This window comes from Streptomyces sp. GESEQ-4 (assembly GCF_017948455.1).
Lineage (GTDB): Bacteria > Actinomycetota > Actinomycetes > Streptomycetales > Streptomycetaceae > Streptomyces.
On the sequence record NZ_JAFFSU010000008.1, the window covers coordinates 114043 to 228758 of the forward strand.

At 70.6% G+C, this 114716-nt stretch carries 105 protein-coding genes and 1 pseudogene (1 of these 106 running past the window's edge); 51 read left to right on the forward strand and 55 right to left on the reverse strand.

What is annotated here, in order from left to right:
• The 4 genes from KCH48_RS17715 to KCH48_RS17730 form a co-directional block, all read right to left on the reverse strand.
• A protein-coding gene (locus tag KCH48_RS17715) for an IclR family transcriptional regulator (protein WP_210575211.1) crosses the window boundary here: on the reverse strand, positions 1-531 show its 5' portion. Its footprint begins 213 nt before the window's first position; only the first 531 of its 744 coding nucleotides appear in the window; the start codon lies at positions 529-531; the stop codon falls past the left edge of the window.
• The gene (locus KCH48_RS17720; RefSeq protein ID WP_210575213.1) at positions 528-1895 is read right to left on the reverse strand and encodes a S9 family peptidase; all 1368 of its coding nucleotides are present in this window, start codon (positions 1893-1895) and stop codon (positions 528-530) included. Before KCH48_RS17720 ends, KCH48_RS17715 begins: the two co-directional genes overlap by 4 nt.
• Positions 1892-3247 (reverse strand): MFS transporter, encoded by a 1356-nt coding sequence (locus KCH48_RS17725; protein WP_210575215.1) that lies wholly within the window; start codon positions 3245-3247, stop codon positions 1892-1894. The genes KCH48_RS17720 and KCH48_RS17725 overlap by 4 nt, the downstream gene beginning before the upstream one ends.
• A gap of 80 nt (positions 3248-3327) precedes the next feature.
• Positions 3328-3753, reverse strand: a complete 426-nt coding sequence (locus KCH48_RS17730) for a MarR family winged helix-turn-helix transcriptional regulator (protein ID WP_210575217.1) — start codon at positions 3751-3753, stop codon at positions 3328-3330.
• 214 nt (positions 3754-3967) lie between these two features.
• On the opposite strand from KCH48_RS17730, the gene KCH48_RS17735 reads away from it, so the two are divergent.
• From KCH48_RS17735 to KCH48_RS17750, 4 genes are read left to right on the forward strand one after another with little or no spacing between them, the layout of a single operon-like run.
• Positions 3968-4885, forward strand: coding sequence for an SDR family oxidoreductase (locus KCH48_RS17735; RefSeq protein WP_307840898.1), 918 nt, complete (start codon positions 3968-3970; stop codon positions 4883-4885).
• 11 nt (positions 4886-4896) lie between these two features.
• A complete protein-coding gene (locus KCH48_RS17740) occupies positions 4897-5772 on the forward strand; it encodes an amidohydrolase family protein (protein ID WP_210575510.1) in 876 nt (291 codons plus the stop codon).
• 10 nt (positions 5773-5782) lie between these two features.
• Positions 5783-7285, forward strand: a complete 1503-nt coding sequence (gene menE, locus KCH48_RS17745; protein WP_210575219.1) for an o-succinylbenzoate--CoA ligase — start codon at positions 5783-5785, stop codon at positions 7283-7285.
• A gap of 8 nt (positions 7286-7293) precedes the next feature.
• Complete coding sequence (locus KCH48_RS17750; RefSeq protein WP_210575221.1) at positions 7294-7749, forward strand: MaoC family dehydratase; 456 nt, start codon at positions 7294-7296, stop codon at positions 7747-7749.
• On the opposite strand, the gene KCH48_RS17755 is transcribed toward KCH48_RS17750, so the two are convergent.
• The 9 genes from KCH48_RS17755 to KCH48_RS17795 all read right to left on the reverse strand — a co-directional run bounded on the left by KCH48_RS17755 (position 7740) and on the right by KCH48_RS17795 (position 20152).
• Positions 7740-8570, reverse strand: coding sequence for a PaaX family transcriptional regulator C-terminal domain-containing protein (locus KCH48_RS17755; RefSeq protein WP_307840899.1), 831 nt, complete (start codon positions 8568-8570; stop codon positions 7740-7742). The two genes, KCH48_RS17750 and KCH48_RS17755, sit on opposite strands and share 10 nt — an antisense overlap.
• Before the next feature lie 24 nt (positions 8571-8594).
• Positions 8595-9443 (reverse strand): hypothetical protein, encoded by an 849-nt coding sequence (locus KCH48_RS17760; RefSeq protein ID WP_210575223.1) that lies wholly within the window; start codon positions 9441-9443, stop codon positions 8595-8597.
• Positions 9443-11110 carry a PHP domain-containing protein gene (locus tag KCH48_RS17765; protein WP_210575225.1) on the reverse strand — a complete coding sequence of 556 codons (1668 nt, stop codon included), beginning with the start codon at positions 11108-11110 and terminating at the stop codon, positions 9443-9445. The genes KCH48_RS17760 and KCH48_RS17765 overlap by 1 nt, the downstream gene beginning before the upstream one ends.
• Positions 11111-11130: 20 nt before the next feature.
• A complete protein-coding gene (locus KCH48_RS17770; protein WP_210575227.1) occupies positions 11131-12972 on the reverse strand; it encodes a LamG-like jellyroll fold domain-containing protein in 1842 nt (613 codons plus the stop codon).
• 55 nt (positions 12973-13027) lie between these two features.
• A complete protein-coding gene (locus KCH48_RS17775; RefSeq protein ID WP_210575230.1) occupies positions 13028-15937 on the reverse strand; it encodes a glycoside hydrolase family 2 TIM barrel-domain containing protein in 2910 nt (969 codons plus the stop codon).
• Positions 15934-16773 (reverse strand): carbohydrate ABC transporter permease, encoded by an 840-nt coding sequence (locus KCH48_RS17780; protein WP_210575232.1) that lies wholly within the window; start codon positions 16771-16773, stop codon positions 15934-15936. Before KCH48_RS17780 ends, KCH48_RS17775 begins: the two co-directional genes overlap by 4 nt.
• 12 nt (positions 16774-16785) lie before the next feature.
• Positions 16786-17736 carry a carbohydrate ABC transporter permease gene (locus KCH48_RS17785; protein WP_210575234.1) on the reverse strand — a complete coding sequence of 317 codons (951 nt, stop codon included), beginning with the start codon at positions 17734-17736 and terminating at the stop codon, positions 16786-16788.
• Positions 17736-19022, reverse strand: coding sequence for an extracellular solute-binding protein (locus KCH48_RS17790; protein WP_210575236.1), 1287 nt, complete (start codon positions 19020-19022; stop codon positions 17736-17738). The genes KCH48_RS17785 and KCH48_RS17790 overlap by 1 nt, the downstream gene beginning before the upstream one ends.
• A 110-nt stretch (positions 19023-19132) precedes the next feature.
• A complete protein-coding gene (locus KCH48_RS17795) occupies positions 19133-20152 on the reverse strand; it encodes a carbohydrate kinase family protein (protein ID WP_210575238.1) in 1020 nt (339 codons plus the stop codon).
• Positions 20153-20291: 139 nt separating this feature from the next.
• On the opposite strand from KCH48_RS17795, the gene KCH48_RS17800 reads away from it, so the two are divergent.
• The 5 genes from KCH48_RS17800 (at position 20292) to KCH48_RS17820 (ending at position 27955) form a co-directional block, all read left to right on the forward strand.
• A complete protein-coding gene (locus tag KCH48_RS17800; RefSeq protein WP_210575514.1) occupies positions 20292-21056 on the forward strand; it encodes a DeoR/GlpR family DNA-binding transcription regulator in 765 nt (254 codons plus the stop codon).
• On the forward strand, positions 21053-22393 hold the full coding sequence (locus KCH48_RS17805; RefSeq protein WP_210575239.1) for a 6-phospho-beta-glucosidase: 1341 nt from the start codon (positions 21053-21055) through the stop codon (positions 22391-22393). Before KCH48_RS17800 ends, KCH48_RS17805 begins: the two co-directional genes overlap by 4 nt.
• A gap of 51 nt (positions 22394-22444) precedes the next feature.
• Positions 22445-25498: a glycoside hydrolase family 38 C-terminal domain-containing protein gene (locus KCH48_RS17810; protein ID WP_210575240.1), complete on the forward strand. Its 3054-nt coding sequence runs from the start codon at positions 22445-22447 to the stop codon at positions 25496-25498.
• A 150-nt stretch (positions 25499-25648) separates the two neighbouring features.
• Positions 25649-26899, forward strand: coding sequence for an alpha-L-fucosidase (locus KCH48_RS17815; RefSeq protein ID WP_210575241.1), 1251 nt, complete (start codon positions 25649-25651; stop codon positions 26897-26899).
• Between the two features lie 231 nt (positions 26900-27130).
• On the forward strand, positions 27131-27955 hold the full coding sequence (locus tag KCH48_RS17820) for a sulfotransferase (RefSeq protein ID WP_246885501.1): 825 nt from the start codon (positions 27131-27133) through the stop codon (positions 27953-27955).
• A gap of 100 nt (positions 27956-28055) precedes the next feature.
• Here the strand turns inward: KCH48_RS17820 and KCH48_RS17825 are convergent, their stop codons facing one another.
• Positions 28056-29186 (reverse strand): ATP-grasp domain-containing protein, encoded by a 1131-nt coding sequence (locus KCH48_RS17825; protein ID WP_210575242.1) that lies wholly within the window; start codon positions 29184-29186, stop codon positions 28056-28058.
• 293 nt (positions 29187-29479) lie between these two features.
• Here KCH48_RS17825 and KCH48_RS17830 point away from each other — a divergent pair, with 293 nt between their 5' ends.
• Positions 29480-30388 (forward strand): metallophosphoesterase, encoded by a 909-nt coding sequence (locus KCH48_RS17830; protein WP_210575243.1) that lies wholly within the window; start codon positions 29480-29482, stop codon positions 30386-30388.
• A complete protein-coding gene (locus KCH48_RS17835) occupies positions 30336-31019 on the forward strand; it encodes a 4'-phosphopantetheinyl transferase superfamily protein (RefSeq protein ID WP_210575244.1) in 684 nt (227 codons plus the stop codon). The genes KCH48_RS17830 and KCH48_RS17835 overlap by 53 nt, the downstream gene beginning before the upstream one ends.
• A 1-nt stretch (position 31020) precedes the next feature.
• On the opposite strand, the gene KCH48_RS17840 is transcribed toward KCH48_RS17835, so the two are convergent.
• From KCH48_RS17840 to KCH48_RS17850, 3 genes are all read right to left on the reverse strand, one after another.
• Positions 31021-31257 carry a hypothetical protein gene (locus KCH48_RS17840; protein WP_210575245.1) on the reverse strand — a complete coding sequence of 79 codons (237 nt, stop codon included), beginning with the start codon at positions 31255-31257 and terminating at the stop codon, positions 31021-31023.
• Positions 31258-31628: 371 nt separating this feature from the next.
• Complete coding sequence (locus KCH48_RS17845; protein ID WP_210575517.1) at positions 31629-32153, reverse strand: toxin-antitoxin system, toxin component; 525 nt, start codon at positions 32151-32153, stop codon at positions 31629-31631.
• A gap of 32 nt (positions 32154-32185) precedes the next feature.
• Complete coding sequence (locus KCH48_RS17850; RefSeq protein ID WP_210575247.1) at positions 32186-32839, reverse strand: helix-turn-helix transcriptional regulator; 654 nt, start codon at positions 32837-32839, stop codon at positions 32186-32188.
• Between the two features lie 239 nt (positions 32840-33078).
• Here KCH48_RS17850 and KCH48_RS17855 point away from each other — a divergent pair, with 239 nt between their 5' ends.
• Positions 33079-33750, forward strand: coding sequence for a hypothetical protein (locus KCH48_RS17855; protein ID WP_210575249.1), 672 nt, complete (start codon positions 33079-33081; stop codon positions 33748-33750).
• Between the two features lie 93 nt (positions 33751-33843).
• Here KCH48_RS17855 and KCH48_RS17860 read toward each other — a convergent pair whose 3' ends face one another.
• A complete protein-coding gene (locus KCH48_RS17860; protein ID WP_210575250.1) occupies positions 33844-35256 on the reverse strand; it encodes an aminopeptidase P family protein in 1413 nt (470 codons plus the stop codon).
• 97 nt (positions 35257-35353) lie between these two features.
• Between KCH48_RS17860 and KCH48_RS17865 the strand changes: the two genes are divergently transcribed.
• From KCH48_RS17865 to KCH48_RS17920, 12 genes are all read left to right on the forward strand, one after another.
• Complete coding sequence (locus KCH48_RS17865; protein ID WP_210575251.1) at positions 35354-36511, forward strand: FAD-binding oxidoreductase; 1158 nt, start codon at positions 35354-35356, stop codon at positions 36509-36511.
• Positions 36508-36810, forward strand: a complete 303-nt coding sequence (locus tag KCH48_RS17870) for a (2Fe-2S)-binding protein (protein WP_210575252.1) — start codon at positions 36508-36510, stop codon at positions 36808-36810. The genes KCH48_RS17865 and KCH48_RS17870 overlap by 4 nt, the downstream gene beginning before the upstream one ends.
• Complete coding sequence (locus KCH48_RS17875) at positions 36803-38203, forward strand: NAD(P)/FAD-dependent oxidoreductase (RefSeq protein WP_210575253.1); 1401 nt, start codon at positions 36803-36805, stop codon at positions 38201-38203. Before KCH48_RS17870 ends, KCH48_RS17875 begins: the two co-directional genes overlap by 8 nt.
• Before the next feature lie 43 nt (positions 38204-38246).
• Positions 38247-39143: a dihydrodipicolinate synthase family protein gene (locus tag KCH48_RS17880; protein ID WP_210575254.1), complete on the forward strand. Its 897-nt coding sequence runs from the start codon at positions 38247-38249 to the stop codon at positions 39141-39143.
• A gap of 13 nt (positions 39144-39156) precedes the next feature.
• The gene (locus KCH48_RS17885) at positions 39157-40158 is read left to right on the forward strand and encodes a proline racemase family protein (protein WP_210575255.1); all 1002 of its coding nucleotides are present in this window, start codon (positions 39157-39159) and stop codon (positions 40156-40158) included.
• Between the two features lie 97 nt (positions 40159-40255).
• Positions 40256-40951: a GntR family transcriptional regulator gene (locus tag KCH48_RS17890; RefSeq protein WP_210575256.1), complete on the forward strand. Its 696-nt coding sequence runs from the start codon at positions 40256-40258 to the stop codon at positions 40949-40951.
• A gap of 66 nt (positions 40952-41017) precedes the next feature.
• Complete coding sequence (locus KCH48_RS17895) at positions 41018-42013, forward strand: LacI family DNA-binding transcriptional regulator (protein ID WP_210575258.1); 996 nt, start codon at positions 41018-41020, stop codon at positions 42011-42013.
• 120 nt (positions 42014-42133) lie between these two features.
• Positions 42134-43480, forward strand: coding sequence for an ABC transporter substrate-binding protein (locus KCH48_RS17900; protein WP_210575260.1), 1347 nt, complete (start codon positions 42134-42136; stop codon positions 43478-43480).
• Positions 43481-43483: 3 nt separating this feature from the next.
• Entirely contained in the window at positions 43484-44440 is a 957-nt protein-coding gene (locus KCH48_RS17905) for a carbohydrate ABC transporter permease (RefSeq protein ID WP_210575262.1), read from the forward strand.
• Positions 44437-45297 (forward strand): carbohydrate ABC transporter permease, encoded by an 861-nt coding sequence (locus KCH48_RS17910; protein ID WP_210575264.1) that lies wholly within the window; start codon positions 44437-44439, stop codon positions 45295-45297. Before KCH48_RS17905 ends, KCH48_RS17910 begins: the two co-directional genes overlap by 4 nt.
• A 49-nt stretch (positions 45298-45346) precedes the next feature.
• Positions 45347-46948 (forward strand): glycoside hydrolase family 13 protein, encoded by a 1602-nt coding sequence (locus tag KCH48_RS17915; protein ID WP_210575266.1) that lies wholly within the window; start codon positions 45347-45349, stop codon positions 46946-46948.
• A 33-nt stretch (positions 46949-46981) separates the two neighbouring features.
• A complete protein-coding gene (locus tag KCH48_RS17920) occupies positions 46982-49150 on the forward strand; it encodes a discoidin domain-containing protein (protein ID WP_210575267.1) in 2169 nt (722 codons plus the stop codon).
• Here KCH48_RS17920 and KCH48_RS17925 read toward each other — a convergent pair.
• From KCH48_RS17925 to KCH48_RS17940, 4 genes are read right to left on the reverse strand one after another with little or no spacing between them, the layout of a single operon-like run.
• Positions 49119-49940 carry an ABC transporter ATP-binding protein gene (locus KCH48_RS17925; RefSeq protein WP_210575268.1) on the reverse strand — a complete coding sequence of 274 codons (822 nt, stop codon included), beginning with the start codon at positions 49938-49940 and terminating at the stop codon, positions 49119-49121. The two genes, KCH48_RS17920 and KCH48_RS17925, sit on opposite strands and share 32 nt — an antisense overlap.
• Positions 49941-49960: 20 nt before the next feature.
• Entirely contained in the window at positions 49961-50740 is a 780-nt protein-coding gene (locus KCH48_RS17930) for an ABC transporter permease (RefSeq protein ID WP_210575269.1), read from the reverse strand.
• Complete coding sequence (locus tag KCH48_RS17935) at positions 50737-51510, reverse strand: ABC transporter permease (RefSeq protein ID WP_210575270.1); 774 nt, start codon at positions 51508-51510, stop codon at positions 50737-50739. Before KCH48_RS17935 ends, KCH48_RS17930 begins: the two co-directional genes overlap by 4 nt.
• On the reverse strand, positions 51507-52481 hold the full coding sequence (locus tag KCH48_RS17940; protein ID WP_210575271.1) for an ABC transporter substrate-binding protein: 975 nt from the start codon (positions 52479-52481) through the stop codon (positions 51507-51509). Before KCH48_RS17940 ends, KCH48_RS17935 begins: the two co-directional genes overlap by 4 nt.
• Before the next feature lie 191 nt (positions 52482-52672).
• Between KCH48_RS17940 and KCH48_RS17945 the strand changes: the two genes are divergently transcribed.
• Entirely contained in the window at positions 52673-53488 is an 816-nt protein-coding gene (locus KCH48_RS17945) for an IclR family transcriptional regulator C-terminal domain-containing protein (RefSeq protein ID WP_210575272.1), read from the forward strand.
• On the opposite strand, the gene KCH48_RS17950 is transcribed toward KCH48_RS17945, so the two are convergent.
• The 6 genes from KCH48_RS17950 to KCH48_RS17975 form a co-directional block, all read right to left on the reverse strand.
• Entirely contained in the window at positions 53439-54377 is a 939-nt protein-coding gene (locus tag KCH48_RS17950) for a PDR/VanB family oxidoreductase (protein WP_210575273.1), read from the reverse strand. The genes KCH48_RS17945 and KCH48_RS17950 overlap by 50 nt on opposite strands.
• Complete coding sequence (locus KCH48_RS17955) at positions 54374-54544, reverse strand: hypothetical protein (RefSeq protein ID WP_210575274.1); 171 nt, start codon at positions 54542-54544, stop codon at positions 54374-54376. Before KCH48_RS17955 ends, KCH48_RS17950 begins: the two co-directional genes overlap by 4 nt.
• Complete coding sequence (locus KCH48_RS17960) at positions 54541-55605, reverse strand: aromatic ring-hydroxylating dioxygenase subunit alpha (RefSeq protein WP_210575276.1); 1065 nt, start codon at positions 55603-55605, stop codon at positions 54541-54543. Before KCH48_RS17960 ends, KCH48_RS17955 begins: the two co-directional genes overlap by 4 nt.
• Before the next feature lie 294 nt (positions 55606-55899).
• Positions 55900-56133: a hypothetical protein gene (locus tag KCH48_RS17965; protein ID WP_210575277.1), complete on the reverse strand. Its 234-nt coding sequence runs from the start codon at positions 56131-56133 to the stop codon at positions 55900-55902.
• 26 nt (positions 56134-56159) lie between these two features.
• A complete protein-coding gene (locus KCH48_RS17970) occupies positions 56160-56384 on the reverse strand; it encodes an amidohydrolase family protein (RefSeq protein ID WP_210575279.1) in 225 nt (74 codons plus the stop codon).
• Positions 56385-56505: 121 nt separating this feature from the next.
• A complete protein-coding gene (locus KCH48_RS17975; RefSeq protein ID WP_210575281.1) occupies positions 56506-56901 on the reverse strand; it encodes a helix-turn-helix transcriptional regulator in 396 nt (131 codons plus the stop codon).
• Between the two features lie 161 nt (positions 56902-57062).
• Here KCH48_RS17975 and KCH48_RS17980 point away from each other — a divergent pair, with 161 nt between their 5' ends.
• Positions 57063-58430: an NAD(P)-binding domain-containing protein gene (locus tag KCH48_RS17980; RefSeq protein WP_210575283.1), complete on the forward strand. Its 1368-nt coding sequence runs from the start codon at positions 57063-57065 to the stop codon at positions 58428-58430.
• Between the two features lie 38 nt (positions 58431-58468).
• Positions 58469-58615, forward strand: a pseudogene (locus tag KCH48_RS42280) (glyoxalase/bleomycin resistance/dioxygenase family protein); the annotation flags it as partial.
• Positions 58616-58661: 46 nt separating this feature from the next.
• Here KCH48_RS42280 and KCH48_RS17985 read toward each other — a convergent pair.
• From KCH48_RS17985 to KCH48_RS17995, 3 genes are all read right to left on the reverse strand, one after another.
• Positions 58662-59063 (reverse strand): hypothetical protein, encoded by a 402-nt coding sequence (locus tag KCH48_RS17985; RefSeq protein WP_210575284.1) that lies wholly within the window; start codon positions 59061-59063, stop codon positions 58662-58664.
• Positions 59064-59227: 164 nt separating this feature from the next.
• Positions 59228-60040, reverse strand: a complete 813-nt coding sequence (locus tag KCH48_RS17990; RefSeq protein ID WP_210575285.1) for a hypothetical protein — start codon at positions 60038-60040, stop codon at positions 59228-59230.
• Positions 60041-60430: 390 nt separating this feature from the next.
• Positions 60431-61360: a DUF3152 domain-containing protein gene (locus KCH48_RS17995; RefSeq protein ID WP_210575286.1), complete on the reverse strand. Its 930-nt coding sequence runs from the start codon at positions 61358-61360 to the stop codon at positions 60431-60433.
• Between the two features lie 161 nt (positions 61361-61521).
• On the opposite strand from KCH48_RS17995, the gene KCH48_RS18000 reads away from it, so the two are divergent.
• From KCH48_RS18000 to KCH48_RS18020, 5 genes are all read left to right on the forward strand, one after another.
• On the forward strand, positions 61522-62220 hold the full coding sequence (locus KCH48_RS18000) for a response regulator transcription factor (RefSeq protein ID WP_210575287.1): 699 nt from the start codon (positions 61522-61524) through the stop codon (positions 62218-62220).
• Positions 62217-63770 carry a cell wall metabolism sensor histidine kinase WalK gene (locus tag KCH48_RS18005; RefSeq protein ID WP_210575288.1) on the forward strand — a complete coding sequence of 518 codons (1554 nt, stop codon included), beginning with the start codon at positions 62217-62219 and terminating at the stop codon, positions 63768-63770. The genes KCH48_RS18000 and KCH48_RS18005 overlap by 4 nt, the downstream gene beginning before the upstream one ends.
• Positions 63767-64267, forward strand: coding sequence for a hypothetical protein (locus KCH48_RS18010; protein ID WP_210575289.1), 501 nt, complete (start codon positions 63767-63769; stop codon positions 64265-64267). Before KCH48_RS18005 ends, KCH48_RS18010 begins: the two co-directional genes overlap by 4 nt.
• Before the next feature lie 196 nt (positions 64268-64463).
• Positions 64464-66515: a phosphocholine-specific phospholipase C gene (locus KCH48_RS18015; protein WP_210575290.1), complete on the forward strand. Its 2052-nt coding sequence runs from the start codon at positions 64464-64466 to the stop codon at positions 66513-66515.
• Between the two features lie 88 nt (positions 66516-66603).
• On the forward strand, positions 66604-67485 hold the full coding sequence (locus tag KCH48_RS18020) for a phospholipid scramblase-related protein (protein ID WP_210575291.1): 882 nt from the start codon (positions 66604-66606) through the stop codon (positions 67483-67485).
• Between the two features lie 14 nt (positions 67486-67499).
• Here the strand turns inward: KCH48_RS18020 and KCH48_RS18025 are convergent, their stop codons facing one another.
• Positions 67500-68450 (reverse strand): hypothetical protein, encoded by a 951-nt coding sequence (locus KCH48_RS18025; protein ID WP_210575293.1) that lies wholly within the window; start codon positions 68448-68450, stop codon positions 67500-67502.
• Positions 68447-69247 carry a phosphatase PAP2 family protein gene (locus KCH48_RS18030; protein ID WP_210575295.1) on the reverse strand — a complete coding sequence of 267 codons (801 nt, stop codon included), beginning with the start codon at positions 69245-69247 and terminating at the stop codon, positions 68447-68449. Before KCH48_RS18030 ends, KCH48_RS18025 begins: the two co-directional genes overlap by 4 nt.
• Positions 69248-69462: 215 nt before the next feature.
• On the opposite strand from KCH48_RS18030, the gene KCH48_RS18035 reads away from it, so the two are divergent.
• Positions 69463-70080 (forward strand): TetR/AcrR family transcriptional regulator, encoded by a 618-nt coding sequence (locus KCH48_RS18035; RefSeq protein ID WP_210575297.1) that lies wholly within the window; start codon positions 69463-69465, stop codon positions 70078-70080.
• Positions 70081-70235: 155 nt separating this feature from the next.
• On the opposite strand, the gene KCH48_RS18040 is transcribed toward KCH48_RS18035, so the two are convergent.
• Complete coding sequence (locus KCH48_RS18040; protein ID WP_210575300.1) at positions 70236-71222, reverse strand: DUF2510 domain-containing protein; 987 nt, start codon at positions 71220-71222, stop codon at positions 70236-70238.
• A 69-nt stretch (positions 71223-71291) separates the two neighbouring features.
• Complete coding sequence (locus KCH48_RS18045) at positions 71292-72446, reverse strand: anhydro-N-acetylmuramic acid kinase (RefSeq protein WP_210575302.1); 1155 nt, start codon at positions 72444-72446, stop codon at positions 71292-71294.
• Between the two features lie 219 nt (positions 72447-72665).
• On the opposite strand from KCH48_RS18045, the gene KCH48_RS18050 reads away from it, so the two are divergent.
• Positions 72666-75350, forward strand: coding sequence for an AAA family ATPase (locus tag KCH48_RS18050; protein ID WP_210575303.1), 2685 nt, complete (start codon positions 72666-72668; stop codon positions 75348-75350).
• A gap of 91 nt (positions 75351-75441) precedes the next feature.
• Here the strand turns inward: KCH48_RS18050 and KCH48_RS18055 are convergent, their stop codons facing one another.
• The 8 genes from KCH48_RS18055 to KCH48_RS18090 all read right to left on the reverse strand — a co-directional run bounded on the left by KCH48_RS18055 (position 75442) and on the right by KCH48_RS18090 (position 82847).
• Complete coding sequence (locus tag KCH48_RS18055; protein WP_210575305.1) at positions 75442-76233, reverse strand: SDR family NAD(P)-dependent oxidoreductase; 792 nt, start codon at positions 76231-76233, stop codon at positions 75442-75444.
• A 70-nt stretch (positions 76234-76303) separates the two neighbouring features.
• Positions 76304-77422 (reverse strand): 3-oxoadipate enol-lactonase, encoded by a 1119-nt coding sequence (gene pcaD / locus KCH48_RS18060; RefSeq protein WP_210575307.1) that lies wholly within the window; start codon positions 77420-77422, stop codon positions 76304-76306.
• Positions 77419-78714 (reverse strand): 3-carboxy-cis,cis-muconate cycloisomerase, encoded by a 1296-nt coding sequence (gene pcaB, locus KCH48_RS18065; RefSeq protein WP_210575309.1) that lies wholly within the window; start codon positions 78712-78714, stop codon positions 77419-77421. The genes pcaD and pcaB overlap by 4 nt, the downstream gene beginning before the upstream one ends.
• Entirely contained in the window at positions 78711-79316 is a 606-nt protein-coding gene (gene pcaG, locus KCH48_RS18070; RefSeq protein WP_210575311.1) for a protocatechuate 3,4-dioxygenase subunit alpha, read from the reverse strand. The genes pcaB and pcaG overlap by 4 nt, the downstream gene beginning before the upstream one ends.
• A 6-nt stretch (positions 79317-79322) precedes the next feature.
• Entirely contained in the window at positions 79323-80096 is a 774-nt protein-coding gene (gene pcaH / locus KCH48_RS18075) for a protocatechuate 3,4-dioxygenase subunit beta (RefSeq protein WP_210575312.1), read from the reverse strand.
• A gap of 128 nt (positions 80097-80224) precedes the next feature.
• On the reverse strand, positions 80225-81427 hold the full coding sequence (locus KCH48_RS18080; protein WP_210575518.1) for an acetyl-CoA C-acyltransferase: 1203 nt from the start codon (positions 81425-81427) through the stop codon (positions 80225-80227).
• 20 nt (positions 81428-81447) lie between these two features.
• A complete protein-coding gene (locus tag KCH48_RS18085; RefSeq protein WP_210575313.1) occupies positions 81448-82092 on the reverse strand; it encodes a CoA transferase subunit B in 645 nt (214 codons plus the stop codon).
• Positions 82092-82847, reverse strand: coding sequence for a CoA transferase subunit A (locus KCH48_RS18090; protein WP_210575314.1), 756 nt, complete (start codon positions 82845-82847; stop codon positions 82092-82094). The genes KCH48_RS18085 and KCH48_RS18090 overlap by 1 nt, the downstream gene beginning before the upstream one ends.
• Before the next feature lie 148 nt (positions 82848-82995).
• Between KCH48_RS18090 and KCH48_RS18095 the strand changes: the two genes are divergently transcribed.
• Complete coding sequence (locus KCH48_RS18095; protein ID WP_210575315.1) at positions 82996-83466, forward strand: MarR family winged helix-turn-helix transcriptional regulator; 471 nt, start codon at positions 82996-82998, stop codon at positions 83464-83466.
• 23 nt (positions 83467-83489) lie between these two features.
• Here KCH48_RS18095 and KCH48_RS18100 read toward each other — a convergent pair whose 3' ends face one another.
• On the reverse strand, positions 83490-84461 hold the full coding sequence (locus KCH48_RS18100; protein ID WP_210575316.1) for a DUF3048 domain-containing protein: 972 nt from the start codon (positions 84459-84461) through the stop codon (positions 83490-83492).
• Between the two features lie 106 nt (positions 84462-84567).
• Positions 84568-85632, reverse strand: a complete 1065-nt coding sequence (locus tag KCH48_RS18105; protein ID WP_210575317.1) for an ATP-dependent DNA ligase — start codon at positions 85630-85632, stop codon at positions 84568-84570.
• Between the two features lie 74 nt (positions 85633-85706).
• On the opposite strand from KCH48_RS18105, the gene ligD reads away from it, so the two are divergent.
• On the forward strand, positions 85707-86759 hold the full coding sequence (ligD, locus tag KCH48_RS18110; RefSeq protein WP_210575318.1) for a non-homologous end-joining DNA ligase: 1053 nt from the start codon (positions 85707-85709) through the stop codon (positions 86757-86759).
• Between the two features lie 37 nt (positions 86760-86796).
• On the opposite strand, the gene KCH48_RS18115 is transcribed toward ligD, so the two are convergent.
• Both KCH48_RS18115 and KCH48_RS18120 read right to left on the reverse strand, forming a co-directional pair.
• Positions 86797-88977, reverse strand: coding sequence for an OmpL47-type beta-barrel domain-containing protein (locus tag KCH48_RS18115; protein WP_374104691.1), 2181 nt, complete (start codon positions 88975-88977; stop codon positions 86797-86799).
• A gap of 14 nt (positions 88978-88991) precedes the next feature.
• Positions 88992-91472 (reverse strand): ThuA domain-containing protein, encoded by a 2481-nt coding sequence (locus tag KCH48_RS18120; protein ID WP_210575320.1) that lies wholly within the window; start codon positions 91470-91472, stop codon positions 88992-88994.
• Between the two features lie 189 nt (positions 91473-91661).
• Here KCH48_RS18120 and KCH48_RS18125 point away from each other — a divergent pair, with 189 nt between their 5' ends.
• From KCH48_RS18125 to KCH48_RS18140, 4 genes are all read left to right on the forward strand, one after another.
• Positions 91662-92657: a multicopper oxidase domain-containing protein gene (locus tag KCH48_RS18125; protein WP_210575321.1), complete on the forward strand. Its 996-nt coding sequence runs from the start codon at positions 91662-91664 to the stop codon at positions 92655-92657.
• A 77-nt stretch (positions 92658-92734) separates the two neighbouring features.
• The gene (locus tag KCH48_RS18130; RefSeq protein ID WP_210575322.1) at positions 92735-93739 is read left to right on the forward strand and encodes a LacI family DNA-binding transcriptional regulator; all 1005 of its coding nucleotides are present in this window, start codon (positions 92735-92737) and stop codon (positions 93737-93739) included.
• Positions 93740-93875: 136 nt separating this feature from the next.
• A complete protein-coding gene (locus KCH48_RS18135) occupies positions 93876-94667 on the forward strand; it encodes a VOC family protein (RefSeq protein WP_210575323.1) in 792 nt (263 codons plus the stop codon).
• A 78-nt stretch (positions 94668-94745) separates the two neighbouring features.
• Positions 94746-94991 carry a WhiB family transcriptional regulator gene (locus KCH48_RS18140; protein WP_210575325.1) on the forward strand — a complete coding sequence of 82 codons (246 nt, stop codon included), beginning with the start codon at positions 94746-94748 and terminating at the stop codon, positions 94989-94991.
• Positions 94992-95010: 19 nt separating this feature from the next.
• On the opposite strand, the gene KCH48_RS18145 is transcribed toward KCH48_RS18140, so the two are convergent.
• From KCH48_RS18145 to KCH48_RS18155, 3 genes are all read right to left on the reverse strand, one after another.
• Positions 95011-95985: an acyl-ACP desaturase gene (locus KCH48_RS18145; protein ID WP_210575327.1), complete on the reverse strand. Its 975-nt coding sequence runs from the start codon at positions 95983-95985 to the stop codon at positions 95011-95013.
• Between the two features lie 198 nt (positions 95986-96183).
• Positions 96184-96960, reverse strand: coding sequence for a dimethylargininase (gene ddaH, locus KCH48_RS18150; RefSeq protein ID WP_210575328.1), 777 nt, complete (start codon positions 96958-96960; stop codon positions 96184-96186).
• A 97-nt stretch (positions 96961-97057) separates the two neighbouring features.
• Positions 97058-98686 (reverse strand): ABC-F family ATP-binding cassette domain-containing protein, encoded by a 1629-nt coding sequence (locus KCH48_RS18155; RefSeq protein ID WP_210575329.1) that lies wholly within the window; start codon positions 98684-98686, stop codon positions 97058-97060.
• Positions 98687-98981: 295 nt separating this feature from the next.
• On the opposite strand from KCH48_RS18155, the gene KCH48_RS18160 reads away from it, so the two are divergent.
• Positions 98982-99653, forward strand: coding sequence for a GPP34 family phosphoprotein (locus KCH48_RS18160; protein WP_210575330.1), 672 nt, complete (start codon positions 98982-98984; stop codon positions 99651-99653).
• 85 nt (positions 99654-99738) lie between these two features.
• Entirely contained in the window at positions 99739-100575 is an 837-nt protein-coding gene (locus KCH48_RS18165; RefSeq protein ID WP_210575331.1) for an isocitrate lyase/phosphoenolpyruvate mutase family protein, read from the forward strand.
• Between the two features lie 122 nt (positions 100576-100697).
• Here KCH48_RS18165 and KCH48_RS18170 read toward each other — a convergent pair whose 3' ends face one another.
• On the reverse strand, positions 100698-101057 hold the full coding sequence (locus KCH48_RS18170) for an SsgA family sporulation/cell division regulator (protein WP_210575519.1): 360 nt from the start codon (positions 101055-101057) through the stop codon (positions 100698-100700).
• Positions 101058-101336: 279 nt separating this feature from the next.
• On the opposite strand from KCH48_RS18170, the gene KCH48_RS18175 reads away from it, so the two are divergent.
• The 4 genes from KCH48_RS18175 to mmpA all read left to right on the forward strand — a co-directional run bounded on the left by KCH48_RS18175 (position 101337) and on the right by mmpA (position 103795).
• A complete protein-coding gene (locus tag KCH48_RS18175) occupies positions 101337-102446 on the forward strand; it encodes an oxidoreductase (protein WP_246885461.1) in 1110 nt (369 codons plus the stop codon).
• A 43-nt stretch (positions 102447-102489) separates the two neighbouring features.
• Positions 102490-102816: a plasmid stabilization protein gene (locus KCH48_RS18180; RefSeq protein ID WP_210575334.1), complete on the forward strand. Its 327-nt coding sequence runs from the start codon at positions 102490-102492 to the stop codon at positions 102814-102816.
• Positions 102817-102853: 37 nt separating this feature from the next.
• Positions 102854-103543 carry an endonuclease V gene (locus KCH48_RS18185; RefSeq protein ID WP_210575335.1) on the forward strand — a complete coding sequence of 230 codons (690 nt, stop codon included), beginning with the start codon at positions 102854-102856 and terminating at the stop codon, positions 103541-103543.
• 93 nt (positions 103544-103636) lie between these two features.
• A complete protein-coding gene (gene mmpA / locus KCH48_RS18190) occupies positions 103637-103795 on the forward strand; it encodes a morphogenic membrane protein MmpA (protein ID WP_210575337.1) in 159 nt (52 codons plus the stop codon).
• 31 nt (positions 103796-103826) lie between these two features.
• Here the strand turns inward: mmpA and KCH48_RS18195 are convergent, their stop codons facing one another.
• A complete protein-coding gene (locus KCH48_RS18195) occupies positions 103827-104999 on the reverse strand; it encodes a trans-acting enoyl reductase family protein (protein ID WP_210575338.1) in 1173 nt (390 codons plus the stop codon).
• A 70-nt stretch (positions 105000-105069) separates the two neighbouring features.
• On the opposite strand from KCH48_RS18195, the gene KCH48_RS18200 reads away from it, so the two are divergent.
• From KCH48_RS18200 to KCH48_RS18220, 5 genes are all read left to right on the forward strand, one after another.
• Positions 105070-105474 (forward strand): MmcQ/YjbR family DNA-binding protein, encoded by a 405-nt coding sequence (locus KCH48_RS18200; protein WP_246885462.1) that lies wholly within the window; start codon positions 105070-105072, stop codon positions 105472-105474.
• A 105-nt stretch (positions 105475-105579) separates the two neighbouring features.
• On the forward strand, positions 105580-106719 hold the full coding sequence (locus KCH48_RS18205) for a CaiB/BaiF CoA-transferase family protein (protein ID WP_210575339.1): 1140 nt from the start codon (positions 105580-105582) through the stop codon (positions 106717-106719).
• Positions 106716-107858 carry an acyl-CoA dehydrogenase family protein gene (locus KCH48_RS18210; protein ID WP_210575340.1) on the forward strand — a complete coding sequence of 381 codons (1143 nt, stop codon included), beginning with the start codon at positions 106716-106718 and terminating at the stop codon, positions 107856-107858. Before KCH48_RS18205 ends, KCH48_RS18210 begins: the two co-directional genes overlap by 4 nt.
• 21 nt (positions 107859-107879) lie before the next feature.
• Positions 107880-109094 carry an acetyl-CoA C-acetyltransferase gene (locus KCH48_RS18215; protein WP_210575341.1) on the forward strand — a complete coding sequence of 405 codons (1215 nt, stop codon included), beginning with the start codon at positions 107880-107882 and terminating at the stop codon, positions 109092-109094.
• Between the two features lie 56 nt (positions 109095-109150).
• Positions 109151-111325 carry a 3-hydroxyacyl-CoA dehydrogenase NAD-binding domain-containing protein gene (locus KCH48_RS18220; protein ID WP_210575343.1) on the forward strand — a complete coding sequence of 725 codons (2175 nt, stop codon included), beginning with the start codon at positions 109151-109153 and terminating at the stop codon, positions 111323-111325.
• Positions 111326-111347: 22 nt separating this feature from the next.
• Here the strand turns inward: KCH48_RS18220 and KCH48_RS18225 are convergent, their stop codons facing one another.
• From KCH48_RS18225 to KCH48_RS18235, 3 genes are all read right to left on the reverse strand, one after another.
• Positions 111348-112073, reverse strand: a complete 726-nt coding sequence (locus KCH48_RS18225; RefSeq protein WP_210575345.1) for a MerR family transcriptional regulator — start codon at positions 112071-112073, stop codon at positions 111348-111350.
• 73 nt (positions 112074-112146) lie between these two features.
• Positions 112147-113031: an arginase family protein gene (locus tag KCH48_RS18230; protein WP_210575347.1), complete on the reverse strand. Its 885-nt coding sequence runs from the start codon at positions 113029-113031 to the stop codon at positions 112147-112149.
• Between the two features lie 89 nt (positions 113032-113120).
• Entirely contained in the window at positions 113121-114650 is a 1530-nt protein-coding gene (locus KCH48_RS18235) for a M1 family metallopeptidase (protein ID WP_210575349.1), read from the reverse strand.
• Positions 114651-114716 lie beyond the last annotated feature (66 nt).

Consider the following 114716-nt stretch of genomic DNA (forward strand, 5'->3'; position numbering starts at 1 on the left):
CAGCACCCGCCGCAGCCGCACCGGATCGGTGACCGTGTACGGCGTGAAGGCGGCGAGCGGCCCGGAACAGTACTCCTCCTGGTACTCGGGATCACTGTGGGCCAGCAGCACGAGCCCGACCCCGGTCGCATGCAGCGGCCAGCGCGCGCCGACGCGGATGTGCACGCCGACCGCGGAGCGCCCGGAGAGCCACTCGATGTAGACCACCTCGGCGCCGTCCCGCACCGCCAACTGCACGTTCTCGTGGGTGGCTTCGTACAGGTCCTCCAGATACGGCAGCGCGACCTGCCGCAGCGCCAGCCCGCGCGGAGCGAGCGCGGCGACCTCCCACAGCCGCAGGCCGACGTGGTAGACCCCCGACTCGTCCCGCTCCAGGGCGCCCCACTCGGTGAGGGCGCCCACGAGCCGGTGCGCGGTGGTCAGGCTCAGCCCGGCCCGGCGGCTGATGTCCGTCAGAGACAGCGCGGAGTGCTCGTGGTCGAACGCCGAGAGCACGGACAGCAGCCGGTCGGGGGCGGAGCGGGTGGTCATGGGCGGGTCGTTGCGGGGTGCGCGAGGTCGTAGGGGCGGGGGTAGGCGGCGGGGCGGTAGGTCACATACCGCGGCTCGTTCGCCGGGTCCGCCAGCTCGGCCCGGGCGTTGAGGCTGCCCGGCGAGGTGTCCCAGCGTCCGGTGTCCAAGCGGTGCTCCAGGGTGTCCAGGGCGCCGATCATCTCGCCCGGGGTGAAGGTGCAGTGGCCGGGCGCGTCGACATAGGCCTGGCGCAGCAGCCGGCCCGAACCCCCGGCCGCGGCGGCCCGGCGGTAGGCGCTCTCGGCCTGTACCGGAATCAGCGCGTCGCCGGTCGTGTGGATGTTGAGCTGCGGGTCGGTGAGCCGGCCCTTGAAGGCGCTGGTGTCCCGCATCCACCGCACCGCCGGGGGATCGGCCGAGACCCGGGGCGCGCGGTTGAGCGCCGTGAGGTCGGTGCGCAGGGACAGGCCCGCCTTTCGGTACAACTCCGTCACCTCCTTGAACAGCGGGGAGCGGTGCAGCATCGCGGTGTAGTCGACGCCCGTGTTCCAGGACATGTTCCCCCCGGCACGGCTCTCCGCCTCCTGCCGCCAGGAGAATGCGGGCAACTGGAGGAGCCCCTGGAGGGCGGCGTACTGGTTGGCCTGCTGGGCGTCCCAGTCGGTGGGCGCCGGTTCGGTCTGTGTGGGGTCGTTGTACCCGGGGATGTTGTGCAGGGCGGCGGCGAGGGCGATCCGGGCGCGGCCCTCGGCGGTCTGCTGGGCCGCGGTGACCTTCGTCGTGAGCGTCTGCGCGGCACTCTGCGCCCGCGCCTGGTCGGCGAATCCGGTGAGCGGGATGCCCGAGTCGGGCGCCAGCAGCGCCTTCAGCGCGAAGACCGGGTCCAGCGTGCTGTTCCAGTTGGCGATGCCGCCCTGCACCAGGCCGCACATGGAGAGCGAACCGTCGAAGCGGTCCGCGTGCCGCTCGGCCAGCGTCGTCGTGACGAGGCCGCCGTACGAGGTGCCCCAGGCGACGGTCCGCCGGGCCGTGCCGAACTTCTCGGTGAACAGGTCGAGAGTGGCGAGCTGGTCCGGCACGGCGTCCGTGACCGCCCAGCCGTTCGTGGCGTACGAGGAGCCGATGAGGGCGTAGCCCTGGTCGAGGAGCTTGTCCAGGGTGGCCGAATCAGGCGCGTTCTGGGCGGGGTTGGGCCAGCCGGCGGCCCGGTAGCCGTGGCTGTAGAGCAGCACCGCGCCGTTCCAGTCGGCGGGTACGTCCATCATGTAGGCGGCACCCGAGGGGAGTTGGCCCTCCAGGTGGGTGTCCGTTTCTGCTGCCTGAGCTGGGGGCGCGGACACGATGCACAGGGCAACGGCCAGTAGGGCGATACGGGTTCTCAACGGGGGGTCCCTTCCGGGGTGGGGGTCACGGACCGGGTCTCGTGGTTCTCCAGGGCGTTCTCGCGTGTCTCGCGCAGGCGCCAGACGGTGAGCGCGGTGACGGCGGCGCCGCCGCACAGCAGCAGCGATACGGGCGTGCTGCCGCCGCCGTACGAGGCGAGCAGGCTGCTCGCGATGAGCGGTGAGAAGCCGGCGCCGACCAGCGTCGCCGCCTGGTAGCCGAGGGAGGCGCCCGTGTAGCGGACCCGGGTGCCGAACATCTCGGTGAGCAGGGCGCCGAGCGGGCCGTACATCGTCGACTGGGCGACGCCGTGGCCGAGCGCCAGGGCGAGGATCAGCAGGCCGGGGGAGCCGGAGTTCACGAGCGCGAGCACCGGGAAGGCGAGCGCGGCCGAGGCGACGGCGCCGGCGAGGACGACAGGGCGGCGGCCGACCCGGTCCGACAGGGCGGACGCGGCGGGCAGCACCAGCAGGGCGACGCAGGAGGCGATGGTCACGGCGGTGAGCACCTGCGAGCGGCTGTAACCGATGTCGACGGCGTACGAGATCATGAAGCCGGTCAGCAGTGACTGCGCGGTGAACGCGCCGATGCCGACTCCGCAGGCCATCAGCACGGGCTTCGGCCGGCGCAGCACCTCCACCACCGGCGGCTTCGCCCGCGGCTCCCGCTTGACCTGTGCGAACAGCGGGCTCTCCGCGACCTTGAGGCGTACGAACAGGCCGACGGCCAGCAGCACGATGCTCAGCAGGAACGGCACGCGCCAGCCCCAGGCGCGGAACTGGTCGTCGGGGAGGCCGGAGACGAGGGTGACCATTCCGGCCGACAGCACGGAGCCGAGCGGGGCGCCGAGCATGGTGAAGCTGGACCACATGCCGCGCCGGCCGCTCTGGGTGCGCTCGGCGTGCTCGACGACCATGAGGGTCGCGCCGCCCCACTCACCGCCGATGGCGATGCCCTGCACCACGCGCAGCGTGACCAGCAGGACGGGGGCCCACACGCCGATGGCGTCGTAGGTCGGCAGGACGCCGATCAGGAAGCTGCCGCAGCCCATCAGGGCCATGGTCAGCAGCATCATCGACTTACGGCCGATCCGGTCGCCGAAGTGACCGAAGACGATGCCGCCCAGCGGCCGGGCGACATAGCCGGCGGCGAAGGTGCCGAAGGCCGCGATGGTGCCGACGGCCGGGTCGGCCCTGGGGAAGAACAGGTCGCCGAAGACCAGCGCGGCGACGGTGCCGTAGACGAGGAAGTCGTAGAACTCGACTGCGGTGCCGAGCAGTCCGGACAGTGCGACGCGGCGCAACTGCCGGGTGTCGGGGGGTGGTTGAGCGGTGGAGGGGGATGGGTGCACGGTGAGCTCCCTGGGGACGGGTCTCGGGCTCCCCGTGAAGCTAGGCACCTCTCGTGCGGCCGTCAATCATTTGCACAACATCAATTGGGTCCGTCCTCCACGATCCGCAGCAGCAGCCCCTGCAGCGTCTCCCGCTCGTCCGCGTCCAGCGGGCCCAGCAACTCGTTGGTCACCCGCAGCCCGGCCTCGTCGGTGCCGCGCAGGAAGGAGCGGCCTTCCTCGGTGAGGACGACGATCCGGCTGCGGCGGTCGTCCGGGGCGGGGCGGCGCTCGGCGAAGCCCAGCTTCTCCAGGTCGTCGATCAGGCCGACGATCGCGCTCGGGTCGTAGCCGAGCCGGGCACTCAGCTCGCGCTGCAGGGCGCCCTCGCCGGTGGCGAGGAAACGCAGGACCGCGTAGTGGCGCAGGCGCAGACCCGACTCCTGGAGGAAGGAGTTGAAGAGCTGACCCGAGCGCAGGCCCAGCCGGTACAGCAGGTAGCCCGTGTCCGCATGCAGCCCGCGCATCCATGGCTCGTTCGCGTCGATGGGCTTCGGGGTGGCGTGCTGGCGTGTGATGGCGGGCTCCCTGTGCTCGATCGATGTGTCCTGCGATGTGTCCTGGTGATTTCAGCATGTCGCACACAGAGGTCATCAACAACTATTGACGTTAACAATTATTGCTCTTAGCTTCGATCTCGGAAGCCGCACCTCATGTGCCACCGCTTGAAGGGACTCGCTCGTGCCCAGCATCGATCTCACCGGCAAGGTCGCCGTCGTCACCGGCAGCGGCCGGGGCCTCGGCCTCGCCTATGCGCACGCCCTCGCCGCCCACGGCGCCTCCGTGGTCGTCAACGACATCGACGAGGCCGTGGCCGAGCAGGCCGTGAAGTCCATCACCGCGGCCGGCGGCACCGCCGTCGCCGAGGTCGTCCCGGTCGGCACGACCGAGGCCGCCGAGCGGCTGGTGAACCGCGCCGTCGAGGAGTTCGGCCGGCTCGACATCCTGGTCACCAACGCGGGCATCCTGCGCGACAAGGTCCTGTGGAAGATGACCGACGACGACTTCGACGCGGTGATCACCACCCACCTCAAGGGCACCTTCACCTGCGCCCGCGCCGCCGCCGTCCGGATGCGCGAGCAGGGCGAGGGCGGCAGCCTGATCCTGGTCGGCTCCCCGGCCGGGCAGCGCGGCAACTTCGGGCAGACGAACTACGCCGCCGCGAAGGCCGGCATCGCCGCCATGGCCCGCACCTGGTCGATGGAGCTGGGCCGCGCGAACATCACCGTCAACGCGATCGTGCCGGTCGCCGCGACCGCGATGACCGAGACCATCCCCGCCTTCGCCCCGTACGTCGAGGCCATGAAGAACGGCGAGCCGCTCCCGGACTTCCTCCGCAAGGGCGAGGGCTTCGGCACCCCCGAGGACTGCGCGGCCCTCGTCCCCTTCCTCGCCTCCGAGGCCGCGCGCGGCATCACCGGGCAGGCCATCGGCATCGGCGGCGACAAGGTGGCACTCTGGTCGCATCCGCAGGAGATCAAGGCGGCGTACGCCGACGGCGGCTGGACCCCGGACACGCTGGCCGCCGCCTTCCCGACCTCGGTGGGTGCCGAACCGCAGTCGGTGGGCATCCCCGCGCCCAAGCTGCCGGAGGCGTGATGGCACCCCCCATGAACCTCGACGAACTCGTCGCGATCGACGTCCACACCCACGCGGAGGTCTCCTCCAAGGGGTACTCCTCCCTGGACGACGACCTGCACGACGCCTCCTCCGCCTACTTCAAGGTGGAGGGCAAGCGGAAGCCGACGATCGAGGAGACGGCCGCCTACTACCGTGAGCGGAAGATGGCCGCCGTGATCTTCACGGTCGACGCCGAGTCCGCGACCGGCACCGCGCCCGTCCCGAACGAGGAGGTCGCCGAGGCCGCCGCCGCCAACGCGGACGTCCTCATCCCCTTCGCTTCCATCGACCCCTTCCGCGGCCGGGCGGGCGTCAAGCAGGCCCGCCGCCTGGTCGAGGAGTACGGGGTGAAGGGCTTCAAGTTCCACCCCAGCATCCAGGGCTTCTTCCCCAACGACCGCTCGGTGGCGTACGACCTGTACGAAGTGATCGAGGAGACGGGCAGCATCGCGCTCTTCCACACCGGCCAGACGGGCATCGGCGCGGGCGTGCCCGGCGGGGGCGGCATCCGCCTCAAGTACTCGAACCCGCTCCACGTGGACGACGTGGCGGCCGACTTCCCGCACCTCAAGATCATCCTGGCGCACCCGTCCTTCCCCTGGCAGGACGAGGCCCTCGCCGTCGCCACGCACAAGCCCGGCGTGCACATCGACCTGTCGGGCTGGTCGCCGAAGTACTTCCCGCCGCAGCTCGTGCAGTACGCCAACACACTGCTGAAGGACAAGGTCCTCTTCGGCTCCGACTTCCCCGTCCTCACCCCCGACCGCTGGCTCGCCGACTTCGAGAAGCTGACGATCAAGGACGAGGTCAAGCCGAAGATCCTCAAGGAGAACGCCGCCCGCCTGCTCGGGCTGACGAAGCCATAAGGGGTCGTAGATGCGCAACGAGGGACTGGGGTCATGGCCCGCACGCCGGGCCCGGAAGACCCCGCACCGCACCGCCCTGATCCACGGCGAGACGGCGTTCACCTATGCCGAGCTGTACCACCGCACCACTCGGCTCGCCCATGCCCTGCGCGCCCGCGGCGTGCGGCGCGGCGACCGGATCGCCTACCTCGGCCCCAACCACCCCTCCTACCTGGAGACCCTGTTCGCGGCGGGCACCCTCGGCGCGGTCTTCGTTCCGCTCAACACCCGCCTCGCCGGACCCGAGATCGCCTACCAGCTCGCCGACTCCGGAGCCAAGGCCCTCGTCTACGGCCCCGCGTTCCAGGGCCTGGTCGCGGGACTGCCCGGCAGTACCGACGTGCGTACGTACGTCGAAGCCGGCGCCGAGTACGAGGAGGCGCTGGCCTCCGTGTCGCAGGAGCCCATCGACGAACCGGTCGGCGCCGACGACACCTGCATCATCATGTACACCTCGGGCACGACCGGCCGCCCCAAGGGCGCAATGCTCACGCACGGCAATCTGACCTGGAACGCGATCAACGTCCTCGTCGACACCGACCTGATCGCCGACGAACGCGCGCTGGTGTCGGCCCCGTTGTTCCACACGGCGGGCCTGAACATGCTCACCCTGCCGGTGCTGCTCAAGGGCGGTACGTGCGTGCTGGTCGAGGCCTTCGTCCCGGAGGCGACCTTCGACCTGATCGAACGGCACCGGATCACCTTCATGTTCGGGGTGCCGACGATGTTCGAGCAGATCGCCCGGCATCCGCGCTGGCCGGACGCCGACCTGTCCAGCCTGCGCATCCTCACCTGCGGCGGCTCGCCGGTGCCGACACCGCTGATCGCCGCCTACCAGGAGCGCGGGCTGACCTTCCTCCAGGGCTACGGCATGACGGAGGCCTCGCCCGGGACGCTGTTCCTGGACGCCGAGCACGCGCTGAGCAAGGCGGGCTCGGCGGGGGTGCCGCACTTCTTCAGCGACGTACGGGTGGTACGGCCGGACCTCACGCCGGTCGACGTCGGTGAGACCGGCGAGATCGTGGTCCGGGGACCGAATGTCATGGCCGGTTACTGGGGGCTGGCCGAGGAGACGGCCGGCTCCTTCGCGGACGGGTGGTTCCGCAGCGGGGACGCGGCCCGGGTCGACGAGGACGGCTATGTCTTCATCGTCGACCGCATCAAGGACATGATCATCTCCGGCGGGGAGAACATCTACCCCGCCGAGATCGAGGACCTGCTCCTCGCCCACCCCGACATCGTCGAGTGCGCGGTCATCGGCGTACCCGACGACAAGTGGGGCGAGGTGCCGCGCGCCGTCGTCGTGCCGCGCGAGGACGTCTCGGTGGATCCCGACGAGATCCTCGCGTCCCTGTCCGGCCGCCTCGCCAAGTACAAGATCCCGAAATCGGTGGTCCTCGCGGACGAACTCCCGCGCACCGCCTCCGGAAAGCTCCTCAAGTCCCGTGTCCGCAGTCGGTACGGCAACCAGTAAGGAACCTCATGAGCATCACGGTCAACGGCATCGACGAACTGAAGAAGCTCGCGGGCAGCGACCTCGGCACCAGCGAGTGGATCGAGATCACCCAGGAGCGCATCAACACGTTCGCCGACGCCACGGGCGACCACCAGTGGATCCACGTCGACCCGGAGAAGGCCGCCGAGGGCCCCTTCGGCGCCCCGATCGCGCACGGCTACCTCACGCTCTCCCTCTTCATCCCGCTGTTCACCGAGCTGCTCGACGTCCAGGGCGTCACCACCAAGGTCAACTACGGCCTGAACAAGGTGCGTTTCCCCTCGCCGGTGAAGGTCGGCTCGAAGATCCGGCTGGTCGGGAAGCTCGCGGACGTCGAGGAGGTCCCCGGCGGGGTGCAGATCACCGTCGACGGCACGATAGAGATCGAGGGCGGCGCGAAGCCTGCCGCCGTGCTGCAGAGCCTGTCCCGCTTCTACGCCTGATCGGGGCGTACCGGCACGAGGTCGAGAAGGCGTTCCGAAGCCTCCAGCGCCGGCGGGGTGAACCGCTCGTGCACCCGCCGGAACGTCTTCTCGGCCCGTTCCGCCGGCCAGTCGTCCGGCAGATGCCCGACCGGCAGCCGGGGATCACGGCGGATGATCCGCAGCCACTCGGCCTGCAGCACCAGCCGCAGCCCGAGCGCGTCGTCGGCGTCCGGCAGGTCCGTCTCCCACGGCTGCCAGCGGCGGACGAACTCCTCGTAGCGCACCGCCAGTTCGGACAGCTCCCAGGTCTCCTCGATCATCGCGCCGATGTCCATGCCGGCGTCGGCATGCGCGCGGAAGATCTTCACATGCGCGGACAGCCCCAGCTCGGCGACCAGCTCACCCACGTCGACGTGACCGGGCGCGATCCACAGCCCGTTGAACAGCGGCCCGAACCCGCTCCACGTGAGCTTCGAGCGCAGGTCGTGCCGCTGCCGCTGCCAGGACTCGGGCAGGGAGAAGCCGAGCAGGGTCCAGGTGCCGTCCCACTGCCGGTTGACCGCGCCGGTCTCCCAGATGCGCCGCTCGCCGTCGCGCAGGACGGCCTCCGAATGCCCGGTCAGCCCGAAGTACATCCGGCGGCCCTCGCGCTGGCGGCGCAGCAGGCCACGGTGCACCATCCGAGTCAGCGTCGAGCGCGTCGCCTGCTCACCGACGCCGACCCGGCCGAAGACGTCGATGACGCTGCCCGAGTACACGCAGACATCACGCCCGAGCACCTGATCGCCCAGGAACGTCAGCATCAGGGACTGGGGCCGCAGCGACTCTTCGGTGGTCACGCGGCCACGGTAACGCGTGCCGGATCAGTCCGTGACCTGCTGGTACGAGTACACGGTCGTCGACAGCGCGCAGATGCCGGGCTGGATCACCTGGGCACGCAGGGCGCCGCCGCGCACGTCGTAGTCGACGCCCTCCGTCTCGAAGGTGCCGGTGCACACACTGCGCTGTGGTAGCGCGAACAGGCTCTTGACCGCCCCGGTGACCGGCTGCCCGTCGAGCTTCCCGGGCAGGTCGACCTGGAGGAGCGGGCGGATCTCCGGGAAGAGGGACCCGGTGGCGTCGTTCGAGGCGCACACCAGCCGGGTCTCGGTCACGAAGTCGCAGCCCTGGATGTCACGCACCGGCTTGTCCAGCGTGATCTGCCCGGCCTCCTTCAGGTCACCGCCCGTCTGCGGGGTGGACGGGTTCAGCAGGGGAGCGGGGAAGACCTGGAGCCGGTTCTGGGCGCCCCACTCGCCCGACACCAGCCACTGCCCGTCCGGCGAGACGGTCGCGAAGGAGTTGTTCAGCTTCTCGCCCGCGCCCAGCTGGTGGACGTACTCGTAGCGCTTTCCGGCCGGAGTCGTCACCGCGTACATCTTGGACGTGGCCGTGTCCGGGCCCTGATAGGCGTCGAACGTGTACCCGTTCGCGATATCCGGGTCGCCGACGTGGTTCCAGCCCTTGAAGCGCAGATCCAGTGGGATGTCCGTGAGCCCCCGGTACAGCAGCGACCCGTCGGCCCGGCTCGCGAGACCCTGACCGCCGCCGAGGGTGTCGGTGTACGCCGTGCCGGCCTCCGCCCAACGCGGGTCACCGGCGGCGGACGCGGTGCCGGCGCCCGCGGCGAACGCTCCTAATAACGCGGCCAGGCAGACCAGTTGACGTCTCATCAGGCACCCTTCACGTCGACGAATATCGGGTTGGAATAGAACCACGTATCGGCCCACGGGTCACCGTTGCCGGGCTCGTGGGGGAGCGGCCCGTGCGGGTCGACGGAGGCGCCCAGATAGCCGGCGCCGTGCCGCTCGCCGTCGCTGCCGCGCAGCCGGACGTAGAAGGACTCGTCGCCGGCGGTGAGCGGGATACGCAGGGTGTACGTCCCCTTGCGGCCGCTGACGTCCTTGGTGGTGACGACCTTGGTGGCGGGCGCCCGCCAGGTGTCACGGTCGGCCGCCGGGCCGCGCACCGCGCCCCGGATGACATCCACGTGCGCCAACTCGGGCAGGATTCCCTGCGGGTTGGGGCGGGAGGCGCTGGTGACGGTGACCGTCAGGGTGAGCCGCTCGCCCTTGCGGACCCGCAGCCTGCCGCCCAGCGTGACGCCCCGGCCGTGGTCGCAGTCGCGCCTCAGCCGCACCTCTAGCCCGTCCAGCAGATGCCCGTGGTCGAGCCAGACGCGGCCCGCGCGCAGGCCCGCCATCACCGAGCGGTAGCCGTAGCGGGTGACTCCCACGTGGGTGCGGCTGAACTGGCCGGGCCAGAAGTCGCCGCCGGGCTGGGGTTCGGTGGTGTTCACCGGGTCGGGCAGGCGGCCGGTGTTGTCGAAGTTCTGGCCGGGGAGCCAGTCGCCGTTCTTCCAGGTGTCGAACACCACCCGGTGCACATCGGAGTTGGTGGTGATGGTGAACAGCCTGCCCTCGGCGAGCATGGCGTCCCACAGGCCTCCGACGGTGGCCGTCATCCAGTCGAAGCCGCCGTAGGTGACGTACGCGTCGGCCGGATAGCCGGGCCAGGAGTTCTCCGAGGGCTTGTTCTCGTACTCGCCGCGGATCGAGGTCGGACCGCGCCAGCCGGGGATGGCGCCACCCTGGGCGCCGGGCGCGCCCTCCACACCGATCATGATCTCGGGAGCCGCGTCCCGCCAGTTGCGCATCTCGTGCGGGGAGTCGATGCCGAGCCGCAACGGGTGGTTGGCGAGGACGAGCACATCGTCGACGTAACCCGTGCGGCGCTGCTCGGCCAGCCACTTGATCGCCTTGACGGCGTGCGCCTCGTTGCGCGGGGTGTCGGGGTGGTTCGGGCCGCCCTTGTCGTAACCGAGCAGCTTGCCGTCGTAGGCGAGCTCGAACTTCGTGAGCAGGTCGACCTCGTGCGGGCCCGGTGCCGCGAAGACCGTGCAGTGCTCGGCGCCCGGGATGTACCACTCCAGGCCCTGGAAGATCAGCTGACGCGGGTTCGCGGCCCGCGCCTTCAGGATCTCCTGGTGCTCCAGCTTCGCCCCGAACTCGGCGTGCCCGAAATTGGAGTGCTCGTTGAAGACCAGCCAGTCGACGCCGTACTCGGCACCGGCCTTGACGACCTGGTCGAAGGTGTACTTCGCGTCGTGGCTGTAGACGGAGTGGACGTGGTGGTCGCCGACGAGGTAGGCGAGGCGCGGGTCGTCACCGCCGAAGGGCCGCGAGGACGCCGCCGCGGGCACGGCAGCCGAGCCGAGGGCGAAGGCGGCGCCGAACAGGCCCGTCCGGCGCAGGAGTCCGCGCCTGGACAGGCCCTGCGGATCGAGTTCCGCACGGGACACGGACGGGTCGGCCCAGGCGGGCAGCTGCTGGTCGTTCACGGGGATGCCTTCCGAAAGGTTCAGTGGTTCATGAACGACGTGACGGGCAGGGCGCGTTCGACGATCCGGACGTCGCCGAGGCGCCCGTACAGGATCTGGTCGATCTTCCCGCCGTACTCGTAGCCGCCGAGCAGCCACGGCAGGCCCACCGAGGCCAGGCCGATCGCGGGTGCGTGCGGGTTGCGGGCGACCGGGCAGCCCTGGACGTACAGCGTGGTGTGCCTGCCGTCGTTGACGACGGCGACGTGCCACCACTGCTCGCGGGCCGTCTCGTCGCCCCAGTTGGTGGCGATGCCCTGCTGGTTGAGCGGGCGCACGGCCCACTGCGGGCCGGGTCCGTCGGAGAGGGACAGCGTGGCGAGCGGCTCGTCCGGGTCGCCCTCGGTCTTGCCGGCCGCCCCGCCGGTGCCGGTGCGGCTGACCAAGCCGCCCCAGGCGTTGCGGGAGGAGCTCCAGTCGGCGGGCAGCCAGTAGAACGCCTCGATGGTGTAACCGGCCTTGAACGTGGCCGAGTTGAGCGGGGCGCCCTCGACCGTACGCAGATAGGCGCCCTCGAGCGGCGGCTTGCCGCCCCGGAAGTACAGGCTGCCGTGCCCCGGCTGGTCCGGGTGATGAGCCGTCGACCAGGTCAGCGAGGCGTCCCCGACCTCGACCGCGGCGAGGTCGTTGCCGCGCCCCGACAGGTCACGCACCGTCCCCTCGACCGCGGCCCCCTCCTCGTGCCCGTCGAATCGCCAGTACGCGACCGTGCCCCGCACCAGCATCCGGTCGGCGGACCGGGACGGCCGTACGGGTATCGGCGCGAACCCGGCGAACCGCTCCTCGAAGTCGACGTCGACGGAGAACCGGTCCGCATCCCCGGACAGCTCCATCTCCTGCCGCTCCAGCTCGTTGAGCCCCTTCGCGGCCCGGCCCAGGATCCACGGCGACAGCGTCTCGACGTCGATCGTGTTCCGGTCGAGGTCGAAGTGGTAGAGGCGGATCATCGCCGCGCCGCCGTAGTACCGGTTCTGATAGTTCGTCAGATGCAGATGTACGTCGTTCCCCGCTGCGTTCTTGCGGACCGCGCGGGCGGCCGGCCAGTAGTGGCCGTTGAGGGTGAGGAAGATCTGGTCGTGGTCCTTGACCAGCTTGTCCCACAGTTGCTGCCCGTACGGGGAGAGGGAGTCGTCGCCGACGACCAGCTCGTGCGTGGTGAGGATGACGGGCATGCTCGGGTGCTGGGCGATGACGTCCTTCGCCCACGCGTAGCCCTTGTCCGACAGCCGCCAGTCCAGGGCGAGGACGAGCCACTCGCGCCCGGCCGCCTTGAAGACGTGGAAGGTGTTGTAGCCGTCGGCGGAGGCACCGCCGAAGGTCGGCTTGCCCCTGAAGCGGTGCGGGCCGAAGGTGTCGAGGTACGGCGTCGCGCCGCGCTGGTCGGTGGTGGACGAGCGGACGTCGTGGTTGCCCGCCAGCACGCTGTAGCCCACCCCGCGCCGGTCCAGCAGCTCGAACGCCTCGCCGATCGCGTCGCATTCGGCCTTCGCGCCGTTCTCGGTCAGGTCGCCCAGGTGGGACAGGAAGACGAGGTTGTCCTCGCGCCCGTGCTCCAGCAGATAGCGCAGCGAGGCCTGGATCGGCGCCGGGTTGATGCTCGGCCCGTCGAAGAGGTACTGCGTGTCGGGCATCACGGCGAGCGTGAAGCGGCGGTTCTCGGTGTCGGGGCGCAGACGCTGCCCGACCGCCGCGGCTTCGGCGGCGACGGCCGGGAGGGTGACGGCGGTGGCCGCGGCGCCGATCAGCGCGGTGGCTCTGAGGAAGTTGCGCCTGCCGGCGTGGGCGCAGGCAGACTCCTGCCCGGGCTCATGGGTGGTGCACACATGGTCTCCAGTGAAGGCACAGGGGCGTGAAGCGGGGAAGGGAGTGAAGGCGGGGTCAGAGTGCGCGCAGGGTCCAGTTCCAGCGGTGGACACCCGGCGGGATCAGATACGAGGCAGAGGTGTCCGGGCCGCACGACGCGGTGCCCAGCCCCCGGTGTGCCGCGTCGACGTGCACCACGCACCCCGGTCGCGGGACCAGCTCGTCATGGTGGGCGGCGGCGGTGAGGTCCTCGGCGCGGTACCGGGTCACCGAGACCTGCCGGGGCTCGTCCAGCCGTACCGCGAGACCGGTGGCGTCCGGTGCCGACAGCGTGAAATGCCGTACGCCGTGCCGGCCGCCGCTCTCCTGGGGGCGCAGATAGGGGGTGAACAGCTCGTCCACGGGCACCGAGTGATGGCCGACGGGCGCGCCCGCACTGCGGTCCGGGTACGACTCCCAGGGCCCCTGCCCGAACCACTCCAGCAGGTCGAGCCCCGGCACCGTCTCGAACACCGTTCCCACCCGGGCCACGTCCTCGAAGTCCTCGGGCAACTCGGCCGACTCCTCGACCCGGACGCCGCCCTCGACGGGAGTGAAGACCTGCACATGCCGGACGACGCCGGGCGTCCCGGCGTACTCGGCGTGCACGGTCACCTTCTCGCCGTCCCGCCGCACGTTGACGACCTTGCGGACGAGCGTGTCGAGCCCCCAGGTCCGCCAGCGCAGCGCGATGCCGCCCAGCTCGTCGTTGTCGGTGGGCGCCCGCCACAGCGACAGTGTGGGGGCGGCGGTGAGGAGGGGGTGGACGAGGAGCCCTTCCCCGTCGACCTCGACGGGCGGGCCCTGGACGGTCGCGTTCCGCGGCGTGGGGGCCGCCCGCAGCCGCAGCTGGGGCGCGCACACCTCGGTGCCGCGCGGCCCCCACGGCTCGTCGTCCTTGGTGGTCACGCGCAGCGTCACCCAGGCCTCGCCGCCGTCGTCCGGCAGCTCGAAGGGGAGCGGCACGGCCGCCGTCTCGCCGGGAACCAGGTCGGGCAGCTCGGCGGGAGCGGTCAGCGTACGGCCGTCGGAGAGGGCCAGCTCCCACTGGGCGGACAGCCAGTCAAGGCCGCGGAAGCACTGGTGGTTCTCGACCACCAGGCCCTCGTGCTTGAAGCACGTCAGCCGCACCGGCGCCGCGATCTCGCGGTGCTCGTACATCACGGGCTTGGGCGTGCGGTCGGGGAAGACGATCCCGTCGGCGATGAACGCGCCGTCGTGGATCGTCTCGCCGAAGTCGCCGCCGTACGCCCAGCGATGTCCGGGCGCGGCGACACCGTTGTCGTACAGCCCGGCGCCCAAGCGCCCGGCGGGTCTGCCGTCTGTCACCCGCTGGAGAATGCCGTGGTCCCAGAACTCCCAGATGAAGCCGCCCTGAAGACCGGGCGTTGACTCGATGGCGGCCCAGTGGTCGGCGAGCGTGCCGTTGCTGTTGCCCATGGCGTGCGAGTACTCGCACTGGATCAGCGGTCGCGTCTGCTCACCGGAGAGCGCGTGCGCGACACAGTCCTCGATCGGCGCGTACATGGGGCAGGCGATGTCGGAGGCGTCGTCCGTCGCCGCCCAGTCGAGCTTGGCCGCCCCCTCGTACTGGACCGGCCGCGTCGGATCGTGCCGCCGCACCCAGCCCGCCGCCGCGTCATGGTTCGCCCCGTAGTCGGACTCGTTGCCCAGCGACCAGATGATCACCGACGGATGGTTCTTGTCCCGCAGCACCATCCGCGAGACCCGGTCCACGAAGGCGTTCAGATAGCGCGGGTCGTCGGCGATCTCATGGGCGTGGTCGTGCGCCTCGATGTCCGCCTCGTCGACGACGTAGAAACCGAGCTCGTCCGCGAGGCCGTACAGCGCCGGGTCGTTCGGGTAGTGCGCGGTGCGGATCGCGTTGAAGCCGAAGCGCTTCAGCAGGACGAGATCGGCGCGCATGTCGTCGTACGACACCGTCCGGCCCGTCAGCGGATGGAAGTCGTGCCGGTTCACGCCCCGGATGTAGATCCGCTCGCCGTTGACCAGCAGGTCCCGGCCGACGATCTCGACGTCGCGGAAGCCGATGCGTTGGTACGAGGTGTCGGTGACCGTTCCGTCGGCGCGGTGCAGCCGGACGGTCAGGCCGTACAGCTCGGGCGTCTCGGCGGTCCAGGTGCGGACATCGGGGACGGTGGCGGACAACCGGGCCTCGCCGAGGAAGTCGGAGACGCGCTCGTCCTCGGTGTTGAGGCGGTCGAACTCGGCGTCCTGCGCGAGGGGTTCGCCGTCCAGGTCACCGGTGACGTACCAGCCGTCCGGCAGCACACCCCGCACCTGGCAGTCGACGCGCAGCTCGCCGTCCGCGCGCGCCCGTACGGTCACGTCCGCGAGATACAGCGGATCCGTCGCGTAGAGCAGCACGGACCGGGTGATCCCGCCGTGCCACCACTGGTCCTGGTCCTCGATGTGCGAGGCGTCGGACCATTTGACGACCGTGAGCCGTACGGCCGCGGACGAGCCCGGGCGTACGACGTCCGTCAGATCGAACTCGGCCGCCAGATGCGAGTCCTTGGAGATCCCGACCGGCTGCCCGTCCACCTGCACCAGCAGCACGCTCTCGGCCGCCCCGACCTGGAGCACGATCCGCCGCCCGGCCCACTCGGCGGGGACGTCCACGTCACGTTCGTACACCCCCGTCGGGTTCTCGGACGGTGACGACGGGGGGAACTCGGGGAACGGCATCCGGACGTTGGTGTACTGCGGGAGGTCGTCGGTGTCCTGGAGGGTCCAGACGCCGGGGACGTACGACGCGGACCAGACGTCGCTCACCGGCGCGTCCGGCGCCGGCAGCAACTGGAAGCGCCACTCGCCGTCGAGGTTCAGCGCCCCGGCGCGGCGGTCGACGGCGTTCATGGGAAGGCGCCCCCAGGAGGTCACCTCGGGTGCCTCCCAGGGGCGGAGTGCCAGCAGGGGGTTCATCCGCGGACGGCTCCCTTGGCGAGGTCGCCGATGATCTGCTTGGCGCCGATCGCGAACACGATGAGCAGCGGGATGAGGGCGAGGAGGGCGCCGGTCATCACGATGCCGTAGTCGGTGGTGCCGTGGGTGCCGTTGAGCTGGGACAGCGCGACCTGGAGGGTCACGTTGTCCGGGTTGGTGAGGGCGATCAGGGGCCAGGCGAAGTCGTTCCACTGGCCCATGAAGGTGAAGATGCCGAGGAAGGCGAGGCCGGGGCGGACCACGGGGAGCGCCACGTGCCAGTACTGGCGCAGGAAGTTGGCGCCGTCGAGCTTGGACGCGTCGAGCAGCTCGTCGTGGATGGCCGACTTCATGTACTGGCGCATCCAGAAGATGCCGAACGCGTTGGCCGCGGCCGGCACGATCAGCGCGGTCATCGAGCCGATCCAGCCGATCTTGGCCATGAGGACGAACTGCGGGATGACCGACAGCTGCGCCGGCACCATGAAGATGACCATGAGCAGCCCGAACAGCATGTTCTTGCCGGGGAACTCGAACTTGGCGAAGACGAACGCGGCGAGGGAGTCGAAGAGCAGGACCAGGAAGGTCACCGACACCGCGACCAGCAGCGAGTTCCACATCGACCCGAAGAAGTCGACGGCGTCGAAGAGGTTGCGGACGTTCTCCAGGAAGTGTGTGCCCGGCAGCAGCTTCGGCGGGTAGGAGAAGATCTCGGACGAGCTGTGCGTCGACATGATCACGGCCCAGTAGAACGGGAAGGCCGAGAGCAGCGTGCCGATGATCAGCGGGAGGTGCAGCGCGATCCCTCTGCGGCGGGACCCCTTGATGGAAGACATGGTGGGCCCTTCCTATTCGCCCCGGCGCTGCACGAGGCGCCAGTTGATGATCGAGAAGAGCACGACGACCAGGAAGATGCCCCAGGCCACCGCGGCTCCGTACCCGAAGTCGTTGTTGTCGAAGGTCTGCTGGAAGAAGTAGAGGACCATCGTCTGGCCCGAGTGGCCCGGACCGCCCGCGAACGTCGAGTCGTTGGACGAGGTCTGGAGCAGGACCTGCGGTTCGGAGAAGCTCTGCAGTCCGGTGACCGTGGAGACGACGAGCACGAACAGCAGCGTGGGCCGCAGCAGCGGGAGTGTGATCCGGAAGAAGGTCTGGATCGGGCCGGCGCCGTCCACGCGCGCCGCCTCGTACAGCTCGCTCGGGATGGTCTGGAGTCCGGCGAGGAAGATGATGGCGTTGTAGCCGGTCCACTGCCAGGTCATCAGGGCCGCGATGGTGATCTTGATGCCCCATGGCGTGTTCAGCCAGGCCACCTGGTCGAGTCCCACCGCGTTGAAGACGGCGTTCACCATGCCGTTGTTGGTGGCGAAGATGGAGCCGAAGACGATGGCGATCGCGACGACCGAGGTGACGTTCGGCAGGAAGTACGCGACCCGGTACAGGCTCTTGAACCGGACCGCGGAGTTGAGCATCACGGCCGTGATCATCGCCAGGAAGATCATGGGGAAGGTGGCCAGCGCCCAGATGATGATCGTGTTGCCGATCGAGTTCCAGAAGTCGCTGTCGCTCAGCAGGTACTGGTACTGCGAGAGCCCGGCCCACTCCATCGTGCCGAGGCCGTCCCAGCGGTGGAAGGACAGATAGAGCGAGAAGCCGACCGGGAACAGGCCGAAGCCGAGGAAGATCAGGTAGAAGGGCGAGATCGCGGCATAGAGGTGCCAGTACTTGCGCCAGCCCTTCTTGGGCTGTGTCGGGGAGGGCTGCGCCACGACGGGCGGTGTCTGTTCGAGGACGGCCATCAGTAGCTCACCCCCAGGTGGTTCGCGATGCGACGGCACTTGCTCATGGCGTCACTCCAGGCCTTCTTGGGGTCCTTGCCGAGGACGCCGACGTTCTTGATCTCGTCCTTGAGGGGCTGCCCGAGCGCGATGTCGAACGGGCTGTTGTAGGCGACCACGATCTTCTGCGCGGCCGGCCCGAAGATGTCCGTCGTGACCTGGCCGCCGAAGAAGTCGTCCGGCTCCTGCAACTGCTTGAGACCGTACGAGGCCGGAGTGGACGGGAAGAGGCCGGCGTCGACGTAACCCTGCGCCTGGTTGGCCGCGTTGAGCATCCAGGTGATCATCTCGAAGGCCTGCTCGGGCTCCCGGCACGCCTTGGTGATCGACAGGAACGAGCCGCCGTTGTTGGAGGGCCGCACGGGCATCTGGGCGATCCGGTACTTGCCCTTGGTCTTCGGTACACCGTTCTTGAGGTCGAAGGTGGCCCAGGAGGCGCCCAGTTCGCTGGGCAGCTTGCCTTGCTCCTTGGCCGACAGCTGGTCCGGGGTGCCGCTGACGAGGTTCGAGACGATGCCGCGTCGTTTGGCCTCCACGGCGAGGGCCCAGGCGTTGCGGACGTGCTCCTGGTCGCCGATGAAGTGCTGGTCCTTGTCGACGTACCGCTTGGCCCCCTGCTGCACGACGTTGTCGAAGACGGAGTTGACGTCGGTGAGCAGGTCGGTGCCCGGGATGCGCTTCTTGAGCTGCTCGCCCGCCGCGAAGAACTTCTCCCAGGTGTTCAGCTCCTTCGACACGTCGTCGGGCTCGTACGGCAGCCCCGCCTTGCGGAACACCTCGAACTGGTAGAAGTGCGCGACCGGCCCGCAGTCGATCGGGAAGCCGACCATCGTGCCGTCGTCGGCGATGCCCTGGTCCCACTTCCAGGACAGGTACTGGCTCTTGTACTTCTCCGCGCCCAGGGTCCGCAGATCGATGAACTGGTCCGCGTTCGGCAGGTAGGCGGCCATGTCCTCGCCCTTGAGCCCCGCGATGTCGGGGATATGGGCCCGGCCGGTGATGGTGGTGATGAGCTTGGAGCGGTACTGGCCGCCGATCTGGATGGCCTGGAGGTCGACCGAGCGGTCGTAACGCGCCTTGGCGCCCTCCACGACCTTGTCGCTCAGGCCGCCGCTCCAGTACCACAGCACCATGTTCCGGCCGGTCGACCCGGTCGGTACGGCACAGCCGGTCGCCAGGCCGCCGAGTGCCGTGGCGGCCGTACCGGCCAGCCCCGCGCGCAGCAGGCCTCTTCGTGAGAGCCGCACAGCTCCCACCGCCTTTCGGATGTTCACGGATCTTCGAGGATCTTCGTGTGCCAGGGGGATCAGGGGAGATCAGGGAGATCAGTGGGGGGAGATCAGAGAGATCAGAGACATCAGTGGGGGGAGTTCGGGGGAGTCAGCGGTGCGTACCGGACCGGCGGTCCCGGCTCCCGCGGCATCCGGTCGGCCAGGAAGCCGTACGAGCGCCGCAGGTCGGGGTCGTCGAGGGACTGCCACCACTGGTGGATGCCGTACCAGCCGGGGGCGGCCAGCGCTCCGGTGCGGTGCCGTACCGAGAGGCCGGACGCGAGCACCGCGAACTTCAGCCGCTCCGCCAGCGGCCAGCCGCCGAGCGAGGCGGCGACGAAGCTCGCGCCGAACACGTCGCCGGCGCCCGTCGCGTCCAGGACATCGATGTCGAGGGCGGGAACCTCCGCGTACTCGCCCGTCGTCTGGTCGGCGGCGATCGCGCCGTCGCCGCCGCGGGTGACCACGGCGACCGGCACCAGTTCGGTGAGCGTGCCGAGCGCCGCGACCGCGCTGTCGGTGCGGGTGTAGGCCATCGCCTCGGTCTCGTTGGGGAGGAAGGCGTGGCACAGGGCGAGCTGGTCGAGGAGGTCGGTGGACCACTGCTGGGTGGGGTCCCAGCCGACGTCGGCATAGATCTGCGTGCCGTTCGCGGCGGCCTTCCCGAGCCAGGCGCGGGGTTCCGCCTCGATGTGCACCAGGGCGGTACGCGCCTCGGGCGGGTCGCCCATCAGCGTGTCCTGCGAGTACGGCGGTTCCTGGCCGTGGGTGACCAGGGCCCGGTCGTGGCCGTGCGCGATGGAGACGGTGACCGGGGTGGGCCAGCCGTCCGCGGTGCGGGAGAGCGAGAGGTCGACGCCCTCCTGGTCGGCGAGGACGTCACGGCAGTGCTCGCCGTAGAAGTCGTCGCCGAAGACCGTGGCCAGGGAGGTGTTCAGGCCGAACCGGGCCGCGGCCACCGCGAGGTTCGCGATGCCGCCCGGGCCGCAGCCCATGCCGGACGTCCAGATCTCCTCGCCCGGCGTCGGCGGCTTCCCGAGCCCGGTGAGGACGAGGTCGTAGAAGAGCAGCCCGGTCAGCAGCACATCGGGCCTGTCGTCGTCCACGCGCACATCCCTTCGTGGGGAGCTCGTCAAAACTCGTCATTTTCGATGACCGGAATCGTGCGCTGCTCGGCGACATTGGTCAATACCTCAGCAGAACTGAGCATGGAAATGATTGAAGATGACGAGTAGTGTTCGCGACGTGCTGGCAGAACGACGACACCAACTCATCCTGCGGGCCCTGCGCTCCGGAGGCCCCGCGGCCGTGACCGATCTCTCCGAGGAGCTGGGTGTGAGCCCCGCCACGATCCGGCGTGACCTGGTGAAACTCGAGGAGGACGGCCTGCTCACCCGGGTGCACGGCGGCGCCGTCGCGGAGGAGGGCGACCAGCCCTTCGCCGAGGTCGCCGAGGTGCGCGTGTCCGAGAAGGACGCGATAGCCGAGCACGCGGCGGCGATGATCAAAGACGGTCAGTCGGTGCTGCTCGACATCGGCACCACCGCCTACCGCCTGGCCCGCCGGCTGCACGGCCGCCGGCTCACCGTGATCACCAGCAATCTGGTGGTCTACGAGGAGCTCGCCGACGACGAGGGCATCGAGCTGGTCCTGCTCGGCGGCATGGTCCGCCGCGACTACCGCTCCCTGGTCGGCTTCCTCACCGAGGACAATCTGCGCCAGCTGCACGCCGACTGGCTCTTCCTCGGCACCAGTGGAGTGCGCCCGGGCGGGCAGGTGATGGACACGACGGTCGTCGAGGTGCCGGTCAAGCGCGCCATGATCAAGGCCGGCGACCGGGTCGTGCTGCTCGCCGACTCGGCGAAGTTCCCGGGCACGGGCATGGCGAAGGTATGCGGTCCAGAGGACCTGGACATGGTGGTGACGAACGCTCCCGTGGACACGGCGACGCGGTCCTCCCTGGAGGAGGCGGGCGTCGACGTGTTCGTGGCAGGAAAGGTGCGACCTTGAAGCTGACGATTCTGGGCGGCGGCGGATTCCGCGTGCCGCTCGTGTACGGGGCGCTCCTCGGAGACCGCGCCGAGGGCCGGGTGACCCAGGTCGTGCTGCACGACCTGGACGCCGGACGGCTGAACGCGGTGACCCGCGTGCTCGCCGAGCAGGCCGCCGAGGTCCCCGACGCGCCCGAGGTGAGCGCCACCACCGACCTCGACGAGGCGCTGCGCGGCGCCGACTTCGTGTTCTCCGCGATCCGCGTCGGCGGCCTGGAAGGACGCGCGAACGACGAGCGGGTGGCCCTGGCGCAGGGCGTCCTCGGCCAGGAGACGGTCGGCGCGGGCGGCATCGCCTACGGCCTGCGCACGGTGCCCGTCGCCGTCGACATCGCCCAGCGCGTGGCCCGCCTCGCGCCGGACGCCTGGGTCATCAACTTCACCAACCCCGCCGGCCTGGTCACCGAGGCCATGTCCCGCCACCTCGGCAACCGCGTCATCGGCATCTGCGACTCGCCGGTCGGCCTCGGCCGCCGTATCGCCCGTGTGCTCGGCGTGAAGAACACGGCCGAGGCATGGATCGACTACGTCGGCCTCAACCACCTCGGCTGGGTCCGCGGCCTGCGCGTGGCCGGCCGCGACGAGTTGCCGCGGCTGCTCGCCGACCCCGGCCTGCTCGGCTCCTTCGAGGAGGGCAAGCTCTTCGGCCCCGACTGGCTGCAGTCGCTCGGCGCCATCCCGAACGAATACCTGCACTACTACTACTTCAACCGGGAAGCCGTCCGCGCCTACCAGGAGGCCCACCAGACCCGCGGCGCCTTCCTCCGCGACCAGCAGGCCCGCTTCTACGAGGAGATGCGCGACCCCAGCGCGGCGGCCCTGCTCGCCTGGGACCGCACCCGCGCCGAGCGCGAGGCGACGTACATGGCGGAGAACCGGGAGACGGCCGGCGCCGGCGAGCGCGACGCCGACGACCTCTCCGGCGGCTACGAGAAGGTCGCCCTCGCCCTGATGCGGGCCATCGCCCGCGACGAACGCACCACCCTGATCCTCAACGTGCGCAACGAGCACACGCTCTCCATCCTTGACAACGATGCCGTCATCGAGGTTCCGTGCCTCGTCGACGCCAACGGCGCCCACCCGGTCGCCGTCGACCCGCTGCCCGACCACGCCACCGGGCTCGTCTGCTCGGTGAAGGCGGTCGAGCGCGAGGTCCTCGCCGCTGCCGAGTCCGGGTCCCGTGCGACCGCGGTGAAGGCCTTCGCCCTGCACCCGCTCGTCGACTCCGTGAACGTGGCCCGCAGACTGATCGACGGCTACACCCAGGTCCACCCCGGTCTCACGTATCTTGCGTAAGCGCTTTCCCGGCAGGCTCTTCATCTCCCCGTACGCTCCCTGGAGACTCTGATGCACGACGAACGCCAACGGATCGAAGAGCGCGTCCAGCGCCTTCACGACCAGCGGATCAAGGCCGCGATCTACGCGGCCACGGTGCCGTTCGAGGTCGAGGCCTGGCAGGCGCCGGGCGAGCCGGTCTCCTTCGAAGAGGCGGCGGCCGCTCCCTACGCTCCCTTCGCGATGGACACCCCGTGGGGCCCGCCATGGGGCACGACCTGGTTCCGGATGAGCGGACAGATCCCCGCCGAGTGGGCCGGCAAGCGCATCGAGGCGGTCATCGACCTCGGCTTCATCGGCGACTGGCCCGGCAACCAGGCCGAGGCGCTGGTCCACCGCACCGACGGCACCCCGCTGAAGGCGGTCAACCCGCTCAACCAGTACGTGCCGATCGCCAACCCGGCGACCGGCGGTGAGCAGATCGACTACCTCGTCGAGGCGGCCTCCAACCCGGACATCCTCGCCGACAACTTCTCCAAGACCACGCCCATGGGCGACGTCCTCACCGCCGGCGACAAGCCCCTCTACACCTTCCAGCGCGCCGACCTCGCCGTCCTCGACGAGGAGGTCTTCCACCTCGACCTGGACGTGCAGGTACTGCGCGAGCTGATGCTGGAGCTGGGCGAGCACGACCCGCGCCGGCACGAGATCGCGCATGCCCTGGACCGGGCGATGGACCTGCTCGACCTCGACGACGTCTCCGGCTCGGCCGCTGAGGTGCGTGAGGCGCTCAAGCCGGTGCTGTCGAAGCCCGCGAACGCGAGCGCGCACACCGTCTCCGGCGTCGGCCACGCGCACATCGACTCCGCCTGGCTGTGGCCGATCCGCGAGACCAAGCGCAAGACGTCCCGCACCTTCTCGAACGTCACCTCGCTCGCCGACGAGTACGAGGACTTCATCTTCGCCTGCTCGCAGGCCCAGCAGTACGAGTGGGTGCGCGACAACTACCCGCAGGTGTGGGCCCGCATCCAGGAGTCGGTGAAGAAGGGCCAGTGGGCCCCCGTCGGCGGCATGTGGGTGGAGGCCGACGGCAACCTGCCCGGCGGCGAGGCGGTCGCCCGGCAGTTCATCCACGGCAAGCGGTTCTTCATCGAGCACTTCGGCGTCGAGACCAAGGGCGTGTGGCTGCCGGACTCCTTCGGCTACACCGCGGCCTACCCGCAGCTCGCCAAGCTGGCCGGCAACGAGTGGTTCCTCACCCAGAAGATCTCCTGGAACCAGACCAACAAGTTCCCCCACCACACCTTCTGGTGGGAGGGCATCGACGGCACCCGCATCTTCACGCACTTCCCGCCCGTCGACACCTACAACGCCCGCTTCAGCGGCGAGGAGATGTCCCGCGCGGTCCGCAACTACCAGGAGAAGGGCGGCGCCACCCGCTCGCTGGCCCCCTTCGGCTGGGGCGACGGCGGTGGCGGCCCCACTCGCGAGATCATGGAACGGGCGCGCAGGCTGGCCGACCTGGAGGGCTCCCCGAAGGTCGTCGTCGAGCACCCGGACGACTTCTTCGCCAAGGCCCGCGAGGAGTACCCCGACGCCCCGGTCTGGGTCGGCGAGCTCTACCTCGAACTGCACCGCGCCACCTACACCTCGCAGGCCCGCACCAAGCAGGGCAACCGCCGCTCCGAACACAAGCTCCGCGAGGCCGAGTTGTGGGCGACGACGGCGGCACTGCACGCGCCGGGCTACACCTACCCGTACGAGAAGCTGGACCGCCTGTGGAAGACGGTGCTGCTGCACCAGTTCCACGACATCCTGCCGGGCTCGTCGATCGCCTGGGTGCACCGGGAGGCCGAGGCCGAATACGCCCGTGTGGCCGAGGAGTTGGAGGCCCTGACGCGGGAGGCGGTGAGCGCCCTCGGCGGTGGCGGACCCCGGGTGTTCAACACCAGTCCGTACGAGCGTTCCGAGGTACTCCGCACGGCCGACCGGCCGGTCTACGTGCAGGTACCGGCAGGCGGCAGCGCACCGCTCACCGCCGCCGAGCCCCCGCACCCGGTGACGGTCGAGAACCGCACCCTCGACAACGGCCTCGTACGCGTGACGGTGGCGGACGACGGAACCCTGTCGTCCGTCTACGACCTGCGGGCGAAGCGCGAAGTCCTCGCCGACGCGGGCAACCTGCTCCGCCTCCACACCGACCTTCCCAACTACTGGGACGCCTGGGACGTCGACAAGCACTACAAGAACCGCTACAAGGACCTCCTGGACGCCTCGGAGATCACCGTCGCCGCCCAGGACCCGCTGCTCGGCGCGATCCGGGTCGTGCGGTCCTTCGGCAACGGCTCGACCATCACCCAGACCATCACCCTCCGCGCCGGCAGCCCCCGTATCGACTTCGAGACGGACATCGACTGGCACGAGGCCGAGAAGTTCCTCAAGGCGGGCTTCCCGGTGGACATCCGGGCCCCGCACGCCTCCGCCGAGATCGCGTACGGCCACATCCAGCGCCCCACGCACACCAACACCAGCTGGGAGGCGGCCCGCTTCGAGGTGTCCGGCCACCGCTGGGTGCACCTCGGCGAACCCGGCTACGGCGTCGCCGTCATCAACGACTCGACGTACGGCCACGACGTCTCCCGCACGGTCCGCGAGGACGGCGGTACGACGACCACGGTCCGCCTCAGCCTGGTCCGCGCCCCGCGCATCCCGGACCCGGAAGCCGACCAGGGCCGCCACCGCTTCACCTACGCGCTGCTCCCCGGCGCGACCATCGAGGACGCCGTCGCCGAGGGCTATGCCCTCAATCTCCCGCTGCGTGTGGCGGATGCGGCGGGCGCGGCGGGCGCCGCCGAGCCGGTCGTCTCCGTCGACGGGGAGGGCGTCACCGTCGAGGCGGTCAAGCTCGCGGACGACCGGTCCGGCGATGTCGTCGTACGGCTCTACGAGTCCCGTGGCGGACGCGCGCGTGGTGTCCTGCGGACTGGCTTCCCGTTGGCCGGAGCGACGGTGACCGATCTCCTGGAGCGGCCGCTTCCGGATGAGCATGTCGAGGTCGCCGACGGCGGGGTCATGATCGAGCTGCGGCCGTTCCAGGTGCTGACGTTGCGTCTCGCTCGCGCGTAGCGCTCCGCTCAGAGGGCCGGTTGTTCACTGCGGGCCGGTGGGGGCTGGTCGCGCAGTTCCCCGCGCCCCTTAGGTGGGTGCGGGACCGCCCGTGATCAGCTGCCCCACCTCAGTGACCCAAGGCCCAAGTAACTGTCGAGGAGTTCAGCCGTGCCCATGCAGCCGTGGTTCACCGACGCCAAGCTAGGCATCTTCATCCACTGGGGGATCTACGCGGTCGACGGCGTCCAGGAGTCCTGGTCGTTCTACGACGACATCGTCCCGTACGACACGTACATGTCGCAGTTCGAGCGCTTCACCGCCTCCCGGTACGAGCCGCGGGAGTGGGCGAAGCTGTTCGCGCGCGCCGGTGCCAAGTACGCCGTTCTGACCACCCGCCATCACGACGGCGTCGCCCTCTGGGACACCGCGTACGGCGAGCTGAACGTGGGCCGGGACCTGATATCCGGATACGCCGACGCCCTGCGCGAGCAGGGCCTCAAGGTCGGTTTCTACTACTCGCACTCCGACTGGAGCCACCCCGACTACGCCTCCACGCGCAAGCCGGGCCGGCCGCCGGAGCTGGAGGACAACCGGTACTCGGAGGTCGCGGCCGAGGATGAGGACCTGGACGCCTGGGAACGCTTTCTCGCCTACCGGGACGGTCAGATCCGCGAACTCACCGCGCGCTACAAGCCGGACCTGATGTGGTTCGACGGGGAGTGGGACCGCAGCGAGGAGCAGTGGCGCATCCCCGAGCTGGCCGCGCTGATCCGCTCCGAGGTCCCGGACGTCGTCTTCAACGCCCGCATGCTCAGCGAGGGCGACTACGCGACCCCCGAGCAGGGCGCCCCGGTCGTCCCGCCCGAGGGCCCCTGGGAGCTGTGCCTGACGATCAACGACTCCTGGGGTCACCAGCACCACGACCACAACCACAAGTCGGTCGACCAGCTGATCCGCTACTTCGCCGAGACGATCGGCGGTGGCGGCAATCTGCTCCTCAGCGTCGGCCCGAGGGAGGACGGCACGATCCCGCAAGAGCAGACCGAACGCCTCGAAGGGCTCGGCGACTGGATCGCCCGGCACGCGGCGGCGGTGTACGGCACCGAACGGGGGCTGCCCGCGGGTCACCACTACGGCCCGAGCACCCTCTCCAAGGACCGCCGCACGCTGTACCTGATCCTGTTCGACGCCCCGCGCGCGGAGATCAACGTACGCGGTCTGCTCGGCTCCGTGCGCCGGGTCACCGTGCTCGGCAGCGGCACCGAGCTGGCCCACCGGATCACCGGAGGCCTGCACGAGACGCCGGGCGTGCTGTGGATCGCACCGCCCGCCGCGGCAGACCTCGACCCGCACGCCACGGTCCTCGCCGTCGAGCTGGACGGCGAACTGGAGCTGTACCGGGGGGCCGGGCGTTTCTGATCCTGGACATGTCGTCCCAGGAACTCCCATCAAGAATTAAGAAAGCGGTAAAGCGCCTGGTCACGGCCCAATTCCGGGATTCCGTGACCATGGCGCTTTGCTTCTTGGACACTTGGAGTTTGCCAACTGCCCGTGAGATGCCAAGGTAAGGCGCAAGAGAAAGGTGTCGCGGTGGGAGACTCGCGTAAGTCAGCGATCGGCAAGGGGCTGAGGCGCCGGGGGAGGCTGATGATGCAGGCGGTGAGCCCGCCGCGTCGCACCCTGGACGCCATTCCGTCGCCCCGGCCCGCCGCGAAGCTGAAGGAGTCGACGTACGTCGCTCCGATCGCCCCGCGCCTGGTGGAGGCGCCGGTCTTCGTGCTGTCCTCGGTGCGCTCGGGCTCGACCCTGCTCCGGGTGCTGCTGAACAGCCACAGCCGGATCCGCGCCCCGCACGAGATGCATCTGCGCACCGTCCACGTCGAGCTGACCCGCAGCTTCACCGCGGACGCCATGAAGGCGCTGGAACTCGACAAGGCCGAGCTGGAGCACCTTCTCTGGGACCGGGTGCTGCACCTGGAGTTGACCCGCAGTGGCAAGGACATCATCGTCGACAAGACGCCACCCAACACCCTCATCTGGCCCCGCCTGGACCGATGTTGGCCCAGCGCCCGCTACATCCTGCTGCTGCGCCACCCCGGCGCGATCGTCGCGTCCCTGACCGACCGCCGCCGGGACCCCGACCACGAGGCCATCCGCGCCGAGGTGCTCAATTACTCGGAGAAGCTCGAAGAAGCCCGGCAGAAGCTCGGGAACGCGCACATCGTCACGTACGAGGAACTCACCGCCGAACCGGAGAAGGCCACCCGCGCCCTGTGCGACTACCTCGGCGTCGACTGGGAGAGCGGCATGCTCGACTACGGCAACAAGGACCACGGCACCTTCCGCCCCCAGCTCGGCGACTGGAGCAGCACCATCAAGTCGGGCCGCATCCAGCCCGCCCGCACCGCCGACCCGACCGCCGAACTCCCGCCCCGCCTGAGGGAGATCGCGAAGGCGTGGGGTTACGAGGTCTAGGGACCAGGCGTCAACTAATCCATGCCGGCGAGGGAGACCTACCTAAGGGGCGCGGGGAACTGCGCGACCAGCCACAGACAACCCGCACCCGGCAGACAACCTAGAGCGGCAGTACCTGCGCCGCCGACTCCCTCGGCTCAAGCGCCGCAGGCGAAGGCACAGGCGTCCTCGACAGCGGCGGCACAGCCTCCCGCTGCTGAGGCAACGACACCGCGCGCAACGGCCGCGGCCCGGAGACCACCGTGTAGTCCTGACCGAGGAACGGCGGAACAACCTCACCCGGATCCTCGCCGAGCGCCAACTGCACAGCTGCCCAAGGGGCGTTGACCCCGCAGAGCGACAGCTGATGCAGCCCGCCCGCCGGACGCGTGTTGACATCCATCAGCACCGGCGTGTCCCCGAACATCCGGAACTGGATGTTGGACAGGTAGTGCAGCCCGAACCCCTCCGCGATCGCCCGCGCCGGCGCCAGATACTGCTCGTGCAGAGTGAACCCACGTCGCCGGCCGTTCTTCGTGCGGCCCACCGCCAGCCGGATCCGGTTGTCGGGCCCGGTGAGGCAGTCCACCGACACCTCAGGCTGCTCGAGACGCGGCATGACCAGCCAGTCCACCGGCTCCTCGGACTGCCCCACCGCCTGCACGACCAGGTCGAGAGGGACGTACGAACTCGGGAAGCCGTTGAGGTGCATCATCGAGAACGGCGTGCGGGTGATGTTGCGGAAGCCCACCCCGCCCGCGCCGGACGCCGGCTTGAAGCACGCCTTGTGGCCGCCCGCCTCCAACTCCTCGACGGCGGCGACGAGTTCGTCCGCCGACCGCACCCGCCACCACGGCGGCACCGGCACGCCGATCGCCTCGACCGCCTCGTACGCGATGACCTTGTCGTGGAAGACGGCCACGGCCTCGGGCGGCGGCGCGAGCACCGCCGTACCGACCGCCTCGAAGTCGGCGCGGTGCGCCACGATCGCCGACTGCTGCATACGCGGCACGAAAACGTCGATGCCGCGGCGGACGCACTGGTCGAGGGCGTACTCGACATACGCGGCCGGGGACAGGCCCTCCGGCTCGAAGTCGGCGGTGTCAGCGGCGGCCAGCACGGGGGAGTCGGCATCGCCGTGCGTGGCATGGATCTCGACGGCCCGGTCGCTGGGATTTCGTCGCAGCTGATCCATGAAGAACACGTTCTCCGCGTACGTGCGGTTGAGCCAGACGCGTACGCGAGAGACCATGCAGGCCGCCTTTCATGGTTCGCGGGCACGGCGGAGCAGGCCGTGCCCGGCCAGATCGAATCGAGGGAACACCAAACTGTCCCTGGTGAAGGGGAGTCCGTGGTGTGGTGTTGGGGCGATCATACGGTGTCGCGAGGGTGCGGCGTGCAACGTGCGTGTTACGGAATTTTGGATGTTGCCTGTCGGGGCGATGTTCTCCTGATAACCCGTGCGGCCCGCCGCCGGGATCCGCCTTGTCCGGGGGCTGCGGATGTGCTGTCGTGGAGCCCTTCGTGCGCGGAAGGGGCGAACACGTGACGTCGACGGCCGGTGGTGCCGGACAGCTGCTCGCCATCAGCGATCTGCACATCGGCTACCCGGAGAACCGCGCCCTCGTCGAGAAGATGCACCCCGAGACGGACGACGACTGGCTCCTGGTGGCCGGCGACGTCTCCGAGACCGTCTCCGACGTCCGCTGGGCCCTGAAGACCCTCGCCGGGCGCTTCCGCAAGGTCGTCTGGGCCCCCGGCAACCACGAACTGTGGACCCACCCGAAGGACCCCGTCACCCTGCGCGGCGTCGCCCGCTACGAGCACCTCGTCGAGGAGTGCCGGGAACTCGGCGTGCTCACACCCGAGGACCCGTACCCCATCTGGGACGGCCCCGGCGGCCCGGTAGTCGTGGCCCCGCTGTTCCTGCTCTACGACTACTCGTTCCTCCCGGCGGGCTGCGCCACCAAGGACGAGGGACTGGCGTACGCACACGGAACCGGGATCGTCTGCAACGACGAGTATCTGCTGCACCCCGACCCCTACCCGAGCCGCGACGCCTGGTGCCGGGCCCGGGTCGCGGCCACCGAGCGCAGGCTCGCCGAGCTGCCCGGCGACCTGCCGACGGTGCTGGTCAACCACTACCCGCTGGACCGGCACCCGACGGACGTCCTGTGGTACCCCGAGTTCGCGATGTGGTGCGGCACCGGGCTGACGGCCGACTGGCACCGCAGATTCCGGGTCGAAACCATGGTCTATGGTCATCTGCACATTCCGCGGACGACCTGGCACGACGGTGTCCGCTTCGAAGAGGTGTCCGTCGGATACCCGCGAGAATGGAGCAAGCGCTCCCAGGAGCCGGGGGCACTGCGCCGCATACTGCCCAGGGAGGTAGGGCCAGGTGATCGAGGAGCTGCTGCCCGCCTCGGTGGTGGTCGTGGAGACGTACGGTAGCGACGAGCCGGCGCCCCTGTACCCGGAGGAAGAGGCGGTCGTGGCGCGGGCGGTCGACAAACGCCGCCGTGAGTTCGCCACCGTACGGGCCTGTGCCCGCCGCGCCATGGAGAAGCTCGGCGTGCCGCCGCAGGCCGTGCTGCCCGGTGAGCGCGGCGCACCGGGCTGGCCGGCCGGCCTGGTCGGCAGCATGACCCACTGCGAGGGCTACCACGCCGCCGCCCTGGTCCGCGCCACCGACCTCGCCTCGGTCGGCATCGACGCCGAACCCCATGGCCCGCTCCCGGAGGGTGTCCTGGCCGCCGTGTCCCTGCCCACGGAGGTGCCGCGGCTCAGCGGCCTGGCCGCGCTCCACCCGGACATCCACTGGGACCGGCTGCTGTTCAGCGCCAAGGAGTCCGTGTACAAGGCGTGGTTCCCCCTTACCCGGCAGTGGCTCGACTTCACCGAGGCCGACATCGAGATCTCCGCGCACCCCGGCGACCGGCTCGGCGGCACCTTCCGCGCCGAACTCCTGGTCCCCGGACCGTTGATCGACGGCCGGCGGCTCCGTCACTTCGAGGGCCGCTGGACCGTCCGGCGCGGCCTGGTGGCGACGGCCGTCTCCGTACCCCACCAGGCCGGGGCGTAGGTCAGGTCTCCGGGCACCAGCTCTGCAACAGCCGGAAGAACTCCTCCTCGTTGCCCGCGAGACCCGCCTGAGCCAGCGCCTGCTCCGCCTCGGCCAGCACGGACGGCGGAACGGCGGGTGGCAGGCCACCGCCCGGCGGGCCGGCAGCGGTGTCGAAGGCCGCACGCACGGTGTGCAGCAGCCGCAGATAGGCCTGTACGGCGGTGCGCTCACGGTCGGTCATCAGGGCGGTCTGCATCGGTCGGCTCTCCCCACGTCGGCGTCGGTCGGGCGCGCCTGAGCACTCGAACGGCACGCACCTCCAAGTCTGCCGCCCACCACTGACAATGCTGGATGGCTCGGTCGCCTTCGGGGGCGCTTACTGCCGGTGTCGAGAGACCGACCGTGCTCGGCGCTGCGCGCCTCCGCGCGCTCGGCGCTGCGCGCCTCCGCGCGCTCGGTCTCTCGACACCGGCGCGCCCCCTGCGGCTCCCTCGCGGCCGGCGCGTCGGACCAGTGGGGGTTGGTGGGCCCTCACCCGGCACTCACCCCGCAACCACCCGGCACCTCACCCCGCACCCGCCCCGCACTCACCGCCGGCCCCGGAGGTGACCGAGCCATCCAGCCCGCTCACAACCCCAAATACCCCAACGACGCCTCGATCCGCCCAGCCAACCGATCCCGCTGCACCGGCCCCCGAGACGACGAACCGGCAAGCCACGTGCGGCACTTGCTGGCCAGGAGGAGGCCGAAGCTCTCGGCGTCCTGCTCCTCGGCTTCGTCGAAGCGGGTGCGGGCGGCGATCCGGCGGACGGTGTCCTCGAGGTCGGCCTCGTCGCTGAGCAGCCGGGCGGCGACGGCGGCGCCCTCGACGTGGTGGCTGCAGTGCCCGGCCTTCATGTGCCACAGCTCGTGGCCGAGGATGACCAACTGGTGGTCGGGGGCGGTGCGTTCCTCGACGACCACGACGTCCTGGTCGTTCATGTCGAGCCACAGCCCGCTGGCGGTGCCGGGCGGGAAGGCGGCCGTACGGAAGTGGACAGGACGGCCGCGGCGTCTGCTCATGGCGTCGCACAGGGCGCCGTACAGGTCCTCGGGCCGCGCCGGTGCGGGGAGCGTGAGCTCCGCGACCAACTCGCCGCACAGGCGGCGCATTTCCCTGTCGATGCCCACTGCTCTCCCCCGGCTCAGGACTCGGGCCGCTTGACGCTCTCCAGGAGCATGTCCAGCCATTCGGCGACCTTGTCGCGGTGCTGGTCGGTGGGCAGCTGCGCGGCCCGCCAGGCGATTCCGCGGACGCCGTGGTCCTGCAGCAGCCGCTCCAGCGGGTCGTCGGCGGCGGCCGCCGCCTCCCGCTCACGGTCGGCGAGCTTCTGCAGCAGCTCCTGCTCGGTGCGCTGAAGGGCACCCGCGAGCGCTTCGGGGTCCTCGGCCGTCAGGAATCCGGCATGCACCCGGAAGAAGCGCTGAATGGCGTCGCAGTGCTCCATGGTCGGACGCCGGTCGCCGTTGATGAGAGCGCCCGCCTGCTGCCGCGACATGCCCGCGCCGTCGGCGATCTCCTGCTGGGTGTACTTGCGCCCGTTCGGCTTGAGCCGGGTGCGGCGCAGCAGGTCCAGGCGTTGCAGAAACCGCGCCTGCACATCGGGCTCGCCCGCCGGCCGACCGCTCAGCAGGGCCTTGACCACGGGCTCGGGAACACCGGAGGCGACGGACAGACGGCCGGTGGCGAAGACGTCCGCGTGCGCCACGCCCAGCCGGTCGGCGAGTGCGGTGACCCGGGCGACGACCGCCGGCAGAGCCGCCATCGCGGCGCCGGGACCCTCGAAGCCATCCGTCACCGACAGATCTCCCACGTCTCTCACAGGCCTTCTCACCGGCATTCTCACCACACACGGTTGGCGTGAACTTCCCGGAGAGTAGCCGGTGGTTCGAACTCACATCCAGGTGTCGCCACAACTGTGGCCAATTTCAGCCGTCAACCGGCATGAAATGCCACGATAGTTGACACACCTCGCGTCGGGGCACGAGGATCAAGGCGCCGCGTGAAGGCCGCATAGGCAAGAGGGGTGACCTCCCGATGGCATATCAGGCAGGTGGGCAGCGGCCGGCGCCGCGGCCCGTCCCCGAGAGTCTTGAGGCCCAGGCGTATCTCCATGACTACGCCGCCCTCCTGGAGGCCGTCACCTTCCCGTCCGTCGTGCTCGATCACCGGTGGGACGTGGTCCTGAGCAACACCGCTTTCGAGACACTTTTCCGCGGCATCGGCCCGCACCCCACGGCCATGCCGTACGACAACTTCCTGCGCTTCGTCCTGTTCCACCCGGACGCGAGCACGGTCCTCGGGGACCACGAGTCGAGCTGGTGCCTGCCCATGCTGGCCCTCTTCGCCGCCGCCGTCGAGCGGCACGGCCATGACCACGGGCTGCAGTCGATCCGCCGGGACATCGCCCAGGACCCCATCATGGAGGCCGCCTACCGGCACGGCCTGCCGCACTGGATCCGCGCGGTCGGCGAGCAGGCCCTCGCCCAGGACGGCGCGGTCCGCCCGCTGCTGCACCCGGACCCGCGCTGGGGCGCCACGGACTGCCGGGTCGTCGACGAAACCCCCCGGACGCTGCACGAGATGGGCTACTCGCGGATGACGCTGATCCTCCGCCCCGCCCGCCGCGCCGCCCCCACCGGCCGCAGGCCCGCACGAGCCCGCCGCACGGCGAGCCACCTCACGGTGGTCTCCGCCCCCGACGCCTGACCGGGCACCGCCGGCGTTCAGGTCGCCGACGGCGCTCTGGTCAGGACGGGGCGTGTCGCCCCCCTTCCGGTTTCCTCCCTGCCGGTTCCGGGGTCAGCCTGCGAACTCCCGCATCCACGCCTCGACTTCGTCGGCGGAGCGGGGCAGCCCCGCCGACAGGTTCTCGTTCCCGTCCGCCGTCACCAGCACATCGTCCTCGATCCGGACGCCGATACCGCGCCACTCCTCGGGGACGGTCAGGTCGTCGGGCTGGAAGTACAGGCCGGGCTCGACGGTCAGGCACATACCGGCCTCCAGCACGCCGTCGATGTAGTCCTCGTTGCGGGCCTGCGCACAGTCGTGCACGTCGAGACCGAGCATGTGACCGGTGCCCGCCATGGTGAAGCGGCGCTGGAGATCCAGCTCGTACACGCGCTCGGCCGGCCCCTCCAGGAAGCCCCACTCCACCAGCCGGGCGGCCAGCGACCGCTGGGCGGCCTCATGGAAGTCGCGGAAGTGCGCACCGGGTTTGACCGCGGCCATGCCCGCCTCCTGGGCCTCGTACACCGCGTCGTAGATCTCGCGCTGCAGCGGCGTGAAGGTGCCGCTGATCGGGAGCGTGCGCGTGACGTCGGCGGTGTAGAGCGTGTGGGTCTCCACGCCCGCGTCCAGCAGGAGGAGTTCGCCGGGGCGGACCGGGCCGTCGTTGTCCTGCCAGTGCATGATCGTGGCGTGCTCGCCGGCCGCGCAGATCGAGCCGTAGCCGACGGTGTTGCCCTCGACGCGGGCCCGGCGGAAGAAGGTGCCCTCGATCCACCGCTCCGACGTGGCGATCGCCTGCGACAACTCCCGTACGACATCGGTGAATCCGCGGACCGTCGCATCCACTGCGCGGCGCAGTTCGCCGATTTCCCACTCGTCCTTGATCAGCCGCAGCCCGGAGACGGCCTCCTCGAACGCGTCGTCCCGCTCCTCGTCGGTGGCGAGCACCTCCTCCAGGGACGGGTCGATGCCGCGGACGATGCGGGTGGGGGTGTCGGTCGACTTCGCGAGGTCCTCGGCGATCGTGCGGATGTCCCGGCACTCCATGCCGAGCACCTGCTCCGACTCGGCGAGCGTACGGCGGCGGCCCATCCACAGCTCGGCGGTGTAGCCCGTCCAGAACTCGTCGCTGTCCCGGCTGTCGCGGGGGAGCTGGTAGCAGTGCGCGTCGTGGCCGCCGTCCGGGCGGGGTTCCAGGACCAGGGCGCCGTCGCGGGCCTGATCGCCGGTCAGGTGCACATAGCCGGTGTACGGGCGGAACGGGTAATGGGCGTCGTTCGAGCGGATCTTGAGGCCCCCGGAGGGGACGACCAGCCGCTCGCCCGGGAAAAGCGCCGACAGCGTGGCGCGGCGGCGGGCCGCGTACGGGGCCTGCTCGGTCGGTTGCAGATCCGTGCGTTCGGTGTCGGCCCAGCCCGTCCGCATCAGGGCGGACAACTCGTCGGAGATTCCTCGGTAGAGATAGTTCTTACGGCCGTTGGCCATGTCGGGGGCACCTCTTCCGTGTGTGACCTCGTGGGATGTCGTGTGACGTCGCCTGAACGTCGTTCCCAGCTGGAGCGGTATGTGACATAGTACTGATGTGAGCAAGCGATTGACCTGCGATGTCGTGGTCATCGGGGCCGGCATGGTGGGCGCCGTGTGCGCCCTGTACGCCGCCCGCGCGGGCCTCGGCGTCACCGTCGTCGACCGGGGCCCGGTGGCCGGCGGCACGACCGGCGCAGGCGAGGGCAACATCCTCGTCTCCGACAAGGAGCCCGGCCCCGAACTGGACCTCGCGCTCCTCTCCGGCCGCCTCTGGGCCGAACTCGCGGCGGAGTTCGGGAAGTCCGTGGAGTACGAGGCCAAGGGCGGCGTCGTGGTGGCCACGTCCCCCGGTGGACTCATCGCCCTGGAGCGCTTCGCCGCCGGCCAGCGCGCCGCCGGAGTCACCGCCCGACTCGTCGCACCCGACACCCTCTACGCCCTCGAACCCCATCTCGCCCCCGGTCTTCCCGGCGCCGTCCACTACCCCCAGGACGCCCAGGTCATGCCCGCCCTGGCCGCCGCCCACCTCCTCAAGGCCTCCGGCGCCCGCCTGCTCACCGGTCGGACCGTGACGGACATCCTGCGCACACCGGACGGGGCGGTCCGTGGCGTCCGCACCGACGGAGGTGACCTGCACGCCCCGGCGGTCGTCAACGCGGCGGGCACCTGGGGCGCCGACCTCGCCGCCCTCGCGGGCGTGCGCCTGCCCGTCCTCCCGCGCCGAGGCTTCGTCCTCGTCACCGAACCGCTCCCGCGCATGGTCCACCACAAGGTGTACGCCGCCGACTACGTGGCCGACGTCGCCAGCGACTCGGCGGCCCTGCAGACCTCGCCGGTCGTGGAGGGCACGGCCGCCGGGCCGGTCCTGATCGGCGCGAGCCGTGAACGCGTCGGCTTCGACCGGGCCTTCTCCCTGCCGGCCGTACGGGCGCTCGCGGCGGGTGCGACGCGGCTGTTCCCGTTCCTGGAGGGGGTCCACGCGATGCGCGCCTACCTAGGCTTCCGGCCGTACATGCCCGACCACCTGCCCGCCATCGGCCCCGATCCACGGGTGCCGGGCCTCCATCACGCCTGCGGTCACGAGGGCGCGGGCATCGGGCTCGCGACCGGCACGGGGCAACTGATCGCGCAGGTGCTGACCGACAAGGCCCCCGACCTGGACCTGGCGCCGTTCCGGCCCGACCGCTTCGCCTCGCCCGAGGAGGCCGCGTGAGAACCCCGTTCGACCTGGCCGAGGCCCGCCCCGGTCCCGCCTTCACCGTCACGCTGGACGGCCGCGAGATCCAGGCCCTCCCCGGCCAGACCGTCGCCGCCGCGCTCTGGTCGGCCGGCGTCACCTCCTGGCGCACCACCCGTGTCGAAGGCCGGCCGCGCGGGATCTTCTGCGGCATCGGCGTCTGCTTCGACTGCCTGGTCACCGTCAACGACCGCCCGAACCAACGCGCTTGCCTCGTGCCGGTGCACCAGGGCGATGCGATCCGTACGCAGGAGGGGACAGGGCACGATGACTGAACGGCCGCATCTCGCCGCGATCGGCGCGGGCCCGGCGGGCCTCGCCGCCACCATGGCCGCCGCGTCGAGCGGTGTCCGCGTCACCCTGATCGACTCGGCACCGCAGGCGGGCGGGCAGTTCTACCGTCAGCCCGCCGCCGAACTCCGCGCCCGCCGCCCGCAGGCCCTGCACCATCAGTGGGGGACGTGGGAGCGGCTGCGGGATGCGCTGGCCGAAGGCATGGAGGCGGGACAGGTCACGCACTTGACGGACCATCATGTCTGGCTCGTGGAAGGGCAGTCGGGCCACTTCACGGTGCACGCACTGCTCGGACCCGAACAGGAGGAAGCCGCCGCCGTCGTGCACGCCGACGCCGTCCTCCTCGCCACCGGCGGCTACGAGAAGGTCCTGCCCTTCCCCGGCTGGACCCTCCCCGGTGTCATCACCGCGGGCGGCGCCCAGGCCATGCTCAAGGGCACCCTCGCCGTCTCCGGGCACACCGCCGTGGTCGCCGGGACCGGGCCGCTGCTGCTTCCGGTGGCGACGGGACTCGCCGCGGCCGGGGTGAAGGTGGCAGCGCTCGTCGAGTCCGCGCAACCCATGGATTTCGTACGACGGACCCGGGCGCTCGCGGCTCAGCCGGGCAAGGTGGGTGAAGGCGCCCGGTACGCCGCCCAGTTGCTCCGGCACCGGGTGCGCACCCTCGTGCACCACACCGTGGTCGAGGCACACGGCACCGAACGCCTGGAGGCGGTGACCGTCGCCGCGCTCGACCGGGCCGGACGCGTCCGGCGCGGCACCGAGCGGCGGATCCCCTGCGACACCCTCGCCGTAGGGCACGGGATGCTGCCGCACACCGACCTCGCCGAGACCCTCGGCTGCCGCCTCGACGGACCGAACGTCCACGTCGACGCCGAGCAACGCACCGATGTCCCCGGCGTCTGGGCCGCGGGCGAGACGACCGGCATCGGCGGCGCGGCCCTCGCCCTCGCCGAGGGGCACATCGCGGGATACTCGGCCGCCGCGCGGCTGAACGGTGCTGAGCCCGACCCGCGCGCGTGGGCCGCGGCAGCGAAGTCCCGTAGCAGCTTGCGGGAGTTCTTCGCGGCGCTCGACACCGTGTACGCGCCGCCCGCGCACTGGGCCGAGCAGGTCACCGACGACACCGTGGTCTGCCGCTGCGAGGAGGTGACCGGCGGCGCGATCCGCGAGGCCGTCACCGACCTCGGTGCCGGTGATCTGCGGACCGTGAAGCTGCTGACGCGGGCCGGGATGGGCTGGTGCCAGGGGCGGGTGTGCGGGCCTGCGGTCGCGGGGCTGGCCGGGTGCGCTCAGGCACCGGGCCGCAGGCCGTTCGCTCGGCCGGTGCCGTTGGGGGTGCTGGCCCGGGCAGGGGAGCCCGAAGCCGAGTGATGCCACCAGTGATCTTTCACATGCCAATCGGAGGGAACCTCACATGACCGCCACCCCGACCCGTCCCTGGCGGGGCATCCTCGTCGCCACCGCCCTCCCGCTCGACGACGACCTGTCCGTGAACCACGCCCGGTACGCCGAACACTGCGCCTGGCTGGTCGAGAACGGCTGCGACGGCGTCGTACCGAACGGCTCGCTCGGCGAATACCAGGTACTCACCCCCGAGGAGCGGGCCAAGGTCGTCGAGACCGCCGTGGCCGCCATCGGAGGCGAGCGCGTCATGCCCGGCGTCGCCGCCTACGGCTCGGCGGAGGCCCGCCGCTGGGCCGAGCAGGCACGCGACGCCGGCTGCGCGTCCGTGATGCTGCTGCCGCCCAACGCGTACCGCGCCGACGAGCGGTCGGTGCTGGCGCACTACGCGGAGGTCGCCAAGGCGGGGGTGCCGATCGTGGCGTACAACAACCCCATCGACACCAAGGTCGACCTCGTGCCGGAACTCCTCGCCAAGCTGCACGGCGAGGGCCACATCCAGGCCGTCAAGGAGTTCTCCGGCGACGTCCGCCGCGCCTACCAGCTCGCCGAACTCGCCCCGGAACTCGACCTGTTGATCGGCGCCGACGACGTTCTGCTGGAACTCGCCATCGCCGGCGCCAAGGGCTGGGTGGCCGGCTACCCCAACGCGCTGCCCGCCGCCACCGTCGAGCTGTACCGGGCGGCCGTGGGCGGCGACCTCGCCACCGCCAAGAAGCTCTACGAGCAGCTGCACCCGCTGCTGCGCTGGGACTCCAAGGTCGAGTTCGTGCAGGCCATCAAGCTGTCCATGGACATCGTCGGCCGGCACGGCGGCCCGGTTCGCCCGCCGCGCGTCCCGCTGCGGCCCGAGCAGGAGGCCGCCGTCCGCGCCGCCACCGAGAAAGCCGTAGCCGCAGGTCTCGCGTGAAGGAGTCTGGACCATGCGCAGCAAACTCGTCCTGCACGCCGTCGACTCGCACACCGAGGGCATGCCCACCCGCGTGATCACCGGCGGGATCGGCACCATCCCCGGCGACACGATGAACGAGCGTCGGCTGTACTTCCGTGAACACCGGGACGACATCAAGCAGTTGCTGATGAACGAGCCGCGCGGCCACTCCGCGATGAGCGGCGCGATCCTTCAGCCGCCCACCCGCCCCGACTGCGACTGGGGCGTCGTCTACATCGAGGTCTCCGGCTATCTCCCGATGTGCGGACACGGCACGATCGGCGTGGCGACCGTGCTCGTCGAGACCGGCATGGTCGAGGTCGTCGAACCGGTCACCACGATCCGGCTCGACACCCCGGCGGGCCTGGTCGTCGCCGAGGTGGCGGTGGAGGACGGCGCCGCGAAGGCGGTCACCCTCCAGAACGTGCCGTCCTTCTCCGTCGCCCTCGACCGCAAGATCGCCCTTCCCGACGGGCGGACGGTGACCTATGACCTGGCATACGGCGGCAACTTCTACGCCATCCTGCCGCTGGACCAGTTCGGCCTGCCCTTCGACCGCTCCCGCAAGGACGACATCCTCACCGCGGCCCTGTCCCTGATGGAGGCGATCAACGCCGAGGACGAGCCCGTCCACCCCGAGGACCCGTCGATCCACGGCTGCCACCACGTCCACCTGTACGCCCCCGGCTCCACCGCCCGCCACTCACGGCACGCGATGGCCATCCACCCCGGCTGGTTCGACCGCTCGCCCTGCGGCACGGGCACCAGCGCGCGCATGGCGCAGTTGCACGCACGCGGCGAACTCCCCCTGAACACCGAGTTCGTGAACGAGTCCTTCATCGGAACCCGCTTCACCGGCCGGCTGCTGGCCACCACCGAGGTCGCCGGCCGCCCCGCCGTCCTGCCCAGCTTCACCGGCCGCGCCTGGATCACCGGCACGGCGCAGTATCTGCTCGACCCCGCCGACCCGTTCCCGGCGGGGTTCGTGCTGTGAGCCTGCGGCCCGCGTCCGCGTCCGCGACCGGGGATAATGTCGTGTGACGCGTGACATTGCACCGTCGCACAGCCCGTTTGCCCGCTAGGAGAGTCCCATGCCCGCCCAGCGCACCAGCGCCCCGGCCGCCGCCGCTCCTGCCCTGCCCACGCTGGGCGGCAAGAAGAGCAGCTACCGTGAGCGGGTCGCCGACGCCCTACGGGCCGCGCTCATCGCCGGTGAACTACGCCCCGGCGAGCTGTACTCCGCGCCCACCCTCGCCGCCCGCTTCGGCGTGTCGGCGACCCCGGTCCGCGAGGCGATGCTGGATCTCGCCAAGGAGGGCCTGGTCGACACCGTCCCCAACAAGGGGTTCCGGGTCACCGAGGTGTCCGAGGAACAACTCGACGAGTACAAGCACATCCGCGCCCTCATCGAGATTCCCACCGTCGTGGATCTCGCCAGGACCGCCGACTCGGCCTCCCTGGAGGCGCTGCGCCCGGCCGCGCGAGAGATCGTCGCCGCCGCTGCCGCCGGGGATCTCATCGCCTACGTCGAGGCCGACACCGCCTTCCATCTGGGCTTGCTCGCCCTCGTCGGCAACGCGCACCTCGTCGAGGTCGTCGGCGACCTGCGCAAGCGCTCCCGCCTGTACGGGCTCACCGCCCTGCTCGAGGCGGGCCGCCTGATGGCCTCCGCCGAAGAGCACCTCGAACTCCTCGACGCCCTGCTCGCCCGTGACGAGGACGCCGTACGGGAGGTTATGACCCGTCACCTCGGCCATGTCCGCGGCCTGTGGGCGGCCCGCGACTGACAGCCGGACCTACGGGAACGGAACTGAACGCAAGCTGCTTGCATTTCTTGCGCTATTCTTGCGCGCATGACGCGACGACTTGCCGAGGTGGCGAAGAAGGTCGGGGTCAGCGAGGCCACGGTCAGCCGGGTGCTCAACGGCAAGCCCGGAGTCTCCGAAGGCACCCGGCAGGCGGTGCTGTCCGCCCTGGACGTCCTCGGCTACGAGCGGCCGACGCAGCTGCGCGGTGAACGTGCGCGGCTCGTGGGCCTCGTGCTGCCCGAGCTGCAGAACCCGATCTTCCCGGCGTTCGCCGAGGTGATCGGGGGAGCGCTCGCCCAGCTCGGCCTGACCCCGGTGCTGTGCACGCAGACCAAGGGCGGTGTCTCCGAGGCCGACTATGTGGCGCTGCTGCTGCAACAGCAGGTCTCCGGCGTCGTCTTCGCCGGCGGTCTGTACGCCCAGGCCGACGCGCCGCACGAGCACTACCGGCTGCTCGCCGACCGCAACATCCCGGTCGTCCTGGTCAACGCGGCGATCGAACACCTCGGTTTCCCCGGCGTCTCCTGCGATGACGCGGTCGCGGTGGAGCAGGCCTGGCGGCATCTGGCCTCCCTCGGCCATGAGCGCATCGGGCTGGTGCTCGGCCCCGGCGACCATGTGCCGTCGGCCCGCAAGCTGGCCGCCGCCCGAGCGGTGGGGGAGCTGCCGGACGAGTTCGTCGCCCGCGCCATCTTCTCGATCGAGGGCGGACACGCGGCCGCCGCCCGGCTGATCGACCGGGGCGTCACGGGCATCATCTGCGCCAGCGACCCGCTCGCCCTGGGGGCCGTGCGGGCCGCCCGCCGCAAGGGCCTCGGCGTCCCCTCGCAGATCTCCGTCGTCGGCTACGACGACTCCGCGTTCATGAACTGCACCGAGCCGCCGCTCACGACGGTGCGCCAGCCCATCGAGGCGATGGGGAGGGCAGCCGTCGAGCTGCTGAACGCGCAGGTCGGCGGGGCGGCCGTACCGGCTGAGGAGCTGTTGTTCGAGCCCGAGCTGGTGGTGCGGGGTTCGACCGGGCAAGCGCCCCGCGACTGAGATCCACGGAGATTCACAGACTCGTTCAATAATTTCAGATTCTGTGCGACATCTTGCGGCTCGATGTCGGCGGTGCTTGAGTGTGCGGCGCCGACCGCTCCTGCCCAAAGGGGTCCACCGATGAGTAGCACCGGGTTCCGCCGTACGTTCGTCGCGCTCAGCGTCTGTTCCCTCGCCCTCACCGCCTGTGGGGGCGGCGGCGAGGACGACTCGGCGGGCGGCAAGACACGCATCACCGTCAACTGCATGCCGCCCAAGAGCGCCAAGGTCGACCGGCAGTTCTTCGAGCAGGACATCGCCTCCTTCGAGAAGGCCAACCCGGACATCGACGTCGTCGCGCACGACGCGTTCCCCTGCCAGGACCCGAAGACGTTCGACGCGAAGCTCGCCGGCGGGCAGATGGAGGACGTCTTCTACACGTACTTCACCGACGCCAAGCACGTGGTCGACATCAACCAGGCGGCCGATCTCACGCCGTACATCAAGGAGTTGAAGAGCTACGAGACCATCCAGCGGCAGCTGCGGGACATCTACAGCGTCGACGGCCAGATCTACGGCATCCCGCGCACCGGCTACTCGATGGGCCTGATCTACAACAAGAAGCTCTTCCGGCAGGCGGGCCTCGACCCCGACCAGCCCCCGGCCACCTGGGACGAACTGCGCACCGCCGCCAAGAAGATCGCCGATCTCGGCAACGGCACCGTCGGATACGCCGACTACAGCGCCCAGAACCAGGGCGGCTGGCACTTCACCGCCGAGATGTACGCGCAGGGCGGCGACGTCGTCAGCGCCGACGGCAAGAAGGCGACGATCGACACACCCGAGGGCCGGGCCGTGCTGCAGAATCTGCACGACATGCGCTGGACCGACAACTCGATGGGCAGCAAGCAGCTCCTGGTCATCAACGACGTTCAGCAGATGATGGGTTCCGGGAAGCTCGGTATGTATCTCTCCGCGCCGGACAACATCCCGATCCTGGTCAAGGAGAAGGGCGGCGACTACAAGGACCTCGCCCTCGCGCCCATGCCCGGCGGCGAAGGCACGCTCATCGGCGGCGACGGCTACATGTTCAACAAGAAGGCGAGCCCCGAGCAGATCAGGGCGGGCCTGAAGTGGCTGGACCACATGTTCCTCACCCCCGGAGACGGCTTCCTCGGCGACTACGCCCGCGCCAAGAAGGCCGAGGCCCCGGTGGGGCTGCCCGAGCCGCGGCTGTTCAGCGGCGCAGCCGACGCCAAGGACCAACAGGTCAAGAAGGCCAACGCCAATGTGCCCGTCGAGAACTACCAGGCCTTCCTCGACGGCAACCAGGAGCTCGACATGAAGATCGAGCCCCCGCACGCCCAGCAGATCTACTCCGTCCTCGACTCGGTCGTCTCCGCCGTCCTCACCAAGAAGGACGCCGACATCGACCAGCTCCTGGGGGACGCCTCCGGGAAGATCGACAGCATCCTGGCCCGGGGCTGACCGATGACGAAGACCACCGCGCGACCCGTCGAGGCCATCACGGTACGCCCGGTGCAGGCGCCGTCCCCGGCAGGGGATCGGAGGCGGCGCCGCCTCGCCGACCAGGCCCGCGCCCACGCCTTCCTCCTCGGCGGCCTCGTCTGCTTCGCCCTGTTCTCCTGGTATCCCGCGATCCGCGCGGTCGTGATCGCCTTCCAGAAGTACACGCCCGGCTCGGACCCCGAGTGGGTCGGCACCGCCAACTTCACCCGCGTCCTCGACGACCCGGAGTTCACGGCGGCCTGGCGCAACACGCTCACCTTCACCCTGCTCGCCCTGCTCATGGGCTTCGCGATCCCCTTCGTCCTGGCGCTCGTCCTCAACGAACTCCGGCACGCGAGAGCCTTCTTCAGAGTCGCGGTCTATCTGCCGGTGATGATCCCGCCGGTCGTCACCGCCCTGCTGTGGAAGTGGTTCTACGACCCCGGCACCGGCCTGGCCAACGAGGCGCTGCGCTTCCTGCACCTGCCCACGTCGAACTGGTCCAACGGCGCCGACACCGCACTGCTCTCCCTGGTGATCGTCGCGACTTGGGCCAACATGGGCGGCACCGTCCTGATCTACCTGGCCGCCCTGCAATCCATTCCTGGCGAGCTGTACGAGGCGGCGGAACTCGACGGCGCGAGCCTCCTCCAGCGCATCCGGCATGTGACGATCCCGCAGACCAGGTTCGTCATCCTCATGCTGATGCTGCTTCAGATCATCGCGACGATGCAGGTGTTCACCGAGCCGTTCGTGATCACGGGCGGCGGCCCGGAGAACGCCACGGTCACCGTGCTCTACCTGATCTACAAGTACGCCTTCCTCTACAACGACTTCGGCGGCGCCTGCGCGCTCAGCGTGCTGCTGCTGGTGTTCCTCGGCCTCTTCTCCGCCGTCTATCTCCGGCTCACCCGCACCGAAGGGGAGGACACCGCATGAGCACCCGGACCCTGGTCTCCCCGGCCGCGCTGGCCCGAACGCGCGGCAGGGCGACGTACTGGACGGTCTTCACCGCGATCGTGCTGCTCTTCGCGCTGGCCTTCCTCTTCCCGGTCTACTGGATGGTGACCGGCGCGATGAAGTCGCCGGACGAGGTGGCCCAGACCCCGCCCACGATCGTCCCGAAGGCGTGGCACCTCAGCGGCTACACCGACGCCTGGGACCTGATGCAACTGCCGACCCACCTGTGGAACACGGTGGTCCAGGCGGCCGGCGCCTGGCTGTTCCAGCTGGTCCTGTGTACGGCCGCCGCCTACGCCCTCTCCAGGCTCCGGCCGGTCTTCGGCAAGGTGATCCTCGGCGGCATCCTCGCCACGCTCATGGTCCCGGCGCAGGCGCTGGTCGTACCGAAGTACCTGACGGTGGCCGATCTCGGCCTGCTCAACGACCCCCTCGCCATCTGGCTCCCGGCGGTCGCCAACGCCTTCAACCTGTACCTCCTCAAGCGGTTCTTCGACCAGATCCCGCGCGACGTACTGGAGGCCGCCGAGATCGACGGCGCCGGGAGGCTGCGCGTCCTGTGGTCGATCGTGCTGCCGATGTCCCGGCCGGTGCTCGGAGTCGTGTCGATCTTCGCGCTGGTCGCGGTCTGGCAGGACTTCCTCTGGCCGCTGATGGTCTTCTCCGACACGGACAAGCAGCCGATCAGCGTGGCACTCGTCCAGCTGTCGCAGAACATCCAGCTGACCGTGCTCATCGCCGCGATGGTGATCGCCAGTATCCCCATGGTCGCGATGTTCCTGGTCTTCCAGCGGCACATCATCGCCGGGATCAGTGCGGGCAGCACGAAGGGCTGACGCCGCCCTCACTGGCACCGCCCCTCTCCGACACCGAAAGGCAGGCACAGTGGGACAGCCCACCCATGCCCCCACGCGAACCGACTGGTGGCGCTCCGCCGTCATCTACCAGGTGTACGTCCGCAGTTTCGCGGACGGCGACGGCGACGGCACCGGCGACCTCGCGGGCGTCCGCACCCGGCTGCCGTACCTTGCCGAACTCGGCGTGGACGCCCTCTGGTTCAACCCCTGGTATCTGTCACCGATGAAGGACGGCGGCTACGACGTCGCCGACTACCGCGCCATCGACCCGGCGTTCGGCACGCTCGCCGAGGCGGAGAAGCTGATCGCGGAGGCGCGGGAGCTGGGCATCCGTACGATCGTCGACATTGTGCCGAACCATGTCTCGGACCAGCACCCGTGGTTCCGGGCGGCGCTCGCGGCCGGTCCCGGCAGCCCCGAGCGCGAGTTGTTCCACTTCCGTCCGGGGCGCGGCCCGCACGGCGAACTCCCGCCCAACGACTGGCCGTCCCAGTTCGTCGGCTCAGCCGAGCCCGTCTGGACCCGTCTGCCCGACGGCGACTGGTATCTCCATCTGTTCACACCCGAACAGCCCGACCTCAACTGGGCCCACCCCGCCGTCCGCCGGGAGCACGAGGAGATCCTGCGCTTCTGGTTCGAGCGCGGTGTCGCGGGCGTCCGCATCGACTCGGCCGCCCTGCTCGCCAAGGACCCGCAGCTGCCCCACTTCGTCGCGGGCCGCGACCCGAACCCGTTCCTCGACCGCGACGAACTCCACGACATCTACCGCTCCTGGCGGGCCGTGGCCGACGAATACGACGGCATCTTCGTCGGCGAGGTCTGGCTCCCCGACCCCGAACGCTTCGCCCGCTATCTGCGCCCGGACGAACTGCACACCGCGTTCAACTTCTCGTTTCTGTCGTGTCCTTGGGACGTGCGCAGGTTGCGTACGTCGATCGACGACACGCTCGCCGAGCACGCCCCCGTCGGCGCCCCCGCCACCTGGGTCCTCTGCAACCACGACGTCACCCGCACGGTCACCCGCTACGGCCGCGAGGACACCGGCTTCGACTTCGCGGCGAAGGCCTTCGGCACCCCGGCCGACCTGGCCCTGGGCACCCGGCGCGCACGGGCCGCCGCCCTGCTCTCGCTCGCCCTGCCCGGCGCCGTCTACGTCTACCAGGGCGAGGAACTCGGCCTGCCCGAGGCCGACATCCCCCTCGACCGCATCGAGGACCCGATGCACTTCCGCTCCGGCGGCACCGACCCGGGCCGCGACGGCTGCCGGGTGCCACTGCCGTGGGCCGCGGATGCGCCGTACGCCGGATTCGGCGGCGAGCCGTGGCTGCCGCAGCCCGCCGACTGGCCCTCGTACGCGGCCGACCGCCAGGCCGCGGACCCGGGCTCGATGCTCCACCTCTATCGGGAGGCGATCCGCCGCAGGCCCGTCTTCGGCGACGGCCCCCTCACCTGGCTGCCCGCTCCCGAGGGCGTCCTCGCCTTCACCCGGGCCGAGGGCGCGCTGTGCGTGGTGAACCTCGCCGACCGGCCGTTCGACCTGCCCGAGTACACCGAACTCCTCGTCAGCAGCGCCCCGTTGGACGGCGAAGGGAGGCTTCCGAAGGACACCGCGGTCTGGCTGCGTGCCTGAGACCGCATCCCCCCACCCCGAAGGGACCAACACATGCGCAGCAACAGAAGCAGAACTGTCAGGGCCATGCCAGCAATCATGGTCGTCGCCCTCGCTGCGGGCCTGCTCACCGCCACCGCCCCCACGGCCCACGCAGCAGCCGGCGCCACCCTGCCCTTCACCTCCGTCGAGGCCGAGTCCGCCACCACCACCGGCACGAAGATCGGCCCCGACTACACCCAGGGCACGCTCGCCTCCGAAGCCTCCGGACGCCAGGCCGTACGCCTCGCCGCCGGGCAGCGCGTCGAGTTCACCGTGCCGCGCGCGGCCAACGCCGTGAACGTCGCCTACAGCGTCCCCGACGGTCAGTCGGGCTCACTGAACGTGTACGTCAACGGCACGAAGCTCGCGAAGACCATCGCCGTGACGTCCAAGTACTCGTACGTGGACACCAGTTGGATCCCGGGTGCCAAGACCCACCACTTCTACGACAACGCCCGGCTGTTGCTCGGGCAGGACGTCCAGCCGGGGGACAAGGTCGCGTTGGAGCCGACGGGTAGCCAAATCACCGTCGACGTCGCCGACTTCGAGCAGGTCGCCGCGCTCGCGACGCAGCCCGCCGGGTCGGTGTCCGTGACGTCCAAGGGGGCCGATCCCACCGGCCAGGGCGACTCCACGCAGGCCTTCCGGGACGCGATCTCCGCGGCTCAGGGCGGGACCGTATGGATCCCGCCGGGCGAGTACAAGCTGACGTCCTCCCTCAACGGCGTCCAGAACGTGAGCCTCCAGGGCGCCGGCAGCTGGCACTCCGTCGTCCGCACCTCCCGCTTCATCGACCAGTCCAGCTCCTTGGGCAACGTCCACATCAAGGACTTCGCGGTCATCGGCGAGGTCACCGAACGTGTCGACTCCAACCCGGACAACTTCGTCAACGGGTCCCTGGGCGCCGGGAGTTCGGTCTCCGGCATGTGGCTGCAGCACCTCAAGGTCGGCCTGTGGCTGATGGGCAACAACGACAACCTGATCGTCGAGAACAACCGCTTCCTCGACATGACCGCCGACGGCCTCAACCTCAACGGCAACGCGCGCGGGGTCAAGGTCCGCAACAACTTCTTGCGCAACCAGGGCGACGACGCGCTCGCCATGTGGTCGCTGTACGCGCCCGACACCAACAGCAGCTTCGAGAACAACACCATCACCCAGCCGAACCTCGCCAACGGCATCGCGATCTACGGCGGCACCGACATCAGCGTCAAGAACAACCTGATCTCGGACACCAACGCCCTCGGCAGCGGCATCGCGATCTCCAACCAGAAGTTCCTCGACCCGTTCCACCCGCTCGCCGGCACGATCACCGTCGACGGCAACACACTCGTGCGGACCGGCGCGATGAACCCCAACTGGAACCACCCGATGGGCGCGCTGCGCGTCGACTCGTACGACAGCGCCATCGAGGCACAGGTACGGATCACCAACACGACGATCACGGACAGCCCGTACAGCGCCTTCGAGTTCGTCTCGGGCAGCGGGCGGGGCTACGACGCCAAGAACATCACCGTCGACGGGGCGACCGTACGCAACACAGGCACCGTCGTCGTCCAGGCCGAAGCCCCGGGCGCCGCCACCATGCGCAACGTGACCGCCACCGGCGTCGGTGCCGCGGGAATCTACAACTGCCCCTACCCGTCAGGCACGTTCACGCTCACCGACGGCGGCGGCAACTCCGGCTGGAGCAGCACCTGGTCGGACTGCACGACCTGGCCCCAGCCCGGCCAGGGCAACCCGGACCCCGACCCGAACCGCAACCTCGCCAAGGGTCGCACGGCGACGGCGACCGGCTCGCAGGACGTCTACACGCCCGGCAAGGCGGTCGACGGCGACGCGAACAGCTACTGGGAGTCCGCCAACAACGCCTTCCCGCAGAGCCTGACGGTCGACCTCGGCGCCACCGAATCCGTACGCCGTCTGGTGCTGAAGCTGCCGCCGTCCTCGGCGTGGGGTGCGCGCACCCAGACCATCACCGTCCTCGGCAGTACCGACGGCGCGAACTACTCGACGGTCGTCGGCTCCACCGGTTACCGCTTCGACCCGGCGACCGGCAACACGGTCACCGTCGCGCTGCCCAGCGGCACGAGCCTGCGCCATCTGCGGCTCACGGTCACCGCCAACACCGGCTGGCCCGCCGCCCAGTTCAGCGAGGTGGAGGCGTATCTGACTTCGTGACCGCGTCCTGCGGGACCCCGCGCTTCGCCGTCTGGATCTGCTCGTACACATGGGTGCGCAGCTCGGCGAAGCGCGGGGCGACCCGGGTGTGCAGCTGGTCGCGTTCGTCGGGCAGGTCGATCTTGAGCTGTTCCTGGATGACGGTGGGGGAGGAGGACAGGACGAGCACCCGCTCGCCCAGGTACACGGCCTCGTCGATGTCATGGGTGACGAACAGGATCGTGATGCCGCGCTCGCGCCACAGCCCTCGTACGAGGTCCTCCAGATCGGCGCGCGTCTGTGCGTCCACCGCCGCGAACGGCTCGTCCATCAGCAGCACCCGTGGCTCGTACGCGAGCGCGCGGGCGATGGCGACCCGCTGCTGCATACCGCCCGACAGCTGCCAGGGATAGGCGCCCGCCGCGTCAGCGAGCCCGACCGATCGCAGCGCGTCGGCCACCAGCTCCCGACGCCGCGCCTTGCTCAAGTCCTTCTGCTTCAGGGGGAGTTCGACGTTCTCGCCGACCCGCATCCAGGGGAACAGACTCCGCCCGTACTCCTGGAACACGAACGCCATCCCGGGCGGTGGCCCGGTCACCTTCCGTCCCTCCAGCAGCACTTCACCGGCCGTCGGTGCGAGCAGTCCGCCCATGCACTTCAGCAGGGTCGTCTTGCCGCAGCCCGACGGGCCGACGAGACAGACGAGTTCTCCGGCGTCGACGGTGAAGGTGAGGTCGCGGACCGCCTCCACCCGGCGCCCCGACCCCTCGTAGACCTTCTTCAGGCCGGATACGGCAAGAAGCGCGTCCATGGACCGCCCTTTCGCGAGGTTCACGGCGACCGCCTGGTCGAGGCGCGCAGGCCGTGGTACCAGCCGAGCACGCGGCGCTCGACCAGCTGGAAGACGACGGAGAGGAGGAAGCCGAGCAGACCGAGCACGAGGATGCCGGTCCACATGTCGGGGATGGCGAAGCCGCGCTGGAACTGGACGATGGTGAAGCCGAGGCCGTTGCTGGCCGCGAACATCTCGCTGATGACCATGAGGATGATGCCGATGGACAGGGCCTGGCGCAGCCCCGCGAAGATCTGCGGGCTCGCCGAGCGCAGGACGACGTTGCGCAGCCGCGCGGTGCCCGTGATGCCGTAACTGCGCGCCGTCTCCACCATCACGGAGTCGACCGCGCGCACGCCCTCGACCGTGTTGAGCAGGATCGGCCAGACGCACCCGCTGGCGATCACGGTGACTTTCATCGTGTCGCCGATGCCCGCGAACAGCATGATGACCGGTATGAGGACCGGCGGCGGCACCGCTCGCAGGAACTCCAGGACGGGTTCGCAGACCGCGCGCACGCGTCGGTAGGAGCCGATGACCGTGCCGAGTGCCACGCCGACGACCGCGGCGAGCGCGTAGCCGCCGGTCAGCCGGAGCACGCTGGGCAGGACGTCGTCCTGGAGCCGGTCGGCGGTCCAGACGTCGGGGAAGGTCTTGAGGATCGTCCGCAGCGGCGGCCAGTACACGTCCGTGCTGCCGTCGGACGCCACCCACCAGCCCGCCACCAGCAGCGCGGGCAGCGCGAGCACGAAGAACACCCGCAGCAGCAGCCGCTTCATACCGCCACCTCCCCGCGCACCGACTGGTGCCAGGCCAGCGCCCGCCGCTCCACCGACCGCGCACCGACGTTGATCAGCAGCCCCAGCAGACCCGTGACCACGATCAGCGCATACATCTCGGGCACGGCCTGCGAGGTCTGCGCGACCCCGATGCGATTGCCCAACCCCGGGGCCCCGATGATCAGTTCGGCGGTGATGGCGAGGATCAGCGCGACGGCCGCCGCGAGCCGGATGCCGGTCATGACGTACGGCAGGGCGGTCGGCCACAGCACATGCCGGATCCGTGCCCAGGTGCCCAGGCCGTACGACCGTGCCGTCTCGTCGGCGACCGGGTCCAGGTCCTGGACGCCATACAGGGTCTGGATCAGCACCTGCCAGAAGGACGCGTACACGACCAGGAGCAGGACCGAGCGGAGTTCGTTGCCGTAGAGGAGGATCGCCAGGGGGATCAGGGCGACCGAGGGGATCGGGCGCAGGAACTCGATCGTGGAGGCCGTCGCCTCCCGCAAATAGGGGACCACGGAGATGACCACGCCGACGACGATCCCCGCGCAGGCCGCGATCGCCAGGCCCAGCGCCCAGCCGGTGAGGGTGTCGCCGAGCGCCGACCAGAAGGCGCCGTCGGTGAGTTCACCGCCGAGCGCGTCGGCGATCCGGCTGGTCGGCGGGAAGTAGTCGTCCTTGACCAGACCGAGCCGCGGTACCGCCTCACCCAGGGCGAGGAAGGCCGCGAGCCCGGCCGCACCGAGTGCGGCGTTCACGCCCCTCACGGCAGCAGCGCGTCCAGGTCCGGCGTCTTCTTGAAGAGGCCGTCCTCCTCGCCCAGCTTCATCAGGGCTTCGATGGAGGCGCGGTTGGCCTCGGCCGGCCACTTGGGCAGGGTCACCTGCTCCAGGACGTCCGGCGGGATCTTCGTGTACGTCGTCATGATCGCGCGGGCCTCGTCGGGGTGGGAGTCGGCGTAGGCCAGGGACTGGGCGGTGGCCTCCTGGAACTTCTTCACCACGTCCGGGTTCTGCTGCTGGTACTGCTGCGAGGTGAAGTACAGGGCGACGGTGAGGTCCGGGGCGATGTCGACCAGGGGAGAGGCGATCTCCACGCCGCCCTGGCTCCTGATCGTGGCGGTCGCCGGCTCGACCACGCACGCGGCGTCGATCTGTCCCTTGTCGAGCGCCGCGGGCATCTGGTCGAAGGCGAGCTCGACGAGTTGCACCTTGTCGGGGTCGCCGCCCGCCGCGCGCACCGACTGGCGCACCACGGTCTCGTTGATGTTCTTCAGGGTGTTGATGGCGACCTTCTTGCCCTCCAACTGCTTCGGCGAGGTGATCGAACTGCCCTTCTTCACCATCAGGCCGTTGAAGTCCTTGCCCTTCACGCCGGTCGAGGCGATGCCGTTCACCACGGCCTTGATGGGCACGTTGTTGGACTGGGCGACCATCAGCGAGGTCACATTCGAGAAGCCGAACTGGAACTGGCCGCTGACCACACCCGGCACGATCGCGGCGCCGCCCTGCGCGGGCGTCAGCTCCAGTTTCAGGCCGCGTTCACTGAAGAACCCCTTCTTCTGGCCCAGATACAGGGGTGCGACATCGACAATCGGGATGATCCCCACCTTGACCGTGGTGGTGCCGCCGGACGAGGAGCCCGCATCCGACGCGTCACCGTCGTCGGACGAGCCGCACCCCGTCGCGGCGGCCAGAACGGGTAGGGCCGTGAGGCCGAGGAACAGACGACGACGCATGACTCCCCCTGTGGGACCGGTCCTGGTGCTCCGAGAGGTTGTGCGCAGACTGTACGGGTGTGCTGTGTGGGAACGTAAAGCCCGTCCCGAGGCACGGTCAATGCCCGTGTCATCACAGGTCGTTGACAGGGCGAGATGTGCGCTCTTAGCGTGCGCACAGCGCACGTTCATGCGTCCGCCCGGAGGCCACGATGCCCGCTGCACCCCGCGCACCGCACTTCGTCCGGTCCTTCGAGCGGGGTCTCGCCGTCATCCGCGCCTTCGACGCCGAGCATCCGGCTCTCACACTCAGCGATGTGGCCCGTGCCTGTGGACTGACCCGCGCGGCCGCCCGCCGCTTCCTGCTCACCCTCGCCGATCTCGGTTACGTCCAGACCGACGGCCGGCGCTTCCGCCTCACCCCGCGCGTGCTGGAGCTCGGCTACTCCTACCTCTCCAGCTTCACCCTGCCGCAGATCGCCGAACCGCATCTGGAGCAACTCGTCGCGCAGGTACGGGAGTCGTCGTCGCTGTGCGTCCTCGACGGCGACGACATCGTGTACGTCGCCAGGGTCCCCACCAGCCGCATCATGACCGCGTCCATCACGGTCGGCACCCGCTTCCCGGCGCACGTCACCTCCGTGGGCCGGGTCATCCTCGCCCATCTGCCGGACGAGGAGATCGAGCTCCGCCTCGCCCGCGCCGACCTGCGCCCCCTCACCGCCCGCACCGTCGTCACGGCGGACGCCCTGCGCGCCGAACTGCGCCGGGTACGGCGTCAGGGGCACGCCCTCGTCGACCAGGAACTGGAGGAGGGGCTGCGATCGGTCGCCGCCCCGGTGCGCGACCGGGACGGCGAGGTGGTGGCCGGCGTGAACATCGCCGTGCACGCCGGCCGCAACTCCGTCGAGTCCGTACGCCGCGATCTGCTGCCCCACCTGCTCGCGACGGTCGCCCGGATCGAGGCGGACGTACGGATCACAGGTCCAGCACGAGCCGCTTCCCCCGGCACCGGGACACACAGATGAGCATGGTCTCCCCGGCCTCGCGCTCCTCGTCCGTGAGGACCGAGTCGCGGTGGTCCGGGGTGCCCTCGACGACATCGGTCTCACAGGTGCCGCAGGTGCCCTCGGTGCAGGAGAAGAGCACCTCGACACCCGCGGCCCGCACGGTGTCGAGCACGGAGACGTCCGCCGGGACGGTGAGGGTGCGTCCGCTCTGCTGCAGGACGACCTCGAACTCCTCGTCGTCTCCGGTCCGTTGCTGCTCCTTCGGGCTGAACCGCTCGACGCGCAGCACTCCGGCCGGGCAGCGCTCCTCCACCGCGTCCAGCAACGGCCCGGGACCGCAGCAGTAGACGAGGCTGCCCTCGGGAAGATCGTCGAGGACCGAGGAGAGGTCGAGCAGGCCGGCCTCGTCCTGAGGGGCGACGGTGACGCGGTCGCCGTACCGCCGCAACTCCTCGGTGAACGCCATGGATTGGCGGGTCCGGCCTCCGTACAAGAGCGTCCACTCGGCGCCCGCCGCCTCCGCCTCCGCCAGCATCGGCAGGATCGGCGTGATGCCGATGCCGCCCGCGATGAAGCGGTAGCGGGGTGCCGGGGCCAGGGCGAAGTGGTTGCGGGGCCCGCGCACGCGCACCTTGTCGCCCGGCCCCAACTGCCCGTGCACGTACGCCGATCCGCCCCGCCCGTCCGGCTCCCGCAGGACGGCGATGCGCCACGCCGAGCGGTCCGCCGGATCCCCGCACAGCGAGTACTGCCGCTCCAGCTCCGGACCCAGTACGACGTCGATGTGCGCCCCCGGCTCCCAGGCCGGGAGCTCCTCGCCCAGGGGATGGCGCAGGGTGAGGGCGAGCACGCCGTCGGCCGCGGACTCCGTGCGGTCGACGACGAGTTCGGCTTCGTACACGGTCATGAGTCGCTTCCTCGCGGCTGGTGTCCATCGGGGTGGCCCAGCATCCACTCCCACATCTCGATCGGGTCCTGGGCGGTGTGCTCGGCGCCGCAGTGACAGGTGCCGTGCAGGAGGTCGGTGCCCGGCAGCCAGTCGATGCGGTAGATCTCGCCCGTGGGGCTCGTCACTGGACCCTCTCCATCGGCTTGTCGCCCTCCTCCACCAGCCGGGCGAGGATACGGCGGGCGGCCAGGCCGCCGGTGTCGATGTTGATGCTCAGCTCCTGGTACCCCGTCCGCTCGGTCCCGAGCGTCTTCTGGAGCAGGTTGAGGGCGTCGACGTCCTGCATGACGACGGTGTGGTTGTTGCCCCGCAGGAACTCGGTGACCTCTTCGTCGTCCGTCGCCCAGTCCCGGGAGACCATCCAGAAGTCGTACACCTTGCCGTCCGAGGACGGCGTGATGGCGTACGTGATCTCGGTGTGGAAGCCGTTCGGGTCGCTGCCGTCGGCCTCCGGCACCACGCCGACCGGGGCGATCCGGCTGTGCAGAAGATAGAGGCAGGGGGCGTGGTACTCGATGTCCTGCCAGCGGGTGATGCGGCCCTTGATGCCGGTGGACTTGGCGTAGAACGGCGGGCACTCGGCGTCGTCCATGTGCCGGCTGACGCGTACGATCCCCGCGCCCTCGTCGACCTCGGTGGTGATCGGCGTCTCGGCGACCTCGGGGGTGCCGATGTAACCGCCGTGCAGATACGTCTCGTGGGAGAGGTCGAGGAGGTTGTCGACGAGCAGGCCGTAGTCGGCGTCGATGGGCTCCATGCCGCGGACGGTGGTCCAGCCGGGGGCGTCGAGGTGCCGGGCGCGCGGGATGGTCTGCGGGTCCGCGTGCGCCGGATCCCCGATCCACACCCAGATCAGCGAGTCCTGCTCGACCACTGGGTAGGAGGCGACGCGCGCCGTGCGCGGGATGCGTTTCTGCCCCGGCACGTACACGCACGCGCCCGTCGTGTCGTACGTGAAGCCGTGGTAGCCGCAGACGATCCGGTCGCCGTCGAGACCGCTCTCCGACAGCGGGTACCGGCGGTGCACACACCGGTCGTGCAGCGCGACGGGCGTCCCGTCGCCCTCGGTGCGGTAGAACACGAGCGGCTCACCAAGGATGCTCCGGCCGAGCAACTCACGCCCGACCTCGTGGCTGTAGGCGGCGACGTACCACTGGTTCCTGGCGAAGGCGGTCATGTGCGGCATCGTTGCGGCTCCCGTCTTTGGGTGATGGCGACATCGTCCGGAAGGGCGTGGCGCCACCGCAATACCTCTTCCGCCTCACGGAAGGTTCTGAGGAAACTTCCTGTTCAGGGAGGGTGCTCGGGTCGTATGCCTTGTCGTCCTGGAGGTCCGAGCTGTCGTCCCTGCCTGCGAGTTGGCGTGTGGTGAGTTCGCAGATGTGGGGAGAGGGGGTGACGAGCGGGGTGCCCGCGGCGGTGGCCGCGGTCTGGATCTCGCAGGCCTCGTCCAGGTACGGGCGTGGCGAGGCCCCCGCGCCTACCTCGCCTCCAGCCAGAACGCCTTGCCCTTCGAGGTCACTTCGCGATGGTCGGGGGAGCCGCCGATGGCGGTGCGCAGATGGTCCCGTGAGTTCTCCGCGAGTGTGCGTGCCCGGTCGAGGTCGATGCCGAGCGGTTCACCTCGGTGCTTCAGCACCCTGCCGTCGACGAGCACGGTGTCGACCTCGCCGCGGCCGGCCTGGAACACCAGCGTGGCGATCGGGTCGTTCACCGGCTACAGGACGGGGCTGTTGCCGCTCACCAGCACCAGGTCGGCCAGTTTGCCGGGGTGATCGAGCCGAGGGAGTCAGCCATTCCGAGCGCGTGCGCGCCACCCATGGTGGCCGCATAGAGCACGTCTGCGGTACGCAGGGCGTTGTTCGCGAGGGGTACCCCGGCGCTCCACCATGCGCAGGTGTCGCCGGACATGGCTTCAGGTGTCGCAATTCCATCTCTGATGCCGATCGGTTCGACAAAGGGCATGTGTTGGACCGACCGGTCAAGTCATGGTCCGGGGGAACGGATATCGGCTGCTGTGATCAGCCAACCTCCGTGACTTTGGCGCCAGTTGACGCGCTCAGCCTCTACACCCGGTCCGGTCCTCTCAGGCAGCGGCCGGTGCGGCGGTCAGCAGTTTGCCCATGGCTGCCAGCACTGACGGCTCCACGCGGTAGTACACCCAGGTACCGCGCCGCTCGGACGTCAGCAGGCCGGCCTCCTTGAGCTTCTTCAAGTGGTGGGACACGGTCGGCTGGGACACGCCGACATCGGAGATGTCGCACACGCACGCCTCGCCGCCCTCGTGTGAGGCGACGGCGGAGAACAGCCGCAGCCGCACCGGATCGCCCAGCGCCTTGAACATCCGCGCGGCCGTCTCGGCCTCCTCGGCGCTGAACGGACGCTCGGTCAGCGGCGGGCAGCAGGGGGCCACGGCCTCCGACGCCCCGGATGCCCCGGATGCCTCGGGGGCGAGCAGGGGCAGCACCTTCGTATTCGACATGCATCTATGTTGACATACATCGAACCAAGGCGCGGAGTGTCAAGTCGCACTCCATGAACCAGCCGTGGATTCGATAAATGTCTATGTTGACGCTCATCGAATCAGGTGCCATGCTGGCCGCGCAAGCCATCGACAGATGTCGAAATACCAAGGAGTCGACCGTGAACGCCCCCGCCACCACCGACCTGCCCGTCGTCGTGATCGGAGCGGGCCCCGTCGGTCTCGCTGCCGCCGCCCACCTCGTCGACCGCGGGATCACCCCGCTGGTCCTGGAAGCCGGCCCGACGGCCGCGGCGGCGGTGCGGGAGTGGGCGCATGTGCGGCTGTTCTCCGCCTGGGGCGAGGTCACCGACCCGGCCGCCGAGAAGCTCCTGGCCCCGACGGGCTGGGTGAAGCCGGACGCGGTCACCTATCCCACCGGCGGGGACTGGGCCGAGCGGTACCTGCAGCCGCTCGCCGATGTCCTCGGCGACCAGGTGCGCCTCGGTGCCACCGTCACCGGTGTCTCCCGCGCGGGCCGGGACCGGATCGTGGACGCCGACCGCGAGAACCAGCCCTTCGTCGTCCACGTCGCCCATGCCGACGGCCGCGAGGAGCGGCTGTTCGCCCGTGCGGTCATCGACGCGTCCGGCACCTGGACCACCCCGGGCCCGGCCGGCGGCAGCGGCCTTCCGGCCCTCGGGGAGCAGGCCGCGTCCGACCGGCTCACCTACCGCGTGCCCGACCTGAAGGACCCGGCCGTACGGGCCCGGTACGCCGGCAGGCGCACCGCGGTCATCGGCTCGGGAGCCTCAGCCTTCACCGCCCTCGCCTACCTGGCCGACCTCGCCACTTCCGACGACGGCACCGGCACCCACGCCGTCTGGATTCTGCGCCGCGGCATCTCCGGCTCCACCTTCGGCGGCGGCACCGCCGACCAGCTCCCCGCCCGCGGCGCCCTCGGCCTCGCCGCCAAGGCCGCCGTCGACGACGGCCACGCCGACGCGGTCACCGGCTTCCGCACCGACGCCATCGAACGCGATGACGACGGCCGCCTGGTGCTCGTCGGCGAGGACGGCCGCCGGCTCGACCCGGTCGACGAGGTCATCGTCCTCACCGGCTTCCGCCCCGACCTCTCCTTCCTCTCCGAGGTCCGCCTCGGCCTCGACGAGCGCCTCCAGGCCCCCACCACCCTGGCCCCGCTCATCGACCCCAACCAGCACTCCTGCGGCACCGTCTACCCGCACGGCGTGAACGAGCTCTCCCACCCGGAGAAGGACGTCTACCTGGTCGGCATGAAGTCCTACGGCCGCGCCCCCACGTTCCTCGCCATGACCGGCTACGAGCAGGTCCGCTCCATCGCCGCCGCGCTCGCCGGCGACCAGGAAGCCGCCGAACGGGTCGAGTTGACCCTCCCGGAGACCGGAGTCTGCGGCGGTGCGGGCCTGTTCGACGAGCCGGAGAACGCCGACCGTTCTGGCGGCTGCTGCGCCGCCCCCACCACCCTCCAGATCGGCATCGGCGCCCCGGCCCCCTCCGGCGGCTGCTGAACTCCCCATCCACGCAAGGAGGGTCGCCATGTCCCGCGGGGGAGGACACACGTATGGACCACCTCGGCGTCGAGGTCGAGACGACCGAGCATGTGCACGCAGCCACCGCCTGGCTCGCCGAAGCCGGGCCGGCCACCGTCGAGGAGAACGACACCACCTGCTGCTACGCCCTCCAGGACAAGGTCGACGCCGGCCGTGCAGTCACGAGTCGAGGCCCTCGGGGAACGGCGTTTACAGGTGGCCTGACAGGGAGCGGCACAACGACTCCGCCGCGCAGTCGGCGTAGAAGCCGCTCCACTGCGCCGCAATCTCGTGCGTGCCACGGGCGAAGACCGCGGCGCGGTTCCCCTGGACATAGGTAACGCCTCCCTGGAACAAGTGCGGAGGCGTCTCCAGCAGCCGGGCCAGGGCGGTCGGGTCTACGCCGTACTCGTGCTTCCACATGGTGACCACGTCGTTCCCGGTGCAGCCCTCGCACGCGTTGGTCGAGAAGTACTCCGCCGAGCCGTGGCCGGTGTCGATCAGGCGGGCCAGGCGCCGTTCGTCACCGGCGCAGGCCGCTGCGTACACCGGTCCGATGACCGTGCGCCAGAACGCGGCGACGTCCGGGGCGACGGATGGGCCGTCAACCACGTTGGGCCCGGGGCAGGGTGGCGCCGTCCGTGAGAGGGCCGGGGTCGGCGAAGGCCCCGGCCCCGACGGGTGCCGAGGCTCTGTGCACCCCACGAGAAGGGCGGCGAGGAGGCATCCGGCGGACAGCCGGTGGACGAGGGAGAGGGACGACACCGAGCGCACTCTCACTCCTCTTCACAGGGGAGGGACGGGTTCTCGTCCGGGCCGGAGGACTGGCAGAACGAGAGGTTGTACTTCCCGAATTTGAAGACCCGTCGGTAGTTGTCGGGGTCCTGCTTGAGCCCGGTGACCTGGAAAGGGCGTCCTTGGTCGTCAATGACGGTGTGCTTCTGTCGGTCGCCGACCATGTAGGTCACCCGCAGCCGGAACGCCACGTAGTACCGCAGCGATGTGGCCCGGAGCACCGCGACGTGCTGCTCATGGTTGGCCAGGACGATCGTCTGCCGGGCGAAGAACGGCGGCCCTGGCTTGAGCGAGTCGTCCTCGGCGTCGAACACCGCCCGGCGGACGATGGGAAAGGGTCTGTCCAGGTCGAGCAGAAACGTGGACGTGTCCGAACCGCTCTGCGGCGGTGCGTCGAACAGGGTCCCGGCGAGCGGATCGGAGCGCCGTACCGAGACCGGCTGGATGTCGAGGATGTTGACCTTCTCGGCGCGACGGCCCGTCAATGTCAGGCGCAGCGTCAGGGTTTCCAGGTTGACCGCGCCGGCGGAGCGCAGGAGCGCGGTGAAGCCGGGAGAAGCCGCGGCCCTTGGGTCTGCCAGCACGCGGGTCTGCTCGGCGCTGGGCCGGAAGTCGCCGGGTGTCACCGCGCTCCGGCCTTCGTCGTTCAGGCGGATGAAATCGACGGAGGCCGAGAAGTCGGGCCCGTCGCCCGCCCGGTCCTGGGTGCGGTCGTACGAGGAGAGCCAGCCACCGATCCGGTCAGGCAGTGTCGTGATCTGTTGCTCGATCGACGTGGCGACTCCCAAGAGCACGATCGGTATGAGCCACGCCTGAAAACCGCGCACGCGAGCGACCAGCCTCGCCCACATCGTGGAACCGTCGCCCCGTGCCCGGCCGATGCTCCCGGCCGGTCGACGGTCCCGGACGCCCATCCCGTGTACAGAGGGCCTGCGTTGCCGTGGCGGCCTGAGCCGCGGGCGCCTGGCAGGAGGCACGCCGTTCCTTTCGCCATCGGTGTTTTCGGCACGTCAGCATGCCACCGGGCGTACGAGGCGGGTGGGAGAACCGGCGGGTAACGCGGGATCGAGGCGGCCGGGTTCGCGGGGCCGCCGGAGTACGGCAACGTCGCCTTCGCCTCTGCCGCGCCCTGCGGGCCTACGTGCCGACACCATTGCGTGGACGCCCTCGCCCCGCCGGGTCGGTCAGGGCACGGCGGGTCCCGTGATGAGGCGGCCCTTCGTGTCGTACGGCCAGACGTTGGGTGTGCAGCCGAGCAGGCCCTTGATCTGCTGCATCATCGCCGGGGCCGGCTTGCCGGCGCCCGGGCAGGTGACATGGCCGTGGCCGAGGAAGTGGCCGACCTCGTGGTTGATGATCAGTGCCCGGTACGCGTCCACGTCGTCGGCGTACACCGGGGTCGCCAGCACCCACCGCTTGAGGTTGACCACGACGTCCTTGCCGACGCTGCAGTTGACCTCGCCGCCGGTGTCCAGCCCGTAGCGGCCGCAGATCTTGTCGACCGTGCTCGGCGTGGCGAGCCGTACGACGAAGTCGGGCGTGCCACCGGAGATACGGCGGAACGCGGACTCGCCGTCGGCGGTCCAGCCGCGCGGGTCGGCGAGAATGCCCTCCACCTGCCGGGCGACCTCGGCGGGCGACTGGGCGAGGCCGTCCTCCACGACGACCTCGTAGCGCAGCACCCGGTCGCCCCGGCCCACGGTGTCGCTCTCGCCGGCGGCGGTGGTGAACGTGCCGGGGCCCGAAGGCGGGATGTCGGCCGAGGAGGAGGCGTCCGGGGAGGACGGGTCGCCCATTCCGCTGGGCTTGCTGTCGGTCTGCTCGTCGTCCTCCGCGCTGCTGCTCGGCTTCGTGGACCGGTCCGGTGTCGGCGGGGGAGAGGGCGACCGAGTGGGGGCGACGGGCGCGTCGTGGGAGTCGGTCGCGGAGGTCTCCGGCGGTGTCCCGTGCACGGCCAGAGCGGTGACCGAGGCCAGCACCGCGATCGCGGCGAGGCCGCCCAGCAGGGGTCCTTTCCCCTTCCGGCCGGGCCCGTCGGCGTGTGCGGGGCCTCTGCGGCGACGACGGCGGGACCGCGGGGTCGACGGCGTCGCACGATGCGTGGTCGTGGTCATGGCCGTCAAGGCTGTGTACGCGATGTGATGAGACTTGGCCCGAATGGTAACGAAGCCGTAACGGTCGATCTTCGGCAGGGCTATGTGATCGTCCCGTAACAGTTCCCGGCCGGACCTCGTACCCGCCCTCAACCCCCTTGATCCGTACGGATACTGGGCGCATGCCACGTGTCTTGCTCATCGAAGACGACCGCGCCGTACGGGAGGGCGTCGTGCTCGCGCTGCGCCGTCAGCGGCACGACGTCAACGGCGTTGCCACCGGAGAGGACGGGCTGGCCCAACTGCGGTCCTTCCGGCCGGACGTCGTCGTGCTCGACCTGATGCTGCCCGGGCTGAGCGGTCTGGAGGTGTGCCGCCGGATCCGCGCCGAGGACCAGGTGCCGATCATCATGGCGACTGCCCGCGGCGACGACACGGACATCGTGGTCGGGCTGGAAGCCGGAGCGGACGACTACGTCGTGAAGCCGGTGCAGGCACGCGTCCTGGACGCCCGTATCCGCGCCGTCCTGCGCCGGGTCGGCGGCACGCCCGCCGACGGCGGCATACCGAAGATAGAGACCCACGGCGCCCAGGGTGAACTGGCCATCGACCGGGCCGGGTTGACCGTCACCCGGCAGGGAGAGCCGGTCGTCCTCGCTCCCTCCGAACTGCGGCTCCTGCTGACGCTCTCGGCCTCGCCCGGCCAGGTGTTCTCCCGGCAGCAGCTGCTGGAGGCGGTCTGGGAGCACAGTTACCACGGCGACTCACGGCTGGTGGACGCCTGCGTAAAGCGGCTGCGCACCAAGATGGGCGAGCCGGCGGGGCAGCCGCGCTACATCGAGACCGTGCGCGGCTTCGGCTACCGGTTCCGGTCCCGGTGAAATCACCGCTGCGCGGACTGCGCGGCCGGCTGCTCGTGGCCTTCGTGCTGGTCGCCGCCGTGGCCACCCTGACCACGGGCGCCCTGACCTTCCGTGAGGCACGCGTCGGAGTGCTCCAGCAGGGCCAGGACACCGTGATCAAGCGCCTGCGCCATCACGTCAACGGCGTTGCGCCGGGCATCAGTTACCCACCCGTCCAGGGCGACCTGGAGTGGGTCGCCGCCGAGGTGGCCCGCGCCGAGCCGGCCCAGAACTGGCGTGTGCTGGTCACGTATCGGGAACTGCGCGCCACCTCCACGCCCGAGGACGGCTTCGCCGAACTGACCCCCGCCATGCGCACTGCCGTGGCCGCCCGTCGGGCCGCCGTCTTCCAGCGGGTGTCGACGGACGGCCGTTCCTCGCTCGTCGTCGGCATGCCCATCACCCTGGAGACATCCGGCGAGTCCTCGGCGTCCGGGGTCGTCGTCTTCGTCACGGTGCCGCAGACCGTCGAACAGGGCTACGTCGACGCCCTGGTCGCCGCCATCGGACGCGCCGTCGTGCCGGCGCTCGGCCTGGCCGTCCTCCTCGCCCTGCTGGCCGCCCGGGGCGTGCTGCGCCCGGTACGGGAACTGCGCCGCGCCACGCGCAGCATCGCCGAGGGCCGTCTGGACACCCGGCTCGCCGTCAACGGCTCCGACGAACTCGCCGATCTCTCGCACACCTTCAACGAGACCGCCGAGGCGTTGGAGGAGTCCGTGTCGGAGCTGCGCCGTATGGAGGCCCGCGCCCGCCGTTTCGTCGCGGACGTGTCGCACGAGCTGCGCACCCCGCTGGCCGCGATGTCGGCCGTCACCGACATCCTCGACGAGGACGCGGGCGGGCTCGACCCGGACACCGCCACCGCGGTACGGCTCATCAGCGAGGAAACCGTGAAGCTCGCCCGCCTGGTGGACGACCTCATGGAGATCTCCCGCTTCGACGCGGGCGCGGCGGATCTGCGGTTGGACGACATCGATCTCGCCGAGTCCCTACGGCGCACCCTCGCCGCCCGCGCCTGGCTGGACCTGGTGGACGCCCGGCTCCCCGGGGCCGGCGAACTGCGCGGCCGGGTCGACCCGCGCCGCCTCGACGTGGTGGTCGCCAACCTGGTGGGCAATGCGCTCCGGCACGGGGCCCGGCCCGTCCAACTACGCCTGCACGCAAGGGAGATGTCGGACGCCGACGCATCGGGGTGGGCCGTCATCGAGGTGCTGGACACTGGGCCGGGCATTCCCGCCGACGTTCTGCCCCACGTCTTCGACCGCTTCTACAAGTCGGACACGGCCCGGACCCGAACGGAGGGCAGCGGCCTCGGCCTCTCGATCACCGCCGAGAACGTCCACCTGCACGGCGGCACGATCCGGGCGGCGAACCGGGCGGAGGGCGGCGCGGTGTTCTCGGTCGAGATCCCCCTGCGGCAGCCGCAGCAGGAGCCCCTGCGGCAACCCACGCATCAGCCCCCGCATCAGCCCTCGCCTCAGCCCCCGAAGCAGTCCCCGCAACCGTCCCTGAAGAAGGGGGAGTCATGAGCCCCGCTCCCGCCCCGGCCCCCCGGTCCCTCCGGCCCGCGCTGCTGTGCACGACCGCCCTTCTGCTCGCCTCCTGCGGCATCCCCGAGACCGGCGTGGTGGAGACCGGAGAGCCCGCCACCGGCATCCGGCCGGCCCAGGTCTCCTACTTCGTCAGCGAAGGCACCCTGGTTCCCGTCCGGCGCCGGGGCTTCGCCCCGGTCGACATCGAGACGGCCGTGGCGACGGTGTTCCAAGGGCCGGACGTAAGGGAACGCCGTAGCGGCATGACCACCCAGCTTCCGCCGCTGACAGGCGCTCCATCGGTCCGCGCGGACGGCGACGGCGAGGTGACGGTCGAACTGCCCCAGGGCATCGGGCCGTTGACCGAAACGGCCGTTGCCCAGCTGATCTGCACAGTCGCCTACGCCCGGTTCGACAGCGCACCGACGACGGTGACCGTGACGGTCCCCGGCGCCTGGCAGACCGAAGGCTCCACCGATTCCTGCCCCTCCTGATCAGCAGGGCCCCGGCCCTACCCCGGGCGCCGACATCCGTCGGTCGGCCGCCCCGCACCTCTCGTACCGCCGACTTTCACATCAGGGCCATCAGACCCTTCCCTGACGTTTGGTGCTCTTGGAACACTCCTTCCGCGCGCGTTCCGTCATCTGGATCCGACGGGTCGAACACCCCCAAGGGAGAGGTCCCTCACCCATGCCCGAAGTCAACCGGCGCCGATTCCTCCAAGTGGCGGGCGCCACCACGGCCTTCGCCGCCCTGTCGAGCAGCATCGAGCGCGCCGCCGCGCTCCCCGCGAACCACCGCACGGGGTCGATCGAGGATGTCGAGCACATCGTCGTCCTGATGCAGGAGAACCGTTCTTTCGACCACTACTACGGTGCGCTCAGAGGCGTCCGTGGCTTCGGTGACCCGCGGCCCGTGACCCAGCAGAACGGCAAGTCCATCTGGTACCAGTCGGACGGCACCAAGGACCTGCTGCCCTTCCACCCGGACGCCGACGACCTCGGTATGCAGTTCCTGGAGGGCCTGCCGCACTCCTGGCCGGACGGGCAGGCCGCGTACAACGAGGGCGAGTACGACAAGTGGGTGCCCGCGAAGGGCTCCACCACGATGGCGTACCTGACCCGCGACGACATCCCGTTCCACTACGCGCTCGCCGACAAGTTCACCATCTGCGACGCCTACCACTGCTCGTTCATCGGCTCGACCGACCCGAACCGCTACTACATGTGGACGGGTTACACCGGCAACGACGGCACCGGCGGCGGCCCGGTCCTCGGCAACGACGAGCTGGGCTACGGCTGGACCACGTACCCCGAGCGCCTGGAACAGGCCGGGATCTCCTGGAAGATCTACCAGGACATCGGCGACGGCCTGGACGCGGCCGGCTCCTGGGGCTGGATCCAGGACGCCTACCGCGGCAACTACGGCGACAACTCCCTGCTGTACTTCAACAAGTACCGCAATGCCAAGCCCGGCGACCCCTGGTACGACAAGGCCCGCACCGGCACCGACGTGAAGAACGGCGACGGCTACTTCGACCGGCTGAAGGCCGACGTCAAGGCCGGCAAGCTGCCGCAGATCTCCTGGATCGCCGCCCCCGAGGCGTTCTCCGAGCACTCCAACTGGCCCTCGAACTACGGCGCCTGGTACATCGCCCAGGTCCTGGACGCGCTCACCGCCAACCCCGCGGTCTGGGCGAAGACGGCGCTGTTCGTCACGTACGACGAGAACGACGGCTTCTTCGACCACGTCGTACCGCCGCTCCCGCCCAAGTCCGCCGCGCAGGGCAAGTCGACGGTGGACGTGGAGCTCGACCTCTACAAGGGCGACGCCAACCGGGTGGCCGGCCCCTACGGCCTGGGCCCGCGCGTGCCGATGCTGGTCGTCTCGCCGTGGAGCAAGGGCGGTTACGTCTGCTCCGAGACCCTGGACCACACCTCGATCCTGCAGTTCATGGAGCGCCGGTTCGGGGTGCGCGAGCCCAACATCTCGCCGTGGCGCCGGGCCGTCTGCGGTGACCTCACCTCCGCGTTCGACTTCTCCCGCAAGGACCCGCGCCCTGTCGGCCTGCCGGACACCGACGGCTACGAGCCGCCGGACCGCGAGCGCCACCCCGACTACAAGCCCACCCCGCCCGCCGACTCGCGCCTGCCCAAGCAGGAGCGCGGTCTGCGCCGGTCCCGGCCGCTCAAGTACGCCCCGTACGTGGACGGTTCGGCCGACACCGCGGCCGGGAAGTTCACGCTCACCTTCGCCACGGGCGCCAAGGCGGGTGGCGCCTTCCACGTCACCTCCGGCAACCGCACCGACGGCCCGTGGATGTACACCACCGAGGCGGGCAAGTCGATCGCGGACACCTGGAACTCGGCGTACTCCAGCGGCTCGTACGACCTGACGGTGCACGGTCCGAACGGCTTCGTGCGCGCCTTCAAGGGCGCGAACAAGACCGCCGGACCCGAGGTCACCGCCCGGCACAGGGGCGGCGACCTGGAGCTGACCTTCACCAACAAGGGCTCCGCGACGGTGGAGCTGAAGGTCGCCGACGGCTACGGCGGCCGGACGCGGCGGTTCGTGGTGCGGCGCGGTGCCACCGTGCGGCACAGCTTCGGCCTCGGGGCGAGCGGGCAGTGGTACGACCTGACGGTCACGTCCGCCTCCGACTCCGCGTTCCTGCGGCGCTTCGCCGGACGGGTCGAGACCGGGCGTCCCGGGGTGAGCGACCCGGCCGTCATCACCGAATGACCGTCACTGCAATAGGGCGGTAAAGCCTGATGCGTACGGGATGGCCGGGGCTGGTCAGGTGCTGGTGTGCTCGGGGTAGTGTGCCCCGGTGACCACGCATTCGAACACACCTGCAGGCTGGTACGCCGATCCGCACGGCGCGCCCCGGACCCTCCGCTACTGGGACGGGGCGCAGTGGACCGAGCACACCGCGCCGGACCAACAGGCGCAGGCGCAGCACGCCGGGCCGGTGCCGCAGCAGCAGGCCGCTCCGGTGCAGCAGCAGCCGCAGCAGGCCGCTCCGGTGCAGCAGCAGCCGGGCGGTCAGGATCCGCGGGTGCAGCGTCAGGTGCAGCAGCAGGCCGGAGTCGCCGGGGGCGGCTCCGGCGGCGGCACCCTGTTCACCGAGCCGGTCCTGGTGGTGAACCAGAAGGCCAAGCTGATCGAGCTGACCAACGAGTACAAGGTCATGGACCAGCACGGCAACCAGCTCGGCTCGGTCGTCCAGGTCGGGCAGAGCGCGCTGAAGAAGGCGCTGCGCTTCGTCGCCAGCCTGGATCAGTACATGACGCACAAGCTGGAGATCCGGGACGCCTACGGGCAGCCCGTGCTGCTGCTGACCCGGCCGCGCAAGTTCATCAAGTCCCGGGTGATCGTGACCCGTCCGGACGGACAGCCGGTCGGTGAGATCGTCCAGCAGAACGTCTTCGGGAAGATCAACTTCGCGATGATCGTGAACGGCCAGCAGGCCGGCGCGATCAAGGCGGAGAACTGGCGGGCCTGGAACTTCGCGATCGTGGACCACGCCGACAACGAGGTCGCCCGGATCACCAAGACCTGGGAGGGCCTCGCCAAGACGATGTTCACGACCGCGGACAACTACGTTCTCCAGGTCCACTACCAGCTGCCCGAGCCCCTGCTGAGCCTCGTGGTCGCGACGGCGCTGACCGTCGACACGGCGCTCAAGCAGGACAAGCGCGGCCTGGGCTGACGTCCCGCACGTGCTCACAGCGGTGTCAGGTGCCCCGGTTCGGCATGCCGGGGCATCGACGCCGGGACGACCGGCACCAACGCCGGTTCCGGTGACGCCGATTCGGGCTCCAGGGCGAGTACGGCGGCCACCGGGTGGTTCTCGGGAGTGACCCGGGTCAGCAGCACCACACCCCAGGACGCCAGCCCCGCTCCCGCCAGCGCGACGAGCACACCGAGCGCGCCGCCCCGCAGCCCCTCGCCCAGCAGCGACAGCCCGATCACCGCGGCGGCCACCGGGTTGGCCAGCGTCACCACGGCGAGCGGGGCACCCAGGCCGCCCCGGTAGGCGAACTGCGCCAGCAGCAGCCCGCCGACGGCGAAGACCGCGACGAGCAGCGCCACCCCGATCACCTGCCAACTGAGCAGCGGCCCAGAGCCGTCCGTGGCGGCGACCGTCACGGTCTGGGTGAGCGCGGACCCGACCCCGGAGGCGAAGCCGGACGCGGCGGCGTGCCGCAGCCCCGACCGGTCGCCCGGCCGCCCCAACAGGCCGATCAGCGTCACACTCACCCCCGCGACCGCCAGCGCCTCCGGCACGCTCAGCACCTGGCCGGGCTCGGACCCGGACGCCGCCACGACGAGGATCGCGGCGAGCCCGACCAGCGTGAACACCGTGCCCCGCCACTCCACCGCGCTGACCCGCCGCCCGGCCATCCGCGCCCCCATCGGCACCGCGGCGACCAACGTGAGCGCACCCAGCGGCTGTACGACGGTCAGCGGACCGTACCGGAGCGCCACGACGTGCATGACCGCGCCGGCCGCGTTGAGCGCGACCGAGGACCACCAGGCGCCGGTGCCGAGCAGCCGCAGCAGGCTCGCCCCCTTCGTGCGGGAGGCCAGCCGTTCCTGGGCGACCGCCGCGGACGCGTAGGCGACGGCTGAGAACAGGGACAGGACGACGGCGACCAGCGTGCCGCCGCTCATCGTCCGGCCCCCACCAGGACGTGCTCGTCGGCGGGCGCGAGCGCCGCCTGCTGACCGCGTCCGGCGGTCGTGCGGGTCCGGTGCGGCAGTTGGATCACGGCGAGCGCGAGTCCGAGCATCGCCGCCGCCACGATCGCGTCGAGCCAGTAGTGGTTGGCCGTGCCCACGATCACGAGCAGCGTCAGCATCGGGTGCAGCAGCCACAGCCAGCGCCAGCGCGACCGCGTCGCCACGATCAGGCCGATCGCCACCATCAGCGCCCACCCGAAGTGCAGCGAGGGCATCGCCGCGAACTGGTTCGACAGGGTGTCCGTCTGCGGTGAGCCGTAGACCGACGGCCCGTACACGTGCGCGGTGTCCATCAGGCCGGTCGCGGCCAGCATGCGCGGCGGGGCCAGCGGGAACGCGAGGTGCACCACCAGTGCGGCGGCGGTGACCGCGGCGAGGATCCGGCGGGCCCAGACGTAGTGCGCCGGGCGCCGCAGATACAGCCAGATCAGGAAGGCCGCGGTGGCCGGGAAGTGGACGGTGGCGTAGTAGGTGTTCGCGAGGTGCACCAGCGTGCCGTCGTGCAGCAGCAGGGACTGCACCGCGCCTTCGCCGGGGAGACGCACCGCTCGTTCCAGGTCCCACACGTGGTGTGCGTTGCGGAAGGCTTCGCCGGTGTGGCCCGTCGCCAGCATGCGGCCGAGCTTGTAGACGAGGAAGAGCCCTGCGACGAGCAGGAGCTCACGGACGAGCGGCGGCCGCGCTATCGCGTCGGACTCCGCTTCGGCAGGCTCGGTGCGGGCATTCATCCCCCGGCCCTTTCTCGCTGACGTGGTGCTGTGGGTGGAGCGGGTGGCTCACCGATACGGCCCTGTACCGATACGCGCCGGTGCCGATACTAGTCCGTTTCGATACGTCACTGTACCGATACGACGGAGTACCGGTACAGTGGTGTATCGATAGACGTACGCCACACTGGAGTGCAGGCCCGGCAGGGTGCCGCAGACGAGCGAGGGGACAGTCCATGACGTCGCAGGCCGCGGACGGACCGGAGACGGTCACCGCCTCGCGCCGCTCCAAACTGACGCCCGAGCGTGAGCAGGAGTTCTTCGACGCCGTGCTCGAACAGATCCGCAGCTGCGGATACGACGCCGTGACCATGGACGGCGTCGCCGCCAGCACTCGGTGCAGCAAGTCCACGCTCTACCGGCAGTGGAAGACCAAGCCCCAGTTCGTGGCGGCGGCGCTGCGCTCGAACCGCGAGGTCCGCTTCGCGGGCATCGACACCGGATCACTCGCCGAGGACCTGCGCGAGGTCGCGCGCGCCGCGGCCGAGTGGTCGACGAAGGACGCCACCACGCTGATGCAGGCGCTCGGGCACGCCGTCATGCAGGACAAGGAGCTTCAGCAGGCGCTGCGTGAGGCGCTCGTCGAGCCGGAGGTCGCCGCGCTGGAGGAGATCCTCCGGCGTGGGGTCGAGCGGGGCGAGGTCGCGGCTGACCATCCCGCGCTGCCGTATGTCGCCGCGCAGATGTTCGGCGTCCAGCGCGTGCGACCGGTACTCGAAGGGGAATCCGCCGACCCGGAGTATCTGTTGAGATTCGTGGAGGCCGCCGTGCTCCCGGCACTCGGCCTGACCTGAGACCCAGGCCGCCGTCCATGGGATGACTGGACGGTGACCTGTCCGCGCCGCACCGTGGGGACGGGGGCGGCGCGCACCCCCCGGCCGGGTGGGGTGCCCTTTGAGCGGAGGGCGCCCCACCCGGCCGACTCATGTCCGGGGCACGGAGCAGCGGCTCACACGTCCTGGCCGCTGCCGCCGCCGGACGCCGTCTTGATGCCCTTGGCGATCTCGTCGAGGACGGTCTGCTTCTCACTGACGTCCACGCCCAGCCGGACGACGACGATCTGCTGGGGGTTCGCGGGCGAGGGGAAGGCGAGCGACTCGACGTACCCGTCGGAGCCCTTGCTGGTGACCGCCTTCCAGCGGACCTGGTAGCCCTTCTGCCCGGCCACGGTGACGGCCTTGGAGGCCAGCACCGGGTGCGAGGTGATCTTGCCGTAGGACTTGCCGCCGTACGACTGCTCGGCGTTCTCCGCGATGTCCGCCTTGGCGACCTGCTCGGCCGTGCTGCCCTTGGTGCCCAGCACGAGGGCGGGCGCCGAGTACGCGCCGCCCTTGGTGCAGGTCGCGGAGGTGTCGCCGGGGCACTTGTAGGAGGCGTCCGAGGTGACCGAGGCGCCGACCGACAACTGCTGGCCGTACCAGCCGTCGGGAATGGGGATGCTGATCCCGCTGACCGGGTCGGTCACCGAACCGCTGTCGATCTTCGGCGCCTCGGACCCCTCGGGCGAGGGTGAGGGCGAGGGACCGCCGGAGCCACCCGACCCGCCGTCGCCGAAGGGCCCGCCCTGTCCGCCGGGACCGCCCTGTCCGTCCGGCGCCTGCGGTGACGAGTCCGCCGCGCTGCCGCCCCCGCCGTCGTCCTTGGACAGCGCGTACACGCCCACGCCGATGCTCGCGAGGACCGCGGCCGCCACCGCGACGGCTATCCCGGTCCGCAGCCCGCGCCGCGCACCGGCGGGAGGCTGCACGGGATACGCGGGGTAGGCCGGAAACGCGCCCCCGGCGCCGGGCTGCGTCGGGGGACCCCAAGCGGCGCCCGACCCCGCCGGGCGGGTCTGGTCCGTCCATGCCTTGCCGTCCCACCAGCGTTCGGTGGGAGGACCGTCACTTGTCTGCCCGGGGTCGGGGTGCCAGCCGGGGGGAGTCTCCTGCGTCATGACCCCACCGTATGAGGCGTCGGTGAAAGGCGGATGAGAAGACCGGGACCGGAACAGGTGCGAGCGTGCTCATTTCAGGACGAGTCGTACGGGGAACTCGGCCGCCGGCGCCGGAAGGCGCAGTCCGTCCCGGCCGGGCGTCACCGAACCGAGCACGCGCGCGTGCCGTGCGCCCGTGCCCGCCGGATCCGTGCCCGGCAGCCCGTGCACGGTGAGGAACCCGAGCACCGCGAACGCGTACGCCTCCTTCGCGTCCGACGGCAGCCCCAGCTCGTCGGACGTGCCGAGCGCCACCCCCGGCAGCAACTCGGCGAGCCTCCTCATCAGCACCGGATTGCGGGTCCCGCCACCCGAGGCGATCACCTCCGTGGCGCCCACCCCGCGCACGGCGTCGGCGACCGTCCGGGCCGTGAGCATGGTCAGCGTGGCGAGCACGTCCTCGGCGGGCAGCGTCCCGAGCCCGGCGAGCGCCTCGTGCAGATGGCGCAGATGGAACAACTCCTCGCCCGTCGTCTTCGGCGCGGGCAGCGCGTAGTACGGCTCGGCCAGCAGCCGCTCCAGCAGCAGATGGTGCACCCGGCCCCGGGCCGCCAGCGCCCCGTCCTGGTCGTACTCCAGACGCCCGCCGCTGAACCCCCGCGCCGCCGCGTCGATCAGCGCGCACCCCGGACCGGTGTCGAAGGCGGTCCCGTCAGGGGCGGTCAGATTGGCGATGCCCCCGATGTTCAGCGCGACCGGCGTCCCCGGCCGGCCGCGCAGCCACAGCCGGTCGACCAGCGCGACCAGCGGTGCGCCCTGGCCCCCGGCGGCGATGTCGCGCGGCCGGAAGTCGGCGACCACCGGCAGCCCGGTCGCCTCGGCGATCCAGGCGGGCTGCCCGAGCTGAAGCGTGCCGTGCACCCGCCCCTCCGCCACCCAGTGGTAGACGGTCTGCCCGTGTGAGGCGACCAACTCGGCCCGCCCCTCGCACAGTTCACGGTCGGCCCGCACGGCCGCCGCCGCGAACGCCTGCCCGACCCGCGTGTCCAGCCGGCACACCTCCGCCATCGTGACGGCACCCGGCGGCAGCGCCACCGCCAGCGCGTCCCGCAGCTCCGCGTCATACGGCTCACTCACCATCCCGAGCCGCTTCAGCACCAGCGTGTCCCCGACGAGCTCCAACTCGGCCGCCGCCGCGTCGATGGCGTCGTACGACGTGCCCGACATCAGACCGATCACCCGCATCGTCTCAACTCGCCTTGCTCCTCGAAAGTCGCCTTCGTTCCCACGAGTATTGACGGTGCGTCACCTTCGCAACAGCAGGTGGCACGCCGTCCGCGTCGTCCGCGGGCCCGCGCTGTCACCCGTGACGGGAACAGCTCCCCGGACCCGCCCGCACCGCGCCGACCGGAGGGCTACGCTCGGGTTCGGTACGTCGTTCGGGCGACTTGGGGAGGTAGCGGGATGACGGAGGTAGGGCCCACGGCGGCCGCCTCGGCTCCCCTGTGGGAGCGCGACCGGGAGATCGCCGCCGTGGAGGAGGCGCTCACCACGCTGCGCGCGGACCGCTCGTCCTCGGGCAGCCTCCTGGTGTTCCGGGGCGAGGCCGGACTCGGCAAGACCGCGCTGCTGGCCCAGACCCGCCGCATCGCCGAGGCACGCGGCTGCACGGTCTGGTCGGCCCGCGGCGGCGAGACCCTGAAGTCCGTCCCCTTCAATGTCGTACGACAACTGCTGCAGCCCGCGCTGGTGTCGCTGATGCCGGAGGAGGCGCGCGAATACCTCGGCGACTGGTACGACATCGCCGGCCCCGCCCTCGGCATCACCGACCCCGGCGACCGGCACGCCGACCCGCAGGGCGTGTGCGACGGCCTGGTCGCCGCGGTGCGCCGGCTGGCCCGGCGCGACTGGCCGCTCGTGCTGCTGATCGACGACGCCCACTGGGCCGACCAGGAGACCCTGCGCTGGCTCGCCGCCTTCGCCGAACGCCTCGACGACCTGTCCGTCCTGGTCGTCGTGGCCCGCCGCCCCGGCGAGGTCGCCGCCGACAGCGCCCGCTACCTCGACGCGGTCGCCGCGGCGGCGGGCGCACCGGTCACCAACCTGAGCGCCCTGACCCCGGACGCGACCGCGGGCCTCACCCGCGCCACCGTCGGCCCGCACGCCGACGCCCCGTTCTGCCGCGAGGTCTGGGCCGTCACCGGCGGCAACCCCTACGAGACCGTAGAACTCCTCGCCAAGGTCCAGGACAGCGAACTCGAACCCGTCGAGGCCCAGGCCGCCGAACTGCGCGCCCTGAACCGCTCGGCCCGCGGCGGCGGCCTCGTCGCCCGCCTGGAGGGACTCGGCGTCGACGCCACCCGGTTCGCCTGGGCCGCCGCGATCCTCGGCGCGGACATCTCCATCGACCTGGTCGCCCGGCTCGCCACCATGAGCCACGGCCAAGCCGTGCGCTGCGCCGAACTGCTGTGCAACGCCCGCATCCTCACCGAACCCGACCCGGCGACCGCCCGCGCCGGCGACAGCGGCCTGGAGTTCGTGCATCCGCTGATCGCGACCGCCGTCTACAACTCCATCCCGCCCGCCCTGTGCACCGCGATGCACGGCATCGCCGCCCAGGTCGTCACCGACTCCGGCCGTGGCGCCGCGGCCGCCTCCCGGCACCTTCTCCTGGTCCACCCGGACGACGACGAGGAAGTCGTCGAGCAGCTGCGCGAGGCGGCCCGCGAACACCTCGCCGTCGGCGCCCCCGACGCGGCCCGCCGCTGCCTTGACCGCGCCCTGGTGGAGCCGCCGCTGCCCGAGGTCCACGCGCGCGTGCTCTACGAACTGGGCTGTGCCACGCTGCTGACCGCGCCCGCCACCACCATCCACCACCTCCAGTCCGCGCTCGCCATGCCCGGCCTCGACGGCGCCGAACGCGTGGACGCCGTCTTCCGGCTCTCTCAGGCGCTCCTCCACAACGACCAGCTGGAGGAGGCCGTCCGCACGGTCGAGGCGGAAGCCGCCCGGCACGAGGAGGGCCCGGCCAAGCTGCGCCTGCAAGCCGTGCAGTACATGTGGGAGGGCATCTACGCGGGCGAGACGACCACCCCGGGCCGCTCCGAGCGGCTCGCCGGGCTCGCCGCGACCTGCACCGGCAAGGACAACTCCGAGCGTGCCCTGCTGATGCTGCGCGGCTTCGACGCCATGACCCACGGTGAGAACGCCGAGGAGGTCGTCGACCTGTGCGACCGCTCCCTCGTCAACGGCCGGCTCGCCCCCGGACTCGGCTGGACCGACACCGAGTGGGGCCTCGAACTGCTGCTGATGCTGGCCAACTCGTACGCCTACACCGACCGCCTCGACCGCGCCGACGCCCTCTACACGGAGGCCCTGCGCGCCTACGAGTCCGCGGGCTGGAGCGGCGGCCACCTCGCCCTCGCGCACGCCTACGTCGGTCTCGGCCACCGCAGAAGGGGCCGCCTCCGGGAGGCGGAGACATCCCTGCGCGAGGGGCTGCGGCTGGCCGAGCGCGTGGGCCGCGGTCTTCCCCTGTACTGGACGGCGACCTGCAACCTCGTCGACACGCTGCTCGCCCGCGGCCACGTCGACGAGGCCTGGTCGATCGCCGAGCAGCACGGCTTCGGGCCGCCCTACCCGTCCACCATCGTCATCCCAGACCCGCGCTCCGTACGCGGCCGTCTCCTGCTCGCGACCGGCCACACGAAGGACGGCATCAACGAGCTGGAGGCCGCGGAGAAGGCGGCGACCGTGCGGGGCCACCACAACCCGGTGATGGTCCCCTGGGCCGTCGACCTGGCCCGGGCCCTCGCCACCGAGGACCCGGTCCGCGCCGCCCGGCTCGCCTCCGACGCCCGCCGCCAGGCCGAGCGGTTCGGCACGGACACCGCGATTGGCGAGGCCTTGCGCTGTGCCGCGGCCCTGGAGACCGGGCAGCGCGCGGTCCGGCTTGCCGCCCAGGCGGTCGCCTACCTGGAGGCTTCGCCGTGCCAGTACGAGCATGCTGCCGCTCGTGTCGAGTACGGCATCGCTGCGAGGTCGGTGTCCGAACTTAACCGGGGGTTGGCGCTGGCGCGTTCTTGCGGGGCCGATGGGTTGGTGGCCCAGGCGCGAGAAGTGCTTGAGACGGGGCGCGGGTTGCGGTGAGCGCGCCGCGGAGAGTGCGGCGAACGGCTGTCGAGCGGCTGCGGCGGCGTCGTGGCTGGTCGCGCAGTTCCCCGCGCCCCTTTGGGGCGCTTCAGGTGCTCAGCAACTGGTCGGTGACCGTCGCCAGGCGCTTGCGTACCTCGTGGTCGTACGTCGCCGCGTGCGCCCGCGCTGGACGCGTTCCGTCGAAGTAGCCGCCCGTGCCCAGGTCCTGTGTGGCGAGGGCCAGTACGCCGGGGGCGCCGTCGGCGATCGAGGTCATCGGGGCGATGCCGCCCTCGCGGACCATCGCCGTGTCCATGAAGGTCGCGGGGTGCAGGACGTTGGCGGACACGCCGGTGCCGTCGAGTTCCTCGGCGAGCGTGAACGTATGGGCGGCTAGTGCGAACTTGGCGCGGCAGTATGCGGCGAAACCGTCGTAGCCGCGGGTGAACTCGGGGTCGTCGAAGTCGAGCGGCTCCTGGCCGGCCGACCCGACGTTGACGATCCGGGCGGGCGGGTTCGCGCGCAGGACCGGCAGCAGGGCGCGGGTCAGTTCGACCGGGGCCAAGTAGTCGACCGCCAGCCGCAGTTCGTGGCCGTCGGCGCTCAGCTCCCGTCCGGAGCCGCGCGGTCCTGAGCCCACGCCGGCGTTGTTGATCAGCACGTCCAGCTCGGTGTGGGCGGCGGCGACCCGGGCTCCCAGGTCGCGCACCTGGGCCAGCGAGGCCAGATCAGCGACGAACCCCTCGGCGGCGCCCTCCGTGCGCAACTCGGCGACCAACCGCTCCGTACGGCCCGGATCGCGGCCGTGGGCCAGGACCAGGTGTCCGGAGCGGACCAGTTCGAAGGCGATGTACCGGCCGAGACCGGAGGTGGCGCCGGTGATCAGGATGGTGGACATGCCTTCACCGTAGGCACATGGGCCAGCGCTCTGCTTGATGCTGTTGAGGCTACGACCGGCAGGGTCACCCTCAGCCGGTTTCGTCCTCCTCGGCCAGAACCCGCTGGGCCGCCGCGAAGGCCGCGTTCGCCGCCGGCACCCCGCAGTACACCGCGGTCTGCAGCAGCACCGCGCCGATCTCCTCCGGGGTCAGCCCGTTGCGCCGCGCCGCCCGCACATGCATGGCCAGCTCGTCGTAGTGCCCGTGGGCGACCAGCGCCGTCAGCGTGATCATGCTGCGCTCGCGGCGCGAGAGCGTCGGGTCGGTCCAGATCTCGCCCCAGGCGTAGCGCGAGATGAAGTCCTGGAAGCGGGCGGTGAAGGGGGTCTGGCGGTCCTGCGCCCGGTCGACGTGCGCGTCGCCGAGCACCTCGCGCCGCACCTCCATGCCACGCGGGGCGGAACCGTCGAAGTGCGCCCGCAGGGCGGTGAGCACGGCCTCGGGGCACTGGGCGGGCGCCAGATGCGAGGCGCCGGGGATCTCCACGAGGGCGGCACCCGGCACCGCGTCCGCGATCTCCCGCAGATGCACGGGTGGCGTCGCGGTGTCCTCGCGTCCGGCGATCAGCAGGGTGGGCGCGGAGATCTCGGGCAGCCGGTCCCGGATGTCGAAGGCGGCGAGCGCGTCGCACAGGGCGGCGTACGCGCCGGGATCGCTCTCCCGCATGTCCTGGACCAGCCGGGGCACGGTGAACCCCGCCGTGAACCAGCGCTCGTTCGCGCTCTCCGCGAGCCCCGCCACCCCTTCCGCCCGCACCAGCGCGGCCCGTTCCTCCCACGGCTTGGAGCCGCCGTAGTGGGAGGACGAGCAGATCACCGCGAGGGACTCCACCCGCTCGGGGTGGTGCACCGCGAGATGCAGCCCCACCGAACCGCCGATCGAGACACCCGCGTAACGGAACCGCTCGATGCCGAGCGAGTCGGCGAGGGCCAGCACCAGGTCGGCGAGATCACCTATGGTCGCCCCCGCCGCGATCAGATCGGCCGCCGAGCCGCCCTGCCCCGGCAGGTCCCAGCGGATCACCCGATGTGTGACGGACAGCTCGGGCGCGACCTTGTCCCACAGGGCGTACGAGGTGCCGACCGAGGGTCCGAGAAGCAGCGGGGGTGCGGAAGCGGGGCCTTCGGCAAGGTGGTTGAGGAGTTTCAACGTCGCTCCAAAGCGCGGTCGGTGAGGGCTCCGGCGGAGCCGGTGTAGTGGGTGGGGTCCAGGTCGACGTCCCGCAGCTCCGGCGCCTCGGCGAGCGGGCGCCCCTCGGACGCCAGCCGGGTGAGCAGTTCCTTCGCGCGGGCCCGGCCCAGGACCGGGGCCAGCTCGGCGGACAGCCGTTCCGAGACGATCAACCCATGGGTGAGATCAAGGTGTTCGCGCATGACATCGTGCCTGACCCGCAGCCCCTCGGCCAGCTCCACGGCGTCCCGGGCGGCCCCGCCGGCCAACCGCAGCAGCTCCCTCAGCGGCTCCCACTCGGCGTGCCAGGCCCCGGCCGGCCGCTCGTCCTCCGCCGCCAGCGACCCGTACAGCGTGGCGGCGAGCTGAGGTGCCCGGCGCGCGGCGGCGGCGATGAGGGTGGACCGTACCGGATTGGACTTGTGCGGCATGGCGGACGAGCCCCCGCCGCTGCCCTCCGTGACCTCGGCGATCTCGGTGCGGGAGAGGGTGAGGACATCGACGGCGATCTTGCCGAGCGCGCCCGCCGTGAAGGCGAGACATGCGGCGAGATCGGCGATGGGTGTCCGCAGGGTGTGCCAGGGCAACAGGGGCGCCCGCAGGCCGAGTTCGCGCGCGTAGGCCTCCGGGAGAGACACGGCGTCCTCGGCTCCGTACGCCCCGAAGGCCGCCAACGTCCCGGCGGCGCCCCCGAGTTGTGCGGGCAGGCCGTCCCGTACGGCGGTCACCCGGTCCCGTGCGTCGAGCACCAGCGACCGCCACCCGGCCGCCTTCAGCCCGAACGTCGTCGGTACGGCGTGCTGCGTGAGCGTCCGTCCCGGCATCGGGGAGTCACGGTGCTCGACGGCCAGGCGGGCCAGCGCCCGTTCCGTGCGGCCGAGGTCGGTGAGGAGGAGGTCCAGGGTGCGGGCGGCGACCAGCATCGTCGCCGTGTCCATGATGTCCTGGCTGGTCGCGCCCCGGTGGACGTAGGGGCCGTACTCCTCGCCGACCGCCCTGGTCAGATCCGCGACCAGGGGGATGACCGGATTACCGCCGCCCCGCGCGCGCTCGGCGATCGAGGCCACATCGAAGCGCCCGGCGTCCGCCGCCTCCGTCACCGCGTCAGCGGCCTCCTCCGGGGCGAGCCCCAGCGCGGCCTGGGCGCGCGTCAGCGCCGCTTCCGCGTCGAGCAGCGCCGTCAGATAAGCGCCGTCGCCGGTGGCCTTTGCGGCGGGGGAGCCTGCCCACCCGGGGGCGAGCAGGCCGGTGTCGGGTTCGGCAGCTGTCACTGGAACTCCAGGAAGACCGTTTCGCCTTCGCCTTGAAGGCGGATGTCGAAACGGTATGTGCCGTTGCCCCCGTCCGTGGCGATCAGCGTGTCGCGTCGGTCCTGGTCCAGCCGCGCCAGCAGCGGATCGGCGGCCAGCGCGGCCTCGTCGCCCGGCAGATAGATCCGGGTGAACAGATGCACCAGCAGCCCGCGCGCGAACACGCACACACTGATGTACGGCGCACTCTGCCCGCGCGCCCCGGGCCGCAGCGTCCGCGCGCTCCAGTGCCCGTTGGCATCCGTCTGGATCCGCCCCCAGCCGGTGAACTCCACGCCGTTACGCCCCAGGAAGCCACCGCTCGCCGGGTCGCGCCGCATCGAACCGTCGACCTGCGGCACATTGCCGTCCGGGTCGGCGCCCCACAGCTCCACGAACGCGTCCGGCAGCGGCTTGCCCTCCCCGTCCAGCACATATCCCTGCAGCGCGATCGTGTCCGGGTGGCCGATCGGCGCGATGTCGCCGCCGCCGGGGAAGGGCAGGGCATGACCGTAGAAGGGGCCGACCGTGTGCGACGGGGTAGGAAGCACGGCCTCGGGATTGCTCGTGTCGATCTTCGTCATCGTGGGTCAGCGTCCCTCTTCGATCCAGGTGGCGTTCGGTCCGTCGAGCACGATGTCCCAGTGGTAGCCCATCGAGAACTCCGGCACCGACAGGCTGTGGTCGTACGTCGCCACCAGCCGCTGCCGGGCCGCGTCGTCCGTCACCGACTGGATGATCGGGTCGTACGGGAACAACGGATCGCTCGGGAAGTACATCTGCGTCACCAACCGCTGCGTGAACGCCGACCCGAAGATCGAGAAGTGGATGTGCGCCGGCCGCCAGGCGTTGAGGTGCTGGCGCCACGGGTACGGGCCCGGCTGGATGGTGGTGAACGAGTAGAACCCGCCGTCGTCGGACAGCGTGCGCCCCACACCCGTGAAGTTCGGATCCAGCGGCGCGTCGTGCTGCTCACGCTGATGCGCGTACCGGCCCGCCGAGTTGGCCTGCCAGATCTCGATCAGCTGCCCCCGAATCGGCCGCCCGTCCCGGTCCAGCAACCGCCCGGACACAGTGATCCGCTCACCGATCGGCTCCCCGTTGTGCTGCCGGGTCAGGTCATGGTCGATCTCAGTGATGTCCCGCTCCCCGAAGGCCGGGGAGGCCAACTCCACCAGCTCCGGATCCTGAGACACATCGATGGCGACCGGCGGCTGCTTCGGGTGCCGGAGAACCGAGGACCGGTACGGGGCATAGTCACGGCGCGGCTGATGCTCGACGGGAGCCCCGTCGGCGACACGCTTTTCATAGGCGGCGTGCTCGGCGGCGATTTCTTGGTCGATGTCGTGCTGGGTGAGTGTCATGGGGGAGTTCCTTGAGCTTCCTGACGGTCACGTGAAAACAGGGGGCGGCACAACGCCCCGTTAGGGGCGCGGGGAACTGCGCGACCAGCCACAACGGGCCCGCAGCCTCCGAACAACCAGAGGACCCCCTACCGTTCGAGGACGAGGGCAAGACCCTGCCCCACACCGATACAAAGGGTCGCGACACCAACCCCACTTCCCGCACGGGCAAGCTGATGGGCCACGGTCCCCGCAAGCCGCGCCCCGGACGCACCCAGCGGATGCCCCAGCGCAATCGCCCCACCTTGCGGATTGAGGATCCCCGGATCGAACTCGGGCCACTCGGCAACACACCCCAACACCTGCGCGGCGAACGCTTCGTTCAGCTCCAGCACCGACAGATCATCAAACCCCCTGCCCGCCTTGGCCAGCGCACGCGTCACCGCTTCGACGGGGGCAAGCCCGAAATAGTGAGGGTCGACCGCGTTGACGCCGCTCGCGGAGACCCGTGCAAGCGGCTCGCGCCCCGTCGCCTTCAGCCCCTCCTCGTCCACAAGCAGCAGCGCCGCCGCACCGTCGTTGAGCGGGGACGCGTTGCCTGCGGTGACCGTGCCCTCGGAGGTGCGGAAGGACGGCTTCAGCTTCGCCATCGCGGCCGGAGAGGCGTCCGCGCGGACGCATTCGTCGGCGCCGAAGACGATCGGGTCGCCCTTGCGCTGCGGGACCGGCACCGGGGCCAGCTCGGCGTCGAACAGCCCCGCCTGCTGGGCGCGCGCGGCCTTCTGATGGGAGGCCAACGCGAACTCGTCCTGCTGCTCACGACTGATCTTGTGCTTCTCGGCGATCAGCTCGGCACTCTCGCCCAGCGGAACAGTCCACTGTGGCTCCATCTTCGGGTTGACCATCCGCCAGCCGAGGGTCGTGGAGTACAGCTCGGCGTGCCCGGCCGGGAACGGCTTGTCGGACTTCGGCAGCACATACGGCGCACGGGTCATCGACTCCACACCACCGGCCACGGCGATGGACGCGTCCCCGAGGGCGATCGCGCGGGCCGCCTGGATCACGGCTTCCAGACCCGACGCGCACAGCCGGTTCACGGTGACGCCCGGCACGGACGTCGGCAGTCCGGCCAGCAGCGCGGCCATGCGGCCGACGTTGCGGTTCTCCTCACCCGCGCCGTTGGCGTTGCCGAAGTAGACGTCCTCGATCCGCGACGGATCCAACTGCGGTGTACGGGCGAGGAGTTCGCGGATGGCGTGGGCGCCCAGGTCGTCCGGGCGCACGCTCGCCAGACCGCCGTTGTAGCGGCCGATCGGCGTACGCACCGCGTCGATGATGTAGACGTCCCTCACTGCGGACTTCACTGCGGACTTCACTTCAGGCCCTCCGCTACGGTCAGCTTCGCGTCGGTCTTGCCGGTGATCTCGTCGACGCTCACACCGGGCGCCGTCTCGACGAGCACCAGGCCGTCGTCGGTCACTTCCAGCACACCGAGGTCGGTGATGATCCGGTTCACACACGCCTTCCCGGTGAGCGGCAGCGCGCACTCCTCCAGGATCTTCGGGGAGTCGTCCTTGGCGGTGTGCGTCATCACCACGATCACCGTGCGGGCGCCGTGCACGAGGTCCATCGCGCCGCCGATCCCGGTGATCATCTTGCCGGGGATGGCCCAGTTCGCGAGGTCCCCGCGGGCGGAGACCTGCATGGCGCCGAGCACCGCGACGTCGATGTGGCCGCCGCGGATCATCGAGAAGGACAGCGCCGAGTCGAAGTAGGACGCGCCCGGCAGGACCGTGACGGTCTCCTTGCCCGCGTTGATCAGGTCGGGGTCGACCTGGTCCTCGGTGGGGTAGGGGCCGGTGCCCAGGATGCCGTTCTCCGACTCCAGGATCACCTCCACGCCCGCCGGGAGGTAGTTCGGGATCAGGGTCGGCAGGCCGATGCCGAGATTGACGTACTGGCCGTCCTGAAGTTCGCACGCGGCGCGGGCGGCCATCTGTTGCCGGGTCCAGGCCATCAGCTGCTCACCGTCCGCTGCTCGATCTTCTTGTCCGCCGCCTGCTCCGGGGTGAGGGCGAGGACCCGCCGCACGAAGATGCCGGGCAGATGCACCGCGTCCGGGTCGATCTCGCCGGGCTCGACGAGTTCCTCGACCTCGGCGATCGTCACCCGGCCGGCCATCGCCGCGAGGGGGTTGAAGTTCCGCGAGGACTTGTTGAAGACCAGGTTCCCGTGCCGGTCGCCCTTCGCCGCCCGCACCAGCGCGAAGTCGGTGCGGATGCCGCGCTCCAGCACGTACTCCGTGCCGTCGAACTCCCGAACCTCCTTCGCCGGGGAGGCCAGAGCGACGCCGCCGGAGCCGTCGTAGCGCCAGGGCAGTCCGCCATCGGAGACCAGGGTTCCGACACCGGCGGGGGTGTAGAAGGCGGGGATGCCGGCGCCGCCGGCCCGCAGCCGCTCGGCGAGGGTGCCCTGCGGGATCAGCTCGACTTCCAGCTCACCGGCCAGGTACTGCCGCGCGAACTCCTTGTTCGCCCCGATGTAGGAGCCGGTCACCCGGGCGATCCGGCCCGCGGCGAGCAGCACGGCGAGACCGGACTCCATCGCCCCGCAGTTGTTGGACACGACGCCCAGACCGCTCACGCCCCGCTCGTACAGCGCCTGGATCAGTACGTTCGGCACACCGCTCAGCCCGAATCCGCCGACCGCGAGGGTCGCGCCGTCCGGCACATCGGCCACCGCCTCCAGGGCCGTGGCGACCACCTTGTCCATCCGCGCAGCCTTCCACTTGCTCAGCGCACTGAGTATTTCAGCGAACTTTCTCTCAAGCTGCCACTATGGGAGTCTGGCGTCAATACTCACTGGTCTTCAGTGCACCAACCGTCTTCAGTGCACCAACCAATACGACTCGGGAGCACACATGGCCGCGGTGGACCTCACCACCCACCCCGGGCACCTGGCCCGGCGCCTCCAGCAGGCTCACTACCTGCTGTGGAACACCATGGTCTCCGAGGAGATCACGTCACCGCAGTTCGCCGTCCTCAACGCGCTCGTCGCCGAGCCGGGCCTCGACCAGCGCACGGTGGGGGAGCGCGTGGGGCTCGACCGGTCGACCATCGCCGAGGTGATCAGCCGGCTCGGCCGCCGGGGTCTGCTCGACAAGGTGCGTGACCCGCAGGACGGCCGCCGCTTCCTGCTGCGGCTGACGGACGAGGGTACCCGGATCCACCGCAAGCTCACGGTCCGTACCGCCCGGATGAACCAGGTCTTCCTGGCCCCGCTCTCCGCCGAGGAACAGACCGTCTTCTTCGACCTCATCCGCCGTGTCTCGGACGCGGCGGAGGGGCTCCGCAATCCGACGGAACCTCTTACGGCGTCGAAGGCGGGGTAGCGGCGTCTCTACGAGGACGGTCTCTACGAGGGCGCGAAGACCACCCACACCTGGCCCTCGGCGAAGGCGACCGGCATGCCGTTCCCGGCGGTGAATTCCGTGCCGTCGGTGGCGTCCGCGCGCTTCCAGTCGGCGTCGAAGACCTTGCCGTCGCGCAGCACCTCCGCCCTGCCCTCGCCGACCGTCTCGGTGTACGGCGTCGTGTTGCCGAGGGAGTCGTGGAAGTCGGACTCGCGCACCTTCACGTACTGGACCACGACCGTCGCCGGCGCCAACCGCGCTCCGTCGGTGGTCACCGTCGGAGAACCGTCCATCGAGACCAGCCAGCGGTCGCGGCTCTCGGACCAGGTGAAGGTGAACCGGGCGGCCGGGTAGCGAACGGTCAGGGAGGTCTCGGGCGTGCCGCCCGAGGGTGCGGTGCCGTAGCGGAATCCGGTCGTCAGCGCGTCCGCGCCGGGCGCGGAGGGGATCAGCCGGGCGGGCCGCAGGTAGAGGTTGTGCGGGGCGGGTGTGGACGTGCCCCGGTAGTAGGCGTCGGACGCCTTGCCGGGCGGCTGGGCGTTCACCGGCTCCTCGTCGATCAGCGGGAGCAGTCTGCGCTGGGCCCCCGAGAAGGCGAGCGTGGGCCGGTCGAACTGGCGCAGCAGCTCCAGATCGGACTCGCGGGCGCTGCGTACCGGGCCGATCACGGGCGGCAGCTTGGTCGCGTACACCGCCATCAGCCTGCTCAGGCCGCCCTCGACCTGCTCGACGTACACGATGTCCGCGGAGTCGAGCCCTGTGTGGGGGCGGGCCGAGCGGGCGTTGTCGATCTTCACGGCGAGCACCGAGCCCTCGGCCGCCCGGCTCTGCGACGGCCGCTCGCCCGGTTCCCGGCCCGGTCCACGCCCGTCGTCGCCCGACGAGGTGCAGCCGGCCGCCAGGGAGAGCGTCATCAGGGCGGCCAGGAGCGCCACCCCCGTCGTGGCGCGTCGCGTGCGCGCCCTGCGTCCCATGCCCACCGTTGCCACCTGTCTCGTGTCAACGATTGTGCACGTACAGGCCGATTAATAGCCATACCTGATCGATCCTGATCGGTCCTGATCGGGCTATTACGTAGCCTCATGGGCCGAAGATCTCCGCCAGGTCATAGCTCACCGGCTCCTCCAACTGTGCGTAGGTGCAGCTCTGCGGATCCCGGTCCGGGCGCCAGCGGCGGAACCGGGCCGTGTGCCGGAAGCGGGCCCCGTTCTCCATGTGGTCGTACGCCACCTCGACGACCCGCTCCGGCCGCAGCGGCACCCAGGACAGGTCCTTCTTGCCGGACCAGCGGCTGGGCGCTCCGGGCAGCCGCGCCGACTCGTGCGCCGCCTCCTCGGCCCAGGCCGCCCAGGGGTGCCCGGCGACATCGTCCATCCGCAACGGCTCCAGTTCCTCGACGAGTTCGGCCCGGCGCTTCATCGAGAAGGCGGCGGAGACGCCCACGTGCTGGAGGGTGCCCTGATCGTCGTAGAGGCCGAGCAGCAGCGAGCCCACGATCGGGCCGCTCTTGTGGAGGCGGTAGCCCGCGACGACGACGTCCGCCGTGCGCTCATGCTTGATCTTGAACATCGCGCGCTCGTCCTGGAGGTAGTGCACTCCGAGCGGCTTGGCGATGACGCCGTCGAGGCCGGCCCCCTCGTACTGGTCGAACCACTGCCGCGCCACCTCGATGTCGGTCGTCGCCGGCGCCAGGTGCACGGGTGCCGTCACCCCGTCCAGCGCCCTGGTCAGCAGGGCCCGGCGGTCGCTCAGCGGGACGTCCAGCAGGGACTCGTCGTCCAGGGCCAGCAGGTCGAAGGCGACGAAGGAGGCCGGGGTCTTCTCGGCGAGCATCCGCACCCGGGAGTCCGCCGGGTGGATGCGCTCGGTCAGCGCGTCGAAATCGAGGCGCCCCTCACGAGCGATCACGATCTCGCCGTCCACGACACAGCGCTTCGGCAGCCTCTCCCGCAACGCCACCACCAGCTCCGGAAAGTACCTGGTCAGCGGCTTGCCGGTGCGGCTGCCGAGCTCCACGTCGGCCCCGTCGCGGAACGCGATCGCGCGGAAGCCGTCCCACTTCGCCTCGTAGTGCATGTCCGGCGGGATCTTCGCGACCGGCTTGGCGAGCATCGGCTTCACGGGTGGCATCACAGGGAGGTCCATGCTCTGATTCTGCGCGTGTGAAGCCGTGAACGCCCGGTGTGCGAGGGACGGGTGTTGGGCCTACCGTGGCTCGCATGGGTGAAGCGGTGCAACTGGAGGCGGGCGGCCGGACGGTACGGCTGTCCAGCCCGGGCAAGATCTTCTTTCCGGAGCGCGGTTTCACCAAGCTGGACCTCGCCCGGTACTACATCGCCGTCGGCCCCGGCATCCTGCGCGCCCTGCGCGACCGGCCCACCACCCTGGAGCGCTACCCGGACGGCGTCACCGGCGAGAACTTCTTCCAGAAGCGGGCCCCGAAGAACATGCCCGACTGGATCCCCACCGCCCACATCACCTTCCCCAGCGGTCGCAGCGCCGACGAGATGTGCCCCACGGAGGAGGCCGCCGTCCTGTGGGCCGCCCAGTTCGGCACCCTGACCTTCCACCCCTGGCCGGTGCGCCGCGAGGATGTCGACCATCCCGACGAACTCCGTATCGACCTCGACCCGCAGCCCGGCACCGACTTCGACGACGCCGTCCGCGCCGCCCATGAACTACGAGCGCTCCTGGACGAGTTCGGCGGCCTGCGCGGCTTCCCCAAGACCTCCGGCGGACGCGGCCTGCATGTCTTCGTGCCCATCGAACCCCGCTGGACCTTCACCCAGGTCCGCCGCGCCGCGATCGCCGTGGGGCGCGAGCTGGAACGCCGGATGCCGGACCACGTGACCATCAAGTGGTGGAAGGAGGAGCGGGGCCAGAAGATCTTCGTGGACTACAACCAGACCGCCCGGGACCGCACCATCGCCTCCGCCTATTCCGTACGACCCCGCCCGCACGCCCCTGTCTCGGCGCCCCTGCGCTGGGACGAGGTCGGCGTGGCGCACCCCCGGGACTTCGACCTGGCGACGATGCCGGTGCGCTTCGCCGAAGTGGGCGACGTCCACGCGGACATGGACGACCACCGGTACTCCCTGGAGGCCCTGCTGGACCTGGCCGCCAAGGACGAACACGACCACGGGCTCGGCGATCTGCCGTACCCGCCCGAGTATCCGAAGATGCCGGGCGAGCCGACGCGTGTGCAGCCGAGCCGGGCCAAGAAGAAGGCGGCGCCCCCTGAGGAGGCGCCGCCGGAGCCTACAGCTCCCTGATACCTAGAGCTCGTTGATACCTACCGCTCCTTGATACCTACAGCTCCTTGATCCGGATGTCCCGGTACGAGACCACATCCGTCGTGCCGTGCACCTGGAGCCCGACGTAGCCGGAGGCGAACCTGCGCCCGTCCGTGCCCGGGTCGTCCGAGCGGGGCGGGGTGAAGTCCTGGCCGCCGATGTTGTCGAACTCGTTGATCAGCACGCCGTTGCGGTAGACCGAGTAGTGCTGGTCGACCACGCGGATCTCGTAGTCGTTCCACGTGCCCTTCTGGGTGACGCCCGCACCGGCGAGCCCCACCCGGTCGAAGCCGTAGACCGACCCGGTCTTGTACATGTCCCCACTGGGACTGTCGAAGACCTGCACCTCGTGCCCGAACTTGATCGCGGCCCACTCCGGCCGTGGCTCCTCCGGATGGTCATGGATGTACGGGAACCGCACGAACACACCGGAGTTGGCGTTGCCCGTGCCGGGCGCGTCGTCCCGCCACTGGAGCCGGAGCGAGAAGTCGCCGTACTTGCGCTCCGGGAACCACAGCATGCCCAGGCCCGCCTTCGTGGTGCCGCTGGTCATCGATCCGTCGGGGTTGAGCCCGAACGAACCGCCGCCCACCTGCGCCCACTTGGCGAAGGAGCCTGCCGTGCCGTCGAAGATCGTGCGGTAGCCCTCGGTCTGACCGGGCTTGCCGATCCCGGACTCACGCGCGGCCTTCAGGATCCTGTTGTGCTCCCGCTGATCGACGACGCCTGCGTCGAGGAGCGTGGTCAGGACCGTCCGTACGTGCTTCAGGAACAGCGCGTGGGACGTCCACTCCTTCTCGTCCTCGATCAACTCGTTGATGCGGCACCGGTTGTTGGTGACGCGGTTCGGTACACCCGAGTCGACCGTGCCGACGAGGACCGTCAACCGCTCGTCGTACTCGGGGCAGTTGGGCGCGGGGACTCCTCCGCCGGCCGCCACCGTGAAGCTCACCGTCCGTGGCTCGGAGGTGTTGCCCGCCTTGTCGCTCGCCCGGTAGGCCACGGTGTGCGGACCCACGCGGTCGACGATCACGGGTGCGGTGTAGGCCAGGTAGGGGCCGCCGTCGAGCGAGTACTCGATGCTCACGACCTCGCCGCCGTGGTCGGTCGCGCTGACGGTGACCTTGGCGTTGTTCACATACGCCCCGGCGGAGTTCCGCGTGCCGTCGACGCTCACGCCGGTGACGGGCGGGGTGGTGTCCTGCGGGGGCGCCGAGACGACCGTGAACTGCACGCTCTTCTCGGCGGCCGCGTTGCCCGCCTTGTCGGTGGCGCGGTAGCGCACGGTGTGCGTGCCGACCGCGTGCACCATCACGGGGGCGGTGTACGGCTGCCAGGCGCCGTCGCCGACCGCGTACTCGATGGTGTTGACCCCGGAACCGGTGTCGGAAGCGGACACGGTGACGGTCGCCATGTCGATATAGGCACCGTCCGCGTTCTGCTCGCCGGTCACCGTCGCCGAGGTCTCCGGCGGTGTCTTGTCGTCCGTCGGTGGCGCCACGACGGTGAACTGCACGCTCTTCTCGGCCGCCACGTTCCCCGCCTTGTCCAGGGCGCGATAGCGGACCTTGTGGCTGCCGACCTGGTCGACGACGACCGGGGTGGTGTACGGCTGCCAGGCGCCCGTGTCACCGATCGCGTACTCGACGCGGTCCACGCCGGAGCCGCCGTCCTCGTCGGTGGCGTTGACCGCCACGCTCGCCGAACCGACGTACTGGCCCTGCGAGTTCTGCGTCCCGGTCACCTGGGCCGAGGTCTGCGGCGGGGTGGTGTCCTCGCCGGTGCCCTCGGTCACCACGAGGATGCCCTGCATCTGGCCGTGTCCCGGGATCGTGCAGTAGTAGCGGTAGCGGCCAGGGGTGAGCGTGACTTCGGCGGTGTGCTTGCCGCCCTGGTCGTCGTTCGGGTTGGCGAGGATGTTCAGCGGGACGTCGTTGTTGTACTCCGGGTCGGAGACGTCGAACGTCAGAGTGTGCGGCATGCCGGTCGTGTTGCCGGTCGCCACGCTGTTCTCGAAGACGATCGTCGTCGTGCCCGCCTCGGCTGTCGCCGGGGCGGACGTGTACTTGTCGATGTCGTTGCCCGCGGTCCAGGTGAGGGTCTGGGCGGCGGCCGCCTGAGGCTCCGATTGCCCTGCGGCGGGCAGGCTCTGCAGCCCCAGGATCACCAGGAGCGCGGCCAACAAGGCCGTCAGGATTCTTCGTCGGTGTCTCACTGCGCTCCCTTCGCCAACTGGCCGGCGGCCGGGGTCGGCCCGCCGCCCGTGTACGTGACCCGCCACAGCGCCGACTTGGCGTCCGAGGTGAAGAAGCCGCGGCCGTAGTCGAGGGCGTACATGGCTCCGTCCGGACCGAACTTCCAGTCCATGAGGTTCTTGATGCCGTCGTTGCCGATCGGCACGATCTTCTTCAGTGACTCCGAGTGGATCGGCAGACCGCCGTCACCGTGGGTCTTCGGGTCGGTGATGACGGCGTTGCGCGGCTGGTCGGCGTCGTAGAAGTCGCCGACGAACCACTTGCCGTCCCAGTAGGAGGGCCATTTCGTCGCGCTCGCGCTCTGGGCGTCGTACCGGTAGACCGGCCCGTTCATCGCGGCCTGCCCGCCGCCCTTGAGCCACGGCAGCAGGTACTTGGCCTCCTCCTGCTTGTACGAGGGGATGCCGTTCGCGTCGCGCGGGAAGTCCGGGGCGCCGCCCTGGGGCGAGTACCAGATGTTGTTGCCGGTGACCGGCGGCAGGTTGACCAGGCCGTCGTTGTTCGGCGACTCGTTCTTCGGCTTGTCGCAGTCGTACCAGCCCAGCGGTTGCGACGGGTCGGGCAGATTGCGGTCGCGGTAGGGCTGCTTGTTGCCCATGCAGTACGGCCAGCCCCGGTTGCTCGCCTTGGTGATGACGGCGAACGTGTCGTACTTCGCCGGGCCCCAGGTCGTGGAGGGCGCCGAAGCGTCCGGGCCGACCCAGCCCGCGTAGAGGATGTCGGTCTTCTGGTCGACGAAGATGCGGGCCGGGTTCCTGACCCCCATCACATAGATCTCGCCGCGCGTCTTCCCGCCGCCCTCGTCGGTCTCCTTGCCGGTGAACAGGTTGCCCTCGGGGAGCGTGTACGTCCCGTCGGGCTCCGGGTGGATGCGCAGGATTTTGCCGTTGAGGTTGTTGGTGTTGCCGGCGGTGCGGCGCGCGTCGGCGAAGGAGACGCCCTTGTAGTTGGGCTGCGGGTTGTTGCCCGAGTAACCGCCGCTGAAGCCGCTGGAGTTGTTGTCGCCCGTCGCGACGTACAGGTTGCCCTTCGAGTCCCAGGACATCCCGCCGCCCGAGTGACAGCAACTGTGGATCTGCACCGGCCACTTGAGCAGCACCTTCTCACTGCTCAGGTCCAGCTTGTTGGTGGCGAGGTCGAGCGTGAAGCGGGAGACGTACCGCTCGGCCATCCGCGTGTCGCGGTTGATCTGCGAGTGCGGCGTGTAGTGCAGATACACCCAGCCGTTCTGCTCGAAGCGCGGGTCCAGCTCGATCCCGAGCAGCCCCTCCTCGACCTTGGTCAGCTCGTCGCCGCCGCCCTTGTTGCCGAAGACGCTGAGCGCGCCCGCCAGGGTGACCTTCTTGGTCTTCGGGTCGTAGACGTGGATCTCGCCCTTGCCCTTGCCGATGTCCGGGTTGTTCCAGTCGGTGATCACCGGCTGGGAGGAGTCGGCGCCGCCCCGGCCGATGTAGAGCACGCGTCCGTCGGGCGCGGTGACCAGGCCGTGCGGCTCGCCGATCTGGTCGTTCTGACCGGGCTGGTTGGGCTGGGTCAGGCGCTCCGCCTTGTAGTTGGCGTTGATCGTCGCCTTGCAGTCGGCCTGCGCGAGGCGGGTGGTCCACAGCAGCGCGCCGCGCAGATGGGCGCGGAAGTCCGTCTCGTCGTACGACGACACCGTGCCGCCCATGCCGGTGTAGAAGGAGCGTCCGCCGTCGTAGTCACGGCACCAACTCACCGGGTGGTCCCAGCCGTTGGCGGTGGATCCCGGCTGGTACGTCGACTCGCGCACCCGCGCGACCGTGTGCACCTCGCCGGACGGGTTCTTCACCCAGTTGAACCACTGGTCCGGCCGCTTCCACTGAACCGGCAGATCCTTGGTGGCCGGGTGCTGCCGGTCGCCGACCTCAACCGTCGCCCGCTGTACGGCCGTTGGGCTGGAGGCCGCCGGGCGGGCGCCCACCAGACCCGTGAACCAGTCCGAGTACGGCTCCGCACGTGCCGCGTCATGGACGCCGACGAAACCGCCGCCCGCCTCCATGTAGGCCTCCAGGCCCGCCTCCTGCTCCGGGTCGAGGACATCGCCGCCACCGGTCAGGAACACGATCGCGTTGAAACGGCCCAGCCGGGTCTCGTCGGTGAAGACCGAGGCGTCGTCCGAGGCCACCACCTTGAAGCGCTGGTTCTCCGGTCCGGACAGGCCGATCTTCTCGATGGCCTCGATCCCGGCGTTCACGACCGGCGACTCCTCCCCGGCCGCCGCGGAGCCGTAGAAGACCAGCACCCGTGCATTCGCGCCGCCCGGCGGCGACTTGATGGACATCGTTGTCAAGGGTGATCCCGGGTCGGGACGCGCGTTCGCGGCGGGACCCGACATGAGTCCGGCGGCGACGACGCCGGCGGTCACAGTGGCCGCCCAGACCCGTCTTCTTCTTGTGCTCAACCCTCGTAAGTGCATGGGCACCTCCTCGGTCACAGCGACAACGCCAAGGAAGCTAGACCTCTTTGCCCGACCCGCCAATACCTATGACCGCAATGACACGAACTTTGTCCAGGGTGTGGATAAACGAGAGTGCGGCCGGTACCGTCTCACAAGTTCATCACAGGTGCGCCTCCGCAAGTTCCGTATCAGGGTGGGGAGTTCCGCATGGACCGACGCGGGTTCAACAGACGTCTGCTGCTGGGCGGCGCGGCCGTCGCGACATCGTTGTCCGTGGCCTCCGAGGCCGCCAGTGTCGACACCTCGGCGAAGAGCGCCGCGGCGGGGACGGCTCCGGCCGGCGGCGCGGTCAAGCACATCAAGCTGTACGCCGAGAAGTTCGCCGACGGACAGCTGGGCTACGGCTTCGAGAAGGGGAAGGCGACGATCCCCGGGCCACTGATCGAACTCAACGAGGGCGACACCCTGCACATCGAGTTCGAGAACACCACCGACGTACGGGCGAGCCTGCATGTCCACGGCCTGGACTACGAAATCACCAGCGACGGCACCAAGTTGAACAAGAGCGACGTCGAGCCGGGCGGCACCCGCACCTACACCTGGCGCACCCACAAGCCCGGCCGCCGCAAGGACGGCACCTGGCGGGCGGGCAGCGCGGGCTACTGGCACTACCACGACCACGTCGTCGGCACCGAGCACGGCACCGGCGGCATCCGCAAGGGCCTCTACGGTCCGGTGATCGTGCGCCGGCAGGGCGACGTCCTGCCCGACGCGACCCACACGGTCGTCTTCAACGACATGCTGATCAACAACAAACCGGCGCACTCGGGGCCCGACTTCGAGGCCACGGTGGGCGATCGGGTCGAGTTCGTGGTGATCACGCACGGCGAGTACTACCACACCTTCCATATGCACGGTCACCGCTGGGCGGACAACCGCACCGGCATGCTCACCGGCCCCGAGGACCCGAGCCAGGTCATCGACAACAAGATCACCGGCCCGGCGGACTCCTTCGGCTTCCAGGTGATCGCGGGGGAGGGGGTCGGGGCGGGCGCGTGGATGTACCACTGCCATGTCCAGAGCCACTCCGACATGGGGATGGTGGGGCTGTTCCTGGTGAAGAAGACGGACGGGACGATTCCGGGGTACGAGCCGCACGAGCATGGTCATGAGACGGCCGCGGGGTCCGCGCACGAGCACTGACGGGTGCGCGGAGAGCGCTCTCACCGCGGCACGTGGCGCGGGCTATCCTGATCGGCACCCGCCGAGGAGGAGCCCACGTGACCGAAACCGCCCCGCGTCCCACCCTGGAGGCCGTGGCCGCCCGGGCCGGGGTGTCACGGGCCACCGCGTCCCGGGTGGTCAACGGCGGGGACGGAGTGCGGGAACCTCTGGTGGAGCGGGTGCGGCGGGCCGTGGAGGAACTGGGATACGTCCCCAATCAGGCCGCCCGCAGTCTGGTCACCCGGCGGCACGACGCCGTCGCCGTCGTCGTCGCCGAACCGGAGACGCGGGTCTTCGCCGATCCCTTCTTCGCGCTGCAACTCCGGGGAATCAGCAAGGAGCTGACGGCCCACGACAACCAGCTCGTCCTGCTGCTGACCGAGGGCCGCGACGACCACGCGCGCGTGGGGCGCTATCTCGCCGGGGGCCATGTCGACGGTGCCCTCGTCTTCTCCCTGCACCTGGATGATCCACTGCCCGAGTTGATCCAGCGCGCCGGAATCCCGACCGTGTTCGGCGGCCGGCCCGGCTGGAGCGACGGCACGAGCGGTGTGGTCTACGTCGACAGCGACAACCGCGGCGGCGCCCGCGAGGCCGTACGCCATCTCGTCGGCCTCGGCCGCACCCGCGTCGCGCACATCACCGGCGCCCTCGACCAGACCTCCGCGGTGGACCGGCTCGACGGGTTCCGGGACGTCATGGCCGACGTCGATCCGCGGCTCGTCGTGGAGGGCGACTTCACGCCGGCCGGCGGTGAGCGGGCGATGCGGGAACTCCTCGACCGGTGCTCCGACGTGGACGCCGTCTTCGCCGCGAACGACCTGACCGCCGCGGGCGCCCTGCGGGTGCTGCGCGAGCACGGGCGGCGGGTGCCGGACGACGTCGCCGTGATCGGTTTCGACGACATGCTGCCGGTCGCCGAACAGACCGACCCGCCGCTGACGACGGTCCGTCAGGACATCGAGGAGATGGGGCGGTTGATGGCGCGGTTGCTGTTGAAGGGCCCGACGCCGGGCGGTGTGGTGCTGCCCACGACGCTGGTGCGACGGGTCTCGGCGTAACGCCGGCGGACGCACGAGCCGCCGGGCGGAACGTCCGGACGGGCCGGGACGGACGCGTTCCGACGGCGATTGTCAGTGGGCGGTGCAAGACTCGGCAGAGCAGGTATCCGGACAACGGGACCCTTCGGAGGGCACCATGCTCAGCACCCGTTTTGTGAACGGCGCTCCCAACTGGGTCGATGTCGGTACGGCCGACATCGGGGGCGCCACCTCCTTCTACGGCGCCCTGTTCGGCTGGGAGTTCCGGTCGGCGGGGCCTCAGGCCGGTGGTTACGGCTTCTTCCAGCTCGGCGACAGGATCGCCGCGGGCGCCATGCAGACCACGCCGGAGCAGGGCCCGCCGGCCTGGACGGTGTACTTCCAGAGCCCGGACGCGGACGCCACGGCCAAGGCGGTGGAGCAGGCCGGCGGCAGCGTGCCCGTGGCGCCGGTGGACGTCATGGGGCAGGGCCGGAGCGCGATCCTCGCCGATGACAAGGGCGTGCCCTTCGGGATCTGGCAGCCCGCCGCCCGGAAGGGTCTCGACGTGGTGAACGACCCCGGTTCGCTGTGCTGGGTCGAGCTCTACACGCCGGACATCGCCCGGGCCGCCGCCTTCTACGACGCCGTGTTCGGCTGGGAGACCTCCGCCATGCCCTTCCCCGGCTCCACGTACACCTGCGTCAACCCCGCGGGGACGGATGAGAGCGCCATGTTCGGCGGCCTGGTGCCGCCGGCGGACGACCCGACCGAGGCGGAGTCCGGTCCGTACTGGCTGCCGTACTTCGAGGTCGAGGACACCGACGCCGTGGTCGCCAAGGCGCGGGAGCTGGGCGGCGGGGTGCGGATGCCCGCCACCGACGCGCCGGGCGTCGGCCGGATGGCCAAGCTCGTCGACCCTTACGGCGCGCGCTTCGCGGTGATCAAGAGCGTGCCGCAGGAGAGCTGAAAACACGCCGGCCGTGCCGCGCGCCGCGTTGATCCGGCGTTGATCGGATGTTTTTCGATGCCCGGCACGCTGCTGGCCATGCACACCGAAACCATCACCCCGGCCGACCTCGCCTGGCAGGAGGAGGCCCTGTGCGCCCAGACCGGGGCGGACTTCTTCTTCCCCGAGCCCGGCAGTTCCGTACGGGAGGCGAAGCGGATCTGCGGTCTGTGCCCGATCCGCTCGGCCTGCCTGGAGTACGCGCTGGACAACGACGAGCGGTTCGGCGTCTGGGGCGGCCTGTCGGAGAAGGAACGCCTGGAACTCAGGCGTACGTCCCCCTGAACCGCCCCGCCCGGACGTCTCAGCCCGCGGCCCGCGCCGCCATCCGCGCCTTGCGCGCCGCCAGCTTCTCGTCGAACTTCGACGCCTCCGCGTCCAGCCCGCCCATGTACAGGCCGAGCTCGTCCTGCGCCTTCTGCCCCTCCGGGCCGAGGCCGTCGATCTCCATGACCTTCAGGAAGCGCAGCACGGGCTGGAGCACGTCGTCGTGGTGGATGCGCATGTTGTAGATCTCGCCGATCGCCATCTGCGCGGCGGCCCGCTCGAAGCCGGGCATGCCGTGACCGGGCATGCGGAAGTTCACGATCACGTCGCGCACCGCCATCATGGTCAGGTCGGGCGCGAGCTCGAAGGCCGCCTTCAGCAGGTTGCGGTAGAAGACCATGTGCAGGTTCTCGTCGGTCGCGATGCGCGCCAGCATGCGGTCGCAGACCGGGTCGCCGGACTGGTGGCCGGTGTTGCGGTGCGAGACGCGGGTCGCGAGCTCCTGGAAGGAGACGTAGGCCACCGAGTGCAGCATCGAGTGGCGGTTGTCCGACTCGAAGCCCTCGCTCATGTGGGCCATCCGGAACTGCTCCAGCTTGTCCGGGTCCACCGCGCGGGAGGCGAGCAGGTAGTCACGCATCACGATGCCGTGGCGGCCCTCTTCGGCGGTCCAGCGGTGCACCCAGGTGCCCCAGGCGCCGTCGCGGCCGAAGAGCGAGGCGATCTCGTGGTGGTAGCTGGGGAGGTTGTCCTCGGTGAGCAGGTTGACGACGAGGGCGATCCGGCCGATCTCGGTGACCTTGGACTGCTCCTTGTCCCAGGCCTCGCCGTCCTCGAAGAAGCCGGGGAAGTTGCGGCCGTCGCTCCACGGCACGTACTCGTGGGGCATCCAGTCCTTGGTGACCTTCAGATGCCGGTTGAGTTCCTGCTCGACGACTTCCTCCAACGCGTACAGCAGCTTGGCGTCGGTCCAGACGGAAGGGCTGCCGAGGTGAGGGGAAGTAATCGTCACGGGTACTCCAGGGGACGTCGGGAGGAACCGGCGAGCGGTGCCGGGTAACTTACGGGATCGTAGGCTACGAAACCGTAGGTTACGAAGCCGTAGGTTAAGAGCGCTGTAAAGACTGCTGATCAGCCAACGTTCCCAAGGAATACGGAGCAGCCCCGGGACTCGCAGGTCCCGGGGCTTTTGCGGCGATTCGGTACCCGGTCAGGCGTACAGTTCACGCAGCCTGACCGAGAGGCATGTCACACATCCCTCGAGCTTCTCGAACTCGCTGATGTCCACGACGACCGGGTCGTGGCCGAGATCGGCCAGCAACTCCGCCGTCTTCGGCGCGCTCGCCGCCATGAGCAGCTTGCTGCCGCCGAGCAGGACCACATGGGCGCCGGCCTCCTCGGGGACCGACAGGAAGCGCGGGAACAGCGACGGCCGGTCCACCTTGGGGATGTGCCCGATGACCGTCCCGTCGGGCAGGGCCGTCACCGCCGACTTCAGGTGCAGCACCCGGCTCACCGGTACGGCGACGACACGCGCCCCCAGCGGTTCGAAGGTGGCCCGCAGCTGCTGGACGCCGGCCGCGTTGGTACGGCCGCTCCGGCCGACGTAGAGGGTGTCACCGACCTTGAGGACGTCGCCGCCGTCCAGCGTGCCGGGATCCCAGATCCAGTTCACCGAGCAGCCGAGCCGGGCCGCGGCCTCCTCGACGCCCAGGGTCTCGTCACGCCGGGACTCGGCGCCGGACCGGGCGATCAGCGCGACGTTCTTGTACATGACGACCGTGTCCTCGACGAACACCGAGTCGGGGCAGTCGTCGGCCGGATCCACCTCGACCGTCTCCCAGCCGTGCCCGCGCAAGGCCTCCGCATACGCCTCCCATTGCTCGAGCGCGAGATCGAGGTCGACCTTCTCCCGCTCGATGTGGGTCACCAGCCCTTCGGCGAGGCGCGGGCTGGGGCGGCGGATGAGGGCCTTCTTGCTGGGCACGTCCAGGACTCCGAATCGGGTGAGAGTGTCGGCGCCCGTGACGCAGCGCCGGTCCGCCATCATGCAGGGCCGGTCCGGGCGCACGAAACCCCCGTCGTCAGGCTGTGGCCTCCCCGAGATGATCGGCACCGGTGATCTCGCGCAGCTCGCCGTCCAGGAACAGCCACCGGGTGATGCCGATCGACTCCAGGAACGGCACGTCGTGGCTGGCCACGATCAGCGCCCCCTCGTACGACTCCAGCGCCGTGGTGAGCTGGCGGACGCTCGCCATGTCGAGGTTGTTCGTGGGCTCGTCCAGCATCAGCAGCTGCGGTGCCGGTTCCGCGAGCATCAGCGCGGCCAGCGCCGCCCGGAAGCGCTCGCCGCCGGACAGCGTCGCCGCCTGCTGGTCGGCACGGCCGCCCCGGAACAGGAAGCGGGCCAGCCGGGCCCGGATCCGGTTGTTGGTGGCGCTCGGCGCGAACCGGGCCACGTTCTCGACGACGGTGCGGCTGTCGTCGAGGACGTCGAGCCGCTGCGGCAGGAACCGCAGGGGCACATGCGCCGTCGCCTCGCCCGACACCGGCGCCAGCTCACCGGTGATCGTCCGCAGCAGCGTCGTCTTGCCCGCGCCGTTGCGTCCGATCAGCGCGACCCGCTCGGGACCGCGCAGCTCGAAGCCGCCGGCCACCCGCGCGCCGTAGGCGAGCTCCAGATCCTGGAGGGTGAGGACGGTACGGCCCGGCGGTACGGCCGTGTGCGGCAGGTCGACGCGGATCTCGTCGTCGTCCCGTACGGCCTCCACCGCCTCGTCGAGACGTTCCCTGGCCTCGGCGAGTTTCTCCTGGTGCATGATGCGGTGCTTGCCCGCGGACTCCTGCGCCGCACGCTTGCGCGCCCCCATGATGATCTTCGGCTCGCGCTTCTGGTCCCACATCTTCTGGCCGTACCGCTTGCGGCGGGCCAGCTTGACCTGGGCGTCCACCAGCTCACGCTTCTGCTTCTTCAGGTCGGCCTCGGCGACCCGCACCATACGCTCGGCCGCCTCCTGTTCGGCGGCGAGGATCTCCTCGTACGCCGAGAAGTTGCCCCCGTACCAGGCGATCTCCCCGGAGCGCAGATCGGCGATCTGGTCGACCAGTTCCAGCAGTTCACGGTCGTGGCTGACCACGACCATCACCCCGGGCCAGGCGGCGACGGCCGCGTACAGCCGCTTGCGGGCGTAGAGGTCGAGGTTGTTGGTCGGCTCGTCGAGCAGCAGGACGTCCGGCCGGCGCAGCAGCAGTGCGGCCAGCCGCAGCAGCACCGACTCGCCGCCCGAGACCTCACCGATCCCGCGGTCCAACTCGATGTGCCCGAGCCCGAGTTCGCCGAGGGTGGCGAGCGCGCGCTCCTCCACGTCCCAGTCGTCGCCGACGGTCTCGAAGTGCTCCTCGGCCACATCGCCCGACTCGATGGCGTGCAGCGCGGCCCGCTGTGCGGCGATGCCGAGCGCCTCGTCGACCCGGAGTGCGGTGTCGAGCGTGACGTTCTGCGGGAGATATCCGATCTCGCCGGCCACCCGGACGGCGCCGTCGGCCGGTGCGAGGTCACCGGCGATCAGCTTCAACAGGGTTGATTTCCCTGACCCGTTGACGCCGACGAGCCCGGTCCTGCCCGGGCCGAAAGCGGTGTCGAGGCCCTCGAAGACGGCGGTGCCGTCGGGCCAGGCGAAGGACAGGGACGAAACGGTGATGGACATAGACATGCGGGCCTCCGCGGATGCTCGAAAGGATCAAGGGCAAACGCGTGTCGAGACACCTGCGACCAACGGGGAAGAGGTCCCACCAGGCATGAGAAAAGCCCTGCCCGTCGAGGACGGCTCGAATGCCGAGGTCGCACGCGGCGCCCACACCCAAGGGTGTGACGCGGTGTCTCAGGACCTCAGACGAGCAACGTCCTTCTCCAATCGACGGCAACAGAACCGCTGTACAACGTACGAGGGGGCTTGTCGGCTGTCAACGGATTAACGTGAAGCCCGTCCGCACCGCGAAGGAGGCCCCGTGCCCAACGGCTCGCTGTCGCTGCCGGCCCGGCTCTGCCTGCTGGCCTGGGACACCACGACGAACGAGGTCACCGGCGCCGCTCACCTCCACCATGTGGTGCGGGCCGGCGCCCTCACCGAACTGGCCCAGCGCGGCCTGCTCCTCGACGCCGACTCCATCGCGACTCCGGTCGACATGGACTCCCTCACCGGGGACGCCGTGCTGGACGGGCTCCTGGAACTCGTCCGGGAGTCCCGACCGCACGGGTGGCGGACCTGGGTGACGCTGCACGCGCGCGTGACGCTCGACGCCGTCCAGGCGAAGCTCGCCGCCGACAGGTACCTGCGGGTGACGAAGAAGCGGGTCCTCGGGGTCTTCCCGACCGTCGAGTACGGCGTGCACCGCGCCACCGTCGTGGAGGCGCTGCGCGAGGAGGCGCGGCAGATCCTCGAAGGGCCGCTGCCCGTCACGGAGATCGCGGACCGGGACGCCGCCGTCGTCACCCTCGCCGTCGCGGGCCGGATGAGCACGCTGGTGCCCCCGAAGGAGCTGGGCCGCCACGAGGAGCGGGTGGCGGCGCTGACGGAACGGAGCGGGGCCGCGGCGCCGGGACTGCGGGCGGTGATCCGCGAGGTGCGTGCCGGGGTGGTCGCGGCGGTGTCGGCGCCGTCGGTGACGACGGGCGGCTGAGCGGCACACGCGTGGGGCGCCGTCGTCACCATCGTGTCGGATTTCTGCCAGCTTCCGCACGGCCAGGGCTGGTTGAGTGACCCGCATGACGAACCAGAACACCCTCCGCGACCAGGCGCGGGCCTTCCGGGCTCTGCACGTCCCGGGCCGGCCGCTGGTCCTGCCGAACGCCTGGGACACCGTGAGCGCCTGTCTCGTCGAGGACGCCGGTGCCGCGGCGGTGGCGACCACGAGTGCCGGGCTGGCGTGGGAGCTGGGCGCCCCGGACGGCGACCGGCTGGAGCGCGACGCCGCGATGGAGGCCGTCGCGCGCATCGCCGCCGCGGTGGACGTACCGGTCAGCGCTGACATCGAGAGCGGCTACGCGCAGGATCCGGCGGGCGTCGCCGACACCGTCCGCGCGGTGCTCGCGGCGGGCGCGGTGGGCGTGAACATCGAGGACGCGCTGCGCGGCGCCGGAGAGGGTCCGCTGCGGCCGGTCGCCGAGCAGGCGGAGCGTATCGCCGCCGCCCGGGAGGCCGCCGACACCGCAGGCGTGCCGCTGTACGTCAACGCCCGCATCGACACGTACCTGCGCGGCGCCGGGGGAGTGGACCTCACCCTGGAGCGGGCCGCCGCCTTCCTGGCCGCGGGCGCCGACGGCATCTTCGTCCCCGGAACCGTCGACCCGGGAACCCTGAAGCTGCTCGCCGACGGAATCGACGCACCGCTGAACGTGATGGCTGGCCCCGGTGCACCGCCGGTGCCCGAACTGGCCGCACTCGGGGCCGCCCGCGTGAGCGTCGGCTCAGGCATCACCCAGGCCGCACACGCCCTGGTCCGCCGCGCCACTCGAGAACTGCTGACGGCGGGGACGTACGACTCACTCACGGACGGACTCGACTACGGCGAGCTCAACGAGCTTCTGGGCCGAACGCGCTGAGCAAAGCGCCCCTTTAGGGGCGCGGGGCTGTGTTGAATATGCGGCTCCGCCGCGCGGGCGCGACCAGCCACAACGAGCCCGCAGACGACCAACGGCCGAACGCGGCACTACCAGCGGAACACCTACGCCGCATCCCGCATCAGCTCGGCCAGGTCGTGGTCCAGGTCGAGCTGCAGGTTCTCCAGGCCGATAGGCACAAGCGCGCTGGTCGCCGCCAGGAACGACCGCAGCTCCTCCGAACGGACATGCACGACAGCCGTCCCCTCGGGCGCGTGGAACTCCAGAACCGTGCGGTCGTACCCGTACGGCCGTATCCGTACGTCGCCGTGGCCCTCGGCATCCTGCATGCCGGCCGCGAGGAGCTCGCGGGAGAAGGTCCAGCAGACGTCGACGCCTTCCAGCGTCGCCGGGGCCGGGAAGGTCATGCGGATGGCGAACGGGTCGCGTCGGTCGTACTGCAGGGTGGCGGGAATGCTCGGCATCCGCGGTGCTGCGGCGACGAGACGGGCCTCGACAGGCTGCTCGATGATGGACAACGCCTTGCTCCCTTATGACGACGGGACGGATTTCCGGGGGATGAGGCCGGGCACTGGGAGAGACGACGGAATCAGCCAATCCGTGCACACGAATGCCGAGTGACCTCGGTCACTGCCTTCATGCACGGAAGCGACCTGGCGCACCTCATGTGCCGCTTGGGGAACGTGAGGCGGCGCGCGACGCCATCTGGACGGCACCGGGGCGGTGGACTAGCTTCGCCCGCCATGAGGCGCTTGGGGATCACGCGACGGGCCGGGGCAAGGGGACGTACGAGACGAGCGGTGTCCGTGGGGGTGGTGTGCGGGGCGGCGCTTGCGGTGCTGACGTGCGCCGGGCCCACGCAGGCCGGCGAGGACCGGGTACCGCACTGGGAGCTGAAGGACAGCGGCACGACCGACGTGCGGTTCCGGGGGCTCGCGGCGGTCAGCCGGAACACCGCCTGGCTCGCCGGGTCCAAGGGCACCGTCCTGAGGACGACGGACGGCGGCGCGAGCTGGCGGAACGTCTCGCCGCCGGGCGGCGCCGGGCTGGAGTTCCGGGACGTCGAGGCGTTCGACGCGCGCCGCGCGGTGGTGCTGGCCATCGGTGAGGGCGAGGCGTCCCGCGTCTACCGCACCGAGGACGGCGGGGCGACCTGGACCGAGTCCTTCCGCAACACCGACGCACGAGCCTTCTACGACTGCATGACCTTCTTCGACCGCCGCCACGGCCTCGCGCTGAGCGACCCGGTGGACGGCAAGTTCCGCATCCTGTCGACGAGCGACGGCGGCCGTTCCTGGGAGGTGCTGCCCGACACCGGCATGCCGGCGGCGCTGGACGGCGAGTTCGGGTTCGCGGCCAGCGGCCAGTGCCTGGTCGCCGCCGGCCCGAAGGACGTCTGGCTGGCCACCGGCGGCGGTACCCGCGCGCGCGTGCTGCACTCGGCCGACCGCGGACGGACCTGGACGGCCACCGACACCCCGATCCCGGCGGGCGACCCGGCGCGCGGTGTCTTCGCGCTCGCCTTCCGCGACCGCGCCCACGGCCTCGCGGTCGGCGGCGACTACCGCCCCGACCAGGCCTCCCCGCAGGCCGCCGCACGCACCGCCGACGGCGGCCGCAGTTGGCAGCCCGCGGCCCAGCCACCGCCCGCCTACCGCTCCGGCGCCGCCTGGCTCCCGTACAGCCGCAGCGCCGCCCTCGCGGTCGGCCCCACCGGCACGGACCTCACGACGGACGCCGGCCGCACCTGGCGGACCGTCGACTCCGGCTCGTACGACACCGTGGACTGCACCCCGGACCTGGGCTGCTGGGCCGCCGGGGAGAAGGGGCGGGTGGCCCGGCTGGAGGGCTGAAAATGTGGGTACCCGGTCGTCGACTGCGAGAGGAGTGATCTTCATGCCACGCGGTTCGAGCCAGAAGCGGGAACGCCAGTACGAGCACATCAAGGAGAGCGCCCGGGATCGCGGTGAGAGCCCCGAGCGCGCCCAGGAGATCGCCGCCCGGACGGTGAACAAGGAACGCGCCCGGTCCGGCGAGTCGAAGCAGGCCAGCCGTACCTCGACGCAGGACATGTCGTCCGGCAAGCGCGGCGGTCAGCGGTCCGGGAAGGGCTCCCAGGGCCCCACCTACGACCAGCTCTACGAGGAGGCCAAGCGCCGCAACATCCACGGCCGTTCGGACATGAACAAGAGCGAGCTGAAGCAGGCACTGGGCGGCAAGTGAACCGGGGCCGGCGGGCGGCCGTACCCTCGTCCTCACCATGACGACCGTACGCATCCCCGCCGGCTGGCCGGCGACCGAGGAACAGGCCCGTGCCGTCCAGGACGAGTTGCGCGAGCGGGTGGTGCTCGACGAGCCCGGACCGCCGCCCGGATCGGGGCAGGTGACCGGGGTCGACGTGGCCTACGACGACGAGCGGGACGTCGTAGCGGCCGCGGCCGTCGTCCTGGACGCGGCGCGTCTCGACGTCGTCGCCGAGGCCACGGCCGTCGGGCGGATCTCCTTCCCGTACGTGCCCGGCCTGCTCGCCTTCCGCGAGATCCCCACGGTCCTGGCCGCCCTCGACGCCCTGCCGTGCCCGCCGGGCCTGGTCGTCTGCGACGGCTACGGCCTCGCCCACCCCCGCCGCTTCGGCCTCGCCAGCCACCTCGGCGTCCTCACCGGCCTGCCGACGATCGGCGTCGCCAAGAACCCGTTCACCTTCGCGTACGACGACCCGGACGCCCCGCGCGGCAGTACGTCGCCGCTGCTCGCGGGCACCGAGGAGGTCGGCCGCGCCCTGCGCACCCGGCACGCCGTCAAGCCCGTCTTCGTCTCCGTCGGCCACCGGATGAGCCTCGACAACGCCTGCGCACACACCCTCGCCCTGAGCCCCGCCTACCGCCTCCCGGAGACGACCCGCAGGGCCGACGCGCTGTGCCGGAGAGCGCTGCGGGACGCGACGGCCTGAAGGGAACTCGGCCCAGCAGCGCAGGATCTGAGTACCCGGACTGAGTACCCGTACGGATGTGGCCGCACCGTCCCCGTCGGCAGGGTGGGGCGCATGACGACGCACCGTGCAGCCCACCGTTCGCCCAAGCCGCTCGCCGACCCGAGCCGACCGGTCGAGCGGGCCGTGAACGCCGCGCTGATCCTTGCCGTGGTGGCCGGGCTCGGCTGGATCGGCGGCATGATCTACACCCTGCTCGGGTGGTCGCTCTAGGGCCCGTTCAGCGGGTCGCGCTAGGACCCGTTCAGCGGGTCGCGGCCACCCGGAAGGTGATGCCCGCCCGGCGCAGCCGTTCGGTCAGGGCGTCGCCCATCGCCACCGCCGTCGTGACCTGCCCGGCCGTCGGCGGGAGTGCGTCGAAGGCCAGGCACAGGGCCGACTCGGCGAACATCTTCGCCGTCTCGCCGTACCCGGGGTCGCCGCCCGCGACCTCGGTGAACACCCGCCGCCCGCCGCCCTCGCCGACGAAACGCACGGAGAACCAGCTCTTCGCCCGCTTCTCGGGGCCGGGCCCCTCCCCGGGCGCCACCCGGGAGGACAACCAGCGCCGCGCGGCCGGGACTTGGGCCGCCGCCATCATCGCGCCGGCGAAGGCGACCCCGCCGAGGGCGACCGGCAGATGCCGGACGGCCGCGTACTCGCGGTAGCGGAAGTCGGGTCCGTACCGCTCCAGGGCGCGCGCGGACCGCCGTACGATCTGCGCGTCGATGGTGGGCAGCGGGACCGCCCAGGCGCCGACCTCCCCGGCGAACCGGGGCGCACCCGTCGGCGCGGTCGCGCGGCGGCCCACCAGGCGCGGCTCGTGCCGGTTCCGGTCGCGTGCGGCGGCCGCCATCTGGCGCGCACGGGCGAACTGGTTGAGCGCGGAGGCGAAGGTGCCGCCGGAGAACATGGCGTCGGCGGTCACGAACGCGTCGACGGTCAGCGGCACTCCCTCCGGCAGCTGCCGGACCGTGAAGTGCGCCCCGAGGTCGTACGGGATCGAGTCGAAACCGCAGGCGTGCACCAGTCGCGCGCCGGTCTCACGCGCGCGTGCGTCATGGCGGACGTACGTCAGGTCCACGAACTCGGGCTCACCGCTCAGGTCGATGTAGTCGGTGCCGGCGTCCGCGCAGGCGGCGACCAGTTCCTCGCCGTACGTCAGATAGGGGCCGACCGTCGTCGCCAGCACGCGCGCGTGCCCGGCGAGTTCGCGCAGGGCCGCCGCGTCGGACACGTCCGCCTGCACCACGCCGACCTCGCCGGTCAGCCGCTCCCTGAGCCGCTCCAGCTTCTCCCGGTCGCGCCCGGCGATCGCCCAGCGCAGACCCTCGGGCGCGTGCGAGTCGAGATACTCGGCGGTGAGGACTCCGACGAATCCTGTGGCGCCGTAGAGCACGATGTCGTACGGGCGGTCCGCCCCGTTCAGCCTGCTCATGACACCCCTCGGGTTCCGCAGCTCGCGCCGTTGTCAGTGGCCGAGGCTAGCGTGAGGAGTGCGCAGCTCGATGACCAGCCCGGAGGTGTGGACGGTGGCCGTGCCCAAGAATGCCCTGAAGAAGTGGGAGAAAGTGCGTGAGTTCGCGCTCGGCCTGCCCGGCGCCGCCGAGGACTTCCCCTGGGGCGAGACCGTCGCGAAGGTCAACAAGAAGGTCTTCGTCTTCATGGGCGTCGCCGACGGAAGCTATCCGATGGGCGTCACGGTGAAGCTCAAGGACGACGAGGCCCACGCCCACGCCCTGACCTGCCCCGGCGCCGAGCCCGCCGGGTACGGCCTGGGCAAGGCGGGCTGGGTGAGCATCCCCCTGGAGCAGCAGGGCGCCCCGGCGGCGGAGCTGCTGTGCGACTGGGTGGAGGAGAGCTACCGGACGATCGCGCCCAAGAAGCTCATAGCGGAGCTGGACGCGCGCTGACCGGCAGCTCGGCTAAGCGCTTGCTCGCCCAGGTCTTGTGTCCACCGGCACGCATTCTTAGCATCGCTGGTGTTACATCGGTTGTGTCATACCTCTGGGGGCTGGATGACGACGGCGTCACACACACCCGCAGCGGGCCCGCTCGGCGGCGTCCGCGTGGTCGAGCTGGCCGGGATCGGGCCGGGCCCCTTCGCCGCCATGCTCCTGGCCGACCTGGGCGCCGACGTGGTCCGCGTGGACCGGCCGGGCGGCTCGGGGCTCGCGATCGACCCGGCGTACGACATCACCAACCGCAACAAGCGCTCGGTGATCGTCGACCTGAAGTCCCCGGACGGCCCCGCCCGCGTCCTCGACCTCGCCGCGCGCGCCGACATCCTCATCGAGGGCTACCGCCCCCAGGTCGCCGAGCGCCTCGGCGTCGGCCCCGAGGCGTGCCGGGCCCGCAATCCGAAGCTCGTCTACGGCCGCATGACCGGCTGGGGCCAGGAGGGCCCCCTCGCCGACCGCGCCGGCCACGACATCGCCTACATCGCGCTCACCGGCACCCTCGGCATGATCGGCGACGCGGACGGGCCCCCGGCCGTCCCCGCCAACCTGATCGGCGACTACGCGGGCGGCTCGCTCTACCTCGTCGTCGGCGTCCTCGCGGCGCTGCACCACGCGCGCGTGACCGGCACCGGGCAGGTCGTGGACGCCGCGATCGTGGACGGCGCCGCCCATCTCGCCTCGATGATCCACGGCATGTTCGCTGCCGGAGGCTGGCAGGACCGGCGCGGGGCCAACCTGCTGGACGGCGGCTGCCCCTACTACGGGACGTACGAGACCGCCGACGGGAAGTCCATGGCGGTCGGCGCCCTGGAACCGCAGTTCTACGCCGAGTTCCTGGACCTGCTCGGCATCGAGGGGCATGCCGGCTCCCGCAAGGACATCGCGCGCTGGGGCGAGCTGCGCGAGGCGGTCGCCGCCCGCTTCAAGTCCCGTACCCGGGACGAGTGGACGGCCGTCTTCGACGGCACCGACGCGTGCGTCGCGCCCGTCCTGTCGCTGGGCGAGGCCCCGCACCACCCCCACCTCGCCGCCCGCGGCACCTTCACCGACCACGGCGGCATCACCCAGCCCGCCCCCGCGCCCCGCTTCTCGGCGACGCCGACCGGCGTCCGCACCGGCCCCGCCCGACCGGGCGCCGACACCGCTGACGTGGCCCGCGACTGGGACGTACCCGACCTCATGAAGGGCCAGGAATGAAGCGGAAGATCTTCGCCCCGGAGCACGAGGAGTTCCGCGCGACCGTGCGCAGCTTCCTGGCCAAGGAGGTGCTGCCCCACTACGAGCAGTGGGAGAAGGACGGCATCGTCTCCCGCGACGCCTGGCGCGCGGCCGGAAAGCAGGGTCTCCTCGGCTTCGCCGTGCCGGAGGAGTACGGAGGCGGCGGCACGCCCGACTTCCGCTACAGCGCCGTCCTGGCCGAGGAGTTCACGCGCGCGGGCGCACCCGGCCTGGCGCTCGGACTGCACAACGACATCATCGGCCCCTATCTGACGGGCCTGGCCACCGAGGAGCAGAAGCGGCGCTGGCTGCCCGGCTTCTGCGACGGCTCGCTGATCACCGCCATCGCCATGACGGAGCCCGGCGCCGGATCCGACCTCCAGGGCATCCGGACGCACGCGGAGGACCGCGGCGACCACTGGCTGCTCAACGGCTCCAAGACGTTCATCTCCAGCGGCATCCTCGCCGACCTGGTGATCGTCGTGGCGAAGACGACACCGGAGGGCGGTGCGCACGGACTGTCGCTGCTCGTCGTCGAGCGCGGCATGGACGGCTTCGAACGCGGCCGCAACCTCGACAAGATCGGCCAGAAGGCACAGGACACGGCCGAGCTGTTCTTCCACGACGTCCGCGTGCCCAAGGAGAACCTGCTCGGCGACCTCAACGGCGCCTTCGCGCACCTGATGACGAACCTCGCACAGGAGCGCCTGAGCATCGCCGTCTCCGGGATCGCCGCCGCCGAGCACGTCCTGGAGCTCACCACGGAGTACGTCAAGGAGCGCGAGGCGTTCGGACGGCCGCTCGCCAGGCTCCAGCACATCCGCTTCGAGATCGCGGAGATGGCCACCGAGTGCGCCGTCACCCGCACCTTCCTCGACCGCTGCATAGAGGACCACGCGCGCGGTGAGCTCGACGCCGTGCACGCCTCCATGGCCAAGTGGTGGGCGACCGAGCTGCAGAAGCGCGTCGCCGACCGCTGCCTCCAACTGCACGGCGGATACGGCTACATGGCCGAATACCCCGTCGCCCGGGCCTTCACCGACGGCCGTATCCAGACGATCTACGGCGGCACCACCGAGATCATGAAAGAGATCATCGGTCGTGCCGTCCTCGGCTGACCCTCACCGAAAGGCTTACCAGTGAGCACCGAAGCGTACGTGTACGACGCGATCCGCACCCCGCGCGGCCGCGGCAAGGCGAACGGCGCCCTGCACGGCACCAAGCCCATCGACCTCGTCGTCGGACTCATCCACGAGATCCAGGGCCGCTTCCCGGGCCTGGACCCGGCCGCCATCGACGACATCGTGCTCGGCGTCGTCGGCCCCGTCGGCGACCAGGGCTCGGACATCGCGCGGATCGCCGCGGTCGCCGCCGGACTCCCGGACACGGTCGCGGGCGTACAGGAGAACCGCTTCTGTGCGTCGGGCCTGGAGGCCGTCAACATGGCCGCCATGAAGGTGCGTTCCGGCTGGGAGGACCTCGTCCTCGCCGGCGGTGTCGAGTCGATGTCCCGGGTGCCGATGGCCTCGGACGGCGGCGCCTGGTTCAACGACCCGATGACCAACCTGGCCGTGAACTTCGTCCCGCAGGGCATCGGCGCCGACCTGATCGCCACCATCGAGGGCTTCTCGCGGCGGGACGTCGACGAGTACGCCGCCCTCTCGCAGGAGCGGGCGGCCACGGCCTGGAAGGAGGGCCGCTTCGCGCGGTCCGTCGTGCCGGTGAAGGACCGCAGCGGCCTCGTCGTCCTCGACCACGACGAGCACCTGCGCCCCGGCACCACCGCCGACTCCCTCGCGGGGCTCAAGCCGTCCTTCGCGGACATCGGCGACCTGGGCGGCTTCGACGCCGTGGCGCTGCAGAAGTACCACTGGGTCGAGAAGATCGACCACGTCCATCACGCGGGCAACTCCTCCGGCATCGTCGACGGCGCCTCCCTGGTCGCGATCGGCTCAAAGGAGGTCGGCGAGCGCCACGGGCTCACCCCGCGCGCCCGCATCGTCTCCGCCGCCGTCTCCGGCTCGGAGCCCACCATCATGCTCACCGGTCCCGCGCCCGCCACCCGCAAGGCCCTGGCGAAGGCAGGCCTGACGATCGACGACATCGACCTGGTCGAGATCAACGAAGCCTTCGCGGCGGTCGTCCTGCGCTTCGTGCGGGACATGGGCCTGTCCCTCGACAAGGTCAACGTCAACGGCGGCGCGATCGCGCTGGGACACCCGCTCGGCGCGACCGGCGCCATGATCCTCGGCACGCTCGTGGATGAACTGGAGCGCCAGGACAAGCGGTACGGCCTCGCCACGCTGTGCGTGGGCGGCGGCATGGGCATCGCGACCATCGTCGAGCGCGTCTGATTCCCGGCGGAATCAGCGGAATCAACAGACCTCAACGGCTGCTACGGAGACCTGCCATGACACAGAGCACCACCATCCGCTGGGAACAGGACCGCACCGGCGTCGTCACCCTCGTCCTCGACGACCCCGACCAGTCCGCGAACACCATGAACCAGGCGTTCCGCGACTCCCTCGCCGTCATCACCGACCGCCTGGAGGCCGAGAAGGACTCCATCCGCGGCATCATCTTCACCTCCGCCAAGAAGACGTTCTTCGCGGGCGGCGACCTGCGCGACCTGATCCGCGTCACCCCCGAGACGGCACAGGAGCTGTTCGACGGCGGCATGGCGATCAAGCGGCAGCTGCGCCGCATCGAGACCCTCGGCAAGCCGGTCGTCGCGGCGATGAACGGCGCGGCCCTCGGCGGCGGTTACGAGATCGCGCTCGCCTGCCACCACCGCATCGCCCTCGACGCCCCCGGCTCCAAGATCGGCTGCCCCGAGGTCACCCTCGGCCTGCTCCCCGGAGGCGGCGGCGTCGTCCGCACCGTACGCCTCCTCGGCATCGCCGACGCCCTGCTGAAGGTGCTGCTCCAGGGCACCCAGTACAGCCCGCAGCGCGCCCTGGAGAACGGCCTGATCCACGAAGTGGCCGCCACCCAGGACGAGTTGATGGCCAAGGCCCGCGCCTTCATCGAGGCCAACCCCGAGTCGCGGCAGCCCTGGGACAAGCCCGGCTACCGCATCCCGGGCGGCACCCCGGCGAACCCCAAGTTCGCGGCCAACCTGCCCGCCTTCCCGGCCACCCTGCGCAAGCAGACGAACGGCGCCCCCTACCCGGCGCCGCGCAACATCCTCGCCGCCGCCGTGGAGGGCTCCCAGGTCGACTTCGAGACCGCGCAGGTCATCGAGGGCCGCTACTTCGCGGAGCTGGCCGCGGGACAGACGTCGAAGAACATGATCCAGGCGTTCTTCTTCGACCTCCAGGCCGTGAACTCCGGCGCCAACCGCCCCAAGGGCATCGAGCCGCGTCACGTGCGCAAGGTCGCCGTCCTCGGCGCCGGGATGATGGGCGCGGGCATCGCGTACTCGTGCGCCCGCGCGGGCATCGACGTGGTCCTGAAGGACGTATCGGCCGAAGCCGCCGCCAAGGGCAAGGGCTACTCAGAGAAGCTGTGCGCGAAGGCCGTCTCCCGGGGCCGTACGACCCAGGAGAAGGCGGACGCGCTGCTGGCCCGCATCACGCCGACCGCGGACCCGCAGGACGTGGCCGGCTGCGACGCGGTCATCGAGGCCGTCTTCGAGGACCCGGCCCTCAAGCACAAGGTGTTCCAGGAGATCGAGCACCTCGTCGCGCCGGACGCGCTGCTGTGCTCCAACACCTCCACCCTCCCGATCACCGCCCTCGCCGAGGGGGTGGAGCGGCAGGGCGACTTCATCGGGCTGCACTTCTTCTCGCCCGTCGACAAGATGCCCCTCGTCGAGATCATCAAGGGCGAGCGGACGGGGGAGGAGGCCCTCGCCCGCGCCTTCGACCTGGTCCGGCAGATCAAGAAGACCCCGATCGTCGTCAACGACTCGCGCGGCTTCTTCACCTCCCGGGTCATCGGCCACTTCATCAACGAGGGCGTGGCCATGGTCGGCGAGGGCATCGAGCCCGCATCGGTCGAGCAGGCCGCCGCCCAGGCGGGCTACCCGGCCAAGGTGCTGGCCCTCATGGACGAGCTGACGCTCACGCTCCCGCGCAAGATCCGCACCGAGTCCAAGCGGGCGGTGGAGGAGTCCGGCGGCACCTGGCAGACCCACCCCGCCGAGGCCGTCATCGACCGCATGATCGACGAGTTCGAGCGCACGGGCCGCAGCGGCGGCGCGGGCTTCTACGACTACGTGGACGGCAAGCGCGCGGGCCTGTGGCCGGGCCTGCGGGAGCACTTCACCCGAGAGGGCGCGGAGATCCCCTTCAAGGACATGCAGGAGCGCATGCTGTTCTCCGAGGCGCTCGACACGGTGAAGCTCCTGGAGGAGGGCGTGCTGACGTCCGTCGCCGACGCCAACATCGGCTCCATCTTCGGAATCGGCTTCCCGGGCTGGACGGGTGGCGTCCTGCAGTACATCAACGGCTACGAGGGCGGCCTGCCCGGCTTCGTGGCACGCGCGCGTGAACTCGCCGAGCGGTACGGGGAGCGGTTCACGCCGCCCGCGCTGCTGGTGGAGAAGGCGGAGAAGGGCGAGAAGTTCACCGACACGGTGTGACAGAGCACAGCCGCTGAACGTGTCAGGCGGATCCGCCTGTCTCTGACATCCCGTCCAGCCACTCCCTCAGCTCCTCCCTGAGGGAGCGCTGGAACGTCGTCAGCAGGGCCTGCACGACCAGCGGATGCATGTGCGCGGACAGCGACTTCACGTCCTCGGCGGCGCGCTCGGCCACGGCTTCGCGCAGCAGCCGCGACAACTCGTGTGCCGCCGCGCGCGAGTGCTCGATCAGCGCTGTTCGGGCCGCCATGATCGTCTCCTGGGACAGCGGTACGTCGAGCAGCTCGACGCCGAGGCGCAGCAGCCCGGAGTCGACGCGGAACGCGCCGTCCTCGTGCGCGACCACGTTCATCGCCACCAGCCGCTCCACGTCCTGATCGCCCAGTGTCCGCCCGGCCCGCCGTTGCAGTTCCTCGCGAGTCACCGTCTCCACGGAATCCGGGGCCCAGCTCGCCACCACGGCACGGTGGATGGCGAGGTCGTGCGCGCTCAGGTCCGGCGGCAGCTGGCGCAGATAGCGTTCGATCGCGGCGAGGGTCATGCCCTGGGTCTGGAGTTCCTCGATCAGCGCGAGACGCGCGAGATGCTCCTGGCCGTAGTGACCGACCCGGCGTGGACCGATCACCGGTGGCGGCAGCAGCCCCTTGGTGCTGTAGAAGCGGACCGTGCGGACCGTGACGCCCGCCCGCGCGGCCAGCTCGTCGATCGTGAGGGTCGGCTCCGCGACGTCGGTGGGTTCGGTCGTCATGTGCAGCAGTATCGCTGTCTCACCAACACTGTGAAACCTCGGGACGCCCACCGAATGACCTTGGGCGAGCCGGTCAGCCCCGGGACGCGAGCGTCCGCAGCAGACACTCGGTGAGCCGTGCCGCGATGGTCCCGTCGGGGTCGAGGCGTGGGTTGAAGATCGCGACGTCGAGGCCCATCGCGCCCGGCCCGGCAAGGGCGATGCCGAGCACCGCCTCCAGCTCCTCCCAGGACAGCCCGCCGGAGAGCCGGTAGTCCACCGCGGGCATGACCGCGTCGTCCAGCACATCGACGTCGAGATGCACCCAGTACCCGGCGGCCCCACCGCCCGTGAGCAGATCCACCGCACGCCGTGCCGCCTCGGCCGCACCCAGCTCCCGTACCTCGTCGAGGTCCATCGCGTGCAGCGCGTCCGGCAGTGGCTGCATCCCGAACACGGAGGCCTCCGCCTGGTCCCGGAAGCCCAGGGCGACCGCGTCGGCGTCCTGCACCAGCGGCCCCCGCCCCTCCAGATCGGCCAGGACGGCGGGCCCGCGCCCGGTGGCCAGGGCCAGCTCCATGGAGGCCACCTCGCCGACCGGTTCCGCCGCCGGCTGATAGAAGTCGGTGTGGCCGTCGAGGAACAGCAGCCCGTGCCGCCCCCGCCGCCGCAGCGCCAGCAGAGCGCCGAGCAGCACGCTGCAGTCGCCGCCCAGCACCACCGGGAACCGGCTCTCGTCCAGCACCCCGCCGACCGCGTCGGCCAGCCGTACGGAGTAGTCGGCGATCCCCGCCGGATTGAGGACCTCGGTCTCCGGGTCCCGCTCAGGGTCGTACGGGCCCGGTTCGACCCTGCCCGCCCGCACCGCGCCGAGGCCGTCGGCCAGACCCGCGTCGAGCAGTGCCCCGGGCAGCTCCTCGACGCCGGTCGGCCGCAGCCCCAGCACGGACGGTGCCTCGATGATCGCGACGTCCCGCACTGGAACACTCCCTCGTCAGGCGGCGCCGGCCGGCCCACGCGTGTCCGGCGCGTGGGCCCACCGTAAACCGCGGGAGGGCGCGGAGCGCGTCAGTGCCGGTGTCGCGGGGCGTCTCCCTCCGCGTCTTCGTGGTCGTGCACCCCGTTCGTCGCGGCGATCTTCTTCCATGACTTCGGCGGTGCGGCAGGTGCCGCCTGACGGGTGATGGACGCGGACCGTGCCGCGGGCGCGCTCGGCTTGGACGGCTGGTACAGCCAGGTGTCGAAGAGCGCGGCCAGCGGCTTGCCCGACACCTGTTCGGCGTACACGCGGAAGTCGGCGACCGACGCGTTGCCGTGCGCGTACTTCTTCGGCCAGCCCTTGAGGACGGCGAAGAACGCCTCGTCCCCGATCTCGTTCCGCAGCGCCTGCAAGGCCAGCGCGCCCCGGTCGTAGACCGCGAGGTGGAACTGGTTCTCCGGTCCCGGGTCGCCCGGCTTCACGGTCCAGAAGGCGTCGTCCGCCGGATGCGACGCGTACACGTAGTCCGCGATCTCCTGCGTCGTGCCCTCGCCCTCGTGCTCGGACCACAGCCACTGCGCGTACCGGGCGAAGCCCTCGTTGATCCAGATGTCCTTCCAGCCGGCCACGGACACCAGGTCGCCGTACCACTGGTGGGCCAGCTCATGGACGACCACGGACGTGTTCGACCCGCTCGCGAACTGCCGCGGACTGTAGAAGGGCCGGGTCTGGGTCTCCAGCGCGTACCCGGTGTCGGTGTTCGGCACGTATCCGCCGAGCGCGTTGTACGGGTACGGCCCGAAGTACCCGGTCAGCCAGTCGGCGATCTCCCCGGTCCGCTCCACGCTCGCGCGCGCCGCGCCGGCGTTGGCGCCCAGGTCCTTGCTGTAGGCGTTGATGACCGGAATGCCGCTCTCGGTCGTGCCCGTCGTGACGTCGAACTTCCCGGCCGCGAGCGTGGCGAGGTAGGTCGCCTGCGGTTTGTCGGAGCGCCAGTTGTAGCGGGTCCAGCCGGCGCGTGAACTCGACGACTGGAGCGTGCCGTTGGAGATGGCCTGCGTCCCGTCGGGCACAGCGACCGACACGTCGTAGGTGGCCTTGTCGAGCGGGTGGTCGTTGCTCGGGAACCACCACCAGGCCGCCTCGGGCTCGTTCGCGGCGACTCCGCCGTCCGGTGTGCGGTGCCAGCTGGTGAAGCCGTAGGCCTCCTTCGACGACGGCACTCCGCTGTACCGCACGACGACGGTGACCGAGGTGCCCTTGGGCAGGGGCTTGCTCGGCGTGATCTCCAGCTCGTGCTCGCCGGACGTCGTGAAGGACGCCTTGGCTCCGTTGACCCGCACTTCGCTCACGTCCAGCAGGAAGTCCAGGTTGAACCGGGACAGGTCCTGCGTGGTGCGGGCGAGCAGGGTCGCGGTGCCCGACAGTTCGTCGGTGGCCGGCTGGTACTTCAGGCGCAGGTCGTAGTGGGAGACGTCGTATCCGCCGTTGCCGTAGGCCGGGTAGTAGGGGTCGCCGATACCCGGGGCTCCAGGGGAGACGCTCGCGGCCGATGCCGGGATCGCCAGCATGAGGGTGGCCGCGGCGAGCGAGCCCGGCGCGATGAATCTGCGGTGCACGAAAGCTCCAAGTCGTAGGGGACCGAAGTCTGTTCGGAGCCTATTCATTCGCTGTGCGCCCTGGCG

Coding starts and splice junctions, on each gene's coding strand:
- KCH48_RS18010 (WP_210575289.1), top strand. CDS start 63,767: ATGAGCCCCGCTCCCGCCCCGGCCCCCCGGTCCCTCCGGCCCGCGCTG.
- KCH48_RS18030 (WP_210575295.1), bottom strand. CDS start 69,247: ATGAATGCCCGCACCGAGCCTGCCGAAGCGGAGTCCGACGCGATAGCG.
- KCH48_RS18000 (WP_210575287.1), top strand. CDS start 61,522: ATGCCACGTGTCTTGCTCATCGAAGACGACCGCGCCGTACGGGAGGGC.
- KCH48_RS18085 (WP_210575313.1), bottom strand. CDS start 82,092: ATGGCCTGGACCCGGCAACAGATGGCCGCCCGCGCCGCGTGCGAACTT.
- KCH48_RS17845 (WP_210575517.1), bottom strand. CDS start 32,153: ATGCGCCGCCTGTGCGGCGAGTTGGTCGCGGAGCTCACGCTCCCCGCA.
- KCH48_RS17895 (WP_210575258.1), top strand. CDS start 41,018: ATGACGCGACGACTTGCCGAGGTGGCGAAGAAGGTCGGGGTCAGCGAG.
- KCH48_RS17940 (WP_210575271.1), bottom strand. CDS start 52,481: ATGCGTCGTCGTCTGTTCCTCGGCCTCACGGCCCTACCCGTTCTGGCC.
- KCH48_RS17825 (WP_210575242.1), bottom strand. CDS start 29,186: ATGGTCTCTCGCGTACGCGTCTGGCTCAACCGCACGTACGCGGAGAAC.
- KCH48_RS18125 (WP_210575321.1), top strand. CDS start 91,662: ATGGACCGACGCGGGTTCAACAGACGTCTGCTGCTGGGCGGCGCGGCC.
- KCH48_RS18045 (WP_210575302.1), bottom strand. CDS start 72,446: ATGCGGGTGATCGGTCTGATGTCGGGCACGTCGTACGACGCCATCGAC.
- KCH48_RS18055 (WP_210575305.1), bottom strand. CDS start 76,233: ATGTCCACCATCCTGATCACCGGCGCCACCTCCGGTCTCGGCCGGTAC.
- KCH48_RS18050 (WP_210575303.1), top strand. CDS start 72,666: ATGACGGAGGTAGGGCCCACGGCGGCCGCCTCGGCTCCCCTGTGGGAG.
- KCH48_RS17885 (WP_210575255.1), top strand. CDS start 39,157: ATGCGCAGCAAACTCGTCCTGCACGCCGTCGACTCGCACACCGAGGGC.
- KCH48_RS17910 (WP_210575264.1), top strand. CDS start 44,437: ATGAGCACCCGGACCCTGGTCTCCCCGGCCGCGCTGGCCCGAACGCGC.
- KCH48_RS17730 (WP_210575217.1), bottom strand. CDS start 3,753: ATGCGCGGGCTGCATGCGGACACGGGCTACCTGCTGTACCGGCTGGGC.
- KCH48_RS18135 (WP_210575323.1), top strand. CDS start 93,876: ATGCTCAGCACCCGTTTTGTGAACGGCGCTCCCAACTGGGTCGATGTC.
- KCH48_RS17930 (WP_210575269.1), bottom strand. CDS start 50,740: ATGAAGCGGCTGCTGCTGCGGGTGTTCTTCGTGCTCGCGCTGCCCGCG.
- KCH48_RS17780 (WP_210575232.1), bottom strand. CDS start 16,773: ATGTCTTCCATCAAGGGGTCCCGCCGCAGAGGGATCGCGCTGCACCTC.
- KCH48_RS18200 (WP_246885462.1), top strand. CDS start 105,070: ATGACCAGCCCGGAGGTGTGGACGGTGGCCGTGCCCAAGAATGCCCTG.
- KCH48_RS18165 (WP_210575331.1), top strand. CDS start 99,739: ATGACGAACCAGAACACCCTCCGCGACCAGGCGCGGGCCTTCCGGGCT.
- KCH48_RS17960 (WP_210575276.1), bottom strand. CDS start 55,605: ATGCCGCACATGACCGCCTTCGCCAGGAACCAGTGGTACGTCGCCGCC.
- KCH48_RS17975 (WP_210575281.1), bottom strand. CDS start 56,901: ATGTCGAATACGAAGGTGCTGCCCCTGCTCGCCCCCGAGGCATCCGGG.
- KCH48_RS17750 (WP_210575221.1), top strand. CDS start 7,294: ATGAGCATCACGGTCAACGGCATCGACGAACTGAAGAAGCTCGCGGGC.
- KCH48_RS17925 (WP_210575268.1), bottom strand. CDS start 49,940: ATGGACGCGCTTCTTGCCGTATCCGGCCTGAAGAAGGTCTACGAGGGG.
- KCH48_RS17855 (WP_210575249.1), top strand. CDS start 33,079: ATGGCATATCAGGCAGGTGGGCAGCGGCCGGCGCCGCGGCCCGTCCCC.
- pcaH (WP_210575312.1), bottom strand. CDS start 80,096: ATGACACTCACCCAGCACGACATCGACCAAGAAATCGCCGCCGAGCAC.
- KCH48_RS17950 (WP_210575273.1), bottom strand. CDS start 54,377: ATGACCGTGTACGAAGCCGAACTCGTCGTCGACCGCACGGAGTCCGCG.
- KCH48_RS17880 (WP_210575254.1), top strand. CDS start 38,247: ATGACCGCCACCCCGACCCGTCCCTGGCGGGGCATCCTCGTCGCCACC.
- KCH48_RS18090 (WP_210575314.1), bottom strand. CDS start 82,847: ATGGACAAGGTGGTCGCCACGGCCCTGGAGGCGGTGGCCGATGTGCCG.
- ligD (WP_210575318.1), top strand. CDS start 85,707: ATGGGTGAAGCGGTGCAACTGGAGGCGGGCGGCCGGACGGTACGGCTG.
- KCH48_RS18035 (WP_210575297.1), top strand. CDS start 69,463: ATGACGTCGCAGGCCGCGGACGGACCGGAGACGGTCACCGCCTCGCGC.
- KCH48_RS18205 (WP_210575339.1), top strand. CDS start 105,580: ATGACGACGGCGTCACACACACCCGCAGCGGGCCCGCTCGGCGGCGTC.
- KCH48_RS17900 (WP_210575260.1), top strand. CDS start 42,134: ATGAGTAGCACCGGGTTCCGCCGTACGTTCGTCGCGCTCAGCGTCTGT.
- KCH48_RS18015 (WP_210575290.1), top strand. CDS start 64,464: ATGCCCGAAGTCAACCGGCGCCGATTCCTCCAAGTGGCGGGCGCCACC.
- KCH48_RS18175 (WP_246885461.1), top strand. CDS start 101,337: ATGAGGCGCTTGGGGATCACGCGACGGGCCGGGGCAAGGGGACGTACG.
- KCH48_RS18210 (WP_210575340.1), top strand. CDS start 106,716: ATGAAGCGGAAGATCTTCGCCCCGGAGCACGAGGAGTTCCGCGCGACC.
- KCH48_RS17970 (WP_210575279.1), bottom strand. CDS start 56,384: ATGCCCTTTGTCGAACCGATCGGCATCAGAGATGGAATTGCGACACCT.
- KCH48_RS17920 (WP_210575267.1), top strand. CDS start 46,982: ATGCGCAGCAACAGAAGCAGAACTGTCAGGGCCATGCCAGCAATCATG.
- KCH48_RS17875 (WP_210575253.1), top strand. CDS start 36,803: ATGACTGAACGGCCGCATCTCGCCGCGATCGGCGCGGGCCCGGCGGGC.
- KCH48_RS18140 (WP_210575325.1), top strand. CDS start 94,746: ATGCACACCGAAACCATCACCCCGGCCGACCTCGCCTGGCAGGAGGAG.
- KCH48_RS17760 (WP_210575223.1), bottom strand. CDS start 9,443: ATGAGACGTCAACTGGTCTGCCTGGCCGCGTTATTAGGAGCGTTCGCC.
- KCH48_RS17785 (WP_210575234.1), bottom strand. CDS start 17,736: ATGGCCGTCCTCGAACAGACACCGCCCGTCGTGGCGCAGCCCTCCCCG.
- KCH48_RS18025 (WP_210575293.1), bottom strand. CDS start 68,450: ATGAGCGGCGGCACGCTGGTCGCCGTCGTCCTGTCCCTGTTCTCAGCC.
- KCH48_RS18195 (WP_210575338.1), bottom strand. CDS start 104,999: ATGAGCAGGCTGAACGGGGCGGACCGCCCGTACGACATCGTGCTCTAC.
- KCH48_RS18220 (WP_210575343.1), top strand. CDS start 109,151: ATGACACAGAGCACCACCATCCGCTGGGAACAGGACCGCACCGGCGTC.
- KCH48_RS18185 (WP_210575335.1), top strand. CDS start 102,854: ATGACGACCGTACGCATCCCCGCCGGCTGGCCGGCGACCGAGGAACAG.
- KCH48_RS17820 (WP_246885501.1), top strand. CDS start 27,131: ATGCAGGCGGTGAGCCCGCCGCGTCGCACCCTGGACGCCATTCCGTCG.
- KCH48_RS18170 (WP_210575519.1), bottom strand. CDS start 101,057: ATGCCGAGCATTCCCGCCACCCTGCAGTACGACCGACGCGACCCGTTC.
- mmpA (WP_210575337.1), top strand. CDS start 103,637: ATGACGACGCACCGTGCAGCCCACCGTTCGCCCAAGCCGCTCGCCGAC.
- KCH48_RS18095 (WP_210575315.1), top strand. CDS start 82,996: ATGGCCGCGGTGGACCTCACCACCCACCCCGGGCACCTGGCCCGGCGC.
- KCH48_RS18105 (WP_210575317.1), bottom strand. CDS start 85,632: ATGGACCTCCCTGTGATGCCACCCGTGAAGCCGATGCTCGCCAAGCCG.
- KCH48_RS17890 (WP_210575256.1), top strand. CDS start 40,256: ATGCCCGCCCAGCGCACCAGCGCCCCGGCCGCCGCCGCTCCTGCCCTG.
- KCH48_RS18120 (WP_210575320.1), bottom strand. CDS start 91,472: ATGCACTTACGAGGGTTGAGCACAAGAAGAAGACGGGTCTGGGCGGCC.
- KCH48_RS17945 (WP_210575272.1), top strand. CDS start 52,673: ATGCCCGCTGCACCCCGCGCACCGCACTTCGTCCGGTCCTTCGAGCGG.
- KCH48_RS17840 (WP_210575245.1), bottom strand. CDS start 31,257: ATGCAGACCGCCCTGATGACCGACCGTGAGCGCACCGCCGTACAGGCC.
- KCH48_RS17860 (WP_210575250.1), bottom strand. CDS start 35,256: ATGGCCAACGGCCGTAAGAACTATCTCTACCGAGGAATCTCCGACGAG.
- KCH48_RS18155 (WP_210575329.1), bottom strand. CDS start 98,686: ATGTCTATGTCCATCACCGTTTCGTCCCTGTCCTTCGCCTGGCCCGAC.
- KCH48_RS18100 (WP_210575316.1), bottom strand. CDS start 84,461: ATGGGACGCAGGGCGCGCACGCGACGCGCCACGACGGGGGTGGCGCTC.
- menE (WP_210575219.1), top strand. CDS start 5,783: ATGCGCAACGAGGGACTGGGGTCATGGCCCGCACGCCGGGCCCGGAAG.
- KCH48_RS17775 (WP_210575230.1), bottom strand. CDS start 15,937: ATGAACCCCCTGCTGGCACTCCGCCCCTGGGAGGCACCCGAGGTGACC.
- KCH48_RS17740 (WP_210575510.1), top strand. CDS start 4,897: ATGAACCTCGACGAACTCGTCGCGATCGACGTCCACACCCACGCGGAG.
- KCH48_RS17810 (WP_210575240.1), top strand. CDS start 22,445: ATGCACGACGAACGCCAACGGATCGAAGAGCGCGTCCAGCGCCTTCAC.
- KCH48_RS18180 (WP_210575334.1), top strand. CDS start 102,490: ATGCCACGCGGTTCGAGCCAGAAGCGGGAACGCCAGTACGAGCACATC.
- KCH48_RS18225 (WP_210575345.1), bottom strand. CDS start 112,073: ATGACGACCGAACCCACCGACGTCGCGGAGCCGACCCTCACGATCGAC.
- pcaG (WP_210575311.1), bottom strand. CDS start 79,316: ATGACGAAGATCGACACGAGCAATCCCGAGGCCGTGCTTCCTACCCCG.
- KCH48_RS17905 (WP_210575262.1), top strand. CDS start 43,484: ATGACGAAGACCACCGCGCGACCCGTCGAGGCCATCACGGTACGCCCG.
- KCH48_RS17995 (WP_210575286.1), bottom strand. CDS start 61,360: ATGACCACGACCACGCATCGTGCGACGCCGTCGACCCCGCGGTCCCGC.
- KCH48_RS18040 (WP_210575300.1), bottom strand. CDS start 71,222: ATGACGCAGGAGACTCCCCCCGGCTGGCACCCCGACCCCGGGCAGACA.